The organism is Microbacterium terrisoli (assembly GCF_030866805.1).
Taxonomy (GTDB): Bacteria; Actinomycetota; Actinomycetes; order Actinomycetales; family Microbacteriaceae; genus Microbacterium; species Microbacterium terrisoli.
Genome location: NZ_CP133019.1, coordinates 459,792 through 575,134, shown reverse-complemented (window position 1 = coordinate 575,134; position 115,343 = coordinate 459,792). Strand labels below are relative to the sequence as shown.

The 115,343-nt window shown below is 69.7% G+C and carries 82 protein-coding genes (2 of these 82 cut by a window edge); 40 read left to right on the top strand and 42 right to left on the bottom strand.

What is annotated here, in order from left to right; translation table 11 throughout:
• The 10 genes from QU603_RS02435 to QU603_RS02390 form a co-directional block, all read right to left on the bottom strand.
• Nucleotides 1-403 carry the 5' portion of a hypothetical protein gene (locus tag QU603_RS02435; RefSeq protein WP_308492913.1) on the bottom strand. It extends 233 nt beyond the left edge of the window, so 403 of the gene's 636 nt are visible here — the first part of the coding sequence; the start codon lies at nucleotides 401-403; its stop codon lies off the left edge, out of view.
• 39 nt (nucleotides 404-442) lie between these two features.
• Complete coding sequence (locus QU603_RS02430) at nucleotides 443-1,984, bottom strand: DUF5684 domain-containing protein (protein ID WP_308492912.1); 1,542 nt, start codon at nucleotides 1,982-1,984, stop codon at nucleotides 443-445.
• Nucleotides 1,981-4,506 (bottom strand): transglutaminase domain-containing protein, encoded by a 2,526-nt coding sequence (locus tag QU603_RS02425; RefSeq protein WP_308492911.1) that lies wholly within the window; start codon nucleotides 4,504-4,506, stop codon nucleotides 1,981-1,983. The genes QU603_RS02430 and QU603_RS02425 overlap by 4 nt, the downstream gene beginning before the upstream one ends.
• Nucleotides 4,503-5,948 carry a DUF58 domain-containing protein gene (locus QU603_RS02420; RefSeq protein ID WP_308492910.1) on the bottom strand — a complete coding sequence of 482 codons (1,446 nt, stop codon included), beginning with the start codon at nucleotides 5,946-5,948 and terminating at the stop codon, nucleotides 4,503-4,505. Before QU603_RS02420 ends, QU603_RS02425 begins: the two co-directional genes overlap by 4 nt.
• Nucleotides 5,945-6,910 (bottom strand): AAA family ATPase, encoded by a 966-nt coding sequence (locus QU603_RS02415; RefSeq protein ID WP_308492909.1) that lies wholly within the window; start codon nucleotides 6,908-6,910, stop codon nucleotides 5,945-5,947. Before QU603_RS02415 ends, QU603_RS02420 begins: the two co-directional genes overlap by 4 nt.
• 65 nt (nucleotides 6,911-6,975) lie before the next feature.
• A complete protein-coding gene (locus QU603_RS02410) occupies nucleotides 6,976-13,164 on the bottom strand; it encodes an Ig-like domain-containing protein (protein ID WP_308492908.1) in 6,189 nt (2,062 codons plus the stop codon).
• A gap of 1 nt (nucleotide 13,165) precedes the next feature.
• Nucleotides 13,166-14,302: a serine/threonine-protein kinase gene (locus QU603_RS02405; protein ID WP_308492907.1), complete on the bottom strand. Its 1,137-nt coding sequence runs from the start codon at nucleotides 14,300-14,302 to the stop codon at nucleotides 13,166-13,168.
• 230 nt (nucleotides 14,303-14,532) lie between these two features.
• Complete coding sequence (locus QU603_RS02400) at nucleotides 14,533-15,177, bottom strand: spermidine/putrescine ABC transporter substrate-binding protein (protein ID WP_308492906.1); 645 nt, start codon at nucleotides 15,175-15,177, stop codon at nucleotides 14,533-14,535.
• A 60-nt stretch (nucleotides 15,178-15,237) separates the two neighbouring features.
• The gene (locus QU603_RS02395; protein WP_308492905.1) at nucleotides 15,238-15,738 is read right to left on the bottom strand and encodes a DUF6121 family protein; all 501 of its coding nucleotides are present in this window, start codon (nucleotides 15,736-15,738) and stop codon (nucleotides 15,238-15,240) included.
• Nucleotides 15,739-15,741: 3 nt separating this feature from the next.
• Nucleotides 15,742-16,851: an ABC transporter gene (locus QU603_RS02390; protein ID WP_308492904.1), complete on the bottom strand. Its 1,110-nt coding sequence runs from the start codon at nucleotides 16,849-16,851 to the stop codon at nucleotides 15,742-15,744.
• A 223-nt stretch (nucleotides 16,852-17,074) separates the two neighbouring features.
• Between QU603_RS02390 and QU603_RS02385 the strand changes: the two genes are divergently transcribed.
• The gene (locus QU603_RS02385; protein WP_308492903.1) at nucleotides 17,075-17,647 is read left to right on the top strand and encodes a hypothetical protein; all 573 of its coding nucleotides are present in this window, start codon (nucleotides 17,075-17,077) and stop codon (nucleotides 17,645-17,647) included.
• Between the two features lie 47 nt (nucleotides 17,648-17,694).
• Here the strand turns inward: QU603_RS02385 and QU603_RS02380 are convergent, their stop codons facing one another.
• On the bottom strand, nucleotides 17,695-19,053 hold the full coding sequence (locus tag QU603_RS02380) for an amidohydrolase (RefSeq protein ID WP_308492902.1): 1,359 nt from the start codon (nucleotides 19,051-19,053) through the stop codon (nucleotides 17,695-17,697).
• A gap of 112 nt (nucleotides 19,054-19,165) precedes the next feature.
• Here QU603_RS02380 and QU603_RS02375 point away from each other — a divergent pair, with 112 nt between their 5' ends.
• Entirely contained in the window at nucleotides 19,166-20,641 is a 1,476-nt protein-coding gene (locus QU603_RS02375) for a glutamate-cysteine ligase family protein (RefSeq protein ID WP_308492901.1), read from the top strand.
• Nucleotides 20,642-20,674: 33 nt separating this feature from the next.
• Here QU603_RS02375 and QU603_RS02370 read toward each other — a convergent pair whose 3' ends face one another.
• From QU603_RS02370 to QU603_RS16475, 4 genes are all read right to left on the bottom strand, one after another.
• Nucleotides 20,675-21,286: a hypothetical protein gene (locus QU603_RS02370; protein ID WP_308492900.1), complete on the bottom strand. Its 612-nt coding sequence runs from the start codon at nucleotides 21,284-21,286 to the stop codon at nucleotides 20,675-20,677.
• Between the two features lie 150 nt (nucleotides 21,287-21,436).
• Nucleotides 21,437-25,312, bottom strand: coding sequence for a DNA-directed RNA polymerase subunit beta' (locus tag QU603_RS02365; protein WP_308492899.1), 3,876 nt, complete (start codon nucleotides 25,310-25,312; stop codon nucleotides 21,437-21,439).
• An 80-nt stretch (nucleotides 25,313-25,392) separates the two neighbouring features.
• A complete protein-coding gene (gene rpoB / locus QU603_RS02360; RefSeq protein WP_308493920.1) occupies nucleotides 25,393-28,887 on the bottom strand; it encodes a DNA-directed RNA polymerase subunit beta in 3,495 nt (1,164 codons plus the stop codon).
• 407 nt (nucleotides 28,888-29,294) lie between these two features.
• A complete protein-coding gene (locus QU603_RS16475; RefSeq protein WP_370655342.1) occupies nucleotides 29,295-29,540 on the bottom strand; it encodes a response regulator transcription factor in 246 nt (81 codons plus the stop codon).
• On the opposite strand from QU603_RS16475, the gene QU603_RS02350 reads away from it, so the two are divergent.
• Nucleotides 29,539-32,157 (top strand): ATP-binding protein, encoded by a 2,619-nt coding sequence (locus QU603_RS02350; protein ID WP_308492898.1) that lies wholly within the window; start codon nucleotides 29,539-29,541, stop codon nucleotides 32,155-32,157. The two genes, QU603_RS16475 and QU603_RS02350, sit on opposite strands and share 2 nt — an antisense overlap.
• A 27-nt stretch (nucleotides 32,158-32,184) precedes the next feature.
• Here the strand turns inward: QU603_RS02350 and QU603_RS02345 are convergent, their stop codons facing one another.
• Both QU603_RS02345 and pxpA read right to left on the bottom strand, forming a co-directional pair.
• Entirely contained in the window at nucleotides 32,185-33,999 is a 1,815-nt protein-coding gene (locus tag QU603_RS02345) for a 5-oxoprolinase subunit B/C family protein (RefSeq protein ID WP_308492897.1), read from the bottom strand.
• 5 nt (nucleotides 34,000-34,004) lie between these two features.
• On the bottom strand, nucleotides 34,005-34,760 hold the full coding sequence (pxpA, locus tag QU603_RS02340; RefSeq protein WP_308492896.1) for a 5-oxoprolinase subunit PxpA: 756 nt from the start codon (nucleotides 34,758-34,760) through the stop codon (nucleotides 34,005-34,007).
• A 164-nt stretch (nucleotides 34,761-34,924) separates the two neighbouring features.
• On the opposite strand from pxpA, the gene QU603_RS02335 reads away from it, so the two are divergent.
• The 3 genes from QU603_RS02335 to QU603_RS02325 all read left to right on the top strand — a co-directional run bounded on the left by QU603_RS02335 (nucleotide 34,925) and on the right by QU603_RS02325 (nucleotide 37,699).
• Nucleotides 34,925-35,791, top strand: a complete 867-nt coding sequence (locus QU603_RS02335) for a spermidine synthase (protein WP_308492895.1) — start codon at nucleotides 34,925-34,927, stop codon at nucleotides 35,789-35,791.
• Nucleotides 35,792-35,882: 91 nt separating this feature from the next.
• Nucleotides 35,883-36,878, top strand: a complete 996-nt coding sequence (locus QU603_RS02330; RefSeq protein ID WP_308492894.1) for an ATP-binding cassette domain-containing protein — start codon at nucleotides 35,883-35,885, stop codon at nucleotides 36,876-36,878.
• Nucleotides 36,875-37,699, top strand: a complete 825-nt coding sequence (locus QU603_RS02325) for an ABC transporter permease (RefSeq protein WP_308492893.1) — start codon at nucleotides 36,875-36,877, stop codon at nucleotides 37,697-37,699. Before QU603_RS02330 ends, QU603_RS02325 begins: the two co-directional genes overlap by 4 nt.
• A 50-nt stretch (nucleotides 37,700-37,749) precedes the next feature.
• Here QU603_RS02325 and QU603_RS02320 read toward each other — a convergent pair whose 3' ends face one another.
• Complete coding sequence (locus QU603_RS02320; RefSeq protein ID WP_308493919.1) at nucleotides 37,750-40,986, bottom strand: ATP-binding protein; 3,237 nt, start codon at nucleotides 40,984-40,986, stop codon at nucleotides 37,750-37,752.
• Nucleotides 40,987-41,127: 141 nt separating this feature from the next.
• Between QU603_RS02320 and QU603_RS02315 the strand changes: the two genes are divergently transcribed.
• Complete coding sequence (locus tag QU603_RS02315) at nucleotides 41,128-41,655, top strand: hypothetical protein (protein WP_308492892.1); 528 nt, start codon at nucleotides 41,128-41,130, stop codon at nucleotides 41,653-41,655.
• A 45-nt stretch (nucleotides 41,656-41,700) separates the two neighbouring features.
• Nucleotides 41,701-42,189, top strand: coding sequence for a SprT-like domain-containing protein (locus tag QU603_RS02310; protein WP_308492891.1), 489 nt, complete (start codon nucleotides 41,701-41,703; stop codon nucleotides 42,187-42,189).
• Between the two features lie 111 nt (nucleotides 42,190-42,300).
• On the opposite strand, the gene QU603_RS02305 is transcribed toward QU603_RS02310, so the two are convergent.
• Nucleotides 42,301-42,984: a 2-phosphosulfolactate phosphatase gene (locus tag QU603_RS02305; RefSeq protein WP_308492890.1), complete on the bottom strand. Its 684-nt coding sequence runs from the start codon at nucleotides 42,982-42,984 to the stop codon at nucleotides 42,301-42,303.
• A 30-nt stretch (nucleotides 42,985-43,014) separates the two neighbouring features.
• On the opposite strand from QU603_RS02305, the gene QU603_RS02300 reads away from it, so the two are divergent.
• Entirely contained in the window at nucleotides 43,015-43,530 is a 516-nt protein-coding gene (locus tag QU603_RS02300; protein ID WP_308492889.1) for a hypothetical protein, read from the top strand.
• 191 nt (nucleotides 43,531-43,721) lie between these two features.
• Here QU603_RS02300 and QU603_RS02295 read toward each other — a convergent pair whose 3' ends face one another.
• The 3 genes from QU603_RS02295 to QU603_RS02285 form a co-directional block, all read right to left on the bottom strand.
• Nucleotides 43,722-45,104, bottom strand: coding sequence for an FtsX-like permease family protein (locus QU603_RS02295; protein WP_308493918.1), 1,383 nt, complete (start codon nucleotides 45,102-45,104; stop codon nucleotides 43,722-43,724).
• Nucleotides 45,105-45,157: 53 nt separating this feature from the next.
• On the bottom strand, nucleotides 45,158-45,994 hold the full coding sequence (locus QU603_RS02290) for an ABC transporter ATP-binding protein (protein ID WP_308492888.1): 837 nt from the start codon (nucleotides 45,992-45,994) through the stop codon (nucleotides 45,158-45,160).
• A gap of 153 nt (nucleotides 45,995-46,147) precedes the next feature.
• Nucleotides 46,148-46,594, bottom strand: coding sequence for a carboxymuconolactone decarboxylase family protein (locus QU603_RS02285; RefSeq protein ID WP_308492887.1), 447 nt, complete (start codon nucleotides 46,592-46,594; stop codon nucleotides 46,148-46,150).
• Nucleotides 46,595-46,737: 143 nt separating this feature from the next.
• Here QU603_RS02285 and QU603_RS02280 point away from each other — a divergent pair, with 143 nt between their 5' ends.
• Genes QU603_RS02280 through QU603_RS02260 form a run of 5 tightly spaced genes read left to right on the top strand, consistent with a single transcriptional unit; the run spans nucleotide 46,738 to nucleotide 51,389 of the window.
• Nucleotides 46,738-47,232 carry a CBS domain-containing protein gene (locus tag QU603_RS02280; protein ID WP_308492886.1) on the top strand — a complete coding sequence of 165 codons (495 nt, stop codon included), beginning with the start codon at nucleotides 46,738-46,740 and terminating at the stop codon, nucleotides 47,230-47,232.
• 47 nt (nucleotides 47,233-47,279) lie between these two features.
• Nucleotides 47,280-48,494, top strand: coding sequence for a thiamine pyrophosphate-dependent enzyme (locus tag QU603_RS02275; RefSeq protein WP_308492885.1), 1,215 nt, complete (start codon nucleotides 47,280-47,282; stop codon nucleotides 48,492-48,494).
• Nucleotides 48,491-49,513, top strand: coding sequence for an alpha-ketoacid dehydrogenase subunit beta (locus QU603_RS02270; RefSeq protein ID WP_308492884.1), 1,023 nt, complete (start codon nucleotides 48,491-48,493; stop codon nucleotides 49,511-49,513). Before QU603_RS02275 ends, QU603_RS02270 begins: the two co-directional genes overlap by 4 nt.
• A 32-nt stretch (nucleotides 49,514-49,545) precedes the next feature.
• Complete coding sequence (locus QU603_RS02265) at nucleotides 49,546-50,913, top strand: dihydrolipoamide acetyltransferase family protein (RefSeq protein ID WP_308492883.1); 1,368 nt, start codon at nucleotides 49,546-49,548, stop codon at nucleotides 50,911-50,913.
• Nucleotides 50,910-51,389 carry a hypothetical protein gene (locus QU603_RS02260; protein ID WP_308492882.1) on the top strand — a complete coding sequence of 160 codons (480 nt, stop codon included), beginning with the start codon at nucleotides 50,910-50,912 and terminating at the stop codon, nucleotides 51,387-51,389. Before QU603_RS02265 ends, QU603_RS02260 begins: the two co-directional genes overlap by 4 nt.
• A 48-nt stretch (nucleotides 51,390-51,437) precedes the next feature.
• Here the strand turns inward: QU603_RS02260 and QU603_RS02255 are convergent, their stop codons facing one another.
• Nucleotides 51,438-52,616 (bottom strand): ROK family transcriptional regulator, encoded by a 1,179-nt coding sequence (locus QU603_RS02255; protein ID WP_308492881.1) that lies wholly within the window; start codon nucleotides 52,614-52,616, stop codon nucleotides 51,438-51,440.
• Between the two features lie 137 nt (nucleotides 52,617-52,753).
• On the opposite strand from QU603_RS02255, the gene xylA reads away from it, so the two are divergent.
• Nucleotides 52,754-53,941, top strand: a complete 1,188-nt coding sequence (gene xylA, locus QU603_RS02250; RefSeq protein ID WP_308492880.1) for a xylose isomerase — start codon at nucleotides 52,754-52,756, stop codon at nucleotides 53,939-53,941.
• Nucleotides 53,942-54,055: 114 nt separating this feature from the next.
• Complete coding sequence (locus tag QU603_RS02245; protein WP_308492879.1) at nucleotides 54,056-55,336, top strand: xylulokinase; 1,281 nt, start codon at nucleotides 54,056-54,058, stop codon at nucleotides 55,334-55,336.
• A 55-nt stretch (nucleotides 55,337-55,391) separates the two neighbouring features.
• On the opposite strand, the gene QU603_RS02240 is transcribed toward QU603_RS02245, so the two are convergent.
• From QU603_RS02240 to QU603_RS02230, 3 genes are read right to left on the bottom strand one after another with little or no spacing between them, the layout of a single operon-like run.
• Nucleotides 55,392-57,899: a glycoside hydrolase family 3 C-terminal domain-containing protein gene (locus tag QU603_RS02240; protein ID WP_308492878.1), complete on the bottom strand. Its 2,508-nt coding sequence runs from the start codon at nucleotides 57,897-57,899 to the stop codon at nucleotides 55,392-55,394.
• The gene (gene yicI / locus QU603_RS02235; protein WP_308492877.1) at nucleotides 57,896-60,214 is read right to left on the bottom strand and encodes an alpha-xylosidase; all 2,319 of its coding nucleotides are present in this window, start codon (nucleotides 60,212-60,214) and stop codon (nucleotides 57,896-57,898) included. The genes QU603_RS02240 and yicI overlap by 4 nt, the downstream gene beginning before the upstream one ends.
• A complete protein-coding gene (locus tag QU603_RS02230) occupies nucleotides 60,211-62,271 on the bottom strand; it encodes a beta-galactosidase (protein ID WP_308492876.1) in 2,061 nt (686 codons plus the stop codon). The genes yicI and QU603_RS02230 overlap by 4 nt, the downstream gene beginning before the upstream one ends.
• Before the next feature lie 84 nt (nucleotides 62,272-62,355).
• On the opposite strand from QU603_RS02230, the gene QU603_RS02225 reads away from it, so the two are divergent.
• The 3 genes from QU603_RS02225 to QU603_RS02215 are packed head-to-tail and all read left to right on the top strand — an operon-like array spanning nucleotide 62,356 to nucleotide 66,437.
• Nucleotides 62,356-64,842 (top strand): glycosyl hydrolase family 95 catalytic domain-containing protein, encoded by a 2,487-nt coding sequence (locus QU603_RS02225; RefSeq protein ID WP_308492875.1) that lies wholly within the window; start codon nucleotides 62,356-62,358, stop codon nucleotides 64,840-64,842.
• Nucleotides 64,836-65,822, top strand: coding sequence for a LacI family DNA-binding transcriptional regulator (locus tag QU603_RS02220; protein ID WP_308492874.1), 987 nt, complete (start codon nucleotides 64,836-64,838; stop codon nucleotides 65,820-65,822). The genes QU603_RS02225 and QU603_RS02220 overlap by 7 nt, the downstream gene beginning before the upstream one ends.
• Nucleotides 65,823-65,831: 9 nt before the next feature.
• Nucleotides 65,832-66,437 carry a YesL family protein gene (locus QU603_RS02215; protein ID WP_308492873.1) on the top strand — a complete coding sequence of 202 codons (606 nt, stop codon included), beginning with the start codon at nucleotides 65,832-65,834 and terminating at the stop codon, nucleotides 66,435-66,437.
• Nucleotides 66,438-66,532: 95 nt separating this feature from the next.
• Here QU603_RS02215 and QU603_RS02210 read toward each other — a convergent pair whose 3' ends face one another.
• The 4 genes from QU603_RS02210 to QU603_RS02195 form a co-directional block, all read right to left on the bottom strand.
• Nucleotides 66,533-68,284 (bottom strand): type 2 periplasmic-binding domain-containing protein, encoded by a 1,752-nt coding sequence (locus tag QU603_RS02210; protein ID WP_308492872.1) that lies wholly within the window; start codon nucleotides 68,282-68,284, stop codon nucleotides 66,533-66,535.
• A 30-nt stretch (nucleotides 68,285-68,314) separates the two neighbouring features.
• Complete coding sequence (locus tag QU603_RS02205) at nucleotides 68,315-69,235, bottom strand: carbohydrate ABC transporter permease (protein ID WP_308492871.1); 921 nt, start codon at nucleotides 69,233-69,235, stop codon at nucleotides 68,315-68,317.
• Nucleotides 69,236-69,245: 10 nt separating this feature from the next.
• On the bottom strand, nucleotides 69,246-70,235 hold the full coding sequence (locus tag QU603_RS02200; protein ID WP_308492870.1) for an ABC transporter permease: 990 nt from the start codon (nucleotides 70,233-70,235) through the stop codon (nucleotides 69,246-69,248).
• Between the two features lie 195 nt (nucleotides 70,236-70,430).
• Entirely contained in the window at nucleotides 70,431-71,867 is a 1,437-nt protein-coding gene (locus tag QU603_RS02195; RefSeq protein ID WP_308492869.1) for a GH1 family beta-glucosidase, read from the bottom strand.
• A 177-nt stretch (nucleotides 71,868-72,044) separates the two neighbouring features.
• Here QU603_RS02195 and QU603_RS02190 point away from each other — a divergent pair, with 177 nt between their 5' ends.
• Nucleotides 72,045-73,010 carry an acetylxylan esterase gene (locus QU603_RS02190; RefSeq protein ID WP_308492868.1) on the top strand — a complete coding sequence of 322 codons (966 nt, stop codon included), beginning with the start codon at nucleotides 72,045-72,047 and terminating at the stop codon, nucleotides 73,008-73,010.
• Nucleotides 73,011-73,050: 40 nt separating this feature from the next.
• Here QU603_RS02190 and QU603_RS02185 read toward each other — a convergent pair whose 3' ends face one another.
• Complete coding sequence (locus QU603_RS02185; protein WP_308492867.1) at nucleotides 73,051-74,094, bottom strand: LacI family DNA-binding transcriptional regulator; 1,044 nt, start codon at nucleotides 74,092-74,094, stop codon at nucleotides 73,051-73,053.
• Between the two features lie 161 nt (nucleotides 74,095-74,255).
• Between QU603_RS02185 and QU603_RS02180 the strand changes: the two genes are divergently transcribed.
• From QU603_RS02180 to QU603_RS02160, 5 genes are all read left to right on the top strand, one after another.
• Complete coding sequence (locus tag QU603_RS02180; RefSeq protein ID WP_308492866.1) at nucleotides 74,256-75,557, top strand: ABC transporter substrate-binding protein; 1,302 nt, start codon at nucleotides 74,256-74,258, stop codon at nucleotides 75,555-75,557.
• Nucleotides 75,558-75,639: 82 nt separating this feature from the next.
• Nucleotides 75,640-76,578, top strand: coding sequence for a carbohydrate ABC transporter permease (locus QU603_RS02175; protein WP_308493917.1), 939 nt, complete (start codon nucleotides 75,640-75,642; stop codon nucleotides 76,576-76,578).
• On the top strand, nucleotides 76,578-77,447 hold the full coding sequence (locus QU603_RS02170) for a carbohydrate ABC transporter permease (RefSeq protein WP_308492865.1): 870 nt from the start codon (nucleotides 76,578-76,580) through the stop codon (nucleotides 77,445-77,447). The genes QU603_RS02175 and QU603_RS02170 overlap by 1 nt, the downstream gene beginning before the upstream one ends.
• Nucleotides 77,448-77,481: 34 nt before the next feature.
• The gene (locus QU603_RS02165; protein ID WP_308492864.1) at nucleotides 77,482-79,908 is read left to right on the top strand and encodes a beta-xylosidase/alpha-l-arabinosidase; all 2,427 of its coding nucleotides are present in this window, start codon (nucleotides 77,482-77,484) and stop codon (nucleotides 79,906-79,908) included.
• Nucleotides 79,909-80,050: 142 nt separating this feature from the next.
• Nucleotides 80,051-80,509, top strand: coding sequence for a hypothetical protein (locus QU603_RS02160; RefSeq protein ID WP_308492863.1), 459 nt, complete (start codon nucleotides 80,051-80,053; stop codon nucleotides 80,507-80,509).
• A gap of 82 nt (nucleotides 80,510-80,591) precedes the next feature.
• Here QU603_RS02160 and QU603_RS02155 read toward each other — a convergent pair whose 3' ends face one another.
• The 4 genes from QU603_RS02155 to QU603_RS02140 form a co-directional block, all read right to left on the bottom strand.
• Nucleotides 80,592-81,230 (bottom strand): response regulator, encoded by a 639-nt coding sequence (locus tag QU603_RS02155; protein WP_370655321.1) that lies wholly within the window; start codon nucleotides 81,228-81,230, stop codon nucleotides 80,592-80,594.
• Nucleotides 81,227-82,396, bottom strand: a complete 1,170-nt coding sequence (locus QU603_RS02150) for a sensor histidine kinase (RefSeq protein ID WP_308492862.1) — start codon at nucleotides 82,394-82,396, stop codon at nucleotides 81,227-81,229. The genes QU603_RS02155 and QU603_RS02150 overlap by 4 nt, the downstream gene beginning before the upstream one ends.
• An 86-nt stretch (nucleotides 82,397-82,482) precedes the next feature.
• Nucleotides 82,483-85,296: an aconitate hydratase gene (locus tag QU603_RS02145; protein ID WP_308493915.1), complete on the bottom strand. Its 2,814-nt coding sequence runs from the start codon at nucleotides 85,294-85,296 to the stop codon at nucleotides 82,483-82,485.
• 90 nt (nucleotides 85,297-85,386) lie between these two features.
• Complete coding sequence (locus QU603_RS02140) at nucleotides 85,387-85,866, bottom strand: Lrp/AsnC family transcriptional regulator (protein ID WP_308492861.1); 480 nt, start codon at nucleotides 85,864-85,866, stop codon at nucleotides 85,387-85,389.
• 93 nt (nucleotides 85,867-85,959) lie between these two features.
• Between QU603_RS02140 and QU603_RS02135 the strand changes: the two genes are divergently transcribed.
• From QU603_RS02135 to QU603_RS02125, 3 genes are all read left to right on the top strand, one after another.
• Nucleotides 85,960-87,387 carry a DUF6421 family protein gene (locus tag QU603_RS02135; protein WP_308492860.1) on the top strand — a complete coding sequence of 476 codons (1,428 nt, stop codon included), beginning with the start codon at nucleotides 85,960-85,962 and terminating at the stop codon, nucleotides 87,385-87,387.
• 161 nt (nucleotides 87,388-87,548) lie between these two features.
• Nucleotides 87,549-88,247 carry an SDR family NAD(P)-dependent oxidoreductase gene (locus tag QU603_RS02130; RefSeq protein ID WP_308492859.1) on the top strand — a complete coding sequence of 233 codons (699 nt, stop codon included), beginning with the start codon at nucleotides 87,549-87,551 and terminating at the stop codon, nucleotides 88,245-88,247.
• A gap of 35 nt (nucleotides 88,248-88,282) precedes the next feature.
• On the top strand, nucleotides 88,283-89,350 hold the full coding sequence (locus QU603_RS02125) for a threonine aldolase family protein (RefSeq protein WP_308492858.1): 1,068 nt from the start codon (nucleotides 88,283-88,285) through the stop codon (nucleotides 89,348-89,350).
• 234 nt (nucleotides 89,351-89,584) lie between these two features.
• Here QU603_RS02125 and QU603_RS02120 read toward each other — a convergent pair whose 3' ends face one another.
• On the bottom strand, nucleotides 89,585-91,147 hold the full coding sequence (locus QU603_RS02120) for a DivIVA domain-containing protein (RefSeq protein ID WP_308492857.1): 1,563 nt from the start codon (nucleotides 91,145-91,147) through the stop codon (nucleotides 89,585-89,587).
• 104 nt (nucleotides 91,148-91,251) lie between these two features.
• Nucleotides 91,252-91,899, bottom strand: coding sequence for an NUDIX hydrolase family protein (locus QU603_RS02115; RefSeq protein WP_308492856.1), 648 nt, complete (start codon nucleotides 91,897-91,899; stop codon nucleotides 91,252-91,254).
• A gap of 100 nt (nucleotides 91,900-91,999) precedes the next feature.
• Here QU603_RS02115 and QU603_RS02110 point away from each other — a divergent pair, with 100 nt between their 5' ends.
• The 5 genes from QU603_RS02110 to QU603_RS02090 all read left to right on the top strand — a co-directional run bounded on the left by QU603_RS02110 (nucleotide 92,000) and on the right by QU603_RS02090 (nucleotide 97,428).
• Complete coding sequence (locus tag QU603_RS02110) at nucleotides 92,000-92,665, top strand: alpha/beta hydrolase (protein ID WP_308492855.1); 666 nt, start codon at nucleotides 92,000-92,002, stop codon at nucleotides 92,663-92,665.
• 297 nt (nucleotides 92,666-92,962) lie between these two features.
• Entirely contained in the window at nucleotides 92,963-94,636 is a 1,674-nt protein-coding gene (locus QU603_RS02105) for an ABC transporter substrate-binding protein (RefSeq protein WP_308492854.1), read from the top strand.
• A 79-nt stretch (nucleotides 94,637-94,715) separates the two neighbouring features.
• A complete protein-coding gene (locus tag QU603_RS02100) occupies nucleotides 94,716-95,756 on the top strand; it encodes an ABC transporter permease (protein ID WP_308492853.1) in 1,041 nt (346 codons plus the stop codon).
• Between the two features lie 8 nt (nucleotides 95,757-95,764).
• A complete protein-coding gene (locus QU603_RS02095; RefSeq protein ID WP_308493914.1) occupies nucleotides 95,765-96,685 on the top strand; it encodes a carbohydrate ABC transporter permease in 921 nt (306 codons plus the stop codon).
• Nucleotides 96,682-97,428, top strand: a complete 747-nt coding sequence (locus QU603_RS02090; protein WP_308492852.1) for a DUF624 domain-containing protein — start codon at nucleotides 96,682-96,684, stop codon at nucleotides 97,426-97,428. The genes QU603_RS02095 and QU603_RS02090 overlap by 4 nt, the downstream gene beginning before the upstream one ends.
• Before the next feature lie 10 nt (nucleotides 97,429-97,438).
• Here QU603_RS02090 and QU603_RS02085 read toward each other — a convergent pair whose 3' ends face one another.
• Entirely contained in the window at nucleotides 97,439-98,422 is a 984-nt protein-coding gene (locus QU603_RS02085; RefSeq protein WP_308492851.1) for a LacI family DNA-binding transcriptional regulator, read from the bottom strand.
• A 223-nt stretch (nucleotides 98,423-98,645) separates the two neighbouring features.
• On the opposite strand from QU603_RS02085, the gene QU603_RS02080 reads away from it, so the two are divergent.
• Genes QU603_RS02080 through QU603_RS02060 form a run of 5 tightly spaced genes read left to right on the top strand, consistent with a single transcriptional unit; the run spans nucleotide 98,646 to nucleotide 104,431 of the window.
• Nucleotides 98,646-99,845, top strand: coding sequence for a Gfo/Idh/MocA family protein (locus QU603_RS02080; RefSeq protein ID WP_370655320.1), 1,200 nt, complete (start codon nucleotides 98,646-98,648; stop codon nucleotides 99,843-99,845).
• Nucleotides 99,842-100,534 carry a ThuA domain-containing protein gene (locus tag QU603_RS02075; protein WP_308492849.1) on the top strand — a complete coding sequence of 231 codons (693 nt, stop codon included), beginning with the start codon at nucleotides 99,842-99,844 and terminating at the stop codon, nucleotides 100,532-100,534. Before QU603_RS02080 ends, QU603_RS02075 begins: the two co-directional genes overlap by 4 nt.
• Nucleotides 100,531-101,655, top strand: coding sequence for a Gfo/Idh/MocA family protein (locus tag QU603_RS02070; RefSeq protein ID WP_308492848.1), 1,125 nt, complete (start codon nucleotides 100,531-100,533; stop codon nucleotides 101,653-101,655). Before QU603_RS02075 ends, QU603_RS02070 begins: the two co-directional genes overlap by 4 nt.
• Complete coding sequence (locus QU603_RS02065) at nucleotides 101,652-102,866, top strand: endo-1,4-beta-xylanase (protein WP_308492847.1); 1,215 nt, start codon at nucleotides 101,652-101,654, stop codon at nucleotides 102,864-102,866. The genes QU603_RS02070 and QU603_RS02065 overlap by 4 nt, the downstream gene beginning before the upstream one ends.
• Before the next feature lie 38 nt (nucleotides 102,867-102,904).
• A complete protein-coding gene (locus QU603_RS02060; protein WP_308492846.1) occupies nucleotides 102,905-104,431 on the top strand; it encodes an alpha-N-arabinofuranosidase in 1,527 nt (508 codons plus the stop codon).
• A gap of 68 nt (nucleotides 104,432-104,499) precedes the next feature.
• Here QU603_RS02060 and QU603_RS02055 read toward each other — a convergent pair whose 3' ends face one another.
• Nucleotides 104,500-105,438, bottom strand: coding sequence for a DUF1214 domain-containing protein (locus tag QU603_RS02055; RefSeq protein ID WP_308492845.1), 939 nt, complete (start codon nucleotides 105,436-105,438; stop codon nucleotides 104,500-104,502).
• A gap of 310 nt (nucleotides 105,439-105,748) precedes the next feature.
• Between QU603_RS02055 and QU603_RS02050 the strand changes: the two genes are divergently transcribed.
• The gene (locus QU603_RS02050; protein WP_308492844.1) at nucleotides 105,749-107,401 is read left to right on the top strand and encodes an ABC-F family ATP-binding cassette domain-containing protein; all 1,653 of its coding nucleotides are present in this window, start codon (nucleotides 105,749-105,751) and stop codon (nucleotides 107,399-107,401) included.
• 43 nt (nucleotides 107,402-107,444) lie between these two features.
• On the opposite strand, the gene QU603_RS02045 is transcribed toward QU603_RS02050, so the two are convergent.
• From QU603_RS02045 to QU603_RS02035, 3 genes are all read right to left on the bottom strand, one after another.
• Complete coding sequence (locus QU603_RS02045) at nucleotides 107,445-109,127, bottom strand: NAD(P)/FAD-dependent oxidoreductase (RefSeq protein ID WP_308492843.1); 1,683 nt, start codon at nucleotides 109,125-109,127, stop codon at nucleotides 107,445-107,447.
• A complete protein-coding gene (locus QU603_RS02040) occupies nucleotides 109,124-110,959 on the bottom strand; it encodes a PAS domain S-box protein (RefSeq protein WP_308492842.1) in 1,836 nt (611 codons plus the stop codon). The genes QU603_RS02045 and QU603_RS02040 overlap by 4 nt, the downstream gene beginning before the upstream one ends.
• A gap of 193 nt (nucleotides 110,960-111,152) precedes the next feature.
• The gene (locus QU603_RS02035) at nucleotides 111,153-111,554 is read right to left on the bottom strand and encodes a GreA/GreB family elongation factor (RefSeq protein WP_308492841.1); all 402 of its coding nucleotides are present in this window, start codon (nucleotides 111,552-111,554) and stop codon (nucleotides 111,153-111,155) included.
• Nucleotides 111,555-111,676: 122 nt separating this feature from the next.
• Here QU603_RS02035 and QU603_RS02030 point away from each other — a divergent pair, with 122 nt between their 5' ends.
• Nucleotides 111,677-115,343, top strand: the 5' portion of a protein-coding gene (locus QU603_RS02030) for an Lhr family ATP-dependent helicase (protein ID WP_308493913.1). It continues 1,055 nt past the right edge of the window; only the first 3,667 of its 4,722 coding nucleotides appear in the window; it begins with the start codon at nucleotides 111,677-111,679; its stop codon lies beyond the right edge, outside the window.

Sequence of the window (115,343 nt, the reverse complement as noted above, 5' to 3'; positions counted from 1 at the left end):
ACGGCGACGACCCGACCACCGTCGTGCGCGACGCCCCCCGTTCGGACGGCGAGCGAGGCGCGACGGAACGCGGTGCCGCGTAGCGCGAGGGCCCACTGCCGGCGGCGGGCTTCGAAGAACCGGGATGCCGCGGCGAAGCCACCGTCTGATCGAGTGCGTCCTGTGGGTCTCTGCCGCTCCGGCGTTGCGAGACCACCGTCTCATCGAACGCACTCGGTGCCTCCGCCCCGGGATGGCGCGGCGAGACCACCGTCTGGTCGTCATCGTCGTCGAGCGCGGAGTCGGCGGAGCCGGCGCCCGGCCGCGCAGAGACCACCGTCTCGTCGAGATCGTCCTCCGCCGGCGTCACGGCCCGGCGGGGCGAGGGCTGCGTCTCGTCGAGATCGTCATCGTCGCGCGCCATCAGGCGTCGTCCTGCGTCATGAGGCGTCGTCCCGCGTCATCAGGCTCCGTCGCGCTGCAGCCGCAGTTCGGCGTCACCGAGCAGGAACCGCTCGATCACCGGCAGCGGACGTCCGGCGGCGGCTTCCATCTCGCCGCCGTCGTCGCCGATCAGGGTGATGCCGTTCGTCGAACCGAGGTCGGTGATGACCCACGTGTCGTCGCTCAGTTCCAGCCGGGCGTGGGTCTTGGACACCGTGCGGGTCTCGTCGGCGATCGGCACCAGCTGGGCTTCGGGATGCTCGGGGTCGGCGTTCGGGCGACGCCCGAGAATGAGCACGTCCCGCGCGATCGCGATGGGGGCTCCGATGGGCGGGATCAAGACCCACGCGGTGCGCTTGCGCGGTGCCACGATGGTTTCGTCGAACAGGTCCTCGGACTCCGGGATCTCCGGCGCCGAACGCTGCGCCGAGACCGACGACCGCGCCGACATCGGTCCGCCCAGCGCCGGTGCACCTGCCACGGCCGACACTTCGCCGGACGTGTCGGAGAACATGCCATGCGGCTCGGGCGAGCGCAGCGGCGCGCGCGTCGCCGACGGCGGCGCCCACGGGTTCGGACCTTCGCCGTCGTCTTCGGCCGCCGGCATCGGGATGAACGAGCCGGTACGGCGCGGTGCCGGTGGCTCGAAGTCGACGGGCGGTGCAGGCGTGAGCGGGGGTTCGCCGAACACGACGCCGGACGACATGTCGTCGTCGTCTTCCTCGTCGAACGGCACGTACCCGGTCGGCGAGATCTCGATGGGCAGGCGCGCCAGCGGAGCGTCTCGCGAGGATGCCGCAGCAGGGACGAACGGCGCGGACGCCGAGGAGTCCGGGGCCTCCAGCATGTACCCGGCGGCGTCCGGCGCAGTCGACACGTGCGCGGGGGGAACCGGCGCAGCCCAGACGGGCGCAGGGGAAACCGGCGCCGCCCAGACGGGCGCAGGGGAAGCAGGCGGAATCGACCCTGCCGACACCGGCGCATCGGCGACGGCCGGGCGCGGCAGCGGCGGAACGTCGATCGGCCCTCCCCCCGTGGCGGTGGTCGCCGTCGGCGGGGCCGGCTGGGCGCTTCGGGCAGGGCTGCCGGGCACGGCGGCCGAGTTGGTCAGCCAACCCAGCGATGCCGCCTCGGAGGCCGAGGGCGCAGGAGAGCCCGAGCGCACCGGTCCGTGGCCGGACGGGCGCACCGCACCCACCCAGCGGTTGCTGGACCAGCCGACCACACTCGCCCACACCGGGAACAGCAGCGCGGCCAGCACGGTCATTCCGGCCCCGTAGCCGAATCCCGCGTTGATGCGGTGGCACGCGATGATCATCATCACGTAGAGCACGATCGAGACACCGGGCACGATGACCAGCAGCATCCACCAGCCGCTGATGCCCCCGAGCTGCAGCAGGATCACTCCGTTGTACACCGGGACCCAGGCCTTCCAGCCCTCTTCGCCGGTCTTGCGGAAGACCGCCTGCAGGGCGAGCGCGACCCAGATGTAGAACACGACGGTGAGCACCAGCGACACCGACAGTGCGGTGATGGCTGCTGCGATGACGCTGTCGTTCATGTCTCAGCGGGCGCCGCATGCGATGCGGGCCCTCTCCTCTCGATACCGGGAGCGGTGCGTGCGTCGCCGCGGGTGCGGCGGCGCACGGTCCGGGGTCCCAAGCCCCGGGCGAATGATCTCAACGATAGGGCCGCACCCACTCGTCGCCATAGTGGAAGGGATGCCGAGAGCCGGCGTCGCTCGTCGTCGACGATGTTCCAGCACTGGTCGGCGTCGTCCGCGGTCAGAGCGCGGTCCGAGAAGACGGCGCGATCTGCCTGGCCTGCCAGCTGTCGGGCGGCCACGGAATCGTGGGCTGCGGCGAGCTCGACGCGGGTGTGCACGCCGGGAGCGACCAGACCGTGATCGACTGCGGCATCGACGTATTCCTCCCAGCCGCCGACCACGCGCGCCCCCGGCGTCGCATCGCCGCGCCGTCCGCGCCGCCGCACGCCCTTGGCCGCCAGGATCGCGATGAACGGCGAACCCACCGCCAGCAGACCGAGCCCGGAGATGCCGACGATGCGCAGAATGCCCCAGATCTGGCTCGCCTGCTCGTCGTCGCTGCCCCGCGGGGCCGCGTCGCCGGAGTCCTGACGGGTGGGATCGGGCGGGTCGACCTCCTGCGCGTTCTGCGCACGCACCGGCGTCGGATTCTCAGGATCGCGCTGCTTGGTCACGACGTTCTCGGCGCCCTCGGTGTGCTGGGGCGTGGCATCCACCGGCACCCACGAACCCGATGCGTCCTGCACCTCGGTCCACACGATGATGTCGTCACCGGTGCACGCACCGTCGCGGCACACGGGGGCCGCGTTCGGCCCGTCGCCCTCGTCGGCTCTCAGGCGCGCACCCACGACGACCCGGGAAGGAAAGCCCAGCTGCTGGGCGACCAGCGCCACGGCCACCGCGAACTGCTCGTCGTCGCCGGGCGCGGCCACCAGCGAACCCGAGCCGGACTCGGCCTGCCGCGCCACCAGGCTGCGGAACATCGCGTCGATGCGCGCCAGCGAATGCCCCGACGCACTGGGCTGGAACGTGTACGACCCGCCCAGTGCCCGCATCCAGTCCGCCCCGCCGGAGGGCACCGACAGGGCATGGCTGAGGTAGCCGCGCTCGCGCAGGCGCTGCGCGAGGGTGGCCAGTGCCGCTCCCCCGGCTCCGGCATCCTGCTTGTTCATCCAGGTCTTGACGCTGTCGGGCACCACCACCGACGGGCTCGCACCCGGCGCCCGCAATGTGGCGACATCCGCGGGGGTCGCCGTGGTCGCCGTCACCTCGTACGCGTCGCCTGCCCGCAGCCCCGCGGTCAGCACGCCTGCCTGGGCGTCGGCATCGTAATAGAACGCACCGGCGGCGGATGCGGCATCCGCCCCGCCGAAGCGCACCTGCTGCAGCGACCCGAACGTCGGCATCCAGATGCCCCGCAGGCCGTCGATTGCGATCCGCACGGTCGACGAGGACCCCGAACCGCCCGGCAGCCGCGCCGGCACGCGCACGAACCCGGCACCTGCCGCCTCGGGCGCGACACGGTAGGCCGTTCCGTCGTAGTCCGAAAGTGTCGCGATGCGGATGCGGTCAGGCAGCGCACCCTCGACGGCGGCGACGGTGAACAGCGGCGCGGTGGCCACACCGTCGGCGAAATTGCTGCGGTAGTCGCTGAGCGGAGTGACCGCCCGGCTGATCGCCTGCTCGGGCCCGGTGGCGCTGCGCAGCACGTCGCGCGTGCGCCCCGCGGCGACAGCGGGGGTCACCACGGCGGCGGCGACCACGGCCGTCACCACCATCGCGGCCGCCAGGGCACCGCGACGACGATCCGATCCCGTCCGGCGGCGCGAGAGCTGCACGCCGCTGAGGTCGGCCGCGCGCTGCAGGGCGCGGTGGCGCTGCGCGGCATTGCGCCAGCCGAGCCAGGCCAGCGACAGCACGAGGGCCGCCGCACCGCACGCCAGCTCCCGGGGAGCGGGGATCACGATCGGTCCCAGGGCCACGGCGGCGCTGGTGACGGTGCGGCCGAACAGCAGCCCGAACGCCGTCATCGCGATCGTCACCGCCGCCGCCCAGCTGCCCGCGCGCTCGTGGCGCCAGGCCAGCCGCAGGGCGGCGAGCGTGCCGAACAGGAACACGACCAGCGCGGGCACCAGCAGGTTGCGGTACGCGCCGACGGGCAGCTCGACGGTGACGAGGTCCTTCCAGCCGGTGACAGCACCCAGACCCACGTCACGCAGGGATGCCAGGATCCCGCCGATCCCGTTCGGCGGGACGGCGACGATCACACCGATGACGGCGAATGCCACCAGGCCCGACAGGGCGGTGACCCACCCCGGCCAGCGGACGGCGGTGGCCACGACGCAGATCATCAGCGCGGCGGCCGCCCCGAGTCCCGCGACGACGAGCATGCGCGTGTCGGCATAGATCGGCCACGCGGCAACCGCGGCCACCACCGCCATCGCCAGCACATAGCCGGTGCCGATGGCCACTTCGCGTGAGCGCAGGGTCACGGCATCCTTCGACTGACGGCGGACGCTGCCGGTCGCGGTGCTCATGCCATCGCCTCGGCCCCGGCGCGTGCGCCCGTCTGAACGCCGGACTGCGAACTGCGCAGCAGGAGCGAGGTCAGGTCGTCGAGCAGACCGATCGTGAGCACCGTCAGCTCCCCCAGCGGCTGTATGCGCGGGTGCGCTTTCTGGTCGCATACGACGGCGACGACCGCGGTCGCCGTCTCGAAGCCGAGCGCCGCCTGCCGCAGCCGCAGAGGTGTGGTCTGCGAACCGCACACCACGAACGCGAGCGACAGCACGTCGGATGCCTCGACGGCCAATCGGCACACGTCGGCCAGGGGCATCGTGTGCTCCAGCGCGTTCAGGCGCGAGAAGCCGTCGAGCATACCGCGCGGAGTGCCGGCGCGCAGCACTTCGATCGACCGCATGCGGTTCTGCACCACGCGCGGGATCTCGGCCCCGGTGACCACGTCGAGGTCGCGACCGTCGTGCAGCGCCTGGACGGCGAGGGATGCCGCAGCGCTCACGCCGAGTTCGAACTCGTCGTCGGTGGCATAGTCGTCATCGGCGACGCTGAGCACCACCGCCAGTCGCGAGCGGCGGGTCTCTTCGAACTGGCGCACCATCAGCCGACCGGTCTTGGCCGTCGACTTCCAGTGGATCTGCCGGCGGGCATCGCCGGGCACGTATTCGCGGATCGCGTGGAACGACATGTCGGAGTCCACGACGCGCCGGCTCGGGCTGCCTTCGAGGTCGCGGATCAGACCCGCACTGGTGGCGGGCACCGCCGTGGTGCGCGGGTGCACGAAGATCTCGTGCCGTTCGTCCCACTCGTGCTCGCGACGGAGGATTCCCACCGGATCGCTGCGCACCGCGGTGGGCGGGCCGACTGTCACCACTCCCCGGCGCAGCGCCGGAATCTGCAGCGGGCGGGCCACCTCGTGCCCGGGGCGCAGCAGCGGCACTCCGAGTTCGACCAGCCCCGGCCCGACGGGCAGGTCCAGGCGGCCCGGAAGAGCGGTGCGGGCCCCGACGTTGCGGATCAGGATCTCGCCGCGCAGCGGGTCGCCGGCGACCACGCGCTCGTGCTCGAGACGCACCGAGACGTCATAGCCGCGTGCGCCGAACAGGAACGGCACGCTCATCAGGGCGAGGACCAGCGAGGCGAAGCCCGCCACCAGCGCCTCGACCCAGCCGAGGGTCCAGCCCAGGGCCAGCCCTGCCGTGGCCAGCGCCAGCACGAGCCAGCCGGCCGGGTTCACGGTCTCGGCGAGCCAGTGCGTGGCCGCGACCACTCCCGCACGCACGTGACGTGCCGCGCGCAGCACTGCCACGACGGCGCGCACGAGCCACCCGCGGCGCTCCTCGGCGACGCGGGTCATGAAGGTGGTCGACCCTTCGGCCGCGGTCATCCCCGCGCTGAAGGTGATGCCCTCGGTCGCCTCGCGCGCCGGGGCGCGGGTCAACGGGCTCGAGGCTCTGCTCATACGGCCTCGCGCTGTGTGGGCGGTGCGACATCCAGCAGCACCTGGCCGACGACGGCTTCGGCGGTCACCCCGTCGAACTCGGCTTCGGGGTGCAGGATGATGCGGTGCGCGAGCACCGGAACCGCCAGCGCCTTGACGTCGTCGGGCGTGGCGTAGGTGCGTCCCTGCGAGACCGCGCGCGTACGGGTGGCACGCGTCAGCGCCAGAGCGCCGCGGATGCTGACGCCCAGGCGCACCTGTTCCGCCGAGCGTGTGGCATCCACCACCCGCGCGACATAATCGAGCACGAGGGCGTTGGTGTACACGTCGCGGGCGAGGTCGGCCATGTGCACGAGAGCCTGCGGGGTGATGACCGGCTCGATCCTGTCGGTGGACACGGCCGCCCCGTCGAGGATGCGGACCGTCGCCGCGTGGTCGGGGTAGCCCAACGACGTCTTCAGCAGGAATCGGTCCAACTGCGCCTCGGGAAGGCGGTAGGTACCGGCTTGCTCGACGGGGTTCTGCGTCGCGATCACCAGGAACGGCACACCCACCGCGCGGGTGACGCCGTCGATGGTGACCCGGCCCTCTTCCATGACCTCCAGCAGCGCCGACTGGGTCTTGGGGCTCGCCCGGTTGATCTCGTCGGCCAGCACCACATTGGCGAAGACGGGACCCGCGTGGAACTCGAACGCGCCCGTCTTCTGGTCGTACACGGTGATGCCGGTGATGTCGCCGGGCAGCAGGTCGGGTGTGAACTGGATGCGGGTGTTCGTGCCCTGCACGGACTGGGCCAGCGCGCGCGCCAGCGACGTCTTGCCGGTGCCGGGAACATCCTCGAGGAGCACGTGACCCTCGCTGAGCATGGCTGTCAGCACCAGCTCGATCACATGGCGCTTGCCCAGCACCGCCTGCTCGACGTTGTCGGCGAGCAGCCTGAACGTGTCGGCGAACCACGTGGCCTGTTCCTGAGGGATCGTCATGGGGTCTTCCTGTCGGGGATCTGTCGGGGATCGATGGGGCGGGGGCAGGGCGGATGCCGCGACGGTCAACCGGTCGATGACGGCGGCTGGTAGGTCACCACGCTCGAATAATCCGAGTCGCCTGCGCCGTTGGTCGCCCGGACGCGATATGACCAGGCGACCGAGAGGTCCAGCGACTCGTCGGTGAAGGAGGTGCCGGTGACGGTGCCCACGTCGGAGAAGTCGCCATTGGCGCTCGCGCGCTGGACGACGTACTTCTTCGCACGCGCGACGCCCGTCCAGCTCACGGTGAGCGTGGTGCCCGTCGTCTTGTTCACCTGCACGTCGGTGGGCGCAGGCAGGGGCGGCAGCGGATCGCATGATCCGCCGAATGTCGCGGTGGCATCGTTGAGGCCGTACCTGCCGCCGAACGAGACCTTCACCGTGATCCCGGTGACCGACACCGCGAAATCCGGCACGGTCGTGGGGTCGGCGGTAGAGATCGTGCGGCCCTTCTGGTCCTGGTACTTCGCGCCAGAGTAGTCGAACGTGATGTCGGCCAGGTTTCCTGTCGATGACCCCGAGGCGGCGAGCTTCTCACCGCCGCGGCAGACGCTGAGCTGCCACTGCGCCTGCATCTGGTACGGCGCACTCCCTGCCGCCGGCGTCACGGTGCTGTGCGCGCCGTTGATCAGGCCGTAGTCGTACCAGACCTCGATGCCGGGATCCCGGTCGAACACGTCCGACGGATAGCCGCTGAAGTCGACCGTCGCCCACCGCGGGGGCCTGACATCGCTGGTCGGCTGCCTGTCGATGCGCCATTCGGCACGCTGACCGTTGAGATCAGGCGTGCGGTTGACGACGAACGTGTAGCCCTGCGGGCCGCGGTCGTTGGGGCGGGCCGTGACCTGCGCGGTCGTCTCGGAGCGCCCGTACGACTGGCCGTCGACCCACGATTCGGCGCACAGCCGGTAGGTGTAGGTCTGACCGATGTTGACGTCGAACGTCGCCGAGGCGTCACTGCTGGCCGCCGCGCAGCGCGCACCGTCCTGGACGATGCCGTAACGCAGCGTGGATCCCGCGCCGTTGGGGCCGGCCGACCCGTTCGCGGTGATGGTCGCCGTGCTGTCGTCGTTGGCCTTCGACGTCAGCGTCAGATCGAGGTTCTTCGGGGCTCCGATGCCGTTGGCCAGGATGGTCTTGCCCTGGCCGCTCGTGGACCCGTCGAAGCCCGGCGGCAGCGTGAACCGCGACATCGGAGTGACCGTGAGCGGCGTCGGATCGTTGCTGCCGATGCGGTAGCTGGGAATCGTGACCGAACTGCGCCGGACCCGCACGTCGATCGTGTCGCCGGTGTCGCTGGTCACGCGCAGCTGCGCGGTCTTGGAGATGTCGATGCCCTCCACGCGGATCGAGACGTAGCCGCCGTCGCCGCTGGTGACGATCGGGCTTGCCGTGACCGACTCCGGGGTCGGCGGTCCGTCGTAGGCCCAGGCAGTCGTCGAGGCCGATCCCGACGACTCGCCGACGGCGTTGAACGCCTTCGCCTCGTAGGTGCGCGCCTCGCCGTTGGGGGCCTTCATCGTGGGGCAGGATCCGTTCGCGTCGCAGGTGGCCACCACCGAGCCGTTGTAGCGGATGCGGAAGCCCTTCAGCGCCGGGTAGGCCAGGCGGGCATCACCCGGGTCGACCCGCAGCGTGACCGATCCGTCGCCGTAGTCGGACTGGACGAGTGCGACGGGGGCCTTGGGGTAGCCCTGCAGATCGACCATCACGCGACCGTCGCGGTCGCCGGCGGTGACCCGCCCCTGGGCGTCGCGCACCGAGAACGACGCGGTGCAGGTCTGGCCGGGGGCATCCTTGTCCCACGACGCGCGCACACGCGCCCTGTCGGCCACCGCGAACGTCACGCCCGTGCACGCCGGGGTCCGCTGCACGCCCGCGAGGGTCATCGGGGTCTTCGGCAGCGGGTTGGACTCACCGGCCGCGCCGATCACCTCGATCGTGCACGAGGACCCGTCGGCCTGCGAGCAGGTCTGGGCGACGGTACCGGCCTTCGGCAGTGCGCTGGGGGCCGGACCGACCCGCAGGATGAGGCGGGCCGGGGCGACACCGGGATGAGAGGTGACTCCGATCACGGCGACCTCCTCGGATCCGGGGACCGCGGCATCCTGCGCCGTCACGGTGACCTCGGCCCCGCTGCGGTGCACCGTGAAATCGCGGCCCGCGTACTGCTCGGAGTACGCGATCTTGCTCCAGTCCGGTCGGCCCTGCCACGTGGTCAGCGTCTTCAGGTCGTACGTGGTCGTATCGCCCGGGCTGACTGTGATCGAGGCCGGCGCGAGCACCGGGACCGGCGCGAGCGCGGTGACCGCGATCGGCACCGACAGAGTCGTCCATTCGTGCTGACCGGCCAGGCGCACCGTCACGACGCACGCATCGGTCCAGGGTGCGCCTTCGCCTGCCGTGTAGGTGATCTTGGTGCCCGTCCCCCGCGTGCAGGCGGCCTGCTTGCGAGCGTTCGTGGCGCTGACCTGGTCGCCGACCTCGAGCACCGCGTTGCTGGGCAGCGAGACCAGGTTCGTCATGTCGAAGGTGACCGACTTCTTCTCCTCCACCTGCTGGGGCGGAAGGTCGGGCTTCAAGGCCAGTGTCAGGTCGTCGTGGCCCGGGACCCGGACGAACCCGTACGAGGTGACCTTCCCGCCGGCCGTGGAGGTGCCGGTCAGGGCGAACGGAATGATGCGCGTGTGCGCCGGCAGCGGCCCGCGCACGCGTGCACCGTCCGCGCTGATGCCGGGGTGGTCCCCCCACAGGCTCAGCTTCAGGTCGGAGATGTCGCCGCCGCTCCAGGTGACGTGACCGGAGACGACGTCGATCCCGTCGGGGAAGTGCTCACGCGTCTGCGCGGTGAGCACTGTGTCGGTGATCACCGGATAGTCGGGCACCGCCTCGCGGACGACCTTGACCACGATGAGGCCGCGCGCCGTGTTGCCGGTGCTGCTGGCCACGTCGTACAGGAATGACATCGTGCCCGGGTCGGCGCCGGCGCGGATCTTTACCTCGCCGTCCTTCACGTCCGAGATGAGACCCTTCAGCCGCGCGTATTCGGGATTGGCCGTGCCGTCGGCGAGCTTGTCGACGGCGTCGGGGCGCACGTCCGCAAGCGACAGCGTGCCCCCGGTCGGGTCGACGTCGTTTGCCAGGGGGCGCACCTGCGCCGCGTTGTCGACACCCGCCTGCAGCTGCACGTAGTCGGTGAAGGTGACCGGGCTCGGATTGGCCTGCTCGTCGAGCACGCCGACCCGCGCGGTGCCGGTGCCCACGGCGCCGAACGCGTCGACGACGCGGTAGCGGAACGAGACCTGCCCGTGGAAGCCGGGAACACTCGTGTAGGTGATCGACTCGCCGTCGGCCGAGATGGTCGCCGAGCCGCTCGAGGGCTGGGTGAGCACCCGGTCCAGCGAGACGTCGTCGCCGTCGGGGTCGACGCCGAACGAGTGGAACGGGATCGTCGTGGTCTGCCCGGTCAGCACGCGCCCGGCCAGCGTCCGCGGGCGCGGCGGGCGGTTCGCCTCGTCCGAGATCACCTTGATGCGCACCACGGCGGTGTCCACGAGCGACGGCGCGCCCGCGGTGTAGACCGAGTACTCGACCCGGTAGTCGCCGGGCTTGCCCGGCGCGAGGTAGCGCAGCATCCTGCCCGACGCGAACGCGAGAGCGTTCTTGCTCGACGAGCGGACGGTGGCCGGGTCCAGCGTGATGGCCCCGCCCGACGTGGCCACGTCGTTGTCGAGCACCGGGATGTCCAGCTGCGCGCCCACCCGCGCGACGACGGCGTCGTCGACCGCGATGGGGGCGAGGTCGGCGCTGGCCGGCAGCAGATACACCGTGGCTTCGCCGGTGATGCGGGCTCCGGCGTCGTTCGTGCCGTCCGAGACGACGTAGCGCACGGTGCCCAGGCGTCCGGGCTGTCCGTCGGCGGTGCTGCCCGAGACGCGCAGGTAGTTCTGCCCGACGACGTCCACCGACAACGTGGCACCCGAGGCCGCCTGGGGCTGCACGTCGCTGAGCAGCAGCACACGCCGGGTGGGGTTGCTGACGGCCGTGAACACGTCCAGGGTCACATCCCGCTGCGGATGCACGAACGCGACCACCGGCGAGGTCGCCAGCTGCGCCGGGGCATCCTTCGGAAGGATCGTGATGCGCGCGGTCGCCGAGGCATCGCTCTTGCCGTCGGTGACCGTGTACGCCACGCGGTACACGCCGGGTGCCTGCGCGATGAAATCGAAGGCCGTGCCACCCGAGGTGGCCACCGCGTCGGCGCCGGCCTCGTCGAGCACACGCACGGTCCTCAGCGACAGGTGGCCCTGGGTGCCCGAGACGTGGGGCGCGACATCCACCGTCAGGCCCGACCCGAGGGCGGCGATCTCGGTGAACGATTCGGCGGTCAGCTTCGGCGACGGGGTGATGCGCACGGTCAGCGCCTTGGTCGCCGTCGCGCCGCGGACGTCGCCCACCGTCACCTGCAGCTGCACGATCTGCGGCTCGGACACCGACGCGTCGGAGTGCTGGTAGACGACGTCGCCGTTGGGGGTGGATGCCACGGACCCGACGCCGGTGGTGTCCACAGCCGACAGCAGCATGAGCGGGTCGCCGTCCGGGTCGACCCAGCCGTCGAGCACCGGAATCGTCAGGGTGCCGCCGGGGGCGACCTGGGGTGACGGCCAGCGAGCGAGGCAGCCGGACACTCCGCACCATTTCGGAGCGCTGTTGTCGGCGGTCGGGTTCACGGTGAGGGTGACCGTCGCCGCTTTGGAGTACAGGCCGTCGGCCGCGGTGCCGTCGGTGACGCGGTAGCGGAACGTCGCGGTGCCGTGCGCGTCGGCGGTCACGTGCACGGCCAGGCGCTGTCCGTTGTCGGTGACCGACAGGCTGCCGAACGCGTCGTCCAGACCGGAGAGGCTGGACGGGTCGATGCTCAGCACGTCCTCGTTGGGATCGTGGTCGTTCAGCAGCACGGGCAGGCTCACCAGGCTCCCGGCGCGCACGCCGAACGCGTCGTTCTCGGCCACCGGCGGCTTGGGGTCGATCACGACCTGGGCCTGCTCGTCGCTCTGCGCGGTCTGCGGCGAGGCGTTCTCATCCAGCGACCAGTCCTGGCTCGAGGGCAGCAGCGCACCGGTGTGCGCATTCCACACCCAGCCGCTGCGGGTCTCGTTCAGGATCAGGCTCGACCCGCTGCCGGTGAACACCGGCCGGCGCTCGTCGCTGAGCGTCGAGGTGTCCCGGCCCTTCGTGCCCGCCCCGTAGTCGAGCGTCTGCTCGGCGCTGTCGCTGCGCCACAGCGTGCCGCTGCGGGTGCCGAGCCACGCGGCGTACACGACGCCGCCGTCCACGACCGGGCTCGCCGGGGTTCCGAGGTCTCGCGCCGATCCGCCGACGGTGCGCGCCGGTGCCGAGCCGTCGGCCGGCAGGCGCACCAGACCGCTGTCGTCGGCCACCCATGCCGCGGCTCCGCTCGAGCGCGCCAGACCGTAGGCGACGTCTCCGACCAGCGGCACGGTGCGCACCGGAGCGCCCTTGGTCCAGATGCGGCCGCTCTCGGAGTCGACGAGGAACCACCTGCTGCCCACCGCCGTGATGCCGATCGTGCCGTCGACGGGCGGGTCGGACACCCGGTCCCGGCTGAGCACCGAGCCGTCCGAGATGCGGTAGCGCACGACGGTTCCGGCATCCTTCGAATACGCGTAGACGACTCCGGCGTCATCGACCGTGATCGCCAGCGCCGTGAACTGCGGCGCGTCGGGCTTGGCGCCGTCGGGGTTGATCTGCACCGGCTGCGAGCCCAACGCACCGGCGAACACCGTGCCCGCATCGGTGCGATATGCGACATGGTCGCCGTTCACACTCACCTCGACGGTGCCCGGCGGCGTGGAGGGCGCCTCGCGCAGGGCCGTGTCGTCGAGGTCCGCGGGCATGGCCTCGTCGATGCGGGTGAGCTTGCCGTAGCTCTCGGCGAACAGATAGGCGCCGTCGGCGGTCTCGGCCACGGCGGACGGGTTGGCCACGCTGCGCACGGTGTCCAGCTCGCCGACGGCCGTGTTCACGCGCGCGTAGCGACGTCCCTCGCCGGTCTGCAGCGCCCACGCGGAGGTCTGCTCGGGCGGTGTCTGACGCGCATCCAGTCCCGGCCACACGATGCTGACCGCGACGATGGATGCCACGACCGCCGTGACAGCGAGGATCGTGACGATCAGAGACCGGCGTTCCACGTCAGACCCAGCCTCCGGACAGGACGGCGGCGACCACCAGGGCCGCGGCGACCACGGCGACGGCGGCCACCACGACCCACGGCCAGATCCGGCGTGCGGGCGCAGCGGAGGCCTGTGTGATGCCGGTGTCTTCTTCACGCGCGCGCGAAGTCAACGACGCGTGCTCGCTCTCGCGCCGTCGTGATTGATGGGCGACCGAGGTGACCTGGGCGCCGCGGGACGAGGCATCCGAGAAATCCACCGACTGGTCGCCGGGCACCCATTCCTCGACGGCCACTTCCAGCGGTGTCGGAGAGAACCCCATCGCATGCTGGGCGTCGCGCAGCGCCTGCGCGAACGCGAGTGCGTTCGGATAGCGGTCGGCGGGGTTGCGCGCCATCGCGGTGGACAGCACCTGTTCGACGCCGGAGGGCACATCCACGCGACTCATCCGCGGATACGCCGCGCGCTGGATGCGGCGCCGCAGCTGCTCGCGCGTGTTCTGCCCCGGCTCATGCCGTTCGAACGGACTGTGCCCGGCCAGCAGCGAATACACCGTCGCACCCAGGCTCCACACCTCGCTGGCGATCGTGCCCGAGCTCTGCTCGCTGATCACCTCCGGGGCGCTCCACGGCACGCTCATCGCGAGCACTTCTTCGCCGGAGTGGGGAGCCAGCGACGACGAGATGCCGAAATCGGCCAGCACCGGCGAGCCGAACGTCGTGATGAGGATGTTGCTGGGCTTGATGTCGCGATGCACCAGCCCTGCCCGGTGCGCGGACTCGAGCGCGCTGGCCATCTTCACGCCGATCGTGAGGGCCTCGTCCACCGGGATGCGCTCGCGCCGGTAGCGCTGGGCGAGCGAGCCGGGGCAGTACTCCATGACGATGTAGGGGCGCCCGTCGGCCGACAGCCCGGCCTGGTACACCGTGACGATCGACGGGTGGGCCGACAGGTGCGCGAGCACGTCGGCCTCGGCGTTGAACATGCGCAGCACCTCGGCGTCGTGCACGCCGGTAGGCAGGACCTTCACGGCGACCTGGCGGCGGGGCATGTCCTGCGCATAGAGGAAGACATCGGCGAACCCGCCGGATCCGAGCGGGCGGACATACGTCAGTCCCGCCAGCACGGGAGGGTCGGCGGGCAGGCGTTTGGGCATCGTCACCCCCTGGTCCGCATGCGCACGCCGTCACCACACCGTCACCGCGGTGCGCGCGTCCGTCGGCCTGGCTCCGCCATGCTAGCAAACCGCTCTGAAATTCCCGGCCACCTGTCGAAATCATGTGATCTTGACACCGGCACATGAGTTTTGCGTCAAATAGATGTGTGGTCGTCGAAGTCATATGATTTCGACGCGCAGCGAGGATGCCGCGGCTGCGGCATCCGCCATCACTCGGACGAGTCGAAAGGTGAGTCCAGCGAGCGGGTCAGGTCCTCCAGCAGCGCCGCGATCTGCGGCTCGACATGCTCGGCGACCGCGGTCTGGATGCGCAGGCGATGGTGCAGCAGCACCGCGCACACCTCGCGGCCCACCATGTTCGCGTACTCGTCGGCCAGTCCCACCTCCTGACGCAGGGCGGCTTTGGCCTCATCGCTCAGGGGCGGCAGCGCCGGCACTTCGGCGTCGGCGGCATCGGCCATGCCCGACAGGGTGAACAGGAACGGGGCGCCCGGCAGCGGGTCGGGATCCAGTGGCAGGCCCTCGTACTCGGGCTCGAGCCCCTCGCCGGGGCGATAGCTGCGCGCACGGTTGCGCTCGGCCTGCTGATCGAGCTCGTCTTGCAGCATGGGGAGGTTGCGCGCCGTGTAATCGGCGACCGCATGGTCCACGATCGTCTTGATCCGGGTGGACAGTCCGTGCTGCACGGCGTGCGGAACGTCCGCTCCCAATCCCGCCGCCGAGAGCACGGGCGAGCCGAGACAGCGCCGGCAGACGGCGACACGCCCCCGGTGCGTTGCCGGCTCCCACCGTGGGAGCCACCGCAGCCAGGCGTCGACTGCCTGGCTGACCTGGGTTTCCAGCGACCGCTCCACGCACACCACCGTACTGTGCACGAGCGCGCGCGAGGCTTCGAATGCCCGCAGAATCGCCGGTCAGATGCCGTCCCTGTCTTCCCACGGCCAGCGTGGACGACCCCCGCGCGTGCGCACGAGCGCGATCCCGCCCCATCCCGACACCAGCGCCGACGCCGCGACGATCACCGCGAAGCCCTGCGTGACGAGTCGGCCCGAGACTCCCAGCGCCAGCACCGGGTCGCCGGTGCTGACCGCGCCGACCACGGCGATCCCCACGACGTAGGCGAGAAAACTGGCCGCCGCCGTCCAGACCGCACCCCAGAACGACGGGTGTTCGCGGCGCACCGATGTCCACAGCACGCCGGCGAACACCGCAGCCGCGATCAGCACCCCGATGACACCGGGAAGGATGCCGAACTCCGGCGCGGCGATCGGGTCCTCGTTGCGGTACAGGCTCAGGATGCCGATGCCGCCGATGACGAGCGCGACGAACAGGATCGTCGCGAAAACGAGCGCCACGACCGGGCGCACCCGGCCACCGCCGGCGTCACCGCCCGGTCTGCCCGCTGCGCCCGTCATCGATCAGCGCGCCAGCTGCGGACCCGCCTCGATCGTCCGCTCGTACTCACGCTGGGCCTCGATGTTCAGCTCGGTCATCCGCTTGCCGCGGGCGGACACCCACGCGCTGAACCAGATGGTCAGCTCGCGTCCGATCACCAATGCGGCGATCGCCAGCGGCGCGAACAGCTGATCGGCGGCGACCTTGGCACCCTCGTCCACGGTGAGATTCCAGAACGGTGCCTCGAACAGCTGGCCCACGATGTGCCCGCCGTAGGCGGCGAGCCCGACGAGCAGGCCGAGGATCACCCAGACGCCCCAGCGGCCGCGGTTGATGATGGCACCCAGCAGCCAGAAGGCGAGGAAGAACACGACCGTGGGAACCCACAGACCCCAGCTGCCGAGCTGGTTGACGAGCCACGTGCCGGCGTCGGCGCCGGTGACCGCGCCGTCGACCAGGTGGATCACCAGATCGGATGCCAGGTACAGCGCGGCGAAGCACACGGCGGCGATCAGTCCGATGCCCCCGGCCGCAGCGCGGTTGCCGCGAGGTCGTGGCTCTTCGGGTGCTTGGACGAAGATCGGCTGCCCCTGCCCCTGTCCCGGCGCGGCGAAGGCGGTGGATGCCGATGCCCCTGAGGCCGCCGCCACGGCGGCGGCTTCACTGTGGCGGTCGGGCACGGGCTCGGCTGCAACGGTCGGCGTCGAATCTGCGGCGGCCGCGTCCGCCGCATAGGCGTCGTTGAGCCCCGGGGTCGCGAATGTCGGCTCTTCGTCGGTGTCTGCAGCGGCTGTCTCTGCGCCTGCAGCGGCTGTCTCTGCGGCGACCGGTGTCGTGGCCTCGGTCGCGGGAACGGGTTCGACCGCCCCGCTGCCCGAGGCGGCGTACACCGTTTCGGTGGCCGGGCCGGCTTCAACGGCATCGGCAGACGTGCCATCGGCAGACGCGCCATCGGCAGACGTGCCATCGGCAGACGTGCCATCCGCGGACGTGCCGTCGGCCGCCGCGTCATCGGCCGCACCGCTGCGGGCGGCTTCGGCTTCTGCAAGGCCCTCGTGCGCCTGGCTCACCACGTCGCCGGCGGGCGCGGGCTCTTCGACGGGTTCGCCGACTGGACCCTGGGGATCACTCATTGCAGCACTCCTCACGTCACGCGGGGACGGTTCCCCCACGAGCGAGGCTACCTCCGCGCCCTGTGCCGCGGGCGCCGCCATGCCGCGTTTGCCGCACGCCGTCGGATCGTCACCGGATCGCCGCCGGATCGTCACCGGATCGTCACCGGATCGCCGCCCGATCGCCGCCGGATCGCCGACCGGGCGGCCATCACCCGTGAACCGCCGCACATAGAGTGTCTGCATGCGCAGGTTGGCGATCGTCGGTGCGGCCGCGGCATCCCTTCTTCTCGGGATCATGCCGCTGACGGCATGCGCCCCCGACCCGGTCCCGCAGCACACGCAGGCACGCACCGCATCACCGTCCACGACTACGGCGGAGCCCACGCCGACGGTCCAGCCTGTCGCGCTGCCCACCGACTGCCGCGCGATGCTCTCACCCGACGTGCTGCTGCAGCTGGCGGATGTGCCATTGAACGACCCCGCGTTCGGCAGCGGCGTCGGTGTGCAGCCCGACGGGTCGCTCACGTGCGTCTGGGCCGATCCCCGCTCCGACACGACCAGCCTGTGGACCCAGGTGGTGCGCACGGACGCGACCGCCGCCCAGACGATCCTGGACGGGCTGCGCACGAACGGCTACGGCTGCTATGCATCCCAGGACGGCACCCGCTGCGAGCGCACGTGGCAGAACAAGACGTACCCGGTCACCGACGGGCGCACCTGGTTCTGGCGCGATGACATCATCATCGATACGCACTATTCGAACCTCGCCCCCGACGGCTACACCGCCAGCATCGTGACGCACCTGTTCGGCTGATCCGGTCGCGGCCGCATACGGCGCGCGACCGCACACGGCGCGCGGCCTCAGACGGCGGCGAGGGCTGCCAGCGCAGTGTGCACGAAAGTGCGCACCCCGACCGGGATCGCGCGCTCATCCGCGCGGAACTGCGCAGAATGCAGGTCCACGCGCGGCTCGAGCCCGTCCCACACACCCAGTCGCGCGAGCGCACCGGGCGCGAGGTCCAGAAGCACCGCGAAATCCTCTCCCCCGGTGGACTGCTCGGTGCCGACCGCGGCATCCGCCCCGATCGCCGCGTCGATCCCCCGCCGCAGCAGCTCGACAGCGGCCGCATCGTTGACCACGGGCGGCACTCCGCGCACGTAGGTCAGCCGATACTGCGCACCGCTGGGGGCCAGCAGCTGACCGACCAGCTCGGTGACGATCGGCTCGGCCAGGTCCCATGCCGCACGCTCCATCACCCGCAGCGTCCCCCGCAGCACTCCGCGCTGCGGGATCACGTTGGCCGCCTCACCGGCCTGCACAGCGCCCCACACCAGCAGCGTGCCCGACCGCGGGTCGAGCCGCCGGGCCACGAGCATCGGCAGACGCGCTGCCACCGACGACAGCGCGCCGACGACATCCACCGTCAGGTGCGGGCGCGACGTGTGACCGCCGGGTCCCTGCACCTCGAGCTCGATCATGTCGCACGCCGAGGTGATCGGGCCCGCTCGCAGGCCGACCTCGCCCACCGGCACCCGCGGATCGCAGTGCAGCGCGAACACACGGTCCACCCCGCGCATCGCGCCGCTGGCGACGAGGTCGTGCGCACCGCCGGGCATGACCTCTTCGGCGGGCTGGAACAGCAATCGCACCGTGCCGGCAAGGTGCGGCGCCGCCCGCAGCGCGAGGGCCGCGCCCAGCAGCACCGCGGTGTGCACGTCATGCCCGCACGCGTGCGCGACGGCCTCGACGGTCGAGGCGAACGGCAGGCCGCTGGCCTCGGTGACCGGCAGCGCGTCGATGTCGGCCCGCAGCCCGATGGTCGGGCCGGCCGAATCCCCCACGATGTCGGCGACCACTCCGGTCCCCCCGGGCAGCACCTGTGACGCGACGCCCGCAGCGGTGAGCACGTCGTGGATCAGGGCGGTCGTGGCGACCTCGTGCCGCGACAGCTCCGGGTGGGAGTGGATGCGGCGACGCAGCGCCACGATCTCCGGCAGGCGCTGGTCGAGCACACCGTCGAGCCAGACGGGTCCCCGGCCTGCGCCGGGATCGACCACGCTCGCCGGCGCGTCCGCGAGGGCTGCGGCATCCCGATCAGACGGTCTGTTCGCTGCGGAAATGGTGATGCGCTCCTTTGCCGAGAAGGCCGCTCCGAGGCCTACGCCGAAGACGCTGCCGGCGGGCGCGCCCGCGTCCAGCGTAGACGGGTGCTGCCGCACTCTGTCGCCCGACGGGATCGTGTGCTTGACTCGGTGCCACCGACGCGCCACACCGCCGTGGGCCGTGCGACCCGCACACCGGTGATGCCAGTACCGAAGCAAGGGAGTCGCCGTGGGTGATGACATCTCCTCCCCGGTCTTCACGCGCGAGCAGCGCAAGCTCTACCGCGCGAAGGTGCAACGCTGCCTGGACGTGTTCGAGCTGATGCTGCGCGAGGACGCGTTCGAGTACGAACGGCCGCTGACGGGCCTGGAGATCGAGCTGAATCTGGTGCGCCGCGACGGGCAGCCGGCGATGGCGAACGCCGCGGTGCTCGACGCGATCGCCGATCCGGCGTTTCAGACCGAACTGGGCCGCTACAACATCGAATTGAACGTGCCGCCGCGTCCCCTGCCCGGCGACTCGGCGCTGGACCTCGAAGACGTGCTGCGCGCTTCGATGAACCAGGCCGAGAAGCGCGCCCGCGAGGCCGACGCCGGAATCGTCATGATCGGCATCCTGCCCACCCTTCGGCCCGAGCACCTCGAAGGCGAATGGATGAGCGCGAATCCGCGCTATGCGGCCCTCGACGACGCCGTCTTCGCCGCCCGCCGCGAGGACCTCGAACTGGACATCGTGGGCACCGAGTCGCTGCGGATGTACTCACCGACGATCGCACCGGAGTCCGCGTGCACGTCGGTGCAGCTGCACCTGCAGGTCACCCCGGCCGAGTTCGCCGCGCACTGGAACGCCGCACAGGTCATCGCCGGCCCGCAGCTCGCGCTGGGCGCGAACTCGCCCTTCCTGTTCGGCAAGCGGCTGTGGGCCGAGACCCGCACCGAGCTGTTCCTGCAGGCCACCGACACCCGCTCGCCCGAGCTGCGCAATCAGGGGGTGCGCCCGCCGGTGTTCTTCGGCGAGCGGTGGGTGACGAGCATCTTCGACCTGTTCGAAGAGAACGTGCGCTACTTTCCCGCGCTGCTGCCCGAGACCAGCGATGAGGACCCCGAGGCGGAGCTGGCGGCCGGTCGTGCGCCGCTGCTGCGCGAGCTGCGGCTGCACAACGGCACCGTGTACCGCTGGAACCGGCCCGTCTACGACGTCGTGGACGGACGGCCTCACCTGCGGGTCGAGAACCGCGTGCTGCCGGCGGGGCCGACGGTGGTGGATGTCTTGGCCAACGCGGCCTTCTACTACGGCGTGGTGCGGATGCTGGCCGCCGAGGACCGTCCGATCTGGACCAAGATGAGCTTCGATGCCGCGCACTCGAACTTCACCGAGGGCGCGCGCCGTGGAGTGGACGCCGTGTTCTACTGGCCCGGGATCGGGGCGGTCCCGTGGGATGAGCTGCTGCTGCGGCGCCTGCTGCCGCTGGCCGACGAAGGCCTGTCGAAGTGGAACGTGTCGCGGGCGGTGCGCGACCGGTACCTCACGATCATCGAGGAACGCGCGAAGCACCGGGTCAACGGTGCGTCGTGGCAGGTCGCCGCCGTTCAGTCGTTCGAGGACCGTGGCCTGAACCGCGCAGCGGCGTTGGGCGAGATGCTGCGGCTGTACACGGAAGGCATGCACTCCAACGCTCCGGTGCACACCTGGCCCGTGCCCTGAGCCGGGCGGCGACCGCCGGCACGGCCGGGGCGGTCAGGGCCACAGGCGCTGCACGAGCTGGGCGGAGTAACGCTCGGGATGCCATGACCGCTCGATCGTCGACAGCCACATCCCCCCGCGCACGATGTCGATCTCGGTGGTCTCGCCTGCGGTCTTGGTGCACCGCACTCCGTCGCCGGACGCGGCGCAGTCGAAGCCCTGGCTCCCGAAGCCCGGCTGAGCCAGCAGCGTGGCCTCGGCATCCACCCGCGCCAGCGTCGAGGACACCGTGCCTCCACCGGGCTCGCGCCACCGACAGGTCATGAGCACGTCGGCCTGCAGCGCATCGCGCACGCTGACCGCCGAGGTGTCCGGCGCGTCCTGTGTCTGGGTCAGGACGATGTGCGGCTGCCAGGTCAGCTGAGACCACAGCCCGTCGGGGTACAGCGACCGGCAGTCATCGGTCAGCGCCGTGCCGATGCTCTCGATCGGACGAGGGGTGGATGCCGCCGCCTCGCGCGACTGCGACCCCTCGCGCAGCAGATCCCCGGCCAGCTGCACGGCCCCGGGCACGCCGGGCTGGGCGAGCCACACGAGCCCTGCCACCACGCCGACGCACAGCACACCCACCGGCCAGGCGATCCAGCCCGAGCGTCCCCCGATCATCCCCGTTCACCCCCTTCGATACACGGTACGTCGCGCGGCGCGAAAGCAGCGGAGCAACCCCGGGGGTCGCAGACGACGAAGGCCCCCGGCACGAAGCCGAGGGCCTGGGACCGACCGGATGCCTCGGGTCGAGGCATCCGGTCAGGTCTGTCAGTTGTACTGGCCGGGCGTGAAGTCGTCCGTCGAGAAGCTGTCGAAGTCGACGTAGCTCAGGTCGGCGTCGCTGTACGCGCCGTCCGAGGCGAAGATGCGGTTGGGGTACCGCTCGCTCTTGGCCTCTTCGGTCGCTTCCACCGTGACGTTCCGGTACCGGGTCAGACCCGTGCCGGCGGGGATCAGCTTTCCGATGATCACGTTCTCCTTCAGGCCCACGAGCGGGTCGCTCTTGCCCTCCATCGCAGCCTGCGTCAGCACACGCGTCGTCTCCTGGAACGACGCGGCCGACAGCCACGACTCGGTCGCAAGCGACGCCTTCGTGATACCCATCAGCTCGGGACGGCCCGACGCGGGGCGCTTGCCCTCGGCGACCGACGAGCGGTTGATGTCGATGAAGCGGCGCGAGTCCACCAGCTCGCCAGGCAGCAGCGTGGTCTCGCCGTGGTCGACGACGGTGACCTTGCGCAGCATCTGGCGAACGATGACCTCGATGTGCTTGTCGTGGATCGGCACACCCTGCGACCGGTAGACACCCTGCACGCCGCCCACGAGGTACTTCTGCACCTCGCGCGCACCCTGCACGCGCATGATCTCCTTGGGGTCCAGCGTGCCGACCTGCAGCGGCTGGCCCACCGCGACGTGCTGGCCGTCCTCGACCAGCAGGGTCGCGCGCTTGAGCACCGGGTAGACGTGCGGCTCGTCACCGTTGTCGGGCGTGAGGATGACCTTGCGGGTCTTCTCCGTCTCGTCGATGGTGATGCGCCCGTCGCTCTCGGCGATCGGCGATGCGCCCTTCGGGGTGCGCGCCTCGAACAGCTCCTGCACGCGGGGAAGACCCTGCGTGATGTCGTCTGCCGAAGCCGAACCACCGGTGTGGAACGTACGCATCGTCAGCTGCGTGCCGGGCTCACCGATCGACTGGGCCGCGATGATGCCCACGGCCTCGCCGATGTCGACGATCTTGCCGGTGGCAAGCGAGCGGCCGTAGCACTTCGCGCAGACGCCGACGGCAGAGTCACAGGTGAGCACCGAGCGCACCTTGATGTCCTGCACACCGGCATCCACCAGCTTGTTGATCAGCACGTCCCCGACGTCATCGCCGGCCGCGGCCAGCACGTCGCCGTTCTCGGCCACCACGTCGGTGGCCAGGGTCCGTGCGAACACCGAGTTCTCGACGTTGGGGTTGCGCACGAGCACACCGTCCGAGCCGACGCTCGCGATGGGGTACTCCAGGCCCTTGGTGGTGCCGCAGTCCTCTTCACGGATGATGACGTCCTGCGAGACATCGACCAGACGACGGGTCAGGTAACCCGAGTCGGCCGTGCGCAGAGCGGTGTCGGCCAGACCCTTGCGGGCACCGTGCGTGGCGATGAAGTACTCCGCCACGCTCAGCCCCTCGCGGTACGAGGAGATGATCGGGCGCGGGATGATCTCGCCCTTCGGGTTGTTCACCAGGCCGCGCATACCGGCGATGTTGCGGATCTGCAGCCAGTTGCCTCGCGCACCCGACGACACCATGCGGTTGATCGTGTTCTCGGGCGGGAAGTTGTCGCGCATGGCCTTCTGCACCTCGTCGGTGGCTTCGGTCCAGATGCGCACCAGCTCCTGGCGACGCTCGGCGTCGGTGGTCAGACCCTTTTCGTACTGGCCCTGCACCTTGGCGGCCTGCTTCTCGTAGCGCGCGACGATCTCACCCTTGTTGGGCGGAGTGAGGATGTCGCTGAGCGCCACCGTGACACCCGAACGCGTGGCCCAGTAGAAGCCGGCGTCCTTGATCGAGTCCAGCGCACGTGCGACCTCGACCTTCGGGTACTCCTCGGCCAGCTTGTTCACGATCTGACCGAGCTTGCCCTTGTCGGCCTGCTCGCGCACGAACGGGTAGCCCTTGGGCAGCGTGTCGTTGAAGATCGCCTGACCCAGCGACGCGTCCACCAGACCGTGCCGCTCGTAGCCCTCGGGCGCTTCGCCCTCGAGGAACGTCAGACCCGGGATGCGGATGCGCGCCTTGGCCTGCAGGTCCAGCGTGCCCTCGTCGCGGGCGAGGATGGCCTCGCCGACCGACCCGAACACACGGCCCTCTCCGGCAGCGCCCGCCTTGAGCGTCGTCAGGAAGTGCAGACCGATGATCATGTCCTGCGAGGGCAGGGTCACCGGGCGGCCGTCCGACGGCTTCAGGATGTTGTTCGAGGCCAGCATGAGGATGCGGGCCTCGGCCTGCGCCTCGACCGACAGCGGCAGGTGCACGGCCATCTGGTCACCGTCGAAGTCGGCGTTGAACGCCGTGCACACGAGCGGGTGCAGCTGGATGGCCTTGCCCTCCACGAGTTGCGGTTCGAACGCCTGGATGCCCAGACGGTGCAGCGTGGGCGCACGGTTCAGCAGCACGGGGCGCTCGCGGATGATCTCCTCGAGCACGTCCCACACCTCGGGGCGCGTGCGCTCGACGGCGCGCTTGGCGGCCTTGATGTTCTGCGAGTGACCGAGGTCGATCAGGCGCTTGATCACGAACGGCTTGAACAGTTCGAGCGCCATCTGTTTGGGCAGACCGCACTGGTGCAGCTTCAGCGTCGGACCGACGATGATCACCGAACGACCCGAGTAGTCCACGCGCTTGCCGAGCAGGTTCTGACGGAACCGGCCCTGCTTGCCCTTGAGCATGTCGGACAGCGACTTCAGCGCACGGTTGCCGGTTCCGGTCACGGGCCGGCCACGGCGGCCGTTGTCGAACAGCGCGTCGACGGCCTCCTGCAGCATGCGCTTCTCGTTGTTGACGATGATCTCGGGCGCACCGAGGTCGATCAGGCGACGCAGACGGTTGTTGCGGTTGATCACGCGACGGTACAGGTCGTTCAGGTCGCTGGTGGCGAACCGGCCGCCGTCCAGCTGCACCATCGGGCGCAGCTCGGGCGGGATCACCGGAACGACGTCCAGCACCATGGCCGCGGGGCTCATGCCCGTCGACAGGAACGAGTTGACGACCTTCAGGCGCTTGATCGCGCGGATCTTGCGCTGACCCTTGCCCTCGGCGATCTGCAGGTGCAGGTTCTCCGCCTCGGCGGCCAGGTCGAACGCCTGCAGGCGGCGCTGGATCGACTCCGCGCCCATGTAGGCCTCGAAGTACTGACCGAAGCGGTCCTGCAGCTCGTGGAAGACGTCATCCTCGGGCTTGAGGGCGCCTACCTCGAGCGTGCGGAAGTCCTCCCACACGCGCTCGAGCTTGGCGATCTGCTCGTCCGCGTTCTTGCGGACCGATGCCATCTCCTTCTCGGCGGCGTCCTTCGTCTTCTTCTTCTGGTCGGCCTTGGCCCCCTCGGCCTCGAGGGCCGCGAGGTCCTCTTCCAGCTTCTGCAGACGCTCGGCCACACGGGCGTCCCGGCGGTCGGCGATGGTCTTCATCTCCAGGCGGAGATTGTTCTCGTGCGTGGCCAGGTCGCGGTGGCGACCCTCCTCGTCGACCGAGATGACCATGTAGGCGGCGAAGTAGATGACCTTCTCAAGGTCCTTCGGCGCCATGTCCAGCAGGTAGCCCAGGCGCGACGGGACGCCCTTGAAGTACCAGATGTGGGTGACCGGGGCGGCCAGCTCGATGTGGCCCATCCGCTCGCGACGGACGGAGGACTTGGTGACCTCCACGCCGCAGCGCTCGCAGACGATGCCCTTGAAGCGGACGCGCTTGTACTTGCCGCACGCGCACTCCCAGTCGCGGCTGGGCCCGAAGATCTGCTCACCGAACAGACCGTCCTTCTCGGGCTTCAGGGTGCGGTAGTTGATGGTCTCGGGCTTCTTGACCTCGCCATAGGACCAACGACGGATGTCGTCGGCAGTGGCCAGGCCGATGCGAAGCTCATCGAAAGTTGTTGCGTCGAGCACTGAATTCTCCTGTGTGCCTTGTAAATCTGGTGACTGAGCGATGCGGCGCGGCCGCAGAGTCGAAATCGCCTGGACCGGGTTCAGATCTCGTCGATCGATGAGGACTCGAACCGGCTCGAGATGTTGATGCCGAGCTCTTCCGCTGCGCGGAAGGCCTCGTCATCCGTGTCACGGAGATTGACCGCTGTGCCGTCCGCGCCGAGCACCTCGACGTTCAGGCAGAGCGACTGCATCTCTTTCATGAGCACCTTGAACGACTCGGGGATGCCGGGCTCGGAGATGTTCTCGCCCTTCACGATCGCCTCGTACACCTTCACGCGGCCGAGGATGTCGTCGGACTTGATCGTCAGCAGCTCCTGCAGCGCGTATGCGGCGCCGTAGGCCTCGAGGGCCCACACCTCCATCTCACCGAAGCGCTGGCCGCCGAACTGCGCCTTGCCACCCAGCGGCTGCTGCGTGATCATCGAGTACGGACCGGTCGAGCGTGCGTGGATCTTGTCATCCACGAGGTGGTGCAGCTTCAGGATGTACATGTAGCCGACCGAGATCGGTGCCGGGAACGGCTCGCCGGAGCGGCCGTCGTACAGCGTGGTCTTGCCGGTGGCGTCGATCAGTCGGTCGCCGTCGCGGGTGACCAGCGTCGAGTCCAGCAGACCGGCGATCTCCTGTTCGTGCGCACCGTCGAACACCGGGGTGGCCACCTTCGTGCCGGCGGGCGCCTGACGGGCGACCTCGGGCAGCTCCATGGCCCACTCGGGGTTGCCCTCGATCTTCCAGCCCGTCTGGGCGATCCACCCGAGGTGGATCTCGAGCACCTGGCCGAAGTTCATGCGACCGGGAACACCCAGCGGGTTCAGGATGATGTCCACCGGCGTGCCGTCGGCGAGGAACGGCATGTCCTCGACCGGCAGGATGCGCGAGATGACACCCTTGTTGCCGTGACGGCCCGAGAGCTTGTCACCGGCGGTGATCTTGCGCTTCTGGGCGATGTAGACCACGACGCGGCGGTTCACGCCGCTGCCGAGCTCGTCGTCGCCGTCCTCGGCGTTGAACTCCTTGACCGCGATGACCGTGCCCTCTTCACCGTGCGGCACCTTCAGCGACGTGTCGCGCACCTCGCGGCTCTTCTCGTTGAAGATCGCGCGCAGCAGGCGCTCCTCGGCCGACAGCTCGGTCTCACCCTTCGGAGTGACCTTGCCGACCAGGATGTCGCCGGGGCGCACCTCGGCGCCGATGCGGACGATTCCGCGGTCGTCGAGGTCCTTGAGCAGGTCCGGGCTGACGTTGGGCAGGTCGCGGGTGATCTCCTCCTTGCCGAGCTTCGTGTCGCGGGCGTCGACCTCGTACTCCTCGATGTGGATCGAGGTGAGGGTGTCGTCCTTCACGATGTTCTGGCTGAGGATGATCGCGTCCTCGTAGTTGTAGCCCTCCCACGGCATGAACGCCACGAGCAGGTTCTTGCCCAGGGCCAGCTCGCCGTTCTCGGTGGCGGGGCCGTCGGCGATGACTTCGCCGACCTCGATGCGCTCGCCGGCCGAGACCACGACGCGCTGGTTGTAGCAGGTGCCCTGGTTGGAACGGTCGAACTTGCGCAGGTAGTACTCGTCGATGCCGCCTTCGTCCAGCTGCACGGCGACCTTGTCGGCCGAGACCTCGGAGACGACACCGGCGCCGCGCGCGGTGATCACGTCACCGGCATCGATCGCGGTGTAGCCCTCCATACCGGTGCCGACCACGGGCGACTCGCTGCGCAGCAGCGGCACCGCCTGACGCTGCATGTTGGCGCCCATGAGCGCGCGGTTCGCATCGTCGTGCTCGAGGAACGGAATGAGCGAGGTGGCCACCGACACCATCTGGCGGGGCGAGACATCCATGTACCCGATGTCACCGGCGTGGAACAGGTCGACCTCGCCGCCCTGGCCGCGACGTGCCAGCACGCGCTCCTCGGCGAACGAGCCGTCCTTGGTCAGCGGGGCGCCGGCCTGGGCGACGATGTAGTCGTTCTCTTCGCTGGCGGTCAGGTAGTCGATCTGCTCGGTGACCTTGCCCTCGACCACGCGGCGGTACGGCGTCTCGATGAAGCCGAACGCGTTGATGCGCGCGAACGACGCGAGCGAACCGATCAGGCCGATGTTCGGGCCTTCCGGCGTCTCGATCGGGCACATGCGACCGTAGTGAGAGGGGTGCACGTCACGGACCTCGACGCCGGCGCGCTCACGCGACAGGCCGCCGGGGCCCAGCGCCGAGAGACGGCGCTTGTGGGTCAGACCCGCCAGCGGGTTGTTCTGGTCCATGAACTGCGACAGCTGCGAAGTGCCGAAGAACTCCTTGATCGCCGCGACCACGGGGCGCACGTTGATCAGGGTCTGCGGCGTGATCGCCTCGATGTCCTGCGTGGTCATGCGCTCGCGCACGACCCGCTCCATGCGCGACAGTCCCGTGCGCACCTGGTTCTGGATCAGTTCGCCCACCGCGCGGATGCGACGGTTGCCGAAGTTGTCGATGTCGTCGATGTCGAGGCGGATCTCGACATCCTTGCCGTTGCGGCGACCCTCGAAGGTCACGTCACCGCGGTGCAGGCGGACGAGGTACTTGATCGTGGCGACGATGTCCTCGACCGTGAGCACCGAATCGCTCAGCGGCTTCTCGAGACCCAGCTTCTGGTTGATCTTGAACCGGCCGACCTTGGCGAGGTCGTAGCGCTTCGGGTTGAAGTAGAAGTTGTCCAGCAGCGCGCGGGCGGCCTCAGCGGCCACCTGCTCGCCCGGGCGCAGCTTGCGGTAGATGTCGCGCAGCGCGTCTTCCTTGGTGAGGATCGTGTCCTTGCTGAGCGTGTCCTCGATCGACTCGAAGCCGGCGAACTCGTTCAGGATGTCTTCGCTGGTCAGACCCAGCGCCTTCAGGAACACCGTCACCGACTGCTTGCGCTTGCGGTCGATGCGCACACCCACCTGGTCGCGCTTGTCGACCTCGAACTCGAGCCACGCACCGCGGCTCGGGATGATGCGCGAGGAGACGATGTCCTTGTCACTGGTCTTGTCGGGCGTCTTGTCGAAGTACACGCCGGGCGAGCGCACGAGCTGCGAGACGACGACGCGCTCGGTGCCGTTGATGATGAACGTGCCCTTGCCCGTCTGCAGCGGGAAGTCGCCCATGAAGACCGTCTGGGTCTTGATCTCACCGGTCTGGTGGTTCATGAACTCGGCCTCGACGTACAGCGGGGCGGCGTAGGTCTTGCCGCGCTCCTTGCACTCTTCGATCGAGTACTTCTCGGGCTCGAGATACGGGTTGGTGAAGCTCAGCTGCATCGTCTCGCTGAGGTCTTCGATCGGGGAGATCTCCTCGAAGATCTCCTCGAGGCCGCTGAGCTCGGGCACGCCGCTGCGACCGGTCGCCTTGGCATCGGCGACGCGCGCCTTCCACGCGTCATTGCCGATGAGCCAGTCGAACGACTCGGTCTGCAGTGCGAGCAGATCCGGGACGGTCAGCGTGTCGGAGATCTTGGCGAACGAGAGGCGGGATGCTCCGCGTCCGTTCTTCGGGGTGGTGGTGGATGCGTTGGGCGCAGCAGCCAAGGGGATAACCTCCATGAGCCCTGTTCAGGCTTCGGTTCCTTGTCGACAGGTGGCGTGCTCTCGTACCCGAACCCTGCGCGCCACACGTCGCCGCCCATCGGATCACGTTTCGCCGGAAACGCATCCCTCGGGACACAGCGGGGGCACACAGGCACAGCCGACCACCATATGAAGGCAGGGGGAACCAGAGCGCAACTACCAACTATACGACGAACGACGCGCCATGTCCAGCCGGATTCTTGACGAGTTCCCGATACTGCGGTATAACCCGGCGCCCGCCCTCGGCATTCCGTCGCGCCTCGGCATCCCGTCAAAATCATATGATCTCGACGCGGACACACGAGTTTTGCGTCAATTGGATGTGCACGCGTCGAACACACATGATTTCGACCAAGCGGGGCGGACGATCACGAGCGGACGAGCGCGATCGCCTGCGGCCGCGTGCGCACGCCGAGCTTCGCGAAGATCGCGTTGACGTGCGTCTTGACAGTCGCGACACCGATATAGAGGTGCGCGGCGATCTCGGGATTCCCTCTCAGCCCGTTGCACCCTGCGGGTCCGCGCTCGGATCCTGCGTGCCAGCACCGTAGCGCTGGAGCCCGCTCCGGTCCATAATGTGCTGAACGACTGGGGACTCGTGACTGGGGAATCATGACCGGGGAAACGTCTGTCATCCGCACGCCCGATCAGCGGATCCGCGTGTTCGTCAGCTCCACACTGCATGAGCTGGCGAATGAGCGCGTGGCCGCGCGCGCGGCCATCGAGAGGATGCGCCTGGCGCCGGTGATGTTCGAGTTGGGAGCGCGGCCGCATCCGCCCCGCTCCCTGTACCGCGCCTACCTCGACCAGAGCGACGTGTTCGTGGGGATCTACGCCGACAGCTACGGCTGGGTCGCCCCCGGGGAGGAGATCTCGGGCCTCGAAGACGAGTACGTCCTGGCACCGCCCGCGATGCCGAAGCTTATCTACGTGCGTCGCAGCCAGCAGCGCGAAGACCGGCTCGCGCAGCTGATCGAGCGGATCCAGCGCGACGACACCGTCGCGTATCTGCCGTTCGACGATGCCTCACAGCTCGAAGAGCAGATCGCCGCCGATCTCTCGTCGCTGCTCGCCGAGCGGTTCGAGCAGTCCCGTCGCACCACCGACGAGCCCGAGCCGGCGTCGACCGACCCGCTGCTGTCGCGGGTGCCCGTGCCCTACACGACCACGATCGGCCGGGAGGACGACATCGCTGCGGTGCGGGAGATGTTGACGAGCACCCGGAACCGCACCGTGAGCCTCATCGGCCCGGGCGGCGTCGGCAAGAGCCGGCTCGCGATCGAGGTCGCGCGGTCGGCGCAGGACCTGTTTCCCGACGGCGTCTATTTCGTTCCGCTCGAGGGCGTGTTCGAGGCCGAACTGCTGCTGCCCACCATCGCGCATGCGCTGGGCGTGCGCGACAACGGAGAGGCGGCGCTCGAGGAACGAATCTCGCGGGCCCTGGCCGATCGCCGCGTGCTGGTCGTGCTCGACAATTTCGAGCAGATCGTGGATGCCGCACCCGTCCTGGTGCAGCTGTACTCGGTCGCAGCCAGTGCCCAGTTTCTGGTCACGAGCCGCATCGTGCTGCGCATCCGGGGCGAACAGGTCCACGAAGTGCGCGCGCTGCCCGTGCCCGAGGCATCCGGGACCCTCGAGCGGGCCCGCGATTCGGCGGCCTGCGCACTGTTCGTCGACCGCGCGCGAGCGGCCGATGCGACGTTCGCACTCACCGAAGAGAATGCGGCCGACGTGGTCGCGATCTGCCGTGCACTCGAGGGACTGCCGCTGGCGATCGAGCTGGCCGCCGCCAAAGCGCGGCTGCTCACTCCGCACGGCATCGCCGAACGCCTCGACCAGAGCCTGCCGCTGCTGACGGCCGCGGTGCGCGACCTGCCCGAGCGGCATCGCACGATGCGCGCGACGATCGAGTGGAGCGTGAGCCTGCTCGCACCCGACGACCGCGAGCTGCTCGAGTCTCTCGGGGTGTTCGGCCGCCGGTTCACCCTCGACGCCGTCGAGGCGCTGTCGGTCGGGCGGCCCTGGGAGGGACGCGTCATCGAGGGCCTGGCCGTGCTCGTGGACGGATCGCTCGTGAGGCAGACCGACCTGGGCGGCCGGTCGGTCTATTCGCTGCTGACGATCATGCGCGAATACGCGATCGGCCGCTTGAAAGATCGCGGCGAGATCGCCGCGATGCGCCTGGCGTACGCCGACCACTATGCGGCGCTCGTGCGTCGGCTGGCGCCGGGGCTTCGCGGATCGGCGCAGGCCGACGCCGTCGCAGAGCTCGGCCTCGAGCTGCCCAACCTTCGCGGCGCGATCCGCCACCTGGTCTTCACCGACCGGCTCGACGACGCCGCCGACTTCGCGTGGAGCCTGCTGATCTATTGGTGGATCGCCGGTTTTCTCGCCGAAGTGCGGGTATGGATGCTGGAACTGCTCGGCAAGGACAAGCCGATCACCGCGCACAGCCGAGCAGTCGCCTGGTTCTTCGCCCTGTGGGGGCAGATGTGGCAGAACCCGTCGCAGGAGGCGGTCGCAGGACTCGCCGAATGCGCACGGCTGTTCACCGAGAGCGGCGACGAGGATGCCGCCGCCATGGCCGAGGCGGCACGCGCGACCGCACGGGTGCAGCTGCCCGATCCCGATCTCGAGACCGCCGAGACGGAGCTGCTCGCGGCGTTCGAGCGGCTGGAGGGCCTGGACAACACGTGGGCGCAGGGCATCACGCAGGTCTCGCTCGGACGCCTGGCGTGGGTGCGCGGGTCGCTGGATGACGCGCTGTCTCACTTCAATCGCGCGATCGACCTCGCAAAGGCCTGCGGCGACCTGTTCACGCTGTCGGTCGCCGGCAACCAGACGGGGCGCCTGCTGCTCGCGCAGCGCGACGCGGATGCCGCCGAGCAGGTGTTCGACGGCACGCTGCTCGATTCGGTGCACCTGCATTTCGACGAGGGCGTCGCCTATGGGCTCGAGGGGATGAGTGGAGTGGCCGCGCTGCGCGACGACCCCGAGCGGGCGGGACTGCTCTCGGCCGCGGCCGCCGCGATCCGGCATCGCATCGGCATCTTCGACGTCGATGCGTTCACGGTGCACCTGGCGCTGCTGGACGAACAGCGCGCCGCGCACCCGGCGGCGTTCGAGAGCGCCGCGCAGCGCGGCGCCGAGCTCACTCTGGCCGAGGCCGTCGCCCTGGCACTGCCCGAATCCGCGCGGGCCGAAGCGGCCGTTGCGCTCGCGCGCTGGTAGCGACCGGTCCGTTCGCCGTCGGGCGTGTCAGATCGGGCGCGCATGCCGGAATCGGATGCCGGTGCCCGGCCGCGCCTGCGCGAGCAGGTCGAGGCCCGCATCGGTCACGACGCCGATCACCGGGTAGCCGCCGGTGACCGGCCCGTCGGCCATCAAGATCACCGGGCCCGCGCCCGGCGGCACCTGGATCGCTCCCGGGACCATCCCTTCGCTGGGCAGTTCGGCGCCCGGCCGCTCGCGGGCGAGCACGGGCCCGTCGAGCCGGATGCCGACGCGGTCGGCATGATCAGTGACCGTCCACACCGCGTCGAACAGCGCCGCCCGCGCCGCCGCCGTGAACCAGTCGGCGCGCGGGCCGGGGGCCACGACGACCTCGAGGTCGTCGGCGGGAGGGACCGCCATCACGGGCTCGGCCGGCGGGATGGGCGTGGATGCCGCATCCCCCGTGTGCACGTCATCCCCTGCACGCAGCGCCTCGGGACCCACGCCTGCCATCGTGTCGGTCGCACGGGAGCCGGCGACCGGGCGCGCCTCGATCCCGCCGCGTACGGCGAGGTAGGCACGCGCGCCGTGCGCGAGCCAGTCCACGTGCAGTTCGGTTCCCGCCGGCCAGTGCACGGCCTCGTACGGGTCGGCCTCGTGCCCGCCGACGCGGATCGGCCCCCACCCCCCGGTGACGGCGATCCACGCGTCACGGCGCGCGAGCGCGCGCAGGCCGCCCATCGTGATCTCGAGGGCTGCGGCATCCTCTCGGTTGCCGACCAGACGATTCGCCGCGCGCAGTGCGCTCCGGTCGAGAGCCCCCGAAACGGCGACGCCCTGGCCGGCCCGCCCGGGCCGCCCCAGATCCTGCACCGTGGTGAGCAGACCGGGCTCGATGATGCGGAACGCCGGCTCCCCCTCCGCGTCCGTCGCGGCATGCGCGCCCCCTGCCTCCCCGCGGCCGCCTCGGCCGTGAGGGTACAACTCAGCGTCGAGGGTATGGGTATCGCCCGCACCTTCGTCGGCCAGTCGTACCCTCACAGTTGCGGGCTGGTCGTCGCCGCCGGGGCCGCCGGGGGCGGACAGGGCGGACGGGGCCGAGTGTGCCGCGCGGCGCTCGGAGAACCGCACCCGCGCGCCAGGCGGCAGCAGCACCGGGTCGGCGGCGTCGGGGTCGAACAGCACAGCATCGGTCGACCCGATCAGGCGCCACCCGCCGGGCGTCGAGCGCGGATACGCTCCGCAGAACCCGGCCGCAAGACCCACCGCACCCGGTGGCACTCGTGTGCGCGGGGTCTCGAGCCGCGGAACGTCGAACGGCCAGTCGTCGCTGACGAGGTAGCCGAAGCCGGGAGCGAATCCCGTGAACGCCACGGTCCACACCGCCGCGGAGTGCTGCTGCACGAGCGCAGCGACGCTCAGACCCAGCAGCTCGGCGGTCGCGGCAAGGTCCGGTCCGTCATAGACGATCGGCAACTCGATCTCGGTGGCTGCGGGGGGCGCGGCATCCTGCGCGGGCGATGCATCGAGCAGCTCGAGCCGCGCGCGCACGTCGGCCAGCGCGCCGCGCGCGGTGTGCACCAGCACCGTGCGGGCGGCCGGAACGATGTCGACGATGCCGGAGATGCGGGATGCCGCGACCCGCGCGCGCAACGCCAGCACAGCGTTGATCTCACGGGCATGGGCCGCCGGCGCGGCAGAAGCGGCGGCATCGGCCGAAGCGGCGGCACCGGCCGAAGCGGCGGCACCGGCAGAGTCGTCACCGGCAAAACGGGCAGCATCGGCACCCACGCCCGCATCGGCGGCCCCCTGCTCGACCTCGAGCAGCAGGCCTCGATCTCCGAACGGAAGGACGCGCATCGCGATCACCAGGGTGCGCGCACGACGATGCCGGCAGCGTCCAGCGCGGTGCGCACCGCGCGCGCCATCATGATGGATTCGGGAGTGTCTCCGTGCAGGCACAGGGATGCAGCATCCACCCGAACGGGCGTGCCGTCGACCGCCTCGACCTCGCCGCCGAGCACCAGCTGCACGGCTCGCGCGGCCACTTCGTCCGGATCGTGCAGCAGGTCCCCGGGCTCGCCCCGCGGCACGAGCAGGCCGTCGGCACGGTAGCCGCGATCCAGGAACGCCTCGGCGAAGAACGGCAGGCCGGCGGCGGCAGCGGCTTCGGCCAGCGCCGAACCCTGCGCGAGGATCGGCACCGCACGGCCGAGTCCATCGCTGAGCTCGGCCACCGCCTGTGCGACGGCTTCGGCCGTACTCGCGTCGGCCCCGGCGCGGTGATAGAGCGCGCCGTGCGGTTTGACGTACCGGATGTCGGCGCCCGCGCCGGCGAGCGCGTCGAGCTGTTCGGCCACCACCGAACGCAGCGCCACCAGCCCCATCGGCATGACCGCCCGGCCGAAACCCGCCCGATCCGGGTAGGACGGGTGCGCACCCACGACAACGCCGGTGCGCCCCGCGCGCAGGGCTGCGTCGTGCATCGAGGCGGCGTCGCCCGCATGTCCGCCGCACGCGATGCTGGCACTGGAGACCAGGGCGAACATCGCCTCGTCGTCGGCGGTGGGCACACCCTCGACGGTCTCGCCGAGGTCGGCGTTCAGGTCGATCACGTCCACATACCCACGGTAACGCGGGGCCCTGGCGGCGGGGTGTGCACAACTCCGGCAGAATCGCTCCGAATCGCATGCAGATCGCCCGATCCGGCCCTGGATGCCCCGGATCACCGGAGTTGTGCACCCGCGACGTCGGCGCCGACCGGCGAGGCCGGTACGGTTGCCCCGTGGGCAGGACCAGACAGCGCGCGGACGACGCGCCGCACGCACGACTGAGCGACGGGACGATCGCCCGCGTGATCCCGAGCCCCTTCACCACCGGGTTCGAGCTCATGGTCGGCGAGACCCCGCAGTCGCACGTCGACCTCGACGACCCGACCCACCTGCACTTCGAGTACGTGGCGCGCATGGGTGCCGTGATCGATGAACTGCGCCTGCCCGGCCAGCCGCTGACAGCGGTCCACCTCGGCGCGGGGGCGCTCACGATCCCCCGCTACATCGCCGTCACCCGGCCCGGTTCGCGCCAGCAGGTGATCGAGCTCGAGCCGGCGCTCTGGGACCTGGTGCGCGAAGAGCTGCCGCTGCCGCGCACCGCGACGGTCCGCGTCCGCATCGGCGATGCGCGCGAGGGGCTGGGCCGCCTACCCGCGAGCCTGACCGGCGCCGTCGACCTCGTCGTCTCGGATGTCTACGCCGGCGCGCAGACCCCGGCACACCTGACGACCGTGGAGTTCTACACCGCGGCATCCCGCCTGCTGTCCCCCGAGGGAGTGCTGCTGGTGAACGTCGCCGACGGCGCGGGCCTCGCGCACGCACGCAGCCAGGTCGCCACCGTGCGCGCCGTGCTCGAGCATGTGATCGTGCTGGCCGAGGTGCAGGTGCTCAAGGGTCGACGCTTCGGCAATCTGGTGATCGCCGCGTCGGCGACCCCGCTGCCCACGCAGTGGCTGCCCCGGCTGATGGCGGCCGGCCCCCACCCCGCGAAGGTCGCGCAGGGCCGCGAGATCGACGAGTTCGCCGGCGCTGCGGCACCGGTGACGGATGCCACGGCCCGCCCGTCTCCCAAACCGAGCACGTCGCTGTTCGAGCGCTGACCGCACCGCGCCGACCGCAGCCGAGAGGAGCGGAAAGCCGACGACAGCGCCGCGACAGCGGCGTGAAAGCGCACGTGCGAATGCTGAACGCATGACAACTCTCCACACCGACTGGGCCGTTGAGGCCGACGGGCTCGTGAAGGTGTTCGGGCAGAACCGCGCGGTCGACGGCGTCGACCTGCGCGTGGCCACCGGCACCGTCTACGGAGTGCTCGGTCCCAACGGCGCCGGCAAGACGACCACCATCAACATGCTCGCGACGCTCATGCGCCCGGATGCCGGCACGGCCCGGATCTTCGGCCACGATGTCGTCCGCTCCCCGCAGATCGTGCGGCAGCTGATCGGGGTGACCGGGCAGTTCGCCTCGGTCGATGAGACGCTCTCGGCCACCGAGAACCTCATGATCTTCGGCCGGCTGCTGGGGCTCTCCCGCGCCGAAGCACGGGTGAAGTCGGGTGATCTGCTCGACAGGTTCGGCCTGGCCGAGGCGGCCAAGCGCCCCCTGAAGAACTTCTCAGGCGGCATGCGCCGAAGGCTCGACCTGGCCGCATCCCTGCTCGCACAGCCGCCGCTGATCTTCCTCGACGAGCCCACGACGGGCCTCGACCCGCGCACGCGCGGCCAGATGTGGGACACGATCCGCGAGCTGGTCGCGACCGGCTCGACCGTGATGCTGACCACGCAGTACCTCGATGAGGCCGATCAGCTGGCCGACCGGATCGCCGTGATCGACCACGGACGGGTCGTGGCCGAAGGCACCGCCGATGAGCTGAAGGCGTCGGTGGGCACCTCGAGCCTGCTGCTGCGCCTGACCGACCCCGCCGACAACGCCGACGCGATGCGCGCCATCGAGCGGGTGCTCGGCGTGCAGCCCACCCTCTCCCCCGAGGCAACGCGCATCACGGCGCCGATGGCCGACGCCGATCGCGTCGCCGAGCTGCTGATCACACTGCGTGACGCCGGCATCCACCTCGACGAGATGAGCGTGCAGAAGCCGACGCTCGACGAGGTGTTCCTGACCATCACCGGACACGACGCCGCCGACCAAGACGACGCCGCCCTGCAGAAAGAGGAGGTGCCGGCATGAGCACCATCGCCGCATCCCGCATCGTGCCGGCCGCCGAGCGGCGGCTGTCCAACCGCACGAGCCTGAGCCAAGGCATCCAGAACACGTTCACGATGGCCTATCGGGGCCTCGTGAAGATCCGGCGCACGCCCGAGCAGCTGATCGACGTCACGGTGCAGCCCATCATCTTCACCCTGATGTTCGCGTACCTGTTCGGCGGCGCGATCGCCGGCAACGTGCAGAGCTACCTTCCGGTGCTGATCCCGGGAATCCTCGTGCAGACCGTCATCACGACCTCGGTCGTGACCGGCACGCAGCTGCGTGAAGACATGGACAAGGGAGTGTTCGACCGCTTCCGGTCGCTGCCGATCGCACGCATCGCGCCGCTGTCGGGGGCACTGCTGGCCGACACCGTCCGCTATGCGATCGCCACGACGCTCACGTTCACGATGGGCATCATCATGGGCTACCGCCCGGCCGGCGGCCTCGGCAGCCTGGTGCTGGCCGGCATCCTGGTCATCGCCTGCTCGTGGGCGATCAGCTGGATCTTCGCGTTCTTCGGGGTCATCGCCCGCACCGCTTCGAGCGTGCAGGGCATCTCGATGATCGTGCTGTTCCCGCTGACGTTCTTCTCGAACGCGTTCGTCGACCCGTCCACGATGCCGCAGTGGCTGCAGTGGTTCGTCAACGTCAACCCGGTCTCGCACCTGGTCACCGCCGTGCGCGAGATCGCCAACGGCACGGCGATCACCGGGGACGTGTGGGTGTCGCTGCTCGGTGCCGCCGTGATCGTCGCGGTGTTCGCGCCGCTGACGGTGCGCGCCTACATGCGCAAGGCCTGACCGCGCGCTGCCGGGTGAGGCTGAGGGGTGGATGCTGCAGCATCCACCCCTCAGCGCGTCACCGGATCGCCGAGCACGACGAGCGCCTGCGTCAGCAGCGCACGGCGGTCGAGGGTGGATGCCGCAGCCCGGGCCGCGGCGATCCGCTGCACACCGACGAGGGCGGTGGCCCGAGCGTCGTGCTCGCCGTGCCGCATGCTCGGCAGATCCTGCCGGGCCCCGAGCAGCTCCCCCAGCACGAGCGCCTCGACACCGCGCTCGACCAGACCTGCATCGTGCATCGCCCAGGACGACCACGCCGCCAGGACGGTTCCGAGCACGGGACGGTCGGTCGCGCCCCGGCGCATGCGCACCATGGCGAGCGTCCTGCCGCGCAGCCGGCGCGCCCACTGCGCACGGTTCTCTGCCGTGGTCAGCCCGTCGAACACCATCGCCGAGAGGGCACCGCCCATCGCAATGAGAAACCATGGCGAGCCGCGCAGGCGGGCAGACCCGAACTTCGCGAGAGCGCGCTCGAACTGCGCGGCGGCGGTCTGACGGTCTCCTTGGCCGCGGGCGATCTCGGCCAGACCGTACACGCCGATCGCGGCGGACTCCTGACCGTCTTCGTCCCTCTCGCTCGTGCCGGCCATCTCGGCGAATATCGTGCGCGCGAGCGCGGGCTCGCCCACCGTCATGACGTTCATCGCACGCAGCCAGGTCAGCTGCCGCTGCTGATCGACGGCGCCGAACGAGCCGTAGCCCGCGTCCGCACGATCGATCCACTCCAGCGCGAGGTGCGCCTGTCCGGACTGGCTGGCCAGCTGCGCGACGGTCGCGGCGGCCATGGCTGCGAACCACTCCGCGCCCGTCTGCGCCGCGAGGCCTTCGATGCGCAGGGCCGCCTCGAGGGCGCGGTCGATGCGGCCGTCGTTCTCGGCCAGTTGCGACAGGAGCGACTCTCCGACCAGACGCGTAGCCGGTTCCGGAGCCTCCCGCAGGGTGTCCAGCACGTCGAGGACGGGCTCGACGTCGCCGTTCGTCCAGGTCGAAACCGTCGCTGTGAGGGCCTCGGCGAGGGCGCCGACCACAGGGGTCATCTGCGGGCGGTGTCGGCGCAGCAGTCGCAGCCGGGCGATGAATCGCGCCGCGCGCAGATCGGCGCCGAACTGCGCGCCGAACTGCGCCATGAAGGCCCCGACCAGCAGCACCACGGCGAGCGCATCGGCGGTCACATCGCCTTCGCGGACCTGCCCGGCCGCGTCCAGCGCTGTGCCGACGAACGACGTCATCTCGGTCAGGGCACCCCGCACCATCCACGACAGCCCGAGCAGCGCGAACACCTCCACCGCCGTGGGGTGGTCGCCGCGATCGATCGCACGTCGCAGCGCCGCGATCAGGTTGTCGTGTTCGGCGCGCACGTCGGCGTGCGACGCGCGCTCGAACGCATGGCCGAGGTGGCTGTCGGCGAATCCGCGCGCCCAGACGGTCACGGCATCCCACGCGTCGTCGACGCCGTCCGGCTCGTCGGCCAGTCGCACCAGAGCGTACTCGCGGATCGTCTCGAGCATGCGGAACCGCACGGTCGAGGGCTCTTCGACCACGAGCAGCAGCGACTGCGACACGAGCCGGTCCAGGACGTCGTCGACGTCCGCGCCGAGCACAGCCGACGCGGTCTCGGCACTGAACCCGGCCGGCAGCACCGAGAGTGTGGCCATGGCGCGCTGGGCCGCGGCATCGAGCAGATCCCAGCTCCAGCCGATCACCGCTTCGAGCGTGCGGTGCCGCTCGGGCGCGGCGCGGTCTCCGCTGGTCAGCAGTGCGAAACGATCCTGCAGCCGCTGCTCGATCTGCTCGGGAGTCATCGTGCGCACGCGTGCAGCGGCCAGTTCGATCGCCAGCGGCAGCCCGTCGAGATGACTGCACAGTCGCGTGACGACCTCCGGGCGCAGGGATGCCGCGGGACGCACCGCCCGCGCACGCTCGAGGAACAGCAGCACGGCCGGAGAATCGGCGCCCTGCGCGGCCAGCGGCGCCAGTGGATACACGGCCTCGCCCGCGATCGCCAGCGGGGCACGGCTGGTCGTGAGCACGCGCAGCGATGGGACGGCCGCCAGCATGTCGGCCACCCATGCCGCGACGCCGTCGATCACCTGCTCGCAGTTGTCGAGCACGAGCAGCGTGGCCTGCTCGCCCAGCAGGCCCGCCAGACGCGCACGCAGGTCCGGCCGCATCCGCATGTCGGCCAGGGGCCCTCCCGGCGACGCTTCGCTGATGCCCAGCGCCGTCGCGACGGCCGGAGCCACATCGTCGTCGGCGCGCACGCCGGCAAGAGGGACGACAACCACAGCGGGCACGTCGGAGGCGGCCGCCACCGCCTGCGCGAGCCGCGTCTTGCCCAGCCCGCCGGTGCCCAGCAGGGTCGTCACCCGCGCACGCTGCAGCAGGGAGCCCACCGCCGCCAGATCGCCGGCGCGACCGTACAGCTCATTGGGGGCGGCGCGCACGCCGATGCGCACGCGAGGACGCAGCGCGGTGGACTGGGCCTTCAGCAGTGCCGCGTTCAGACCGGTGAGCGCCTGTCCCGGGTCGGATCCCAGGTCCTCGCGCAGCCGGGCTCGCAGCCGGGCGAACGCCTCGAGCGCTTCGCCCGTGCGTCCGGCATCGGCCAGAGCCCGCATGAGCTGCTCGTGCACACTCTCGTCATAGGGGTGCGCGTCGGCCAGCGCACCGAGCAGACGCGCCGCCTCGCCATGCCGGCCGGTCGCGCGCAGACCCTGCACCCGACGGTCGTCGAGGCGCGCTCGCAGCGAGGCGGCGGCATCCCGCAGCTCTTCTGCCACCGGCGCGGGCTGCACGTCTGCACCCGGTTCACCGCTCCACACGGCCGTCGCCTCGTCCAGCAGGGGCAGCGGGTCATCGCCGCGCGCGAGGACGTCCCCCGCAGAGGCGATCAGACGCTCCGCCTCGGCGAGATCGGTGTCGACGTCGCCCAGCGCATAGCCGCCGGGCGTGCTGCGAACGACGTCGGCGCCGAGCACCGAGCGCACGCGCGAGACGATCGTCTGCAGCGCCGCGCGCGGGTTCTTCGGCGGCTCGTCGCCCCAGATCGCGTCGGTCAAGGCATCCACCCCGCGACCGGAGCCTCCACCCAGCGCAAGCGAGGCCAGCAGCGCCCGGGCGGTCGCGCCGGTGACCTCGATGGCACGACCATCGGCGGCCTGCGCGACGATCGGCCCCAGCACGGCCACGCGCACGCGGCCGCGCCCGCGCCGGGCATCGTGCGTCACAGAGGCCGCCTCGTGCATCACAGAGCGAGCCTAGCGACCGGGTTCGGACCACGGCGACGGAGGTGTGTCGGCATGCGTCGCGATGTCCGGCGAGTCCGGCGCTGCCCCGGCGACATGTCGGGCACACTGGAGAAGGGTCGGGTGCGAAGGGAGTGGACGATGAGCTTTATCCAGGGGTATGACCCCGAGACATTGCGCGAGATCGTCGACCCCGTCCGTTGCCAGGAACGACTGGGCGAGATCGAGGGGCTGCGCAGCCTGCCCGACCTGCTCGAACGGGTGTGGCTGTTGAAGGTGCTCGACCGACTCGACGAGGCGCTGGATGTCGCCGAGCACGCCGTGCGCGAAGCGCGCATGGCCGGCACCCGCAAAGACCTGCTGCGCGCGCGCATCCTGCATGCCACGGTGCTGCAGTACCGCGGATCGTATGCGGCGGCCATCGCTGAGATCACCACGTGCGCCGCCGAGGCCGAAGGCCAGGGCTGGCCCGGCATCGCCGCGTTCGCCCATCAGCACCGCGGCAAGACCTACTTCGACGTCGGCGACTACGAGGCGGCGCGCGCCGATTTCAAGCGCGAGCTGTTCCTGCGCCAAGACGCCGGCGCCACCGAGCAGCAGCTGCAGTCGACCTTGCATGCGGTGGATGCCGCAGACCGGCGCCGCGTCGAATCCTCGATCGCCGTCTGAGCCCGTGCACGTCTTCGTGTCGTAGGTGTGTGCTTGTGTCGGGCCATGTCTGATCTGCAGAGGGTGCGCACCTGGGCGGACGCACTGATCACCCTCCATCTGGACGACTCGTGGTCGTTCGCGTTCGACAACGCCAAACGACGCGCCGGGCTGTGCAACTACACGCAGAAGCGCATCAGCGTCTCGCGCTACCTCGCCGCCCGCTATGACGACGACACCAATCATCAGACGCTGCTGCACGAGATCGCGCACGCGCTGGCCGGACCCGCCGCCGGGCACGGCTCGTCGTGGAAGCGGGTGGCCCGCGAGCTCGGCTACGTCGGCGGCACGACGCACGACGGAGAGACAGCGACCGAACTTGCCCCGTGGGTGGGAGTGTGCCCGGCCGGGCACACCGCGTACCGCCACCGGAAGCCCACTCGCCAGACCTCGTGCGTGAAGTGCGCACCGCACTTCGATCAGCGTCACCTGTTCACGTGGACCCACCGCGACATCACCCCGGCCACGCGCCTGGCCGCGCTGACCCCGCGCTGACCGGTTTCACCGCGAATCCCCTGTCTCAGCGAGCGTGACGGGGGCGAGGGCGCGCGGGGCGGGGGCGGGGCGCGGGCGGGGCGGGCGGGATCGAGGCGGGCGGGATCGAGGTCAGCCCGCGAACCGCACGAATTCCCCGGCGCGCAGCACGGGCACGACGTCGTCGGCGTCGATCTCAGCGGCATGCAGCACGTCGTCGCGCAGGCCGCGCTCGACCAGCTCCTGGCCCGATCCGCCGGCCAGCAGCAGATGCCGGACGGCGCCGCGAAGGGCCCGGAACGCCTCGCAGGCCACCGCCGCTTCGGGCGAAGAGTGGTCGATGCCGAGGTCGACGAGTGCCGCGACGACCGCCCCGGCCCCGAGCTGATCTTCGATCGCGAAGCGCGCGGATGCGGCATCCGCCCCCTCGCCCGCCGGAAGCACCGCCACGCGCACGCGACCGCCGCGGCGGTGCTGCTCGGCGAGGATCCACTGCGCGACCGCACGGGCGTTGCGCAGGCATCCCGCCACGACCACCGCACCGGCAGCGGAGGAGCGGTCACGGGAGCCGCCGCCGTCGGCGACGAGGGCACCGGATGCCGCAGCCGCCAGCGGCGCGCCGTTGACCGAGGCGCTGCCGGCCAGGGGCAGCGCGCGGCCTGCGGCTGCGGCATCCACCGCCTGTGTGCTCAAGCGCAGCACATCGACCACGACCACGATGTCGACCGGCGCGAGACGGGCCAGGCCATCGACGCCCCAATCGAGCGCGACCTGGAAGAAGGACTGATCGAACGGTGAAGCGGCGGGGTCGGACACGCCGAAAGCCTACGGTGCGAGACTCGGAGCATGCGCATTCTGCTCAAGTTCGTCATCGACTGCGATGCCGATGCCGCCTGGCGCGCGCTGCACTCGCCGCGAGCGGTGGCCGAGCTCTACGGGCCGCTGGTCACCCTGAATCCGCTCGCGCAGCTGCCGACCTCGTGGCGCACCGGCGACGACGGCGCCGTCGCCCTGTCGCTGGGCGGCGTGGTCCCGCTCGGGCGCCAGCTGATCGATGTCAGCGATCTCGAGCGCGAGCATCACGGGCAGCGCGTGCGCATTCTGCGCGACACCGGCATCCCGCTGTCGGGACCGCTGGCGGCCTTGGACGTCTGGGACCACCAGATGGCCGTGAGCCCCGCCGACGGGGACCCCGCCCGCACTCTCTGGCGCGACCGGCTCGTGATCGGCGGCGCCGCCGCGCCCGCGCTGTGGCCGGCGCTGTGGGCGACGTGGCAGTGGCGCGGCGCGCGCATCCGTGCGCTCGCGCCGTCCTGGGCGCACGACCCGCCCGCCCGTCCTCTCCCGGTCGAAATCATGTGATTTCAGCGGCAGCACATGCATTTGACGTCAAGGGCGTGTGTCGCCGCTGAACACACATGATTTCGACACGGGCAGCGGACGCCGGGGCCGCGCACTCCTCAGCGAGGCGGGACCACCGAGGGATGCCGAGACCCGGCTGACTGCGGGCGAACCGGACGCCGCGCCCGAAGCCAGGGCGCGGCGTCCGGGTCCTAGACGGCGAGCGCCTCGACCGGGGTGACCCGTGTGGCCAGCCGCGTGGGCGTCACGGCGGCCGCGAGCGTGAGCGCCGCGGTGGCCAGCACGACGGCGACCACGAGCGTGGCCGGCACGGCGGGCGCGACCAGCCCTGCCTTCGCTCCACCCGGATCGGCGGGCACCGCGCCCAGCAGCGACTGCGCTCCCACCCAGCCGTATGCGATGCCGAGCACGACGCCGCTGACCACCGCGGTGATCGCGATGTGCGCGGCTTCGAGCAGCACGACGCCTCGTACCTGCCGCTGCGTCAATCCGAGCGCCCGCAGAAGTCCGAGCTCGCGCCGACGCTGCACGACCCCGAGGGTGAGCAGGTTGACAAGACCCACCGCGGCGATCACCGCCGAGACGGCGACCAGCCCCATCATGATGCCCGCGAACGTCGTGAGCAGCGCGTCCATCTCCGGCGGCAGAGTGCCCCCCGCCGCCTTCGTCATCACGGCCTTGGCCGACTGCATCGCAACCGCGAACATCGTCACCAGCGTCACCCCGACCACCACCCCGATGGCCATGCGGCTCGAACGCTCCGGGTGGCGCATCGCGTTCTCTGCGGCCAGCCGCGCCACCGCCGAACGGCCGAACAGGCCTCCGACCAGCCGCAGCACCGGCGGCATCACGAGCGTCGCTCCCATCACGATGCCGGTGAACGACAGGATGCCGCCGCCGAAGGCGACGATGACTCCGGCGGGTGAGACCAGCCCGAGCACGACGCCTGCCGCCAGCAGCAGCGCGCCGACGGAGAACAGCGCGATCGCGAACCCGTTGCGCACCGACCTGCGCGCCACCTCATCGGCGCCGGCCTCGGCCGACGAGCCCAGCGCCTGCAGCGGTGTGACCGTGAGCACGCGACGTGAGCCTGCCCACGCGGAAGCCCACGTGGTCAGGGTGACGACCACCGCGGGCGCCACGAGCATCGGCTGCACGAGCGCGTAGTCGAGGTCGGTCAGCGACAGCGCGCGACCGGCCACGGCGACGCCGACGCCGGATGCCGCCACCCCCACGACCAGCCCCGCCGCCGCACCGATCGCCCCGAGGATCAGTCCCTGCCGGGCCACCTCTCCGCGCTGCGAGCGCGCGGACGCGCCGATCAGCCGCAGCAGGGCGATCTGCCGGGTGCGCCCGGCCACCACTGTGGAGAAGGTGTTCGCCGTCACGATCGAGGCCACATACACGGCCACCCCGACCAGGATGAGGGTCAGGAAGCTCAGCACGAAGGCCAGCGTCCCGCTGCCGCCGATGTACGGATCGGCCCGCAGCATGGCGGCGATGTAGCCGGTGGCGGCCACCAGGATCACGGAGAACGCGGTTGAGATCGCCGAGACCAGGATGCTGGCACCCATCCCCCGTTCGCGCAGCCAGTGCCGGTCCTGGCCCCCGGTCACGCCGCGGGCGCTCACGCCGGCACCTCCTCGGCTGAAGCGAGGGGCGATGCTGCAGCATTCCGGGTGTCTGGGGTGTGGGGGTGCGACTGCTGGCCCAGCTCGGCCGACAGCATGTAGCTCGAGATCTCTTCGGCGCTCTGGCGGGGCTTGTCAGCCACGATGCGCCCATCGCCGAGGAACAGCACCCGGTCGGCGTGGGCGGCGGCCACCGGGTCGTGGGTGACCATCGCGATCGACTGCCCGTGCTCGGTGCTGGCCGCGCGCAGCAGCCCGAGCACCTCGCGGCTCGAGCGCGAGTCGAGGTTGCCCGTGGGCTCATCGGCGAAGACCAGGTCGGGTGCCGTGGCCAGCGCCCGGGCGATCGCGACCCGCTGCTGCTGGCCGCCGCTGAGTTCGTGCGGACGGTGCGTGAGTCTGTCGGCAAGCCCCAGCGAGTCGATCAGGCCGTCGATGCGCGACCGCTCCAAGGCCGACGGGGCACGCCCGTCCAGATCGATCGGCAGCCGGATGTTGCCGATCACGTCCAGGGTCGGTACGAGGTTGAACGCCTGGAACACGAACCCGATGCGACGACGGCGCAGCACGGTCAGCTCGACGTCGCCCAGACCGGTGATCTCGGTGTCGCCGACCCACGCGCGCCCGTCGGTGGCGGCATCCAGCCCCGCCATGATGTGCATCAGCGTCGACTTGCCCGAACCGGACGGGCCCATGATCGCGGTGAATTCGCCGCGCCGGATTCCGACGGTCACCCCGTCCAGTGCCTGTATGCGCCCCGCACCGCTGCCGTACGTCTTGGTCAGTCCCTGCACGCGGGCGGCGAGCCCCATTTCGGTGGATGTGATCTGCATGCCATCGACGTTAGGGATGCGGCATCCTCGCCCGCATCGGTCTGCAGAGGGCTCGTGCGTACATCGCGAGGATGATTCGCCGGACCGGGCACGTCACCCGGAGCGGGGCACGTCACCCGGACCGGGCACGTCATCCGGAGCGGGGCCGCGCGCTCAGTCCTCGGGGCGCTGGTGGGTGGACACGGCGATGCGGTTCCACACGTTGATGGCCGCAATGGCCGCCAGCAGCGCACCGAGCTCGGGCTCGGTGAATGCGGAGTGCGCGGCATCCCACACCTCGTCCGACACCCCGCCCTGTGAGATCAGCGTGACCTGCTCGGTCAGCGCCAGAGCCGCGCGCTCGCGTGCGGTGAACCGGTCATCGACCTCGCGCCAGGCGCTGAGCACATCCATGCGGGCGGTGGTCTCGCCCGCCGCGCGGGCCTCGCGCGCGTGCATGTTCAAGCAGTATGCGCAGCCGTTGATCTGCGACGACCGCAGTTTCACCAGGTTCACGAGCGACTGTTCCAGCCCGCTCGCACCGATCGCCTTCTCCAGTCCCAGCATCGCCTGCAGGCCCTGGGGAAAGGCCTGATCAAAACGCATCCTCTGCGCAGTCACCCTGATCACTCCTCCATATCGTCGGCGGTATCCGCCACCTCTTCCGGTCTACACCCGCGCGGCGAGGCAGGCTCCGGCGGTCACGCACTCGCCGCATTCGGTGCAGGCCTGATAATCTGCGATGCAGGGACAGAGGTGGGACGATGGCAACTCAAGCGCGCGCAACTGCGGGTATCACAGCCGGCCAGGTGATGACGGCACCGGTGATCACGGTGGGCCCCGAGGCGACCGTCGCGCACATCGCCGAAACCCTGACGGCATCCCGGATCAGCGCCGTGCCCGTCGTCGACGGCTCAGGCACGGTCCTGGGCCTGGTCAGCGAGCTGGATCTGCTCGCGCGCGAAGGCCGGACGGCCAAGGATGTCATGACCACCGCCGTGATCAGCGTCACCAGCGACACCGACCTCGAACAGGTGCGGCGCATTCTGGTGGGTTCGCAGATCCGGCGTGTTCCCGTGTTGTCTTCCGGCCGCCTGGTCGGGATCCTCAGTCGGCACGACCTGGTCGGCCGAATGGTGGAATGGGCGTGCAGCGTCTGCGGAGAAACTGTCCGTGGCGCGCACCCGCCGCTGGTGTGCCCGAAATGCGGCGGAAGCGAGGACCGGTTCACGCTGCAAGAGCAGCCACCCGGACCGTGACGAGGCACGCGGTCACAAGCCGCGATGTTCGGTGAGAGGGATTCACAATGGCCGGACGAACGCAGAATCCACAGCGCAAGGAGGCCGCCGTCGGCGGTTCCACGCGCCCGGATGGTGCGACAACGTCGACACGATCGAAGAAGACGCCCGCCCGTGCGGCGGGCGCTCGCGCGAAGAAGGAGGCCGTTGCTGCGGCACCGGATGTCACCCAGCCCGACGCCGACACACAGATCGACTATCTGCGCGAGATGCTGCTGATCCGCGAGTTCGAGCAGCGCGCAGGCGAGATGTACACGCGCGCCAAGATCGGCGGCTACTGCCACCTGAACCTCGGCGAGGAGCCGACGGTCGTGGGGCTGATGTCGGCGCTGCGCGAGACCGACTACCTGTTCACGAACTACCGTGACCACGGCTATGCGCTCGCGCGTGACATGGGCACAGGGCGCGTGATGGCCGAGCTGTTCGGACGCCAGGACGGCGTCTCGCGGGGCCTGGGCGGCTCGATGCACATGTACGACACCGAGAAGCGCATGCTCGGCGGGTACGGCATCGTCGGCGGTCAGCTGCCGCTGGCCACAGGTGCCGCCCTCGCACTGACCTATCGCGGCGAGCCGGGTCCCGACGCCGAGGCCGTGATGTGCCAGATGGGCGACGGCACCACCAACATCGGCGCGTTCCACGAGTCGCTGAACCTCGCCGCGATCTGGAACCTGCCGATCGTCTACGTCGTGATCAACAACGGCATGGGAATGGCGACCACGGTCGAGGCCGCGTCGGGTGAGCCCGAGCTGTACAAGCGCGGCGCGTCGTATCGCATCCCCGGCCGCCGAGTGAACGGCGACGACCCCGAGGTCGTGCGCCAGGCGGCCGAAGAGATGCTGACCGCGGCGCGCGAGAAGCGCCGGCCCGGCCTGCTCGAGATCATGTCGCACCGCCTGCGCGGCCACTCGGTCGTCGACCCGGCCCGCTACCGCAGCAAAGAAGAGACCGACGAGTTGAAGAAGCTCGACCCGCTGCCGGCCTACCGTGCGCGGCTGATCGCCGACGGCATCATCGACGACGCGCGCGCAGACGAGCTGCAGGCCGACGCGGTCACCGAGGTCGCCGATGCGATCGCGTTCGCCGATGCCAGCCCCGAGCCTGCGCCGTCGACGCTGTTCGACTTCACGTACGCGTCGGACGTCCCCAACGCTCCGCGGCTCATGCCCGGCGACCCGGTGCTCGCGCCCGGCTGGGATGTCGCACAGAAGCAGGAGGCATGACGGCGATGGCCGACAACGACAAGACCACGCCCGAGATCACCTACCGTCAGGCTCTGCACGACGCGCTGCGCGACGAGATGCTGCGCGACGAGAGCGTCATCCTGCTCGGTGAGGAGATCGGCAAGTTCGAGGGGTCGTACAAGATCACCGCGGGCCTGCTCGACGAGTTCGGGCCCGAGCGGGTGCGTGACACTCCGATCGCCGAAGAGGGCTTCACCGGGGCCGCGATCGGCGCCGCGATGCTGGGCATGCGCCCCGTCGTGGAGATCATGACGATCAACTTCTCGCTGATCGCGATCGACCAGATCGTGAACCACGCGGCGAAGATCTACGGTATGTTCGGCGGGCAGACCGCCGTGCCGATGGTGATCCGCACCCCGGGCGGCGGCGGCCAGCAGCTGGCGGCCACGCACTCGCAGAACCTCGAGGTCTGGTACGCGCACGTCCCGGGGCTGAAGGTGCTCGCGCCGTCGACTCCGGCCGATGCCAAGGCGATGCTGACCGCCGCGATCCGCGACAACGACCCCGTGCTGCTGCTGGAGAACCTCTCGCTGTACAACACGAAGGGCCCCGTGCCCGCCGAGACGCGGGTCGCCGAGTTCGGCCGCGCCAAGGTGACGGTGCCCGGCACCGACATCACCGTCGTGGGCTACTCGCGCTCGGCCGTCATCGCCGCAGACGTCGCCAGGCGGCTCGCGCCGCAGGGCGTGTCGGTCGAGGTCGTGGACCTTTGCAGCCTGCGGCCGCTGGACCGCGAGACGGTGTGCCGTTCGGTCATGAAGACCGGCAAGGCGGTCGTGCTCGAAGACGACTGGCTGACCTACGGGATCGGCGCCGAGATCGCCGCGACGATCCAAGAGGGGGCGTTCGACTACCTCGATGCCCCGGTGCGGCGGGTCGCGGCGGCCGAGATTCCGCTGCCGTACGCGAAGTCGCTGGAGAAGATCGCCCTCCCGGACGCCGATGCGCTGATCCGGGTCATCAACGAACAGCTGGATGCGACGCGGTTCGCGCGCTAAGAGGAGGACCGTAAGCGATGCCTGATGTGTTCATGCCCCGCCTTTCGGACACGATGACCGAAGGTGCCATCGCCCAGTGGCTCAAAGCCGAGGGCGACAAGATCGAGCGCGGCGACGTGCTCGCCGAGATCGAGACCGACAAGGCGGTGATGGATCTCGAGGCCTATGAAGCAGGCGTGCTCGAGAAGATCCTGGTGCAGCCGGGTGAGAACGTCGCGATCGGGGCGCCCATCGCCGTGATCGGCGACGGCTCCGGCTCTGGCTCCGGTGGAGGGTCGGATGCCGCGGCCCCCGCGGCCGCTCCCGCCGAGGCCGCCGCCCCCGCCGCCGAAGACGCCGCCGAGCAGCAGGCCGAAGCGCCTGCCCAGACGCCTGCCGAGACCGCGGCTCCCGCCGCGCCCGCTGCACAAGCGCAGCCGGCCCCGTCGCCTGCGGACGAGACCGACGCCGAAGAGGCCGAGCCCCCCGCATCGTCGGGGTCGCGGATCAAGGCGACCCCGCTCGTGCGCTCGCTCGCACGCAGCCACGGCATCGACCTCGCCACGATCACCGGCACCGGCCCGGGTGGCCGGATCGTCCGTGCCGACGTCGAGCAGCTGCTCGGCTCCGACGGCGCCGGGCAGAAGCAGGCCGCGCCGGCTGCGGCATCCGCCCCCACCGCCCCGGCCGCTGCCGCGCCCGCCCCGTCGGCCGCACCCGTCGCGACCGCGCTGGACGACGATGAGCGCGTGCCGATGTCGCAGATCCGCAAGGTGACCGCGCGTCGGCTGACCGAGGCGGCGCTCGTCCCGGTGTTCCAGCTGACGACGGTGCTGGATGCCTCGCGCCTGACCGAGGTGCGCCGTGACATCAACACGCGGTTGGCCGAATCGGGCGTGAAGATCAGCGTCAACGACCTGGTCGTGCGCGCCGTGGCCGTGGCCCTGGCCGCACACCCCGAGGTGAACGCCTCGTTCGGCGGTGACGCGATCCTGCGGCACAAGCACGTGAACGTGGGTGTCGCCGTCGCGCTCGAAGACGGCCTGGTGGTGCCCGTGGTCAAGGATGCCGACCGCAAGTCGGTCTCGGCGATCGGCGCCGAGGTCAAGGACCTCGCCGCCCGTGCGCGCGCCGGCCGTCTGAAAGTCGACGAGATGACCGGCGGCACGTTCTCGGTCTCGAACCTCGGCATGTTCGGCATCGACTCGTTCACCGCCGTGATCAACCCGCCTGAGGCGGCGATCCTGGCGGTCGGGTCGACGGTCGACGAGCCCGTCGTGATCGACGGCGAAGTGCAGGTGCGCCCGCGCACCCGGCTGACGCTGACCGTCGACCACCGCGTGCTCGACGGCGCGTCCGCCGCGGCGTTCCTGCGCGATCTCACGCAACTGCTCGCCGAGCCGCTGCGGATCCTGGTGTGAGCACTGCCACGATGGGAGTGTCCGCCGTGCTGCGGCGGGCACTCCCGTTCTTCGTCTGCGCGCTGGTCAGCGTGATCGCCGGCGGCATGCTGGCCGCGGCCACCGCCTACTCGACGACCCAGAAGACGGCATGGGCCACGGCCTACATCGTGCTCGTGTCCGGCGTGGCACAGGCTGTGCTGGGCGCCGCCATGGGATGGCTCGCCCCCAACGCCCGCCAGCCGATCACCTGGACCTCGTTCGTGCTGTTCACGCTCGGCAACGTCGGAGTGCTCGTCGGTCAGTTCTCCGGCGTGATCGCCCTCACCTTCGTCTCGGGCGCGATGCTGATGATCGCGCTCATCCTGGTCGTGGTCGCCACCCACCGCGACCGGGCACCGGCCCACCCCGGTGCCCTCTGGACGTTCCGGATCATCGTGATCCTGCTCGCCGTGAGCATCCCGGTCGGCCTGACCCTGGCGGCACTCGGCCGTTGACGCTCCGCCGGCCGGGCCTGGTCAGCCCGGCTCGTCAGCCTCGCCTGGTCAGCCGAGGGGATCGTGCAGGAGCGCCGCGAACGCGGCTTCGGCGGCCCCGATCAGCAGGCGGTCGTCGGCGAGCGTGGCCGGGCGGATCTCGAGGTGCTCGGAGGTGGCATCCATCGTCTGCGCCTGGACGTCGGCGAGCAGGCCCGGCACATCGGCGGCCGCGAGGATCGCGAGAAACCCGCCGAGCACGACGACCGACGGGTTCAACGCATTGACCGCGTTGGCCAGCGCCGTGGCGAGGATGCGCCGCTGCCGGGCGACTTCGGCGGCGGCGCTCGCCCCCGCGCCGCCCTCTGCCGCGCCGCCGGAAGCCCCCGCGGCCAGCGCCGCGGCCAGTTGGGCGTCGTCGACACCGCGCAGTCCGACCGCCTCGAGCAGACGCGCACGGCTCACCTCGTCTTCGAGCACGCCGTCGGGACTGCGGCGGTCGTCCTCGCACGCGACGGCGGGGCGGTTCTGGCCGAACTCCCCGGTGTACCCGCCGACGCCGGTCACGAGCCTGCCGCCGAGGATGATCCCGCCGCCGATGCCGCTGGCGCCGCCGTTGAGGTAGACGACGTCGTCCTGGCGGTGCGCGGCTCCGAACAGATGCTCGGCGACGGCACCCATGTTGGCGTCGTTGCCGATCACGGCGGGCAGTCGTGTGGCCTGCGTGACCATCGGCGCGAGGGCGGCACCGGTCCACTTCAGGTGCGGTGCGGCCCGCACGAATCCGTCCGAGGCGCGCACCGGCCCCGGTACGGCGACGCCGACCGCGACCGGCCGCGACCTGCGCAGCGGGCCGCGACGCCACTGCGCGAGCTGCTCGCCGATCAGCTGTGCCGTCTCTTCGGGTGTGAGCAGGGTGTCTCGCTCCAGGCGCACACGCGCGCGGATGCCGCGGTCCAGGCCCACGGCGGCGATCGTGAGCGCGTCCACCTCGGGGTTGGCGGCGATCGCGACGATCTCGGGCACCGCGGCGACCACCGGCGACGGCCGCCCCACTTTGCGCAGCGCATCGGGCTCGTGCTCGACGACCAGGCCCGCATCGGCGAGGGCGGCGACCAGGTCTCCGACCGTGGAGCGGTTCAGCCCCGTCGCCTGCGTGAGCGCCGCGCGAGAGAGCGGACCCTCGCGATGGACGAGCCGCAGCACGGCGGCCAGGTTCGCTCTGCGCACTCCCTGTTTGGTCGCCATGCGCCCTCCCTCGGCGATGTCTGTGCATCGCCCACGCGACCACTGTACGGGATTTGTTGTGCATCACCACGAACCACTGGACACGGCATCCATTCTGCTATACGTTGTCGTCAGCAACATTTATGAAGGAGCCTCCCATGGTCACCCCCACCCCCGCAGACAAGTTCACCTTCGGACTGTGGACGATCGGCTACAACGGCACCGATCCGTTCGGCGGGCCGACCCGCCCGCCGATGGACGTCGTGCATGTCGTCGAGAAGCTCGCCGAGCTCGGCGCATACGGCCTGACGTTCCACGACGACGACCTGTTCGCGTTCGGCTCCACCGAGGCCGAGCGTCAGAGTCAGATCGACCGCCTCAAGGGCGTGCTGGCCTCCACAGGCCTGAAGGTGCCGATGGTCACCACGAACCTGTTCAGCCCGCCCGTGTTCAAGGACGGCGGGTTCACCTCGAACGACCGCAGCGTGCGCCGCTACGCCCTGCGCAAGGTGCTGCGTCAGGTCGACCTGGCCGCCGAACTGGGCGCCACCACGCTCGTGATGTGGGGCGGCCGCGAGGGCGCCGAATACGACGCGGCGAAAGACATCCGCTCGGCGCTGGAGCGTTACCGCGAGGCGGTGAACCTGCTGTCGGAGTACGTGATCGACAAGGGGTACGACCTGCGGTTCGCGATCGAGCCGAAGCCGAACGAGCCCCGCGGTGACATCCTGCTCCCCACCGTCGGGCACGCCCTCGCGTTCATCGGCTCGCTGGCCCACCCCGACATGGTCGGTCTGAACCCCGAGGTCGGGCACGAGCAGATGGCGGGGCTGAACTTTGCCGCCGGCATCGCGCAGGCGCTCTACCACGGCAAGCTGTTCCACATCGACCTGAACGGTCAGCGCGGCATCAAGTACGACCAGGACCTGGTGTTCGGCCATGGCGACCTGCACAACGCGTTCGCGCTGGTCGACCTGCTCGAAAACGGCGGGCCGAACGGCGGACCGGCCTACGAAGGCCCCCGCCACTTCGACTACAAGCCCTCGCGCACCGAGGACGAGACCGGTGTCTGGGACTCGGCCGCAGCCAACATGCGCACGTACCTGCTGCTCAAGGAGCGGGCAGCGGCCTTCCGCGCCGACCCCGAGGTGCAGCAGGCGCTCGAGGCCTCGCGCGTGGCAGAGCTCGCCCAGCCGACCCTCGGCGACGGCGAGAGCTACGCCGAACTGCTCGCCGACCGGTCGGCGTTCGAGGACTTCGACGCCAACGCGTACTTCGGCGCGCGCGGCTTCGGATTCGTCCGTCTGCAGCAGCTGGCCACCGAGCACCTGCTCGGCGCCCGCTGACCCGACCCCTCCATCCGTGAGAGTGCATCTGACGGGTGAGACTGCGGGTGTCACCCCCTCTCTCACGGCGCAGATGCACTCTCACGGTCGATGTCGCACGAACAGAGGAAGAGCATGGCGCAGGTGTTGGGGGTCGACTCGTCGACCCAGTCGTGCAAGGTCGTCGTGATGGATGCCGCCACCCGGGCGATCGTCCGTGAAGGGCGTGCATCCCACCCGGAAGGCACCGAGGTCGACCCCGAAGCCTGGTGGCAGGCACTGCAGTCGGCGATCGGTGCGGCCGGCGGCCTCGACGGCGTCGAGGCGTGGGCGATCGGCGGGCAGCAGCACGGCATGGTGGTGCTGGACGACGCGGGACGCGTCATCCGCCCGGCTCTGCTGTGGAACGACACCCGATCGGCGGGGACGGCATCCGATCTCATCGCCGAATTCGGCGCCGAGACGCTGGCCGCCCGCACGGGACTGGTGCCGGTCGCATCGTTCACGATCACCAAGCTGCGCTGGCTGCGCGACAACGAGCCCGAGAACGCCGCACGCGTGGCGGCCGTCGCGCTGCCGCACGACTGGCTCACTTGGCGGCTGCGCGGGTTCGGTCCCGACAACCCCGATCTCTCTGAGCTGGTGACCGATCGGTCGGATGCCTCGGGCACCGGCTATTGGGGCCCGTCAGGCTACGACCGCGAACTGCTGGTGGCCGCCCTCGGCCACGACGTCGTGCTGCCGCGCGTGCTCGGCCCGACCCAGTCGGTGACCGACCCGGCCGGCAGGCTGGCCGGCGCCGGCGCCGGCGACAACGCCGCGGCCGGGCTGGGCCTGGGCGCACGGCCCGGTGACGCGGTCGTGTCGATCGGCACGAGCGGCACCGTGTTCGCCGTGAGCGCCGAGCGCATCACCGACCCCACGGGAACGATCGCCGGCTTCGCCTCGGCCGACGGCGCCTGGCTGCCCCTGGTGGCGACCTTGAACGCGGCCCGGGTGCTGGACGCGATAGCCGGACTGCTCGGCGTCGACCATGCCGGTCTCAGCGACCTCGCGCTGGCGGCACCCGCCGGTGCCGGCGGGCTGTCGCTGCAGCCCTACTTCGAGGGCGAGCGCACGCCGAACCTGCCCGACGCGACGGCGACCCTCAGCGGCATGACGCTGGCCTCGACGACTCGCGAGAACCTCGCCCGCGCGGCGGTCGAGGGGATGCTGGGCGGGCTCGCGTTCGGAATGCAGCAGCTGCGATCGGCCGGCGTGCCCCTGCGGCGTGCACTGCTGATCGGCGGTGGCGCGCAGTCGGAGGCGGTTCGCCGCATCGCACCGGACGTCCTGGGCGTCCCTGTCGAGGTGCCGTCTCCGGCCGAGTACGTCGCCCTGGGCGCCGCCCACCAGGCCTCCGCCCTGCTCCCCTGACCCGCCCCGCCGCGCGCCGCGCGCCCCGCCCCGCGCGCGAGGCCGACCCAGGGGGTCAGGGGGCGACCGTCAGGGGCGCCGACACGGGCAGGTCGTCGGCCGAAGGGCCGGCGGCGATCCGGTAGGCGCCGGGCTGCACGCGCAGGGCTCCGGCATGCAGCCAGTCGTCCACGGCCCCGTCGACGCGGGCCGACTCGTCCCACACGGCGAGCCGCTCCAGGGCGAAGCGCAGCGGCACGCGGCGGGTCTCGCCCGGTTCGAGCCGCACGCGCGCGAACGCGACCAGCAGCCGCCGCGGCGTGGCGATCTCCAGCCCCGGCTCAGGCAGCGCGTACAGCTGCACGAGCTCTTCGGCCGCGCGGTCGCCGGTGTTGCGCACGGTGACGGTCGCCTCGACCACGTGCTCGTCGTCGGCGGGCATGAGGGCCGGATGCCGCAGCGTCGGCGGCACCGCATCCACCGCCGGCACAGCCAGGTCGACGCCCTCGTACTCCACGGTCGTGTACGTCAGCCCGTGGCCGAAAGCGAAGGCGTACCGCCCCGGCTGGTGCCGGTAGGTCGCCTGCTGACGCAGCGTGTCGTAGTCGAACAGATCGCCGGCCTGCGCAGGATCGGCGGGCCACGACTGCGCCAGCCGTCCTTCGGGCTCACGGTCGCCGCTGAGCACGTCGGCGAGGCCGTGGCCGAGTTCCTGCCCGCCGTGGCTGGACCACACCACCGTCTCGGCATCGGCCGTCCCCGCGCCCAGCACATACGGGTAGCTCGATACGACAGCCAGCACGCTGCGAGCATTGCTCTCGCGCGCTGCGCGCCAGAGGTCCACCGCCGACGCAGGCAAGAACAGGTGCGGCCGGTCTTCGGTCTCGCGCCCTGACAGGTGCGGATCATTGCCCACCGCGACCACGACGACCTCGGCCGCCGCGGCGGCCTCGGCCACCGCCTGCTGCCCCGATCTCACGACGCGCACGCCGAACCGGGTCGCCTCCTCGACGGTGCGGGCCTCGGCCAGCAGCAGGCCCGAGTCGCGGGCGACGCGCACCCAGCGGCCCGATCCGAGGTGCAGCAGCGACCGCGTGCCGTCGGGGTGCACGTGCGTGCGGAAGCTCTCCTGCACGACCCAGCCGCCCACCCGCTCGGCGTCGGCACGCATGGGCCATGAGCCGCCGGTCAGCAGCCGGCCGCTCGCGTGGGAGCGCAGTGTCAGGATGCCGTCGCCCCAGTCCGTGAGGTCCCACAGGCTGTTCTCATCGGCCACGCGCCCCGAGGTGTCGACCTCACGCCCGTCGGGCGAGGCGACCAGCAGGCCCCCGTCGGGGGCGACCAGGGTGACCTGGTCGGCGCCGGTGACGGTGACGACCTCGGCGTCGGGGTAGCGCTCACGCAGCCCCGCAGCGATCCCCACGGAGTACGGCGGGGTGCCCGAATACCAGTCGGTGAGCACCAGATCTGCCATCGGCCCCACCACGGCGATCCGGGCGGGCTGGTTCAGCGGCAGCACGCCGGCGTCGTTGCGCAGCACGACCACCGACCGGGCGACGGCCTCGCGGGCGAGCTCGCGCGCACCCGGTGCGTCGATGGCATCGGCGCCGATGCCGCCGTACGGATCGGCCTCTCCGTCGAACTCGCCGGTGCGCAGACGCAGCTCGAGCAGTCGCAGCACCGCCTGGTCGATGTCGGCGGCGGTCAGCAGTCCCTGTGCGAGGGCGTCGCGCACATGGGCGATCGTGGGTGCGGCGTCGGCGTCGTTGTCGGTGAATGAATCCAGCCCGCTGCGCACGAGCGCCGCGGCGGCGTGTGCATGGTCGGGTTGGGCGCGCTGCGGCGAGACGACGAACGTGGGGGCCCCGGCATCCGAGACGACCGCGATCGACTCGTCCGACCAGCGACGGGCTTCGGCCACCAGCTCGGGCTGCGTATGGGCCGGAATGCCGTTCACGCGGTTGTACGAGAGCATGATCGCTCCGGCCGCATGGGTGGCCAGCGGCTCGCGGAAGGCCGGCAGCTCCTCTTCGTGCAGGGTGCGTGGCGACATCTCGGACGACGTCGTCGAACGGTCGGTCTCGTTGCTGTAGGCGAGGAAGTGCTTGAGGGTGGGAACCGTCTTCCACACGCGCTCGTGGTCGCCGCGCAGACCCCGTGCGTAGGCCGCGCCCAGGTGCCCGGTCAGGTGAGGATCTTCGCTGTATCCCTCTTCGTTGCGTCCCCACGCGGGGTGGCGCAGCGTGTTGACCACGGGTGCCCAGACGTTCAGGCTCACCAGCGGGTCGGCTGCGTGCTTGGCGCGCACCTCGGTGCCGGCGACCTCGCCGATGCGACGCACCAGGTCGGTGTTCCAGGTGGCCGCCATCCCCACCGGCTGCGGGAACACCGTCGCCTCCCCCAGCCACGCCGCGCCGTGCAGCGCTTCGCAGCCGGTGTGGAATGCGGCGATGCCGAGACGCTCGATCGCCGGTGTCGCCTGGTGCAGCATGGCGATCCGCTCGTCGGGGGTCAGTCGGTCCAGCAGGTCGCGGGCGCGCTCGTGAAGCGGTGCCTGCACGTCACGGAACAGTTCGGCGCTCATCGCGTCGCCTCCTCGATCGATAGGGAGAGCTCGCCTGCGCCGGATGCCTCGGCCCGCCGGTCGGCGACCTGCAGCGCCCACGGCGCCCGGGCATCGGCACTGGTGGCGGTGATCACGTCACCGGTGCGGCGCACGCGGAAGGTGGTGTCCGCGCCCTCGAAGCCGGGGACGACGGTGACCCGGTCGTACCCGTCGGGCAGGGCGAAGCAGCGCAGCGTGACGCCGTCGGCCCACTCGTAGTCGGGGCGCGTGTCCACGGCGCCCCACGGCAGAACGGTGCCCGGTCGAACCCGCAGCGGCAGCGAGTCGTATCCGTGCGTCTCGGTGCGCCAGCGGCGACCGTCGGTGACGGTGCCGTCCAGCAGCGAGGACCACTGCCCCTCGGGCAGGTAGTACTCGACGCTGCCGTCGGCACGGAACACCGGCGCGACCATGAGAGCGTCGCCGAGCATGTACTGCGTGTCGGCGTCGAAGCCGGATCGGTCGTCGGGGAACTCGAGCACGAGCGGCCGCATCATCGGGATGCCCTCGGTGTGGGCCTGCTCGGCGACGGCCGTCAGGTACGGCATGAGCCGCATCTTGAGGTTCGCGAAGCGCCGGGTGATCTCGACCGCTTCGCCGTCGAACGCCCAGGGCACCCGCACCGACGACGAGCCGTGCAGCCGCGAGTGCGACGAGAGCAGACCGAACGCCACCCACCGTTTGAACAGGCCCGCGTCGGGGGTGCCCTCGAAGCCGCCGATGTCGTGGCTCCAGTAGCCGAACCCGCTCATCGCGAGCGAGAGCCCGCCGCGCAGCGACTCGGCCATCGACAGGAACGTCGAATCGCTGTCGCCGCCCCAGTGCACGGGGAACTGCTGCGAGCCGGCCGTGGCCGACCGCGCGAACACGACCGCGTCGCCGGCACCGCGGTGCCGCTCGAGGGCCCCGAACACGACCTCGTTGTAGAGCTTCGCGTAGTAATTGTGCATGCGCTGCGGGTCGGATCCGTCGTGCCAGACGATGCCTTCGACCGGGACCCGCTCGCCGAAGTCGGTCTTGAACGTGTCGACGCCCTGGTCCAGCAGGTGCTGCAGCTTGTCGACGTACCAGGCCGCGGCATCCGGATTCGTGAAGTCGACCAGCCCCATGCCGGCCTGCCACATGTCCCACTGCCAGACGCTGCCGTCGGTGCGCCGCAGCAGGTAGCCGCGCGCTGCGGCCTCGTCGAACAGCGCCGAGCGCTGCGCGATGTAGGGGTTGATCCACACCGACACGCGCACTCCCCGCTCGTGCATGCGGGTGATCTGACCGGTCGGGTCATGGAAGGCCCGGGAGTCCCACTCGAAGTCCGTCCACTGGTACTCGCGCATCCAGAAGCAGTCGTAGTGGAACACCGACAGCGGGATGTCGCGCTCGGCCATGCCGTCCACGAACGCCGAGACGGTGTCTTCGTCGTAGCTGGCGGTGAACGAGGTGGTCAGCCACAGCCCGAACGACCATGCCGGCACACGCGCCGGGCGCCCGGTCAGCCCGGTGAAGCGGCGCAGCACGTCCTTGGGTGTGGGACCGTCGATGACGTAGTAGTCCAGCGATTCGCCCGCGACCGAGAACTGCACGCGGGAGTTGACCTCGCTGCCGACTTCGAACGAGACGTTCTCGGGATGGTCGACGAACACTCCGTACCCGCGGCTGGACACGTAGAACGGCACGTTCTTGTAGGCCTGCTCGCTCGAGGTGCCGCCGTCCGCGTTCCAGGCATCGACGGTCTGCCCGTTCTTCACGAACGCGCCGAAGCGCTCGCCCAGCCCGTAGATGCGCTCGCCCGGTTCGATCGAGAGCTGCTGGTGCACCCACGTCGGCTCCCGGTCCGCGCTCTGAACACCTGCGCCGGACGCACCGATGCCGGTCATGTGTCCGACCGACCGCGGCAGCGAACTGGTGAGCACCCGTCCGTCGCTCTCGAAGTCGACGTGCCATCCGCCGCTGCGGGCCACGCGCACCCGCAATGACCCCGACGTCAACACGCCTTCGCGGCCGTCGACGCTCAGCTGCGGCCGGAAGCCGTCCTGGCCGCGCACATCGAAGTCCGGTCCGCGGTGCACGGCGCCGGCATGGTGCACGACGCGCACCTTGACCACCCCGGGGGCCGGCGACGAGAACACGACGGTGAGCATCGGCCGGTTCAGTGTGTCGCCGCGGTCGCGGATCACCGCGGTCGGCGCGTACACCGTCATCGTTCCCGCCGTCTCGTCGATGCGGATGTCATCGACCTCGACGGCGTACAGCGGGGTGAGGGTCGGCCTGGTGAGCCAATATCCGTCGGTGAACTTCACCGGTCCTGCCTTTCGATCAGCACTTTCACGTCGTCGGGGGCGATGGCCACGACCTCGCCGCTCACCTCATCGGTGAGCAGGTCGACAAGGCCGGCGGGCACTGTCACCTCGACCGCCTCGCCGCCGCGTCGGGGGTCCCCATGGTTGAGAAGGAAAAGGGCCTCGCCGCGCCGAACGACCTCGAGCCCGTCGGGCAGCAGGTCGTATCCGGCCAGGGGGCGGTCGATGGATGCCGCGGCCCGCCCGATCACGTCGTCGAGCACCGCATCGTCCACCACCGCGCCCAGATACCAGGCGGTGCCCGCCGCGTACGGGTGACGGGTGATCGCCGGGCGCCCCTGCAGCGGGCCGGCGCCGTAGCGGGCGAGCACGTGTGCGCCCTCCGAGCGCAGCTGCTCGCCGAGGATCGACGCGGTCCCGACGGACACTCCTGCCGCAGGCTCTGCACCGTCGGTCCAGACCAGCGGCACCGACGGGTCGGGCAGGGCGCACCACTGCTCACCGCTGACGCCGACGACCTCGCGCAGCAGTGCGGGCGACCGCTCGGCGTACACGGCGCCGTTCGCATCGGCCACACCGCTGAAGGGGCCGACCACGAGGTCGGCGCCCGCAGTGACGGCCGCGGTCAGGGCCGCCGCGGCATCCTGTTCGATCACATAGGAGTGCGGCGCCAGGACGAGCCGGTACCCGGTCAGGTCGGCGGTCGGGGCGACCACGTCGACGGCGATGCCCCGGCGCCACAGCGCGCGATGCCAGCGGGTGATCTCGGCCACGGTGTCAAGCCGGTCGGTGGGTGCGGCCGACTCGCTCGAGGCCCACCACGACGCCCAGTCGAACACGATCGCCGCGTCGGCCTGCACGCGGGCGCCCACGACGGGGCGCAGGCGCTGCAGGTCGGCTCCCTGGCGCACGACGCCGCGGAACACGTCGGTGTCGGCACCGGCGTGCGGCACGAGTGCGGAGTGGAAGCGTTCGGCGCCCGAGCGGGACTGACGCCATTGGAAGAAGCAGATGCCGTCCGCGCCGCGCGCCACTGCCTGCAGTGAATCCAGCCGCGCCCGCGCGGGAGACTTCGGCAGGTTGTGCGGTCGCCAGGATGTGGCGCTGACGGCCTGTTCCATCAGCAGCCAGGGCCGCCCGCCGCCGAGCGAACGCATCAGGTCCTGCACGAGTGCGATGTCGGCGGGCGCGGTGGGCGAGGCCTGATCGGGGTACTGATCGTCGGCGATGACGTCGACGTCGTCTGCCCACGAGCGATAGTCGGCGTGCGCGAACACGCCCATGAAGTTCGTGGTGATCGGCTGCGCGGCCCCGGCGGCGCGGATCGCGTCGCGCTGCTCGCGGAACACGGCCCGCAGCTGGTCGGAGCTGTAGCGGCGGAAGTCCACCGACTGCGCCGGGTTGACCAGGTACGGCATGCGCCTCGGCGGCAGGATCTCATCGAAGTCGCTGTAGCGCTGCGACCAGAACGCCGTGCCCCAGGCCTCGCCGAGCGCCTCGATCGTGCCGTAGCGGGCGCGCAGCCACGCGCGGAACTCGCGTGCCGCCTCGTCGCCATAGTCCAGCTGGCCGAACTCGTTGCCCACATGCCACATGCGCACGGCCGGATGACCGGCGTAGCGCGCGGCGAGGTCGCCGGTGACGGCCAGCGCCGCCTCGCGGTACACCCGCGAGGCGGGAGTGAACTGGTTGCGGGAGCCCGCGATCAATCGCACGCCGTCGCGGTCCACCGGCAGCGTCTCGGGGTGGCGCACTCCCAGCCACGGCGGAGGCGACGCGGTGGGCGTGGCGAGGTCGACGCCGATGCCCGCCTCGTGCAGCAGTCCCAGCACGTCATCGAGCCAGCCGAACTCGCGTGCACCGGGCTCGGGCTCGATCATCGCCCAGCTGAAGACCCCCACGGTGACCAGGTTCACCCCGGCTTCGCGCATCAACGCGACGTCGTCGACCCACACCTCGCGCGGCCACTGCTCGGGGTTGTAGTCGGCGCCGAACAGGATGCCGGCATCCGCGGTCAGCGCGTCGAACCGCCCGGTGTCGCGCGTCGTCGGTGACATGTGCTCCCGCTCTTCGATGGGTCGGTGCCCGACAGCCCGGTGGCTGTCGAAGCGTTTCAACAATCAGACCATATACTAGCTTTTGTGCTGCCGTCCACGCCGAGCCGCGATGCTCTTCACACACTGCGATACTCGGGCGCCGCCGAGGTCTGGACCGATGCTCTGCCGGTGGGCAATGGCACCCGCGGCGCGCTGTGCGCGGGGCGGGTCGGCGGCGAGCGACTGTGGCTGAACGACATCACCGCATGGTCGGGGCCGGCCCCCGCAGGCCCAGCCACCGTGGACCCCGCATCCCTCGGCCCGCAGGCCCTGGCAGCCGTGCGAGCGGCGATCGCCCGCGACGATCCGGCCGAAGCCGAGCGGCTGCTGCAGCACCAGCAGACCCCGTGGGTGCAGGCGTACCTGCCGCTCGCTCACCTCGACGTCGCCGTGCACACCGTGCCCGGCCGCGACGCCGACACCCCTCCTGATGCCGCGCCCCGGCCCGACACCGCCGCCGACACCGACACCGGCGCCGAGTGCCGTCGACGCCTGGATCTGCGCACCGGCATCGCGTCGCTGCGCTACCGCGTCGACGGGATCGAGGTCTGCCACCAGACCTGGGCCGACGTCCCCACCGGCGCTCTCGTGCATCGCATCACGGCAGACGAGCCGGTCGCGGTGAGCGCGACGGTCGACTCGCTGCTGCCGCCAGACGCCCCCACCCGTGAGATCGACGGCGACGCGGTGGCCACCTGGCTGCTGCCGATCGACGTCGCGCCGGGGCACGAGCATCCACCCGAGCCGATCCGGTACGACCCCGACCACGGGCGCACGGGCGCGGTCGCGATCCGCTCGACAGGCCGGCTGTCGCAGGACGGCCGGCTGCGGCTGGAGCCTGCCCGCGTGCACCTGCTGATCATCGGCACCGCCACCTCGGCAGGACTGCCCGGCGACGAGGCCATCTCCAACCCTCACGTCGACGAGGGGATGGATGCCGCCTCCCGGGCGCGCGCCGTGCTCGAGGCCGCCGCATCCGCCCTCGCCGACCCCGCCTCCGCACACCGCGCCCACGCCGCCGCGCATGCGGAGCTGATAGACCGGTGCGCGCTCGAGCTGCCCGGGCCCGCCGACGCCGCCGACCTCGACACCGACGACCGCGTCGCACGCGCACAGACGCGGCCGGACCCGGGGCTCGCGGCGCTCGTCTTCCACTACGGCCGGTACCTGCTGGCGGCATCCTCGCGCGGCACGGCCCTGCCCCTCACACTGCAGGGCCTGTGGAACACCGAGCTGCCCGGCCCCTGGTCGTGTGCGTACACGACCAACATCAACCTCGAGATGGCGTACTGGCCCGCCGAATCCACCGGGCTGCCCGAATGCCACGAACCGCTGCTGCGCTTCGTGGAGCGGGTGGCCACCGGCCCCGGGGCCGAAGTCGCACGGCGCTGGTACGGCGCCGACGGCTGGGTCATGCACCACAACAGCGACGCATGGGGGCATGCCGGACCGGTCGGGGCCGGACACGGCGACCCCGCGTGGGCGGCCTGGCCGATGGGCGGCGTGTGGCTCGCACTGCACCTGTGGGAGCGCTACGCCTATGGGCGCGACAGGGCCTTTCTGCGCGAACGCGCATGGCCGGTGCTGGCGGCCACCGCGCAGTTCGCGCTGTCGTGGATCCAGACCGACGGCCAGCGGGCGTGGACCAGCCCGTCGACGTCGCCTGAGAACCCGTTCGTCGGTGCCGGAGGGTCCGAGCGCGCAGTGACCACCACCGCGACGATGGACGCCGCGCTGCTGCGCGGACTCGCACGCGATTGTGCGGATGCGGCCGACGCGCTCGGCCGGGACGACCCGTGGGTCGGCGAGCTGACACGCCTGGTGGCACTGCTTCCCGAACCGGCGATCGATGCGGCCGGCCTCATCGAAGAATGGATCCCGCCGCACCGGGCGGTGGACCCGCACCATCGGCACCTCTCGCACCTGGTCGGGCTGTTCCCTCTCGCGCAGATCACACCCTGCAGGACACCCGAGCTCGCCGAGGCCGCCGCCGCCTCGATCACGGCGCGCGGCCTGGAATCGACCGGATGGGCACTGGCCTGGCGCGCGGCGATGTGGGCGCGCCTGGGCGACGGCGAACGCTTCGCACAGCACATCGAGATGTCGCTGCGCCCGGTGGACGCCGGTGCACGCGACGGCGGCTACGGGCAGCGCGGCGGTGTGTACCGCAACCTGTTCAGCGCGCACCCGCCGTTCCAGATCGACGGCAATCTGGGCGTGACCGCGGCCATCGCCGAAGCACTCCTGCAGTCGCACGACGCAGTGATCCGCGTCCTGCCGGCGCTGCCGCCCGGCTGGCCCGACGGACAGGTGCGCGGTCTCCGAGCCCGAGGCGGGGTGCGCGTCGATCTGCAGTGGAGCGGCGGGCGGATCCGCAGCATCCGGCTGCGACGCGACGCGATCGCCACCAACGCTGCCGCCGACGACACAGCCCACACAATAGAGGTGCACGCACCTGGCCTGCCCGCCCACCACCTGGCGCTGCGGCCGGGAGCGGACATGCTTCTGCAACCGAAGGAGTCTGCATGGTGACCATCGCCGACGTCGCACGCGCGGCCGGAGTGTCGATCTCGACCGTGTCATACGTGATGAGCGGCAAGCGCACCATCTCGCAGGAGACGCAGGACCGCGTGACGCAGGCCATCGCCGATCTGGAGTACAGCCCGCACGCCAGCGCGCGGTCACTGGCGTCACGCTCGACGAACGTGATCGGACTGCAGGCTCCCCTGCGGTCCGGCGTCGACGTGCACGTCGTGATGCAGATCGTCGGGGGCGTGGTCACCGAGGCGCGCGCGAACCACTACGACATCCTGCTGCTGACCGGCGACGATGCCGCAGGGCTCAGCCACGCCGCGCGCGCATCGATGGTCGACGGACTGCTCGTGATGGACATCGAGTCGAACGACCCGCGCATCCAGACCCTCGAGGGTCTGGAGATCCCGTCGGTGCTCATCGGCCTGCCTGCCGGGGCGGACTCCCTGGTGTGCGTGGACTTCGACTTCGAAGCGGCCGGCCGGCTGGCCGCCGAGCGGCTGGCGGAACTCGGCCACCGCCGCATCGCGCTGTTCGGCGCACCCGCCGAGGTCATGGACCGGCATACCTCTTATGCCGACCGACTCATGCGCGGGTTCCTCGACGGCTGCGACGAGCACGGCCTCGTCGGCAGCGTGCATGCCTGCCCGAGCGGCGCCGAAGCCGGCGCGGTCGTCGATGCGGTGCTGAACGCCGACGCCGAGCTGACCGGCATCCTGATCCACAACGAAGGCGCGCTGCCGCACATCGCGGCACGGCTGAACGCCACCGACGGCCCGGCCGCCGCGCGCGAGCCGGCCGTGATCGCACTGTGCCCCGCCGAGATGGCGCAGGCGGTCGCCGGGCTCGCCGACAGCATCGCGATCCCCGCCGAGCAGATCGGCGCGGCGGCCGCCGACGCGCTGCGGGCCCTGCTGGCCCACCAGAACCCGGGCAAGGTGCTGCTGCTGCCGCCGACGCTCGCCTCGCGCGTCGGATAGGGTTCGGTCGTGCAGATCGACCCGAACGGCAAGACCCTGCAGGGGGTGACGACGTTCCTGGCGTTCGTCGCGCTGAACCTGCTGTACCTCGTGTGCTGCATTCCGATCGTCACGGTCGGGGCGGCCACCAGTGCCCTGTACGAGGTGACGATCCGCTACAGCGACGACGAGAGCGGCCACCCGCTGAAGGACTTCTTCCCGGCCTTCGGACGCAACGCGGCCCGCGCGTCGCTGCTGTCGCTGTTCCTGCTCGTGCCGTTCGCGCTGCTCGCCTTCAGCGCCGTCTTCTGGTGGTTCAACCAGAACGCGCTCGGGGCCGCCGGCGCGGTGATCGCCGCGCTGGCAGCCGTCTACGTGTTCATGGCCTGGATGTACGCGATGGCCCTGGTCTCGTGGTTCGACGCCGGGCTGAGGCAGACGCTGAAGAACTCCCTGCTGCTGCCGGGCGCCGAGCCCGCCCGCACGTTCGGGATCATCCTCATCCCGGTCGCGCTGCTGTGCATCACCCTGCTGTTCCCGCCTTTCGTGGTCATCCTGGCCACGGTCGGCTTCTCGGTCGGCGCCTACGCCACGGCGTTCCTGTTCCGCAGCGTGTTCGCGCGCCACATCTCCTGATCGGGATGCCGCGACCGCTCACCACCGCCCCAGAGCACGACGACGGGCCCGGAGCACATGCCCCGGGCCCGTCGTCTCGATCGGTCAGCGGATGATCACTTGAACGCGGCCGCGACGGCGATGCGCTGGTCGTTCTGCTGCTTGGCGTTGTCCATGTCGACCTTCAGCACCTTCGCGTAGCCGAGACCGTTCGCCTTCGAGATCAGTTCCTTCTGCAGGTGGGCGAACTCCGCGTCGTCCTTGGCGAAGGACATCTGCCACGAGTACTGCACGATGATCGACTTGATCTGGTTGCGCAGCGTCTCGATCTCCGAGCTGTCGGTGGGCGCCGTATAGCTCGCACCCGCCCCGACCAGCAGCTCCTTGTTCTTCTGCAGATACTCCATCGTGGAAGTGGCATCCCCCATGTGCTCAGACCAGTCGGTCGACAGCGGGGTCTGCGTCAGCTTCTGGTAGCTCGGCCAGGCCTTGTAGTTGAACGGCAGCTTCGTGGCCGGGTCGATGTCGTTGGGCAGCACGGCGCTGACGTTCAGAGCCGAGGTGCCCTTGATGTAGTCACCACCGCCCCACTGCGCCGGCACATCGGCGGTGCCGCTCAGGAACACCTTCTTGCCGAAATCGGTCAGCTCAGGCTTGCCGTCGCTGCCCATGTCCCAGGTCAGTCCCTCCGGGCCGGCGGCCCCCATGGTCTGGCTGTTGTTGGTGTAGGTGCCCTCTGTCGAGTAGAGCCAGTCGATGAACGCCGCGATGCGCTCGGGGTCCTTGGCCTTCGAGCCGATCGCGAGCACCTGCTGACCGCCGTAGGCGGCCGCGCCGTACGAGAACACCTTCATGTCCTTCAGCGGCGCGATCTCGAAGCCTCGGCCGGCCTTCATGTTCGCCTCGGTGTTGTACGCCGACTGCCCCAGCCACGGCCAGAACGAGAACAGCACCTGACCGTTCTGGTACTTCGAGAACAGCGTGTCATAGTTCTGCGTCGTCGACTCGGGGTCCATCAGGCCCATCTGGTTGGCCTTGTCGAAGAACGCAAGGGTGCGCATGTACTCGCCGTCGGGGTCGAGGATGCTCTGGTAGTCCGAGCCGTCGGCCTTGGCCAGCACGAAGCCCATCTCGTCATAGCCGTAGAAGCACGTGGGCTGCTTGGCGTTGTTCATCATGTTGCCGTCCCAGTCCTTGAACAGGGAGATGGCATACGTCTTCTTGCCGTTGGGGGCGGTGGGCTGCTCCTCCTGCATCTGCTTGAGCACGGGCAGCAGATCTTCGAGCGTGTCGATCTGGGGGTAGCCGGCCTGCTTGTACAGATCCCAGCGCAGGAACGGGCCGAAGGTGGGGTCCAGTCCCTCGGACGGCTCGGTGGGCTTGATCGAGGAGACCTGCGTCGGCAGACCGTAGATGCCCTTCTTGCCCTCGTTGATGTTCTGGGTGGCCTTGTCGAACTCGGCCACGTTCTTCATCGCCTTGTAGTACGGCGTGATGTCCGAGACCAGGCCGCCCTTGACCAGTTCGTCGAGCTTCTGGCCCTTGTCGGTGACGATCAGGTCGCCGAGGTCGCCCGCTGCGACCCGCGTGTTGTACAGCGTGTCACCGCCACCGGCGACGTTGGGGGCGATGATGTTCAGCTTCATGTTGAACTTGTCTTTGACGAGCTTGGCGAACCAGCCCTGCTGCACGCCCATGTAGTTGGCCAGGCCGTCGAACACGTCGATCGTGATCTCTTTGTCCCACTTCGTGGGAAACGTGGTGACGGCAGCCTTGTCGGAGGTCGTCGTGCTGGCACTGCACGCCGACAGGAGTCCGGCCGCGAGCAGGCCGACGGCGAGGACCGCCACCTTCCTCTTCAGCTTCATTGCATTCCTTTCTGGTGGGACCGGTCGCCGTCAACCCTTGACGGCGCCCAGCATGATGCCCTTCACGAAGAAGCGCTGGAACAGGGGGTAGATGAAGATGATCGGCAGCACCACGATCACCGACACGGTCATGCGGATCGACGTGGGCGTCTGCGACGTCGCCGCCGAGACGATCGACGACAGGTTGCCGCCGGCGTTCTGAGCCGCCTGGGCCAGGCTGTTGGCCTGGTTGATGAACATGTACAGGAGGTACTGCAGCGTGTACAGACTCTGATCGGTGACGTAGATCAGCGTGTCCTGAAAGCTGTTCCACTGGGCGACCGCCGAGAAGATGGCGACCGTCGCCAGGATCGGCGTCATGTTCGGCAGGTAGATGCGGAAGAAGGTCTGCACGATGTTCGCGCCGTCGACCTCGGCGGCCTCCTGCAGCGACTCCGGCATCGACTCGACATAGGTCTTGACCAGGATGATGAAGAACGGCTGCACGATGAACGGCAGCACGTACACCCAGAAGTTGTTGGTCAGGCCGAGGTTCTTCATGATGATGAACACCGGGATCAGGCCCGCGCTGAAGTACATCGTGACGATCACGAACCGGTACCAGAACCGGCGCCCCCACATCTTGCTCTGCGTGAACATGAACCCCAGGAACGCCGAGGCGAGCACCGTGGCCGCGGTGCCGATGACGGTGCGGCCCACGCTGACGACCGCCGCCATGGGCAGACCGTCCAGCTGGAACACTTCTTTGTAGTTGTTCAGGTGGAAGCCCACCGGCAGCCAGCGCACGTCGCCCAGCGCCGAGACGTCGTTCGCGCTGACCGAGTTGATGATCAGGTAGTAGAACGGGTACGCGCAGAGGAACACCAGCAGCAGGAACATCGCGTAGTTCACGATCGTGAAGACCATGTCACCCGGGCGGCCGCGGCGCACCCCTGTCGAGACGCTTGTCATCTTCGCCTCCTCAGACGATCGAGGTGCCGCGAACGCGCTTGGCGATCGTGTTGACGGTGAACAGGAGGACGACCGAGATGATGCTCTTGAGCATGCCGATCGCGGTGGCCATCGACAGGTTGTTACCGGTCATGCCGATGTTGTAGACGTACAGATCGAGCACTTGGATGTGCTCTTTGTTGAACGCGTTCTGGAACACGAAGTACTGCTCCATGCCGTTGTTGAGCAGGTTCGCCACCGACAGCAGCAGCAGCACGAGATAGGTCGGCATCAACTGCGGCACCGTGATGTACCACATGGTCTGAAAGCGTCCGGCCCCGTCGATGCGCGCCGATTCGTACAGCGACTGGTCGATGCCGGCGATGGCGGCCAGGTAGATGATGGCGCCCCATCCCAGCCCCTTCCAGATGCTCCACAGCGTCATGGTCAGCCACACGTGCTGATCGGTGTCGAGGAACTTGATGGGCGCGGTGATCAGGCCGGAGTCGGTGAGGATGCTGTTGACCAGGCCGCTGCTGGAGAACAGCGAGAAGGCGATCATGTAGACGAGCACCCACGAGATGAAGTTCGGCAACGTGGTCAGGGTCTGCACGGCATTGCGGAACCAGGGCGTGCGCACCTCGTTGAGGAACACCGCGAAGGCCAACGGGAGGACGGAGGTCGCGATCCCGAGGAAGCTGATGGCCAGCGTGTTCTCCAGCACCTGGGCGATCTGGGCGAGCTGAGTGGGAGAGCTGACGAGCATCTCGAACCATTGCAGCCCGACGAACTCGCTGCCGGACAGACCCAGTGCGGGCTTGTAGTCGAACAGCGCGTAGATCCACCCGTAGAGCGGAAAGTACGAGAACAGGAACACGAGCACCAGGAACGGCACGATGCACCAGAACATGCCGTACGACCTGCGGCCGCCGGCTCGCTTCTCACGCTGGTGCCGCTTGCTCTGACCGGTCTGCTCGAGCTCGGTGGCGGCCACCTCGGGCAGGACGGCTGAGACCGTCATCGCGCACCCGCCACGTGCCGCCGGCAGTCCGCCTCATGTCGCAACATGTCACTCCCTTGTGTGCTCGAGCTCACCGTCGACTTCTCACTGCCGACGTCTCGCTGTCGAACCGCTTCGATTAAAGAAACCACGCCCTCGGCGTTTCGTCAATTCGGGTGAGGTAACGCGAGCGTAACGATCGCTGTCACCCCCATGTCAGTCCGGCAGCACACTCGTCGTGGCGAGCGAGCGATACCAGGCCCCGGAGTCCTTGACGATGCGTCGCTGGTCGTCGAAGTCCACGCGTACGATGCCGAACCGCTTGGCGTAGCCGTAGCCCCACTCAAAGTTGTCCAGCAGCGACCACACGAAGTAGCCCCGCAGATCGACGCCGTCTTCGATCGCGCGATGGGCCGCGGTCAGATGTCGACGCAGATAGTCCACGCGCTCGGTGTCGTGCACGGCGCCGTCGGCTGCGACGACGTCATCGAACGCCGCGCCGTTCTCGGTGATCATCAGCGGCTGGTCGGGGAACGCGTCGCGCAGCCCGTGCAGAAGCTCCAGCAGCCCGTCGGGGGCGATGTTCCAGCCCATCGCCGTGTGCGGCCCGGGCTGTTCGACGAACTCGACCACCTCGTCGCTGCCCGGCCAGGCAGTGCCGCCCTGAGCCGGTTTGTGACCATCGCCGGCCTGACGGTGCGTCAGCCCGTCCCACATCCGCACCGTGTTGGTGGAGTAGTAGTTCACGCCCAGCACGTCCACCCGCTGGTGGATCTGCGCCAGATCGCCGTCCTGGACGAACCCCCAATCGGTCAGCGCCGCGGTGTCGGAGATCAGGTCATCGTCGTAGACGCCGCGTAGCATCGGACCGGTGAACACGCGGTTGCCGACGGCGTCGATGCGGCGCACGGCTTCGGCATCACCGCGCGCGACGTGCAGGTTGAGGGTGACCGAGTACTCGGGAGCCCCGGTCGAGGCCGTCCGCAGCGCCTGGATCGCACGACCGTGCGCCAGGTTCAGATGGTGCGCGGCGGCCAGGGCGGCCGCCGGCTCCTTCCGACCGGGCGCGTGGCCGCCCTGTCCGTACCCGAGGAACGCCGTGCACCACGGTTCGTTCAATGTCGTCCAGGTGTGCACGCGGTCGCCGAGGGCTGCCCCCAGCACTCCCGCGTAGGCCTCGAACGCGTCTGCGGTCGCACGCACCGGCCAGCCCCCGGCATCCTCCAGCGTCTGGGGCAGGTCCCAGTGGTACAGCGTCGCGACAGGGCGGATGCCGCGGGCCAGAAGACCGTCGACGAGGCGCGAATAGAAGTCGATGCCCGCCTGGTTGACCGCACCGGTGCCGGCAGGCATGATGCGCGGCCAGGCGATCGAGAACCGATAGGCGTTCAGACCCAGGTCCGCCATGAGATCGAGGTCCTGCTCCCAGCGGTGGTAATGGTCGCACGCCACGTCACCGGTGTCGCCGTTCCACACCTTGCCGGGCGTGTGGCTGAACGTGTCCCAGATCGACGGGCTGCGGCCGTCTTCGTCTGCAGCGCCCTCGACCTGGTAGGCCGCCGTCGCCGATCCGAAGGTGAATCCGGACGGAAACGACAGACCTGAATCACGGAAGTCCGCGCTACGGGTGCGGGGTGAGACTTCGTCGCTCACGTTTCTCCACTCGTCGTGATGTCGATGCCGGCACGGTCGTCGTGTCGGCAGGTCGGGGCAGTGCATCATCGAATCATCGAAGCGTTTCGATGCGCTGTACGCAAGAATAAGCCGAACCGTGCAGCCACCGCAACCCCCGCCGAGCGAAGAGCGGTTCCGGTCGTGTACGGTGACCTCGTGCCGCTGACCGATCTCACCCTCGACGAACTCCGCACCTTCCGACCCGACGTCGCCGAGCCCGACGACTTCGACGCGTTCTGGCGTCGAACGCTCGACGAGGCGCGCGCGCAGGCGGCGCCGCCGACGCTGGATGCCGCAGACTCGCCCATCACGCAGCTGGTCATCGAAGACCTCGCCTTCAGCGGGTTCGGCGGCGAGCCGATCCGCGCCTGGGTGACCCGCCCCCGCACGACCGACCGGCTGCCCACCGTCATCGAGTACATCGGATACAACGGCGGCCGCGGCATCCCGGGCGAACGCCTGCAGTGGGCGGCGGCAGGCTACGTGCACATCCTGATGGACACGCGCGGTCAAGGCAGCGGCTGGGGCACCGGCGGCGACACTCCGGACCCGCACGGGTCGGAGGGTTCGGTGCCCGGTTTCATGACCCGCGGCATCGGGGCGCCCGACACGTACTACTACCGGCGTCTGTTCACCGACGCCGTGCGGCTCGTGGACGTGGCCGCCGACCTGCCGTTCGTCGACCCGGCGCACATCAGCGTCACCGGCGGAAGCCAGGGCGGCGGCATCACTCTGGCCGCGGCCGGCCTGCACGAGGCAGTGTCCGCGGCGATGCCCGATGTGCCCTTCCTCTGCCACTTCCGCCGATCGGTCGAGCTGACGCCCGGCCACCCTTTCCGCGAGATCGAGCAGTACCTGGCCGTGCGCCGCGACCAGGTCGAACGCGTGTTCCAGACCCTGTCGTACTTCGACGGCGTCAATTTCGCGCGTCGCATCCACGCGCCGGCGCTGTTCTCGGTGGGCCTGATGGACGGCACTGTGCTTCCGTCCAGCGTCTTCGCCGCCTACAACCACTGCGGGTCCGACGACAAGGCGATCGAGGTGTACGCGTTCAACGGCCACGAAGGCGGCCAGCTGGAGCAGTGGCGCCGTCAGACGCAATGGCTCACCGCGCGTCTGTGACCGCGCGGCTCGGGGTCTCGCACACATCCGTACCGTGCGCTCAGTCGCGCGGCGCGGGGCCCGTGCTCTGACGTATCACCAGATGAGCGGGCAGGTGCACGTACTGCTGTTCCGGTTCGCCGCGGCGCAGCATCTCGACGACCATCCGCAGCGCCTGCGCGCCCATGTCGTGCAACGGCTGGGCGACCGTCGTCAGCTGCGGGGTCGTGCCGGCAGCCTCGGGCACGTCGTCGAAGCCGACGACCGACAGCTCTTCGGGAACCCGGATGCCCATCTCGTGGGCGACTTCGAGCACGCGCACGGCCGACAGGTCGTTCGCCGCGAAGATCGCCGTGGGACGATCGGGCAGGCTCAGCAGCTCACGGGCTGCGATGGTGGTGGGCTTGCTCCAGTACGCGCCCTCGCGCACGAGTTCGGGGTCGAAGGGGATTCCCGCCTCGGCCAGCGACTCGCGGTACCCACGCTCGCGCAGCACCGCCGACAGCAGATCGCCGCGGCCTGCCACGTGCGCGATGCGCCGGTGGCCGAGCTCGATCAGGTGCCGCGTCGCGATGCGCGCGCCCTCGATGTTGTCGGTGTCCACGGCGGGCACGTCCCCGGTGCCGGCGTGCGGGTCGATCGCGACGACGGGGATCGACGCACCCGGCAGCCGGACGGTCGGGGTGACGATGATCGCCGCGTCTACGAGCGTCCCCGCCAGCCGCGACAGCGACCGGCGCTCCCAGCCGACCCAGTTCTCATCGGTGAGTGCGCCCGCATACGCCAGCAGCTCATACCCGGATCCGACGGCGGCCGACGAGATGCCTTTGAGAAGCTCGGTGGAGAACGGCTCGAACCCGGCCACCAAGATGCCGATGACGTTCGTGCGATGGCTGCGCAGACTGCTGGCCACCAGCGAGGTCTCATAGCCGAGCTGTTCGATCACGGCCGAGACCTTCTCGATCGTGCTCTGGGCCACGCCGTAGCGTCCGTTGGCAACTTTCGAGACCGTCGCGACAGAGACCCCGGCGACCCGGGCCACGTCGTGGATCGTCGCTCGTGCAGGCACAGTGGGGCGTATATAGCCGGAGGTCACGAGCGTCACGCTACCTCACGATGGTGCGGCGACCGTGTAGTCACGACATTTCATGTTAAACGGTGTCGAAAACGTTATCGAAAACGTTTGACAAGAGGTGCTGGAGCGTGGCAACCTCGCTGTTGCGGCAGACCCGTACGCCGTTCCCAAGAGATGAAGGAGTCTCCACGATGAAGAGCAAAGTTCGCGGCGCGACATTTGTCGCGCTGGCCGCGGGCGTCGCCCTGGCCGCTGCCGGCTGCTCCGGCAGCACGGGTGGCAACACCGGCGCCGACGGCGGCACGACGACGCTGACGGTCTGGCAGAACAGCACCACCGGGCCGGGCCAGCAGTACTGGGTCGACGCGGCGAAGGCGTTCCACGAGGCCAACCCCAAGGTGACTGTCAAGGTGCAGTCGATCCAGAACGAACAGCTGGACGGCAAGCTGCAGACGGCACTGAACTCCGGCAACCCGCCGGACGTGTTCCTGCAGCGCGGCGGCGGCAAGATGGCCGCGATGGTCAAGGCCGGCCAGGTCATGGACATCACCGACTCGGTCTCGGCCGACACGAAGCAGGCGATCGGCGCAGGAGCCCTGAAGGCCGAGTCGATCGACGGCAAGGTCTACGCGATGCCGCTGGACGTGCTGCCTGAGGGCCTGTTCTACAGCAAGGACCTGTTCGACCAGGCCGGCATCACCTCCACCCCCACCACGATGGACGAGTTGAACTCCGCCATCACCGCGCTGAAGGGCAAGGGAGTGATCCCGGTCGCCGTCGGCGCCAAGGATGCGTGGCCCGCAGCGCACTGGTACTACAACTTCGCGCTGCGCCTGTGCAGCGAGCAGACCCTGGACCAGACGGCCAAGACCCTCGACTTCAGCGACCCCTGCTGGACCGCGGCAGGCAACGAGCTGAAGAAGTTCAACGACTCCAAGCCGTTCCAGCCCGGCTTCCTGACCACTTCCGCACAGCAGGGCGCCGGCAGCTCGGCAGGCCTGGTGGCCAACCACAAGGCGGCGATGGAACTCATGGGCGGTTGGGACCCGGGAGTGATCGCCTCGCTCACCCCCGACCAGAAGCCCCTGCCTGACCTCGCCTGGTTCCCGTTCCCGACAGTGGCCGGTGGCCAGGGTGACCCCGCAGCCATCATGGGCGGCGTCGACGGGTACTCGTGCTCGGCCAAGGCCCCCAAGAAGGCCTGCACCGACTTCCTGAACTTCCTCGTGACCCAGAGCCAGCAGGAGGCCTACTACAAGGCCTTCAACTCGCCGCCGGTCAACCTCGAAGCGCAGAAGATCGTCACCGAGCCCTACCTGAAGGACCTCATCGCCGCCTACAACAAGGCGCCGTACGTCTCGCAGTACCTCGACACCCTGTACGGGCAGAACGTCGGCAACGCTCTGAACGTCGCCGTCGTGAACCTGATGGCAGGCAAGGGCTCGGTCGCCGACATCATCACGGCGGTCAACCAGGCTGCAGCCAAGGGCTGACCGAACGATGAGTAGAACCCTGGGCGAGAAGGCCGGGACGCTTCCTGCTCAGGAGCGCACGCGGTCGGCCGAGAGCACCCCGATGCCCTCGGCCGACCGGCGCCGCGGAAAGCGTGCCGCCGCATGGCGTACCCGCATGGAGATCACGGTGCTCTCGGGCCCTGCGATCATCGTGTTCCTCGGCTTCGTGATCTTCCCGGTCGCGATGGCCGCCTACTATGGCTTCTTCAACTGGCAGGGCTACGGGCCGGCCACCGACTTCGTCGGACTGAAGAACTACGTCGTCATCTTCACGGATCCGACATTCCTCGAAGCCCTCACGCACAACGGCGTGATCCTGGTCCTGTCGCTGGTGATGCAGGGACCGCTCGCGATCCTGCTCGCGCTCCTGCTGAACCAGAAGATGCGCGGTCGCACCATCATCCGCGTGCTGATCTTCGTGCCGTATGTGATCGCCGAGGTCATCGTCGGCACCGGGTTCAGCCTCATGCTGCAGACCAGCGGCGCGATGAACGCGCTGCTGAAGAACATCGGCCTCGGATTCCTCCAGGCCGACTGGCTGGCAGACCCGGCCATCGCCATCTGGACGCTGATGTTCATCCTGACGTGGAAATACATCGGCTTCGCCGTCATCCTGTTCCTCGCGGGCCTGCAGGGCATCCCCACCGAGCTGTTCGAGGCCGCCGCGATCGACGGTGCGTCGTACTGGCAGATCCAGCGGCGCATCACGCTGCCGCTGCTGGGTCCCACGGTGCGCATATGGGCGTTCCTGTCCATCATCGGATCGCTGCAGCTGTTCGACCTCGTGTACATCATCTGGGGTCAATACGTCGCCGGCGTGGCCGGCACATCGACGATGGCCACCTACATGGTCACGAACGGCCGTGACGCCGGAAACTTCGGCTACGGCAACGCGGTCGCCGTCGTGATCTTCTTCATCTCCCTGATCATCGCGCTGATCTACCAGCGCTTCGTCCTGCGCCGCGATACCGCCGGCGCACTCACCGAAGGGCGCAAGTGATGTCGGCCACGACTTCGATCGTCACCCGCGGTCGACACCGCGAGAAGGAACGACTGCAGTGGGGCAGCCCCGCCGTCTACTTCATCGCTCTGGTGCTGGTGGCCGTCTGCCTGGCACCCGTGCTGTACATCGTGATCGGCGGGTTCCGCACCAACGCGCAGATCACGACGAACCCTGCCGGCCTGCCCAACCCGTGGGAGTTCGGCAACTACCTCGACGTGCTCACCAGCGACGTGTTCTGGCTGCAGGTCGGCAACTCGCTGATCGCCGCCGCCTTCACCACCGCGGGAGTCGTCGTGCTGGGGCTCATGGTCAGCTATGTGCTGGCGCGCTACCACTTCCGCGGACGCGGGGCGATGTACGCCCTGTTCGCCGCCGGTCTGATGTTCCCGATCACCGTGGCCATCACTCCGCTGTACATCCTGGTCAAAGACCTGGGCCTGATGAACAGCCTGGCCGGGGTCATCCTGCCGCAGATCGCCTTCGCGTTGCCGACGACCGTGATCATCCTGGTGCCGTTCCTGCGTGCGATCCCCGACGAGATCGAAGAGGCCGCCGCGATCGACGGCGCGGGCCGACTCGGCTTCTTCTTCCGCATGGTGCTGCGCTTGGCGGTGCCCGGCGTGGTGACGGTGGGCATCCTCGCGTTCATCGGCAGCTGGAACAGCTACCTGCTGCCGCTGTTCATCCTGAACGACGCATCCACCTACACACTGCCGCTGGGCGTGCAGGCCTTCTCGTCCCAGTACTCGGTCGACACCGCCCGCGTGCTCGCCTTCACCTCGCTGGCGATGCTCCCGGCACTACTGTTCTTCCTCGTCTTCCAGCGCCGCATCGTCGGGGGCCTGACCGGCGCGGTCAAGGGCTGACGAGACGTCCGACACCATCACGACAGGACCACAGATGTACGACGACGTCCCCGCGTTCCCCCATGTCTCGGAACGGGTTCAGACGCTGCATGCGCAGATGACCCTCGATGAGAAGCTCGCCCAGCTCGTGGGCTACTGGCTCGACCAGAACGGCACCGTCGCGCCGATGCAGAGCGAGATGGCGGCCGGGCAGAAGGCGGCCGGTGCGCTGGCCGAGGTCACCCGCGACGGCATCGGCCACTACACCCGCGTCTACGGCACGCGGCCGGTCGAACCCGCCGAGCGCGCTCAGTGGCTGTGGCACGAACAGCGCCGCCTCAAGCGCGAGACGCGACTGGGCATCCCGGCCATCGTGCACGAGGAGTGTCTGACGGGTCTGGCCGCATGGAAGGCTGCCGTCTTCCCCACTCCCCTGGCCTGGGGCGCCGCGTTCGACCCCGACCTGGTGCGCGAGATGGCCCAGGCCATCGGCGATTCGATGCGCGAGCTCGGCGTGCACCAGGGACTGGCACCCGTGCTGGACGTCATCCAGGACCCGCGGTGGGGACGCGTCGACGAATGCATCGGCGAGGACCCGTACCTGGTCGGCACCGTCGGCACCGCGTACGTGCAGGGCCTGCAGGCTTCCGGCATCCACGCCACCCTCAAGCATTTCGCCGGATACTCGGCCTCGCAGTCGGGCCGCAACCACGCCCCGGTGCACGTCGGCCCGCGCGAGATGGCCGACGTGTTCGTGCCTCCGTTCGAGATGGCGGTGGCCGAAGGGCGCCCCGCCTCGGTGATGAACGCCTACACGGCCCTGGACGGTCTGCCGATGGCGGCAGACCCCGGCTACCTCACCACGCTGCTGCACGATCGGCTCGGGTTCGACGGCGTCGTGGTGGCCGACTACTTCTCGGTCGCCTTCCTCGAGGTCATGCAGGCCGTGGCATCCGACCGCGGCCACGCCGCCGCACTCGCCCTGGAAGCGGGAGTGGATGTCGAGCTGCCCACCGGCGACGCCTACCTCGAGCCGCTGCGCGAGCGCGTGCGCTCCGGGGCGTTCGATGAGCGCTACATCGACCGTGCCGTGCTGCGGGTGCTCCGGCAGAAGGAGCAGCTCGGCCTGCTGGACGCCGACGCGTACGAGGACGAGCCGCCCACCCTCATCGACCTGGACTCCCCGCGCCACCGCGACATCGCGCGCCGGCTCGCGCAGGAATCGGTCGTGCTGCTCTCGAACGACGGCACACTGCCGCTGAAGCCGGCCACCCGCATCGCGGTGATCGGGCCCAACGCCGACCGATCCGAGGCCCTGCAGGGCTGCTATTCGTTCGCGAACCACGTGCTCGCCCACCACCCGGGGGTGCCGGTCGGGGTGCAGATCCCCACCGTCTCCGAGGCGCTGCGCACCGCCGGGTTCGAGACGACGTTCGCCCACGGCTGTGCTGTCGACGGCACCGACACGTCGGGTTTCGCCGACGCCGTCGTCGCCGCCCGTGATGCAGACGTGGCCGTGATCGTCGCCGGCGACCAGGCGGGCCTGTTCGGCCGCGGCACCGTCGGCGAGGGCAACGACGCCGAGTCGCTCGAGCTGCCCGGCGTGCAGCGTGCACTCATCGAGGCGGTCGTTGCCACAGGCACCCCCGTGGTGGTGGTGCTGTTGACCGGGCGTCCCTACGTGCTGGATTGGGCATTGGATGCCGAGGGCCCGCGTCCGCACGCGGTGCTGCAGTCGTTCTTCCCAGGCGAGGAGGGCGGCACGGCGATCGCCGACGTGCTCAGCGGCGACGCGGCACCGTCGGGCCGCCTGCCGATCTCGCTCCCCCGGTCGACGGGCGCGCAGCCCTACACGTACCTGCACCCCATCCTGGGAGGCGATTCCGACGTGACGGCGGCGCACTCCAGGCCGGTGCGGCCGTTCGGCTTCGGTCTGTCGTACACGACTTTCGCCTATCGCGACCTGGTCGTCGACGCCGAATGCCCGGCCGGTGACGAGTTCGACGCCGAAGTGACCGTGACCAACACCGGATCGGTCGCCGGCACCGACGTCGTGCAGCTGTACGGCCACGACGTGCAGGCCCAGATCGCACGTCCGGTCGCCCAGCTGCTCGGCTATGCCCGCGTGCACCTCGAGGCGGGTGAGTCGGTACGCGTCCGATTCCGGGTGCCCAGCGTGCGATTCGCCTTCAGCGACCGGTCCCTCACGCGCATCGTCGAGCCCGGCGATGTGCAGGTGTGGATCGGCGCGCACTCCGAGGCGACGGCCGCCGACGCCGAGACCGCGGCCGACGCGCGCGACGACGGCGGGTTCGGCGTCAGCGCCGACGGCGGGCACAGGGCGACCGAGCTCCGGGTGGCGGGTGCTGCCACCGCGCGTGCCACCGTGGCGCTGACGGGCCGGCCCCACGCCGTGACCGGCGCCGAGGCGCGCACCGTGCGGTGCGAGAAGATCGACGTAGCCACGGCTGCGGCGGTCTGAGCGCGCAGCGGCCCTGCACAGAGTGGGCTGTTGCGTGTGTGCGCGGTGACGTCGGCACTTCTAATGCAGCTGATCTTGACACAAGAGGGTTCTGGGTGGATTCTATGAACATACAGAGTTGTTTATAGAGGAGGCTCTCATCATGACCGAGTCGGCATTACGCGCGCGCAACAGCGTGTCGGTGAACGCGTCATTCTGGACGCGTCTGCAGGACGAACCTGCGTTCGCGGCATTCTGGATCCTTCGGGTCGGATTCATCGTGCTGCCCCTGTGGATGGGCATCGACAAGTTCGTCAACGCCCTCACAGACTGGCCGCACTATCTCGCTCCGTGGATCGTGGACATCCTGCCGTTCTCGGCGCAGACGGCGATGTACATCGTCGGCGTCGTGGAGATCGTCGCCGCGATCGCCATGCTCATCAAGCCGCGCTACGCGAGCTATGTCGTCGCGCTGTGGCTGGCCGGCATCGTCGTCAACCTCCTGACCTGGTCGGGCTTCTACGACGTCGCGCTGCGCGACTTCGGCCTGCTGGTGGCGGCTCTCGCGCTGTCGCGTCTGGCCTCGGTGTACGACAAGCCGTGGGGCCGCTCCTCCCGCTGACCCGACACCGCGGTCGGCGTCCTGCTCTCGCGGGCGAGAGCAGGACGCACGGAGCGCGCAGTGCAGGTTGCGAAGGGGGCCGTCAGGCCAGGCCGTGCTCGAAGGCGAAGACCACCAGCTGCACTCGGTCACGCAGGGCGAGCTTGGCGAGGATCCTGCTGATGTGCGTCTTCACGGTCGCCTCCGACAGGAACTCCCGCGCCGCGATCTCGGCGTTCGACAGCCCGCGCGCGGCCAGGGCGAAGATCTCGCGCTCGCGCTCGGTGAGATCGCCGTACGAGTCCGGCACGGGGTGGGACGCGGCATCCATCGTGTGCGCGAACAGGTCGCGGGTCGCGGATGCCGCGATCACGGCCGACCCGGCATGCACGGTGCGGATCGCCGCCAGCAGAAACTCCGGGTCGGCGTCCTTGAGCAGGAAGCCGCTCGCACCCTGCCGGATCGCCCGGGCCGCAGCCTCATCCAGGTCGAACGTGGTGAGCATCACGATGCGGGGGGCATCGGCATCCTGCAGCAGCTCAGCCGTCGCGACCAGGCCGTCCATGACCGGCATGCGGATGTCCATCAGCACGACGTCCGGGCTCGTCGCGCGCACCACGTCGATGGCCTGACGTCCGTTGGATACCTCGCCCACGACCTCGAGGTCGGCCTGCGAATCGATCACCATGCGGATGCCCGCGCGGAACAGCGCCTGGTCGTCCGCGAGCACCACCCGGATCACAGGGCACCTCCGATCGGCAGCGCCGCCTGCACGATGAACCCGTCGCCGTGGGCTGCGGCATCCAGTTCGCCGCCGACCAGCAGCGCGCGTTCGCGCATGCCGATCAGTCCGTGCCCGCGCGCCGTCCGCTCCCCTATCGGGGGCGACGCGGCCGTCGCGCGGCCGGGCCGCAGCGCGTTGCGCACCGACAGGTCGACCCGGTCGGCGTGCCATGCCAGGCCGACCTCGACTGCGCCGGCTCCGTGTCGCAGAGCATTGGTGAGCGCCTCTTGCAGAATGCGATAGACCGCCAGCTGCGTGGCCGCGGGCGGATCCGTCTTCGGCGTCGGGTCGATGTCGATGCGAAGCTCAAGGCCCGCGGCACGCATCTGGGCGAACATGAGGTCGAGATCGGCGATGGTCGGCTGCGGCCCGTCTTCTTGCCGGTGGCGCAGTTGAGCCAGCAGCACGCGCACGTCGGCCAGCGCCGCACGGGCGGTCACCGAGATCGTCTCCAGCGCGTCGAGCCGCGTGCGGTCCGCCGTGGCATAACGCGCTCCGTCGGCCTGCGCGATCACGACCGCGAGCGAGTGCGCGACGACATCGTGCATGTCACGCGCGATGCGCGCCCGCTCTGCCTCGGCGGCCGTCTCGGCCTCGGCACGCTGCTGCGCGACACGGGTCGTTCGGGCCCGGCGCGACGTGCGCACGAGCGCCCCCGCCGTCCAGGCCAGCAGCAGTGCGAAGGTTGCAGCGATCAGCACCGCGACCGCCGTGGTCAACGTGCTCATCGACAGCGGAATCGCACCGAGCACCAGGAACAGATAGGCCGTGGCCACCGCCGCACCCGCGATCGCCGATGAGAAGCCGAACCAGAACACCAGACGCGATCCATACGCCGCCGCGGTGTACAGCACTGCGAACACCGCGAAGTCGACGATCGCCGGCCCCCGGCCGAACGACATCTGCACGATGGCACCGGCCCACGCGATCCCCAGCGCCAGCGGCGGCGACAGGCGGCGTACAGCGACGGCTGCGCCGAAGATCGCGCACACGAGCACCGAGATCGCCTCGCTCGGCAGACCGCCGAACGTCGTCCACATCTCCCGGGGCAGAGACACGAGCGCGAACAGCACCGCAACCGTCACGTCGATGACGATCTGGGCGGTGGTCAGGCGACGGAACACCCTCCCACGCTACGGGAGCGGCCTGCGCGCGGCATCCATCCTGCGATGTATCCCTGCCTGCCCGCGCGCCGCGGCCCCGGCAGGAGTCACGCGTGCAAGCGCTGGCGCAGCACGTACTGCAGAATGCCTCCGTGTCGGTAGTAGTCGCGCTCGGTCGGGGTGTCGATGCGCACGACCGCGGTGAACTCACGGGCCTCGCCCTCGTCGGGCTGCACGCGCACGGTCACCTGCTCGGGCACGTCGTCCTGACCTGACAGACCCGTGATCGTGTAGGTCTCGGTGCCGTCCAGGCCCAGCGTCGCGGCGGTGTCGCCCTCGGCGAACTGCAGCGGCAGCACACCCATGCCGATCAGGTTCGAACGGTGGATGCGCTCGTAGGACTCTGCCAGCACGGCCTTCGCGCCCAGCAGCACTGTGCCCTTGGCGGCCCAGTCGCGACTCGAGCCCGATCCGTACTCCTTGCCGGCGATCACGATCAGCGGCGTCCCCGAGGCTGCATACTCCTGCGCGGCGTCGTAGATCGTGACCGTCTCGGTGCCGCCGGGCAGAACGCGGGTGAATCCGCCCTCGGTGCCCGGCACCAGCTCGTTGCGCAGCCGGATGTTGGCGAAGGTTCCGCGGATCATCACCTCGTGGTTGCCGCGACGCGACCCGTACGAGTTGAAGTCATGGTGCTCGACGCCGTGCTCGGTCAGGTACTTGCCGGCCGGCGAGCTGAACGTGATCGAACCGGCGGGCGAGATGTGGTCGGTGGTCACCGAGTCGCCGAGCTTGGCCAGCACCCGCGCATCCGAGATATCGGCAAGGGCATCGGGCTCGGGGCCCATGCCGACGAAGTACGGCGGCTGGCGCACATAGGTCGAGTCATCCTGCCAGTCGAACTTCTCCCCCTCGGGGATGGGCAGGCTGTTCCAGTTATCGTCGCCGGCGTACACGTCCGAGTAGCCCTCGGTGTACATGCGGGCCTCGATGCAGCTGTCGACGACCTTCTTGATCTCGGAGGACGTCGGCCAGATGTCGCGCAGATACACCGGCTCGCCCTCGGTGTCGGTGCCGAGCGGATCGTGGTTCAGGTCGACGTGCATCGAACCTGCCAGCGCGTAGGCGACCACCAGCGGCGGCGAGGCGAGGAAGTTCATCCGCGTCTGCGGGTGGATGCGGCCCTCGAAGTTGCGGTTGCCCGAGAGCACCGCGGCCACAGTCAGATCCCCGGCGTCGACGGCGGCGGCCACCTCGTCGGGCAGCGGGCCCGAGTTGCCGATGCAGGTCGTGCAGCCGTAGCCGACCAGGTTGAAGCCGAGCTGGTCGAGGTAGGGCGTCAGCTCTGCCCGGTCGAAGTAGTCGGTCACCACGCGCGAGCCCGGGGCCAGCGACGTCTTGACCCACGGCTTGGACTTCAGGCCCTTCTGCACGGCGTTGCGCGCCAGGAGCGCAGCGCCGATCATCACCGACGGGTTCGAGGTGTTCGTGCACGAGGTGATCGCGGCGATCACGACGTCGCCGTTGTCGATCTTGGTCTGGTTGCCCCCGACGGTCAGCTCCTGCGGGTTGGAGGGCCACTGCGGCTCCTCCGAGCCGGTGTATCCCCCGCGCGGCGCCTTCACGTCCGTCAGGTCGCGGTCCCCATAGAAGGGGTCGGATGCCGGGAAGGTGTCATCGACCGCATCGTCGAGCGCCGTGAGCACCTTCACGTTGGCGGTGGGGTCTTCGAGCAGGCGCGCGACGGTGCGCGAGGCGAGGCTGAGCGGAATGCGATCCTGCGGACGCTTGGGGCCGGCGATCGAGGGCTCGATCGACGACAGGTCGAGCTCGACGACCTGCGAGTACTCGGGCTCGTGGTCGGGGTCGTGCCACATGCCCTGCGCCTTGGCATAGGCCTCGACCAGCGCGACCCGTTCGGGGCTGCGCCCGGTGAAGGTGAGGTAGTCGATGGTCTCTTGATCGATCGGGAAGATCGTGCACGTCGAGCCGTATTCGGGGCTCATGTTGCCGATCGTGGCGCGGTTGGCCAGCGGAACGTTGGCAACGCCCGGACCGAACACCTCGACGAACTTGCCCACCACGCCGGTGTGCCGCAGCAGCTCGGCGACCGTGAGCACCATGTCGGTGGCGGTGACGCCTTCGCGCAGTGAGCCTTCGAGCTTGAGGCCCACGACTTTGGGCAGCAGCAGCGAGATGGGCTGGCCCAGCATGGCCGCCTCGGCCTCGATGCCGCCCACGCCCCAGCCGAGCACGCCGAGTCCGTTGATCATCGGAGTGTGCGAGTCGGTGCCCACCAGGGTGTCGGGGTAGGCGACCGGCAGCCCCTGCCCGGAACCATCGCCGTCGGCGCCGAAGACGACCCGACCGAGGTATTCGAGGTTCACCTGGTGGCAGATGCCGGTGTCGGGCGGCACGACGGCGAAATTGTCGAAGGCGTGCTGCGCCCAGCGCAGCAGCTGGTAGCGCTCCTTGTTGCGCTCGAATTCGATGTCGGCGTTGATCTTGAACGACCCGAATCCGCCGAAGCTCTCGGCGATGACCGAGTGGTCGATGACGAGCTCGACCGGAATCAGCGGGTTCACCTGCTGCGGGTCGCCGCCCAGGTCGCTCATCGCGTCGCGCATGGCGACGAGGTCGACGACTCCGGGCACCCCGGTGAAGTCCTGCAGCAGCACGCGGGCGGGGCTGAACTGCACTTCGCTGTGCCCGACATCCTTCGCGTTCCAGCCGGCCAGCGCACGGATCTGGTCGGCGGTGACCGCGTGGCCGTCCTCGTTGCGCAGCAGGTTCTCGAGCAGGATCTTCAGGCTGTACGGCAGTCGCGCTGAGTTCGGGATGCTGTCGAGCCGGTAGAACTCGTACTGCTTGTCGCCGACGGTCAGAGTGTCTTTCGACCCGAAGCTGTTCACCATCGATATCGCCTCCTGGCACAATCGCGGTCGCAAGCCACCCTTGCGAGACCCTGCTTGCCATATTGCCGCAGTTTCGGGGCGCGCGGGCGGGTCGGCTCAGCCGACGGAGACGATCGGGCGCTGTTCGTAGAAGGTCTGCAGCACGATCGTGGTGCGGGTGCGCACGTTCGCCGCGAGCCGGATGTCGCGGATCAGCCGCTCCAGTTCGCGCGGCGAGGCGACGCGCACGAACAGCATGTATGCGGCATCGCCCGCGATCGAATGGCACGCCTCGATCTCGTCCAGATGCTCGAGCAGCTCGGGGGCGTTGTCGGGCTGGGCGGGATCCAGCGGAGTGATCTCGATGAACGCCGACAGCGGACGGCCGACGGCTTCGGCATCCAGCACCGGCCGGTAACCGGTGACCACTCCGCGCGCCTCGAGCCGGCGCAGCCGCGCCTGCACGCTCGACACCGACAGTCCGACCCGGTCGGCGACGTGCGTCAGCGTGGCACGCGCGTCGCGCGACAGCTCGGCCAGGATCCGGGTGTCGGCCGCATCCAAGCGCGCGTCGGCGGGAGAGATCACATCGGACATAAGCGTAAGATTACCGGTAGTAACGTTGCCTTGCCGTAAATTTTACGGCTAGTGCCGGTTTTATGGCACGCACCACACGGATCGGAGGTTCCCATGTCCATGAGTCAGGTCCACGCAGAGCGTACGCAGAAGACCGTCGTCGGCGAACCCGAGGTCCTCGAAGACGCCCGCGGCGTCGAAGACAGCGCCGCCTGGCTGGCGCTGAAGGATGCCGCGACCGCTCTGCAGGCCATCCAGATCAAAGACGGCTCGGTGCCCGACGAGAAGGCGCGCGCCGCAGAACTGGTCTCCACGATCACAGCGTCGATCGCCGAGCTCGCACCGCGCTTCCCGCACGATGAGGCCTACCTCGCGGCATCCATCGCGGACTTCCGCCGCTGGGCCGACGACGGGTTCGGCGAGCCGGACTTCCTCGACTCGCTGGTCGCCTTCCACCCCGAGCAGCACCGCGTCGACGGCCTGCGACACCTGGTCGTCTTTCCGATGTACACGCAGAACGGGTCGAGCAACCGGCACGTCGAGGCGCTGATCGTCGAGGTCATCTGGCCCGAGTTCGTCGCGGCGCTCGAAGCCGGCGACTACGGCAACAAACTGTTCGTCTCACTGCGCCTGATCGATTTCACGCCCGGTTACGACACGAACTCGGCGGTGCTCTTCCCCGAGACGGTCGCGATGCGCGAGATCCCCTCGTTCACGTGGGGCGCGATCTTCCAGGACCGCGAGGCGGCCCGCTACCGCCGCGTCGTGCGCGCGGCAGCGGAGATCACCAAGCTCGACCTGCCCGCCGACGCCGTCGAGATGCTCGACGACCAGAAACTGGCCGAAGAGACCTTCGTGATGTGGGACATGATCCACGACCGCACGCACATGCGCGGCGACCTGCCGTTCGACCCGTTCATGATCAAGCAGCGGATGCCGTTCTTCTTGTACTCGCTCGAAGAGATGCGCTGCGACATGACCGCGTTCCGCGAGTCGGTCGCGATCCAGAAGAGACTCGAGTCGTCGCCGGCCGAGCTCAGCGATGTCGAGAAGCAGATCCTCGCGCACGCCAAGCTCGTGCAGTACGCCGTGATCTTCGACCGGATCTTCCGGTTCGCGATCACCGGCTCCCGCGTGCGCAACTACGACGGGCTGGGCGGCCAGTTGCTGTTCGCGTGGCTGCACCAGCACAAGGTGCTGCACTGGACCGACACCGCGCTCGCGTTCGACTGGGCCGACGTCCCCGCCGCCGTCGTGGCGCTCGGGGATGCGATCGACGAACTGTACTGGCGCTCGATCGACCGACCCAAGACCGCGCACTGGCTCGCCGCGTACGAGCTGGTCAGCTCGGTGCTGACCCCGAACCCCGCCTCGGTGTGGGCGCGCGGACTGTCCGACGAGGTGCTGGCCGGCCCCACCCGCGGCTACACCGACCAGGTGCTGGACGACGAGTTCCCGCTGTCGATGTTCTACGAGGCGCTCGAGAAGAAGATGCGCGCCGTGATCGAGTCGACCTCGGGCATCCGCGCGACGGACGCCTGACCGCACTCCTCGCGTCAAGATCATATGATTTCGACAAGCGCACACCGCTTTGACGTCAATGCGATGTGCGCTCGTCGAATCCCTATGTTGTGGATCCCTCGCCGACCCCTTCGGGCTCGTGAGCGATGGATGCCGCGGCCCACCGCGAAGGAGCACCTGACATGACAGACCTGACCGGACGGACGGTGCTGATCGCGGGCGCGACGAGTGCGAGCGGCCACGTTGCGGCGCAGACACTGCTGGATGTCGGAGCCAACGTGGTGGCCGTCGGCCACGATCCCGGCAAGCTCGAGCAGCTCGCCGAGACACTGCGCGCCGGCACCGCGGCCGGCGCCGACGACCCCTGGATGGTCGAGGCCTGCGACCTCGCCGACGAGGACTCCGTGCACAGCCTCGCCGAGCGACTGCACACGGCCGACATCCACGTCGACGGCCTGCTGCATCTGGTCGGCGGCTGGCGCGGCGGCGGGGGCCTTGCCGGTCAGACCGACGACGACTACCGCTTCCTCGAACAGTCGCTGACCGCACTGCGACACGTGACCCGTGTGTTCGATGACGACCTCAATGCGTCGGATGCCGCGCGCCTGGCCTTCGTCTCCTCGGTCTCGGTCACGAACCCCCTGGCCGGCGGCGCGAACTATGCGGCGGTCAAGGCCGCCGGCGAGGCCTGGATGCGCGCGGCCGGCCACGGCTTCGCCAAGAACGCCCGTGACGGCGAGCGCCCGCTGGCGGCGGCATCCGTCATCTTCCGCGTGAAGTCGCTGTCAGGGTTGGAGCAGACCCTGGCCGACCGGTTCGTCGCCCTGTGGGACGCCGACCCCGCCGACGTCAACCGCACGGTCATCGACCTGACGGCGTGATGCGACCACGCCAGTATGAACGAGAATGGACACCCGTGACCCCTCTGCATGACCCGAACGTCCGCGGCTTCGCATCCGATAACTATTCCGGCATCCATCCTGAGATCCTCGAGGCGATCGCCCAGGCCAACAACGGCCACCAGATCGCATACGGCGAAGACGCCTACACGGCCCGGCTGCAAGAGGTCATGGTCGATCATTTCGGCGAGGGCGTCGAGGCGTTCCCGGTGTTCAACGGCACCGGCGCCAACGTCACGGGCCTGCAGTCGATGCTGCCCCGCTGGGGTGCCGTGGTCGCCGCCGAGACCGCGCACATCAACGTCGACGAGCAGGGCGCGCCCGAGCGGATCGGCGGTATGAAGCTGCTCACGGTTCCCTCGCCCGACGGCAAGCTCACCCCCGAGCTGATCGACCGGCAGGCGTGGGGCTGGGGCGACGAACACCGCGCGCAGCCGCTCGTGGTCTCGCTGACGCAGTCCACCGAGGTCGGAACTCTCTATACCGCGGCCGAGCTGAAGGCGATCACCGACCACGCCCACGAGCGCGGCATGCACGTGCACATGGACGGCGCCCGCCTGTCCAATGCTGCAGCATCCCTCGACCTGCCGCTGAGGGCGTTCACCCGCGACGTGGGCGTCGACGTCGTGAGCTTCGGCGGCACCAAGAACGGGGCGATGGGCGGCGAGGCGGTCGTCGTGCTCAACCCCGAGGCATCCACCGGTCTGATCTATCTGCGCAAACTCAACATGCAGCTCGCCTCGAAGATGCGGTTCATCTCGGCGCAGCTGGTCGCGCTGCTCGACGGCGACCTGTGGCTGCGCAACGCCCAGCACGCCAACGCGATGGCGCAGCGCCTGCGCGCGGGCGTCGAGGCGGGCCTGGCCGACGGGTCGATCCGCGGCGTGGGCTTCACACAGGCCACGCAGGCCAACGGCGTGTTCGCGACGCTGCCCGACGGCGTCGCCGACCGGCTGCGGCAGTCGTTCCGCTTCTACGACTGGGATGCCTCGCGCAACGAGGTGCGGTGGATGTGCTCGTTCGACACCACCGAGGATGACATCGACGCCTTCATCGCCGCGATCGCGCGCGAGACCACGGCCTGAACCCTCGCACGCCGGCCTTCACCGGCAAGCAGCACGTGCCCTCCGCACGACTCACGCCTTGATGCTCCTGCAGCATCAAGGCGTGAGTCGTTCGACCGAGCAGGTCGGCCTCGGGCCGCGTGCACAGCCGCGGGGATTGTCGATGACACGCCGGCGGGGGATGCCGCTGCCCGGCGCGGCGGCGAGAATCCCCGCCGTTGTGCACGCCCGACGAGGGCTTCTCGAGCTCGGCGGTCAGGCGTTCACTGACCGGTCGGCGTCCGCATCCAGGGTCGCGAGGTCGCCCTCGTCATGCGACTGGGAGCCGTCCGCGTCGGTGTCCGTGTCGTCGTGGCCAGCATCGCCGTCGGCGTCGGCATCGGCGCCGCCGTCGGCCTGCTCGAGCCCGGTGGCTTCGTCGATGACCTCACCATCCCGCTCTGCGGACCCATCGGCCGCAGGCGCGGCATCCTCTTCACCGGCACCGACGATCGACGCGCCATCCAGGCCCGCGGGCCGGATGAGCTCGCGCACCTCGGCCATGAAGCTGGTCAGCTGGTGCTGCTGCCAGCGCAGCTGGCGGGTGCGATCCTCGGCGTCGTGCAGCACGGACTGCGCGTTCGAGGTCACCATGTCGATGATCTTCTGCGCACGGGTGCGGGCGCTGTCGAGGTGGTCGGCGGCACGCACGCGCGCGTCAGCCTCGATCTGCTGGGCCTGGGCCCGAGCGAGCTTCTCGTAGTCGTCGGCCTTGCTCGAGACGCGCTTGGCGTGTTCGAGGGATGCCGCGACCTGCTCGTTGGCGTCCGCGGTGATCCGCTCGGCGTGGGCGACGGCCTGATTGTGCAGCACCAAGAACTCCTGGTGCGCGTCATCCTGGCGCCGGGTCAGCGACTCCTCGAACTCGAGCGTGCGCACGCGCAGCTCGCGCACCGCCTCTTCGGCCTCGCCGCGGTCGCGACTCGTCTCGCGGGCGACCATCGCCCGCAGCGCCGCCGCCCCCTTCTCCGCCTCGGAGCGGATGGCCGCGGCCTCCTGCTGAGCCTGTTCGACCTTCTCGGCAGAGCGCGCGGCCTCGCGCTCGAGCTGCGCCTCATGGGCGGCGAGTTCCGTCTCGATGCGCAGCCGCGACTGCTGGGCCTCGTGCTGTGCCTGCGAGATGATCGCCTCGGCGTCGGCCTGGGCATGCGCGCGCGAGTTCTCGATCTCGACCCGGGCGGCCTGCAGCAGCCGGTCGCCCTGCACCGAGGCGTTGCGGATCAGCGTCGACGCCTGCTCCTCGGCGACCCGCAGGATCTCTTCGAACTGCGGCCGGTTGGGGGTGTCGACGCCGCTGCCGCTGAGCTCTTCGGAGAGCACCTGCACCTGCTTCTGCGCATCCGCGGTCTGCGTCTGCGCAGCGGTCAGCTCGTCCTTGAGCTGGGCGATCTGATCGGCCAGCTGTGCCAGCTCGTCGCCCCGTTCGGCGCGCGCGGCCTCGGCGGCCTCGTCGCGGGCGGCTTCGGCATCCGCCAGCTGGGCGCGCAGCTGCGCGACCTCGTCCCCCTCGTGCGACTGGGCCGTGTCGACGACGGACTGCAGCTCGGTGACACGACGGCGGGCTTCGCCCAGAGCGGATGCCGCGCGGTGACGATCGTCTTTGAGCTTGGCGATCTCGTCCTGCGCCGCGACGGCGCGGGCGCGCAGGTCATCGAGCGTGGCGTCGACCTCTTCTTTGTCGTAGCCGCGGAACGCGGTGGTGAAGACGGTCTCGGGTGCGCTGCCGCCGATCAGGCTGTCGAAGGACAGGGGTGCGGTAGAGGGGGCGTGGTCGGACATCGGGGGCTCTCCGGCAAGTGTGTGTGCCGCGGCACAGCGGCGGAATCGGGCACTTGAACCCTACCTCGCCAGCCTGTGTGACTCACCCCCTCAGGGGATCATTTTCAGCGCAGTGCGCCCACACTCGCCAGCGCCATGCGCAACAGTGTGCCGCGCCCGCCCTCCATGTCGGCGGCCACGCCGCCCGACGCGGCTTCGGCCGGCGTCATCCACGTGACTTCCAGCGCGTCCTGACGCGGGTCGCAGGTGCCGGTGACCGGCACGACGAACGCGAGCGAGACCGCGTGCTGACGGTCGTCGTGGAACGCGCTCAAGCCGGGCAGCGGAAAGTACTCGGCGACCGTGAACGGTGCCGGCTGCAGCGGCAGCTGGGGGAAGGCCATCGGGCCCAGATCGTTCTCCAGGTGTCGGAACAGTGCGTCGCGGATCGTCTCGGCGTACCGCACACGCCCCGACACGATGGTGCGGGTGATCTCGCCCAGAGCGGTGGCACGCAGCAGCAGGCCCACCTGGGTGACCGCACCCATGCCATCGGTGCGCACCGGCACAGCCTCGACGTACAGCATCGGCAGCCGACGACGCGCCTCGGCCAACTCGAGCTCGGTCAACCACCCGGGATTGGCCGCCGCGTCGCCCGACGCCGGTGCGCCGAACGAACTCAGCGACCCGGCCACGAACGGCTCGCCATTGCCGAGCCCATGACCTTCGGGCTCATCGGGCTCCGGTTCGGGATCGGGCGTGCGGACGGGCATGCCTCCTGTATACCCCACCGGGTCGGCGTCGGCGGGTACCGGTCGTCCATCGCCACCTGCGTACCGCCGTGCGCGGCGGCTCGCCTGGCAGACTGGGCACATGGACCAGCCACCCATCGATGCGGGCGTCACGCTGTGGTCGCAGACGGAGGCCGAGCGCACAGACCGGCCCCTGCTGGTGCTCATGCACGGGTACGGCGCCGATGAGAACGATCTGTTCGCGCTCGCCCCGCTCCTGCCCGACGGCTTCGCGTACGCGGCCGTGCGGGCACCGCTGACCCTGCCCTGGCCCGCCCCCGGCTTCTCGTGGTATCCGATCGACGACGTGGTCGATGTGCAGCTCGCCGGCCGCGACCCCGCACGTGTGACGGCTGCGGCATCCGCCTTCGTGCAGTGGCTGGATGCTGCGGCCTCCCCTGCGCAGACCATCGGCATGCTCGGCTTCTCGCAGGGCGCGTCGGTCGCGCTGCAGGCGCTGCGGCTGCGGCCCGAACGGTTCGCGTTCGCGGTGAACCTCAGCGGCTACGCCGCGCCGGGCGAGCTGCCGCACGACGCGGAGCTTGCCGCCGCGCGCATTCCGGTGTTCTGGGGGCGCGGAGCGCGCGATGACGTCATCCCGCCGGCGCTCGTCGAGCACACCGCGCAGTGGCTGCCCGCGCACAGCGACCTGTCGGGCCGCGTCTATCCGGAGCTGACCCACGGCGTCTCGGAGGACGAGCTCGCCGACGTGCGCGCGTTCCTCGACAAGCGCCTTGCCGCACTCTGAACGGAGACGATCGGCCGGACCGACCGGCCTCGGCGGCACTGCGGAGCACATGATCCGCAGACTTCTGCACGTTCTCGATCACCGCGGTGATCTGCCACACTTAGTTGAACGATAGACCTTATTAGTCGATCGTTATACACTCGCCTTTGATCGCCAGAAGAGGCCGTCATAGCCTCCGTAGGGCAATCGCAAAAGAAGTACGCAGGATCACCGTTGCGAGGATCACTGTCGACCGCGTGACACCCCGCCCGCCAGCAGCCGACGGACCGGGCACATCTCAATGAGGAGCAGGAGCACATGACACGAAGGACATCACTTCTGGCGCGACGGGGAAGCGCACTCGCGGCGATCGCCGTCAGCGCCGCGCTCGTACTCGCCGGCTGCAGCGGAGGCGGTGGCAGCAGCAGCGATGACGGACCGTCGCTGGAGGGCCACACCGCGGGCGCCATGGAGAACTTCACCGCCGACGAGCAGTTCACGGCGACCGAGCCGGTCGACTTCTCGATGCTGTGGACCGACTGGCCCGACACCCCGATCACCGACACCTGGCAGATCTTCGATGAGATCAAGAAGCGCACGAACGTCTCGCTCGATCTCACGAACATCCCGTTCAGCGACGCGACCGAGAAGCGCAGCCTGCTCATCAGCGCCGGCGACGCGCCGTACGTCATCCCGCTGACCTACACGGGTGACGAGACGCAGTTCGCCGCCTCCGGAGCGGTTCTGCCCATGAGCGACTACGTCGAGCAGATGCCGAACTTCCAGAAGTACGTCAAGGAGTGGCACCTGGAAGACATGATGGACAACCTGCGCCAGGCAGACGGCAAGTACTACATGCTGCCGGGCCTGCAGGAGGTGTCCGTGCCCGTCTTCACGCTGATCCTGCGCAAGGACGTCTTCGACGAGGTCGGTGCCAAGATCCCCGAGACATGGGACGAACTGCGCGACGGACTGGCGAAGATCAAGGCGAAGTACCCCGACTCGCACCCGCTGGCCGACGGCTTCGAAGGCCAGTCCATGATCAACTACGCTGCGCATGCCTTCGGCACCGTCGCCGGCTGGGGCCTGGGCAACGCAACGTTCTGGAACAAGGACGAGAAGAAGTTCGAGTTCGCCGGCAACGACGGCTACAAGCAGATGGTCGAATACTTCCGCGGCCTGTACGACGACGGACTGCTGGACGGGGACTCGTTCACCGCGTCCAACGACGGCAGCGGAACGGTGACCGAGAAGTTCGCGGCCGGCAAGGTGTTCGCGGCGTCGGGATCGGCCGGAACCGTGCAGGACTTCTCGACGGCGCTGGACCAGACGGTCGGAAAGGGCAACTACGAGCTCGTGCAGATCGCCCCGCCGGGCGGCCCGGCCGGCCAGGTCGTCGAGCCCCGCAACTTCTGGAACGGCTTCATGCTGACCACGGATGCTGCCAAGGACCCGCACTTCCTCGCAATGCTGCAGTTCCTCGACTGGCTCTACTACAACCCGGACGCGCGTGAGATGCTGCGCTGGGGAGTGGAGGGCCAGACCTACACCAAGGATGCCGACGGCAAGATCACGCTCAAGCCGGAGTTCTCGTACGACGCATTCGGAATCAACCCCGACGGCAAGACCGACATCCTCAAGGACCTCGGCTTCGGCACCAACGTGCTCGCCGACGCGACCGAGTCCCGTGCGCTGAAGGAGTCGTACAACTCGCACCAGCTCGTGGACTACATCGATGCGGTGAGCTCCACGCGCACGCCGCGTGCGCCGTTCCCGGCAGCGCCGCTGAACGAGTCCGAGCTCGAGCAGTCCGCGCTGATGGCCACCCCCATCAAAGACACGCTGAACACGAACACGCTGAAGTTCATCCTCGGACAGCGCCCGCTCAGCGAGTGGAGCACCTTCCTCGGTGAAGTCGAAGGCCAGAACCTCTCGGGGTACCTGGGCCTGATCAACGGGGCGCAGAAGCGCTTCGCGGAGAAGAACGGCTGATCCCGATGTGAACGGGCGGTGGGTCGCCAGTCCCCCCATGGCGGCCCGCCACCCGTGCATCGCAAAGGAGCGACTGCAGATGACCATCAACCTGGGTCAGGAGATCGCGTCGACGGAGCTGCCGCCCGACACGAGGACCCTCACCACCGAATCCCCTCGACGGCGGCCCTTCCCGGGGCGGCGACCTCGAAGAGACCGTCACCGCGCCACGGTGCGCGCTGTTCCGTGGCGCACGGCTCTCCGGCGCGACTGGGCGCTGTACGCGATGGCGGCCCTGCCGCTGATCTTCCTCGCGATCTTCCGCTACGTGCCGATGCTCGGCAACATCATCGCCTTCCGGAAGTTCCGCCCCGGCGGCAACATCTTCGGCGAGCAATGGGTCGGGCTGCGCTACATCGACATGTTCATCAACGACCCGACATTCTGGCACGTGTTCTGGAACACCGCCATCATCGGAGGTCTGACGCTGCTGGTGTGCTTCCCGCTGCCGATCGTGCTCGCCCTCATGCTCAACGAGGTGCGCAAGACGTTCTTCAAGCGCACGGTGCAGTCGATCACCTACCTCCCGCACTTCCTGTCGATCGTGATCATCGTCGGCATGACGATGCAGCTGCTGTCGGTGACCGGCACCGTCAACCAGTTCATCGAGGCGGTGGGCGGGGACGCGATCCCCTTCCTGCAGCGCGCGGAATGGTTCCGCGCGATCTACGTCGGCACCGAGGCGTGGCAGACCGTCGGCTGGGGTACGATCCTCTACCTGGCCGCACTGACCACCGTGGATGCGTCGCTGTACGAGTCCGCACGCATCGACGGCGCAGGCCGGTGGCGCCAGACGTGGCACGTCACCCTGCCCGGCATCCGCCCCACGATGATCACACTGCTGATCCTGAACATCGGCACCTTCCTCAATGTGGGCTTCGAGAAGGTGCTGCTGCTGTACAACCCGCTCACGTACGAGACGGCCGACGTCATATCGACGTACCTGTACCGCGTCGGTCTGGTCTCGAACAATCTCAGTTATGCGGCGGCGATCGGCCTGTTCCAGGCCTGCATCGGCTTCGTGATGGTCATGTCCGCGAACCTGATCTCGCGGCGAGTAGTAGGGACGAGCCTGTGGTGATCCAAAGCATGTCGGCGCCCTCGCACGCAGGTCGCGACTTCCGGCCGGTCAGCATCCGCGACACCAGGGGGCACCGTGCCTTCGTCGTGGTGAACACCGTCTTCCTGCTCATGATCTGCGCCGTGATGCTGTACCCGTTCCTCACGGTGCTGGCGCAGTCGTTCTCGAGCCCGGGGGCGATCAAGGCGGGCCAGGTCAACCTGTTCCCGGTCGGGTTCAACGTGGAGACCTACGTGGCCGTGTCGCAGAACAAGCAGTTCTGGCAGGCCTACGGCAACACCGTGCTGTACACCGTGGTCGGCACGACGATCGCGATGGTGCTGACCACGATGCTCGCCTACGTGATCTCCAAGAGTCACCTGCGCGGGCGCTCGTTCCTGATCGGGGTCGCCGTCTTCACGATGTTCTTCAACGGCGGCATCATCCCCAACTACGTGCTCATCTCGTCCATCGGGCTGAAGAACACGATGTGGGCGGTGATCCTGCCCGCAGCGCTGTCGGTGTTCAACCTGCTGGTGATGAAATCGTTCTTCGAGAATCTTCCGCGCGAGCTCGAAGAGGCCGCGCAGATCGACGGGCTGGGCTGGTGGGGCATCTTCACCCGCATCACCATTCCCCTCTCGAAGGCCGTGCTGGCCACGATGATCCTGTTCTACGCGGTGGCGTACTGGAACGACTGGTTCAGCGCGTTCCTGTATCTCGACCAGCGAGACCTGTTCCCGGTGACGCTCTATCTGCGAAACCTCATCGCGGGGGCATCGACTGCGGCCACCGAGAGCGCGGCGGCAGCGGGAACGCAGAAGGACGCGATCGACGCGAACATCCAGGCGGTGACGATGATCCTGACCCTCGTCCCGATCCTCTTCGTCTACCCGTTCGTCCAGCGGTACTTCGTCTCGGGCGTGATGCTGGGCTCGGTCAAGGGATGAGCAGCCCCGCATCCGACGCGGCGGCGGGCCGGCACCCCGCCGCCGCGCGCGCGGGCGAAGAGCCGGCGTCGGCCGGAGTGCCGGACGAGGGCCCTCTGACCCGCTTCACCACGGCGGTGTACCGCCATCTCGCGCTGGGAGTCAGCCTGGCCCTTGCCTGTCTGCCGACTGTCATCGTGCAGACGCTGTTCCGGCCCGAGGCATCCAGTGTGGCGGTGTTCGTCGCGGCGCTGCTGCCGGTCGCGCCTGCGCTGGCGGCCGGGCTCTACACGGTCCGCAGCTGGCGGCGCACGCCCGATGCCGGACCGTTCGCGCTGTTCGTGCGGGGCTATCGGCTGAATCTGTGGGATGTCACGAAATGGTGGGCTCCGCTGGTGCTGATCGGTGTCGTGCTCAGCATCGACATCGTCTTCGCCGAAGCGGTGCCCGGCGCCGGCGTGCTGCGCGGCATCGGCATCGTCCTCGCGGTCACGCTGACGCTGTGGTCGGGGCACGCGCTGGTGATCAGCGCGTTCTTCTCCTTCCGCACCCGCGACGTGCTGCGTGTGGCCGTGGTGGAGCTCTTCTCCCGCTGGCAGGTCACGCTCGCGTTCGCCTCGCTGCTGATCGTGGCCATCGCCGTCGTCTACCTCGCCACGGAGGTCGGCCTGCTGGCCCTCGCCTGGGCGTTCGTGGCGATGTGCGAGCTGGTCTCGCGCCCGGTCGTGCAGGATGTCACGGCCCGGTTCACCAGCGAGGGGTGAGCACGGCGCGTCAGCGGGTGGAGCCGCGCACGACCAGACTCACCGGCGTGACCACGTGCTCGGCGGCGGTGCCGCCGGCGATCCGCTGCTCGAGCAGTCGCACTGCGGTGGCGGCGAGCTGGTCGTGATTCGGATTGATCGAGGTGAGCCCCGACGAGACGAACTCGTCGACGTCGAGGTCGTCGAAACCCACGACCTGCACCTCGTCGGGCACGCGGATCCCCCGCTCGCCCAGCGCCGCGAGCGCACCATGGGCCAAGACGTCGGTGACGGCGAACACGCCGTCCACAGGGAGCCCCGAGTCCAGCAGCTGCCGCATCGCGGTGCGCGCGTCGGCCATCGCGTACTCCGCGACGGGCACCACCAGCCGCGGATCGGTGGACAGCCCCGCTTCACGGTGCGCAGTCTCCCAGCCCTCGCGGCGGGAAGAGGCCATGCTCTGCTCGGGGTCGAACCGCCCGCCCAGCACCGCGATGTGCCGCGCCCCGCGCGACAGGAGATGTTCCGTGGCCAGGCGCGCGCCCTCTTCGTTGTCCAGTCGCACGTGGTTCAGGTCGGCCGGCATCTCTCGTTCGCCCAGCAGCACGAGCGGAACCGCCTTGCCGATCAGCTCGAGCTCGGCGTAGCTGATCCCATAGGCCGACAGCAGCACGCCGTCGTACATGCGCAGTCGCGCCAGCGACAGCGCTTCTCGTTCGTGCTGCGCATTGGCTGCCGTGCGCTCGAGCACGAGGTGACGATTCGAGGCCTCGATCAGCAGTGCCAGCCGGTCGGCGACGGCGCCGAAGTAGTCGTGGAAGCTCGGCACGATGAGGGCGACGGAGTCCGTGCGCCCGGCCCGCAGATTGCGCGCGGTGAGATTGATCTCGTAGCCCAGTTCGGCCACGACGCTCAGGACGCGTTCTCGGGTCGCTTCCGATGCGCGGGGCCGTCCGTTCAGGATGTGTGAGACCGTCATCACAGACACGCCCGCTTCGCGAGCGACATCGCTCATCGTGACCATCGCGATTCCCCCTGTCGCATTGTCTCATCGACCCGTTCGCTTTGAACTCGGCCTTCCGTCGACTATGATGAGTCTATCGATAAACAGCCCGTTGTTCGATACCAGCGAGTCTCGCAGGTGCGACTCAGAGGCAACGCATAAGTGTGCGCACCACAGTGATTCACCCAGAGGGACTCACCCGCCGACCGTGATCCCTTGATTTCAGAGGATGTCCATGCCGCCCCTTCGTATCGCCCTCATCGGCACCGGCTTCATGGGCCGCGCCCATTCCCACGCGTGGCGCACAGCCGGAGCGTTCTTCGACCTTCCCCGAACCGTGGAGACCGCTGTGCTCGTCGGCCGCGATGCGGGGCGTGCGCAGGATCTCGCCGACCGGTTCGGCTGGGCCGAAGTCAGCACCGACTGGCAGGATGTCGTCTCCCGCACCGACATCGACGTCGTCGACATCTGCACACCCGGCAACCTGCACGCGCCGATCGCGCTGGCGGCACTGGCCGCCGGAAAGCATGTGCTGTGCGAGAAGCCGCTGGCCAACTCGACCCAGGACGCGACGGTCATGGCCGATGCGGCCGCCCGCGCCCACGCGCGCGGCGTCGTCGCGATGTGCGGTTTCAGCTATCGGCGCACGCCCGCGCTCGCGCTGGCCAAGCAGCTGATCGACGACGGCCTGGTGGGAGCCGTCCGCCACGTGCGCGCGCAATATCTGCAGGACTGGCTCACCGACGCCGACGCGCCCTTGACCTGGCGGCTGGATGCGTCACAGGCCGGCAGCGGCGCCCTCGGCGACATCGCCGCGCACTCGATCGACACGGCGCAGTGGCTCACCGGCAGCCGCATCACGGCCGTCTCGGCGATACTCAAGACCTTCGTGCCCACGCGCCCGGTGCTCGCCGAGCAGGTGGGCCTGGGCGGTCGCGGCGACACCGACGGCGAACGGGGACCTGTCACGGTGGATGACGCGGCCGCCTTCACCGCGACGTTCGACGATGGCGCCCTGGGCGTCTTCGAGGCGACGCGCATGGCGACCGGGCGGCGCAACGCCAACCGCATAGAGATCAGCGGTGAGCGCGGCGCGATCGCGTTCGACTACGAGCGCAGCAACGAACTCGAGGTCTACGACACGACCGATCCCCTGGTCGCGCAGGGATTCCGGCGCGTGCTGGCGACCGAGCCGCAGCATCCCTACATGTCAGCCTGGTGGCCCACCGGCCACGGCATCGGCTACGAGCACGGGTTCACGCACCAGGCCGTCGATTTCGTGCGCGCGATCGCCGACGGGACCGAGGTCGCACCGACGTTCGCCGACGCCCTCGATGTGCAGCGCGTGCTCGACGCCGTCGCCGCCAGCGCCGCCGATTCCTCGCGGCTCACCGTCGTCCCCCATCCCTCCCGCACAGAAAGCACACCCTCATGAAAGACGCCCTCGTCGTTCGCGGCGGATGGGACGGCCATCACCCGGTCGAAGCCACCGAGCTGTTCATCCCGTACCTGCGCGAGCACGGCTATGACGTGCAGGTCACCGACTCCAACCAGATCTACGCCGACAGCGACCGCATGGGCCGCGTCGACCTCATCGTGCAGAGCGTGACGATGTCATCGATCAGCCGAGAGGCCTGTCAGGGCCTGCGCGCGGCGGTCGAGGCGGGCACGGGCCTGGTCGGCTGGCACGGCGGCATCGCGGACTCGTATCGCAACGACTCCGACTATCTGCAGCTGATCGGCGGTCAGTTCGCGACCCACCCCGGCAAAGAGCCGTCGCTGCGGCACGGCGACGAGACGGACAATTACCTTCCCTATACGGTCGAGTTCACCGAGGAGGGCAGCACCCACCCGATCACCGCAGGACTCGAGGACTTCGCTCTGGAGACCGAGCAGTACTGGGTGCTGCACGATTCGCTGATCGACATCCTGGCCACCACGACCCATCCGACTCGGCCGTGGCATCCGTGGCACCGTCCGATCGTCTCGCCTGCGGTCTGGACCCGCTCGTGGGGCGCCGGCCGCATCGTCGTGGCGACGCCGGGTCACTCGGTGGACATCCTCGAACACCCCACCGTGCGCACCATCATCGAGAGGGGGATGCTGTGGGCAACCCGAGCATGACGACCACGAGCAGCGATCGGCACAGGATCGGAATCATCGGCGTCGGGGTCATCTCCGCCGTCTACCTGCGCACCCTGGCCGCGCACCCGCGCATCGACCTGGTCGCCGTGGCCGATCTGGACATGCAGCGCGCGACCGCGGTGGCCGACGCGCACCCCGGCACGGTCGCGCTCACGGTTGACGCGCTGCTGGCGCGCGACGACATCGACACGGTCGTGAACCTCACGATCCCCCGCGCGCACGAAGAGGTTGGCCGCCGCTCGATCGCACACGGCAAGAACGTCTACGTCGAGAAGCCGCTGACGGCCACCCTCGCGGGGGCCTCACCGCTGCTGGCCGAGGCCGCCGCGCGCGGCACGCTGGTCGGGTGCGCGCCCGACACGGTGCTGGGCACCGGCATCCAGACCGCCCGCCACGCGGTCGAGGCAGGACTCATCGGGCGCCCCACGGCGGCCGTGGCCACCTGGATCGCCCCGGGGCACGAGTCCTGGCACCCCAACCCCGACTTCTACTACCTGCCCGGCGGCGGGCCGCTGCTGGACATGGGCCCGTATTACGTGACGTCGCTCGTGCAGCTGCTCGGCCCCGTCGTCGCGGTGACGGGGGCGGCCGGCCGCTCCCGCGACGAACGGGTGATCGGGTCCGGGGCGCGCGCAGGAGAGCGCATCCCGGTCGAGGTCGCCACACACGTCACCGGCATCCTCGAACACGCCGGCGGTGCGCTGTCGACGGTCGTCATGAGCTTCGACGGGTTCCGCTCCGCGGCGCGCCCGATCGAGGTGCACGGCGAGGACGGCACGCTGCTCGTGCCCGATCCGAACGCCTTCAGCGGCCCCGTCGAACACACCGCACGCGGCGTGGACGGATGGCGCGAGCTGGATCCCGCAGCCGGATACATCGACGCCGATCGCGGGGTCGGACTGCTGGACATGCTCGGAGCCGCCGGCATCGGCCCCTCGACGAACCGGGCAAGCGGTGATCTGGCTGCGCACGTGCTCGAGGTCATGATGACGATGCTGACCGCGGCCGACGAGGGTCGGCGTCTGCCGATCGACTCACGCCCGACGCTGCCTCCGCTCGTGCCGCTGACCGCCGCTGCCATCTGGCGGGGCACGGAGTGAGCGACGCCGACCCCTACGCCCACCGCCGCGGCGACGCGGTGATCGAGCTCACCGACGAACGCGGCGTCGCACTGTCCGACACCGACGTCCAGGTGCGCCAGCTGCGCCACGCGTTCCAGTTCGGCTGCACCGCGGTGGATCTGGACGCCGACGAGAGCCTGCGCTCGCTCTGGCTCGATCTGTTCGACACCGCCACGCTTCCCCGCTTCTACTGGGGCAGGTACGAGCCCGAACGCGGCCGCACCCGCCGCGACGCCGTGCTGCGGCTCGCACGCTGGTACGCCGAGCGCGGAGTGCGGCTGAAGGGGCATCCCCTCGTCTGGCACACCGTCAAACCGCGCTGGCTCGACGAACTGCCGCTGCCCGAAGCCGAAACGCTGCTGCGCGGACGGATCCGGCGAGAGGTCCGCGACTTCGCGGGCCTCGTGGATGCGTGGGACGTCATCAACGAGACGGTCATCATGCCCCGCTTCGACAACGAGCCCGACGGCATCGCCAACGCCGTGACCCGGCTGGCGGCGCAGAAGGGCCGGGTCGAGATGGTCCGGCTCGCCGTCGACGAGGCTCGCAGCGTCGGCACCGCGTCGCTGCTGGTGCTCAACGACTTCGATCTCGGCCCCGAGTATGAGCACCTCATCGAGGACGTGCTGGACGCCGGCATCCCCATCGACGCGATCGGCCTGCAGTCGCACATGCATCAGGGCTTCCGCGGCGAAGACGGGCTGCGCGAGATCTGCGACCGCTTCGCCCGGTTCGGGCTGCCGTTGCACTGGACCGAGACGACCCTCGTCTCGGGAGACCTGATGCCCGCCGAGATCGTCGATCTGAACGACTACCGAGTCGATGCGTGGCCGTCGACGGCACAGGGCGAGCAGCGGCAGGCGGCCGAGATCGTGCGCCACTACCGGACCCTGGTCGAACACCCCGCGGTGCAGTCGATCACCTACTGGGGGCTCGACGACGCGACCGCGTGGCTGGGCGCTCCCGCCGGCCTCGTGCGCACCGACGGCACGCCCAAGCCCGCCTACCGGGCGCTGCACGACCTCATCCGCGGCGAATGGTGGCTGCCGCCGCAGACCAGCCGCACTGACCAGGCCGGACGGATCACCCTGGCCGGCTTCGCCGGCACCTACGAGATCACCACCGCGCGCGGGCGCACCGTGGCCGAAATCCGCCCCGGCGCGTCGCAGACCGTCGCCGCCATGGCGTGACCTCGCGCCGTTCGCACACACCTTTCTGGAGATATGAAGTGACCACCGACCTCAGAGCCGTCATCAACCTGGACCTTCCTGGTGCGACCATCAGCCGACACATCTACGGACACTTCGCTGAGCACCTCGGCCGGTGCATCTACGGCGGGTTCTTCGTCGGCGAAGACTCCCCGATCCCGAACGAGGGCGGCATCCGGCTCGACGTCGTCGACGCCCTCCGGGCGATCCGCATCCCGAACCTGCGCTGGCCCGGCGGCTGCTTCGCCGACGACTACCACTGGAAGGACGGCATCGGCCCGCGCGACCAGCGCCCGCGCATGGTGAACTCGCACTGGGGCGACGTCGTCGAAGACAACTCCTTCGGCACGCACGAGTTCCTGCACCTGTGCGAGCTTCTGAACGCCGACCCCTACGTGAACGGCAACGTCGGGTCGGGCACCGTCCGCGAGATGAGCGAGTGGGTCGAGTACCTCACGCGCGGTGACGACTCGCCGATGGCCGCGCTGCGTCGCCGCAACGGTCGCGACGAGCCGTGGAAGGTGCCGTTCTTCGGCATCGGGAACGAGCCGTGGGGATGCGGCGGCAACATGACCGCGGACCACTACAAAGATCTCGCCCGCCAGTACAGCACGTACATCCGCGACCACGGCGGCAACACCGTGTACAAGATCGCTGCCGGTGCGAACTCCGACGACTATTCCTGGACAGAGACGCTGATGGCCTCGCTCGCCTGCAACGACTGCAGCGGCGGCCTGAGCAAGAGCTTCCAGGCGGTGTCGATGCACTATTACACGATGTCCGGCGCCTGGGACGACAAGGGTGACGCGACGCGATTCACCGAAGACGAGTGGTATACGACCCTTCGCCGCGCGCGGCACATCGAAGAGCTCGTGCGACGGCACAGCGCGGTCATGGACGTGCACGACCCGCAACGCACCGTGGGCCTGGTCGTCGACGAGTGGGGCACCTGGTGGAACGTCGAGGAGGGCACCAACCCGGGCTTCCTCTACCAGCAGAACACCCTGCGCGACGCCCTGGTGGCATCCACCCACTTCGACGTCTTCCACGCCTTCGCGCACCGGGTCACGATGGCCAACATCGCCCAGACCGTGAACGTACTGCAGGCGATGATCCTCACCGACCCCGACTCGGGCGCGCTCGTGCTCACTCCGACCTACCACGTGTTCGAGATGAACACCGGGCATCACGACGCCGCCTCGCTCGAGGTCGCACTGGCCGGCGACGTGCCCACGCGCGACGTGGACGGCACGGTGCTGCCTCTCGTGTCGGCATCGGCGTCGACGAAGGACGGCAACGCGCTCGTCTCGCTGTCCAACCTCGACGCCGCCCAGGCCCACACCGTCGTGCTCGACCTGCGCGGGGGCCAGGTGGCCGGGTTCAGCGCCCGCGTGCTGACCGGCGGTGCCCTGCAGGCGCACAACACGCCCGACCGGCCCACCGCCGTGGTCCCCGTCTCTCACGACGGCATCCGCACGCACGCGCGGGGGCTGGAAGTCGACCTTCCCGCGCACTCCTACGTCACGGTGTCGCTGGAGCTGGCCTGAGGCGCGGGCCCGAGGGCTGGCCTGAGGCGCGGGCCTGAGGGGCGGGCCTGAGACGCGCCGCCCGATCGTCAGCCGGCGAGCGCGGGGAACATCCAGCTTCCGTCGAGCACCTCCGGCCGCGGCCGGTAGAGCCTGACGAGGTAGTTCCAGCCCTCGGTGATCGGCAGGACGTTGGCGGCGTCGGCGGGGTGGTCGCCGAACCGCACGGTGATCGTGCCGTCGTCGTTGCGAACCCCGGTGACGTTGTTGATCGTGTACGCGTCGCGGTCGTTCGGCTCGAAGAAGCCGTCGGCGTTGTACATCGAAATCGACCAGAACCCATCGACGGGCACCTCACCGACGGTCAGCTCGTACCGTCCCACCGGCAGCCGCGGGTCGACCCCGATGTAGCTCGCCTCGGCCGAGGGCAGCCCGCCCCAACCGGCCGCGGTGCCGATGAGGTGACGGACCGGATCGACCTCGCTCTGCGCACCGAACATGCGGTCGAACCCGCTCAGGTTGCGCGCCAGAGACAGGAGCGCGTTGCGCGTCTCGTCGAAACTGGTCGTGTCGTAGTCGGGCATCTCGAACGCAGCCGCTGATCCCGCATCCAGATCGATCCGGTCCTGGAGCGCCGCCACGGCCGCGAGATCCACGGAATCCGAAGGATCCACCAGGGTACGCACCGCGAGCACCGCGTATCGCGAGCCGAACTGCTCCTGAGTCAGCCGGTGCTCGCCGGCGTCGTGGAAGATCGCATTGATGTAGTGGTCCTCGTTCACGACCATCGCCGAGAGGTACCGCCGGCCGTGGTCCGGGATCGTGAACGTGGCGCCGGCGGCGAGATCCAGGACGGCGAAGCTGTACAGCGTGTCGCGGTTCAAACGGATGACCGTCTGCTTGTCGACAGCCGCAGGCAGGCGATTGTGCAAGAAGCGATTGATGCCGCCCGCATCCGATTGCAGGTCGTGCATCATCCGATGCGTCTCGGCACGCGCGAAGTTGTCGACACTGACATGGATTCCCATGACTCGAACACTGCACTACGGGGTCCTGACCGTCAAGCACGGCGGCATCGGCACGCGTCCGACTGCGACCGCGTCTGAGTTCTGCTAGAGTTTGCCGGTCCTTGTCCCGAGTGTGAGGAATGGAATGACCGAGATCTTCGCCGCGTGCTGACGCTGCGCTGATCCGTCGAAGCATCGACGTGTCGCGCCGTCACCGAACAATCCGCTGCCTCTGCAGCACGTTCGCGCGCTGACCGTCGATCTCTCCTCCCGCACTGTGCGGGATGCCTCGGGCATCGGTGTCGGCGCATCCGACACCGAGGAGGACCTCATGCACGACACCCCCATCATCCTGGACCGCATCACGCTCGCCTGGCCGGACGGCTCGCTCGCGCTCGACGACGTCTCGGGCGCGTTCGGCTCCGGACGCACGGGCCTGATCGGCCGCAACGGATCCGGCAAGTCGACCCTGCTGCGCGTCATCGCGGGCGAACTCGCCCCGACCGCCGGACGCGTGTCCGCGGCATCCGACATCGCGTTGCTGCCCCAGCAGCTGACCCTGGACGTCGACCGGCCGGTCGCCGAGCTGCTGGGCGTGGCCGACACGATCGCCGCGCTGCGCGCGATCGAGTCCGGCGACATAGACCCGCGGCACTTCGACACGGTCGGCGCCGACTGGGACATCGAGGCCCGGGCTGCGGCCGCCCTCGCCGAGGCAGGGCTGCCCGAAGGGGCGCTCGGGCGTCGTGTGGGCGAACTCTCCGGCGGCGAGGCGGTCCTTGCGGCGGTCGCGGGCATCCGGCTGCGCGGTGCGCCCATCACGCTGCTGGACGAGCCGACGAACAACCTCGACCGCGACGCGCGGGCGCGGCTGTACGACCTGGTGCTCGGCTGGCGCGGAACGCTGGTCGTCGTCAGCCACGACCTCGCGCTGCTCGAGCTCATGGACGACACCGCCGAGCTGTACGGCAACGAGCTGAGCGTGTTCGGCGGGCCGTACTCTGAGTGGCACGCATGGCTGGATGCCGAGCAGTCCGCCGCGCGTCAAGCCGAGCGCGCCGCCACCCAGGTGCTCGCGCGTGAGAAGCGCCAGCGCGTCGAGGCCGAGACCAAGATCGCCCGCCGTGGGGCGTACGGCAACAAGGCCTATGCCGAGAAGCGCGAGCCGAAGATCATCATGAACGGACGCAAGCGCGCCGCCCAGGTCTCGGCCGGCAAGCTGCGCACCGAGGTCGGAGCGAAGGAGACGACGGCCCGGGCGGCGCTCGATGTCGCCGAGCGGCGAGTGCGCGACGACGACAGGGTCGTGATCGACCTGCCCGACCCGGGGGTACCCGCCGGGCGGCGGATCGCGACGATCGGCGACGCCGAGCACGCGTGGATCGTCCAGGGGCCCGAGCGGGTGGCGCTGATCGGCGCGAACGGTGCCGGGAAGACGACGCTGCTCGAGCGGCTGATCGCGTCGGGCGTTCAGAACTCCGTCGATCTCGACGATTCGAGCATGAGACGAGACGATTCCGGCCCTTCGGACGCGGAATGGATGAGTTCTGCATACGCCGAGGCGCACACCGACCGCATCGGGTACCTGCCGCAGCGCGTCGACGGGCTGGATGAGATCGCCAGCGTGCTCGCGAACGTGCGCGCGGCCGCTCCCGGTGTGCCGCCGGCCGAGATCCGCAACCGGCTCGCCCGGTTCTTGATCCGAGGGGATGCCGTGGATCGGCCGGTCGCGTCACTGTCGGGCGGCGAGCGGTTCCGGGTGGCGCTGGCGCGGCTGCTGCTGGCCGACCCACCGCCGCAGCTGCTCGTGCTCGACGAGCCGACGAACAACCTCGACCTCGACACCGTCGGCCGACTCGTCGCGGCCCTCTCGGCCTACCGCGGCGCGGTGCTCGTGGTCAGCCACGACGACGCGTTCCTCGGCCGGCTCGACGTCGACACGACGCTCGAGCTCACTGCCGACGGGCTGACGCAGCGCGGCTGAGGCCGGGTACCCACCGCGTGCTGCACGAGGCCCTCCGCGGGACTCACTCGTGCAGCACGCGGTGCACGAACTGCACCGCCACCGACCCCTCACCCACGGCCGAGGCCACGCGCTTGACGGACTGTGCGCGCACGTCGCCGACGGCGAACACGCGCGCCACGCTCGTCTCGTAGAGGAACGGGTCGCGCTCGCCGTCCGCCGTGCGGTGACGCTGGGTGCCCAACCCAGAGCCGGTCACCACGAATCCGCGCTCGTCGCGCACGATCTGCGGCGGCAACCAGTCGGTGCGCGGCGAGGCGCCGATGAACACGAACAGGGAGGTGGCCGCCAGGATGCGCTCGTCGCCGCCCGAAACGGCATCCACCGTCACCTGCTCGAGATGGTCGGCGCCCGCGACTTCGCGCACGACGGTGCCGCATTCGACGGTGACGTTCGGCAGCACGGCGATCTGGTCGACCAGGTACTGCGACATCTTGGCACCCAGCTGGGTGGCGCGGCACAGAATGGTCACCGACCGGGCGAATGCCGAGAAGAAGACCGCTGCCTGGCCGGCCGAGTTCGCCCCGCCCACCACGATGATGTCTTCACCCGCGACGGTGTCGCGCTCGCTGAGCGCCGCGCCGTAGTACACGCCCCGCCCCTCGAACCGGTCGCTGCCGGGCACGTCGAGGCTGCGGTACGACACGCCGCACGCCAGGATCAGCGCACCGCAGCTGACCGTCTGCCCGCCGGCCAGTGTCAGTTGCGGGTACGGGCCCGACACGTCCACCGCCGCCACGGTCTGCGGAGCCATCACATCGACCAGGAAGCGTCGCGCCTGGGTGAGGGCGCGTCGGGCGAGGTCGGCCCCGGCGATGCCGTTGGGAAACCCGAGATAGTTCTCGATGCGCGAGGACTGCCCGGCCTGCCCACCGGCGACCATCTGCTCGATGCACACTGTGCGCAGCCCCTCGCTGGCGCCGTACACGGCCGCTGCAAGACCTGCCGGCCCTGCGCCCACGATCGCGAGGTCGAAGGTCTGCGCGTCGGAGGGAGCGGGGTGGCCGAGGGCGGCGGCCAGTTCCGGGATGCCGGGGGCCGACAGCTGCGTTCCGTCGGGCGTGATCACCAGGGGCAGCTCGCCGTCGCCGGCGGCGCTGCGCAGCATCCGCGCCTGCTTGTCGGTGTCGACATCCAGCCACACCATCGGGATCTGACTGCGCTGCAGGAAGTCCCGCACCAGGTGCGTGGCCTGCGACCAGCGACTTCCCACAACGCGGGTCAGCTGCTGGATCGGCGGGTGGGCCGCGTGCCAGTCGCCCAGCAGATCGTCGATGACGGGGAACAGCCGCTCCTCGGGCGGGTCCCACGGCTTGAGGATGTAGTAGTCCAGGTGCAGATCGTTGATCGCATCGATCGCGACGTCCGTATCGGCATACGCCGTCAGCAGCACGGTGCGCACCCCCTCGAACAGGCGAGACGCCTCGCGCAGCACGTCGACGCCGGTGATGTCGGGCATCCGCTGATCGCAGACCACGACGGCGACCTCATCGCCGCGCACGGCCATCTGCCCGAGCGTGGTGATGGCCTGTGCGCCGCCGTCGACGGCGATCACGCGGTGGTCATGGCCGTAGCGTCCGCGCAGATCGGCCCGGACGGCGGCCAGCACCGCCTGGTCGTCATCGACGGCCAGGATCACGGGACGACGACGGGCGGTCGGTCCGGATGCCGGGGCGGCGGCGCTCATGACGGGTCTCCTTCGGCTGCGGCATCCTGTGTTCTGTCGGCTTCCAGGCGCAACGGCAGCCGTACGCGGAAGACGGTTCGTCCCGGCCGCGAATCGACGTCGATCGTTCCGCCGCAGCCGCGCACGATGTTGAACGTGATGTTCAGCCCCAGCCCGGTGCCCCGGCCGGGGCCCTTCGTGGTGAAGAACGGATCGAACACCCTGTCGACCACCCCGGAGGGGATGCCCGGGCCGTCGTCTTCGATCTCGACCGCGACGCCGTCGCCGGCCGCCTCGGTGCGGATCACCAGCCGACCCGTGCCGCCCATGGCATCGATCGCGTTGTCGATGAGGTTCGTCCACACTTGGTTGAGTTCGCTGCCCGGCGCCTCGATGTGCGGCAGATCCGGCCCGTACTGTCGCTCGACCACAATCCCGCTCTTGAGCTTGGACTGCAGCATGACCAGCGTGCTGTTCAGGCCGTCGTGCACGTCGACATCCTGCACCGGCGCGCGATCCATGTAGCTGTAGTCCTTGAGCGCCCCGACGATCTGCGAGATGCGCTGGGCCCCGTGCCCGATCTGCTCCAGGATCGCGGCGGTCGAATAGGAGTCCGCCAGTGCGGTCAGCACCGCCGGCAGCGCCGACGGCGGGAAGGATGCCGCAACACGGTCGAGTGCATCGGGGTCGAGCTCCTGCGCCACGAGAGACCCCGCCAACGACCACGAATCGGCGACGCCTCGGGCATGCAGCCATTGCTCGACCTGTTCTTCGCGGTCGCTGCGAATCAGCGGGTCCAGCGTCGTCACCGACGACGCCCCGGCGGCGGCCGACCGGATGAGCTCGCCCAGTCGCGTCACGGCGTCGGCGTCGAACTCTTCGGCCGCCAGCGCCGTCAGCGCCGTGTAGGTGCGGGTCACCGCCTCTTGCAGCTGCGCCGCGCCGCGCCGCGCCGCAGCGGCCGGGTTGTTCAGCTCGTGCGCCATGCCCGCGCTCAGGCGTCCCAGTGTCGCCAGCTTCTCGCTGCGCACCAGAGCGGCGGAGCGCTCCGCGACGTCGTGCTCGAGTTCGTGCTGGTAGGCGGCGGTCAGCGCTTCGGCCTTCCTCACGTCGGTGACGTCGCGGAAGAACGTGTGTGTGGCGACGTACTCGCCGTCGCGGAAGCGTCCGGTGGCGTTGCCCTCGACGGGGAACGTGCGTCCGCCCTTGGCGATGAAGGTCACCTCGACGTGGTCGAACGACTCTCCTTGCATGAGCCGGGCGATCAGCATCGAGCAGTGCGCATAGTCGGCCTCGACGACGATGTCGAACAGGGTCAGGCCTGCCAGCTCCTCCTCGGTGTAGCCCAGATGCTCGTGCCACGCGCGGTTGACGAACATGAAGTGGCCGTCGGGGGCGATGGACTGCACGATGTCGTACGAGGACTGGATGAGGTCGAGGTAGCGCTGCTCGCTCTCGCCCACCGCCAGCTCGGCCTCGCGCTGGGGGGTGAGATCGCGCGCGACGGCACGGAAGCCCTGCTCGGCGGGCACACCGACGGCCGTCCACTGCAGCCATCGGTTCGTGCCGTCGGCTGCGACGAACCGGTTCTCGAAGCAGGTGACCTCACCGCCCCGACGGGCCTCGTCGAGCGCCGCGGCGGTGCTGTCGACGTCGTCGGGGTGCACGAACTCCAGCAGCGGACGAGAGGTCAGCACCGACATCGGCCGGCCGAGCAGCGGCATCCACCCCTCGGAGAGCTCCCGGAAGTATCCGTCGAATCCCGCGACGCACGTGAGATCCACGGACAGGTTCAGCAATTGGGCAGCAACGCCCTCGGGCCACTGCTCGAGCCCCAGCTCTGATGCAGCCAACGTCGTCCTCCCCAGAGACGCGAGTCGGCGGAGGCCGCCGCGGATGCAGCACCCTTCCGTGGGTCGCCCGTCGTCGGGCGGCCGGGCCCGCCGGCGGCACACGCCGCGGCCGGTCACGGCGAGTCTACAAGAACGCCGGCGTCGGCGGGTCGGCGTCGGCGCGGCCGCGGAGGAAGCGCTGGTGAGGCGGCCGTCAGGCGAAGGGCGTCGCCGAGACGATCGTCACGGTGAGGGTCGCGCCGTTCGGAGCCGTGAAGCTCACCTCGTCGCCCACGTGGTGCCCGTCGATCGCCGAGCCCAGCGGCGAGGTCGGCGAATACACGTCGATGTCGTCGTCGACCTGCGCGAGATCGCGGCTGCCCAGCAGGAACGTCTCGACAGAATCGTCCGAATGGAACTTCACCGTGATGCGCATGCCGGCCTCGACCAGACCGTCGTCGGGCTTGGTGCCGACCTCGGCATTGCGGATCAGCTCGCGCAGCTCGAGCACGCGGGCCTGATCTGCGTCGTCGGCTTTGGCCGTGAGCTCGGCAAGCTCGGCCTCGAGGGCCGCAAAAGCGGCCGGAGTCATCCACACGGGTCCTGTCAGGCTCATCACCTGCCCCCTTCCCCACTCGGTTGCACGTGGCAAAGAAGCTCCAGCTTATCCCGGATGTCGGCGAACACAGTAAAGATGGAGGAGTGAACCACCCCTCGGCAGATTCTGGGCATGGCGTGATGGACCGCTTCGGTGCCGCGACGCGGGAGTGGTTCGGCGGCGCCTTCGCGAGTCCGACCGATGCGCAGCGAGGGGCCTGGGCGGCCATCGCGAGCGGCAGACACGCGCTCGTGGTCGCCCCGACCGGCTCGGGCAAGACGCTCGCGGCGTTCCTCTGGGCGATCGACCGGGTCTTCCACGATCAGGATGCCGCGGCCGACGCGGCGACCCCCCGGACCGCGACGCACCGCACGCGCGTCCTCTACATCTCCCCGCTGAAGGCCCTCGGCGTCGACGTGGAGCGCAACCTGCGCTCCCCCCTGATCGGCATCGCCCAGCAGGCGCGCCGACTGGGCGTGCCGGTGCCCGAGGTCACCGTGGGGGTCCGCTCCGGTGACACCCCGGCATCCGACCGCCGAAAGCTGCTGACCCACCCGCCCGACATCCTCATCACGACGCCCGAGTCCCTGTACCTCATGCTCACGAGTCAGGCTGCCCAGACCCTGCGCGGCGTCGACACGGTGATCGTGGACGAGGTGCACGCGGTCGCGGCCACCAAGCGCGGAGCGCATCTGGCGCTGAGCCTGGAACGACTCGACGATCTGCTCGAGCGGCCCGCGCAGCGCATCGGCCTGTCGGCGACGGTGCGGCCGATCGACGAGGTCGCGCGCTTCCTCGGCGGCGCGGCGCCGGTCGAGATCGTCGCGCCGCGTGCTTCGAAGACGTTCGAGTTGAGTGTGGTCGTGCCGGTGGACGACATGCAGAACCCGCCTCCGGCCCCGGGACACGGGGCAGGGCCCGTGCCGGGTGCGGCAGGGGATGCCGCAGCCGACGACGACTGGTTCGCCTCGCCGTCCGGGCAGAGTGAGAACACCGAGATGACCGGGTCGATCTGGCCGCACGTCGAAGAGGCGATCGTGGACCGCGTGCTGCAGAAGCGCTCCACGATCGTGTTCGCCAATTCGCGGCGCCTCGCCGAGCGCCTGACCGGCAGGCTCAACGAGATCTACGCCGAGCGACTCGGCCTGAACTCGCCCGACCCGGCCCCGCCGGACGCGAGCACGCCGGTGCTGGCCAAGGCCCACCACGGTTCGGTCTCGAAAGAGCAGCGGGCCATCGTCGAAGACGAGCTCAAGAGCGGCGTCCTGCGGTGCGTGGTGGCCACCAGCAGCCTCGAACTGGGCATCGACATGGGGGCGGTCGACCTCGTGATCCAGGTCGAGGCTCCGCCCTCCGCCGCTTCGGGGCTGCAGCGGATCGGCCGCGCCGGGCACCAGGTCGGCGAGGTCAGCAAGGCAGACCTGTTTCCCAAGCATCGCAGCGACGTGCTGCACACCGCCGTGGTCACCGAGCGCATGCTCGCCGGGCAGATCGAAGCGATCGCGGTACCGCAGAATCCGCTGGACATCCTCGCGCAGCAGACGATCGCCGCATGCGCTCTGGCTCCGATCGACGTCGAGGGCTGGTACGAGACGGTCCGACGCAGCGCGCCGTTCCGTACTATGCCGCGATCGGCATATGAGGCCACGCTCGACCTTCTGGCGGGGCGCTTCCCGTCCGACGAGTTCGCCGAACTGCGCCCGCGGGTCGTGTGGGATCGGGATGCCGGCATCCTCACCGGTCGCCCCGGCTCGCAGCGCATCGCCGTCACCAGCGGCGGCACGATCCCCGACCGCGGTCTGTTCGGCGTGTTCGTCGCAGGCGAGAAGGTCGGCGCGCGCGTGGGCGAGCTCGACGAGGAGATGGTCTACGAGTCGAGGGTGAACGATGTGTTCACCCTCGGCACCACGAGCTGGCGCATCGTGGAGATCACGCACGACCGCGTCAACGTCGTGCCCGCGTTCGGTCAGCCCGGCAAAGTGCCGTTCTGGCACGGTGACGGCATCGGCAGACCCGCCGAGCTCGGCGAGGCGCTGGGACGATTCGCGAGGGACGTCGCGGTCGCCCCGCGAGAGAAGGCCGAAGCGCGGCTGGCCGAATCGGGGCTGGATGCCCGGGCCCGGGCGAATCTGCTGGCCTATCTGTCCGAGCAGCGCGAGGCGACCGGCACGCTGCCCACCGACACGTCGCTGACGGTCGAGCGCTCACGCGACGAGGTCGGCGACTGGCGCGTCATCCTGCATTCTCCCTATGGCATGCAGGTGCACGCGCCCTGGGCGCTGGCGGTGAACGCCCGCATCCGCGAGCGGCTGGGCGTGGACGGATCGGCGGTCGCCAGCGACGACGGCATCATCGCGCGGATCCCGGATGCCACCGCCGAACCGCCCGGTGCCGAGCTGTTCGTGTTCGAGCCCGACGAGATCGACCAGATCGTCACCGACGAAGTCGGGGGATCCGCGCTGTTCGCGTCCCGGTTCCGCGAGTGCGCGGCCCGTGCGCTGCTGATGCCCAGACTGAATCCCGGGCGACGCAGCCCCCTCTGGCAGCAGCGGCAGCGTGCGGCCCAGCTGCTGGAGGTCGCCCGGAGGTACCCGACCTTTCCGATCATCCTCGAGACCCTGCGCGAGGTGCTGCAGGACGTCTACGACCTGCCCGCACTGCTGCGGGTGATCCGCGGCATCGGCGAGCGCCGCATCCGTCTCGTGGAGGTGACGACGAACCAGCCGTCCCCGTATGCCCGCGACCTGCTGTTCGGATATGTCGGCGCGTTCATGTACGAGGGCGATTCACCCTTGGCCGAACGCCGGGCCGCAGCGCTGTCGGTCGACCCGGCGCTGCTGAGCGAGCTGCTGGGCAAGGTCGAGATGCGCGAACTGCTCGACCCCGACGTGATCGCGCAGTTCGAGCGCGAAGCGCAGCGCCTCGACCCCGAACGCCGCGCGCGCGGCCTGGAGGGGGTGGCCGACCTGCTGCGGCTGCTCGGCCCGCTCGACGCCGACGAGGTCGCCGCGCGCCTGCAGGACGACGCGGGCGATCACGCCGACGCCGCAGACACCGCCGAGACGAGGACGATCAGCCGAGACGAGGAGGATTCGAGACCGCATCTCCTCATCTCGGCTGATTCTCCTCCGGTTGGAAAGAGCGCCGACGACGATGTGATCGCCGGGCGCGCGGCCGGGCACCTCGACGAGCTCATCGCAGCGCATCGGGCGATCCCGATCACGATCGGCGGCCTCACGCGCACCGCGGCCATCGAAGACGCCGGGCGCCTGCGCGACGCGCTGGGGGCGGCGCTGCCGGTCGGCATCCCCACAGCGTTCCTTGAACCCGTCGCCGACCCGCTCGGCGATCTGGTCGCGCGCTACGCGCGCACGCACGGCCCGTTCCGCGCGGTCTCCGTCGCCGATCGGCTGGGCATCGGGGTCGCCGTGGCCCGGCACACCCTGCAACGGCTCGAGGGCCAGGGGCGGCTGGCGAGCGGCTTCTTCCTGCCCGTGGCGGCCGCCGACGCCGACGAGACCGAGTGGTGTGACGCCGAAGTTCTGCGGCGTCTGCGCATGCGAAGTCTCGCGGCGATCCGCGGCAGTGTCGAGCCGGTCCCGCCGCAGGCCTTCGCGCGGTTCCTGCCGACCTGGCAGCACCTGACCAGACCGCTGGAGGGCATCGACGGCGTGGCCGCCGTCATCGAGCAGCTCGCGGGTGTGCCGATCCCCGCCAGCGCCTGGGAGTCGCTGATCCTGCCCACGCGGGTGCGCGATTACACGCCGGGCATGCTCGACGAGCTGACGGCGACCGGCGAGGTCGTCT

Coding starts and splice junctions, on each gene's coding strand:
- QU603_RS02430 (WP_308492912.1), bottom strand. CDS start 1,984: ATGAACGACAGCGTCATCGCAGCAGCCATCACCGCACTGTCGGTGTCG.
- QU603_RS02295 (WP_308493918.1), bottom strand. CDS start 45,104: ATGGGTGCCAGCATCCTGGTCTCGGCGATCTCAACCGCGTTCTCCGTG.
- QU603_RS02050 (WP_308492844.1), top strand. CDS start 105,749: ATGCACGACACCCCCATCATCCTGGACCGCATCACGCTCGCCTGGCCG.
- QU603_RS02240 (WP_308492878.1), bottom strand. CDS start 57,899: ATGAGCGCCGAACTGTTCCGTGACGTGCAGGCACCGCTTCACGAGCGC.
- QU603_RS02415 (WP_308492909.1), bottom strand. CDS start 6,910: ATGACGATCCCTCAGGAACAGGCCACGTGGTTCGCCGACACGTTCAGG.
- QU603_RS02165 (WP_308492864.1), top strand. CDS start 77,482: ATGTACGACGACGTCCCCGCGTTCCCCCATGTCTCGGAACGGGTTCAG.
- QU603_RS02265 (WP_308492883.1), top strand. CDS start 49,546: ATGCCCCGCCTTTCGGACACGATGACCGAAGGTGCCATCGCCCAGTGG.
- QU603_RS02115 (WP_308492856.1), bottom strand. CDS start 91,899: ATGCCCGTCCGCACGCCCGATCCCGAACCGGAGCCCGATGAGCCCGAA.
- QU603_RS02350 (WP_308492898.1), top strand. CDS start 29,539: ATGACCGGGGAAACGTCTGTCATCCGCACGCCCGATCAGCGGATCCGC.
- QU603_RS02080 (WP_370655320.1), top strand. CDS start 98,646: ATGCCGCCCCTTCGTATCGCCCTCATCGGCACCGGCTTCATGGGCCGC.
- QU603_RS02090 (WP_308492852.1), top strand. CDS start 96,682: ATGAGCAGCCCCGCATCCGACGCGGCGGCGGGCCGGCACCCCGCCGCC.
- QU603_RS02220 (WP_308492874.1), top strand. CDS start 64,836: ATGGTGACCATCGCCGACGTCGCACGCGCGGCCGGAGTGTCGATCTCG.
- QU603_RS02290 (WP_308492888.1), bottom strand. CDS start 45,994: ATGCAGATCACATCCACCGAAATGGGGCTCGCCGCCCGCGTGCAGGGA.
- QU603_RS02160 (WP_308492863.1), top strand. CDS start 80,051: ATGACCGAGTCGGCATTACGCGCGCGCAACAGCGTGTCGGTGAACGCG.
- QU603_RS02140 (WP_308492861.1), bottom strand. CDS start 85,866: ATGTCCGATGTGATCTCTCCCGCCGACGCGCGCTTGGATGCGGCCGAC.
- QU603_RS02310 (WP_308492891.1), top strand. CDS start 41,701: ATGTCTGATCTGCAGAGGGTGCGCACCTGGGCGGACGCACTGATCACC.
- QU603_RS02170 (WP_308492865.1), top strand. CDS start 76,578: ATGTCGGCCACGACTTCGATCGTCACCCGCGGTCGACACCGCGAGAAG.
- QU603_RS02315 (WP_308492892.1), top strand. CDS start 41,128: ATGAGCTTTATCCAGGGGTATGACCCCGAGACATTGCGCGAGATCGTC.
- QU603_RS16475 (WP_370655342.1), bottom strand. CDS start 29,540: ATGATTCCCCAGTCACGAGTCCCCAGTCGTTCAGCACATTATGGACCG.
- QU603_RS02100 (WP_308492853.1), top strand. CDS start 94,716: ATGACCATCAACCTGGGTCAGGAGATCGCGTCGACGGAGCTGCCGCCC.
- QU603_RS02395 (WP_308492905.1), bottom strand. CDS start 15,738: ATGACGGGCGCAGCGGGCAGACCGGGCGGTGACGCCGGCGGTGGCCGG.
- QU603_RS02275 (WP_308492885.1), top strand. CDS start 47,280: ATGGCCGGACGAACGCAGAATCCACAGCGCAAGGAGGCCGCCGTCGGC.
- QU603_RS02175 (WP_308493917.1), top strand. CDS start 75,640: ATGCCCTCGGCCGACCGGCGCCGCGGAAAGCGTGCCGCCGCATGGCGT.
- QU603_RS02210 (WP_308492872.1), bottom strand. CDS start 68,284: ATGAAGCTGAAGAGGAAGGTGGCGGTCCTCGCCGTCGGCCTGCTCGCG.
- QU603_RS02385 (WP_308492903.1), top strand. CDS start 17,075: ATGCGCAGGTTGGCGATCGTCGGTGCGGCCGCGGCATCCCTTCTTCTC.
- QU603_RS02390 (WP_308492904.1), bottom strand. CDS start 16,851: ATGAGTGATCCCCAGGGTCCAGTCGGCGAACCCGTCGAAGAGCCCGCG.
- QU603_RS02230 (WP_308492876.1), bottom strand. CDS start 62,271: ATGTCACCGACGACGCGCGACACCGGGCGGTTCGACGCGCTGACCGCG.
- xylA (WP_308492880.1), top strand. CDS start 52,754: ATGGTCACCCCCACCCCCGCAGACAAGTTCACCTTCGGACTGTGGACG.
- QU603_RS02320 (WP_308493919.1), bottom strand. CDS start 40,986: ATGCACGAGGCGGCCTCTGTGACGCACGATGCCCGGCGCGGGCGCGGC.
- QU603_RS02345 (WP_308492897.1), bottom strand. CDS start 33,999: ATGCGCGTCCTTCCGTTCGGAGATCGAGGCCTGCTGCTCGAGGTCGAG.
- QU603_RS02245 (WP_308492879.1), top strand. CDS start 54,056: ATGGCGCAGGTGTTGGGGGTCGACTCGTCGACCCAGTCGTGCAAGGTC.
- QU603_RS02405 (WP_308492907.1), bottom strand. CDS start 14,302: ATGCCCAAACGCCTGCCCGCCGACCCTCCCGTGCTGGCGGGACTGACG.
- QU603_RS02135 (WP_308492860.1), top strand. CDS start 85,960: ATGTCCATGAGTCAGGTCCACGCAGAGCGTACGCAGAAGACCGTCGTC.
- QU603_RS02205 (WP_308492871.1), bottom strand. CDS start 69,235: ATGACAAGCGTCTCGACAGGGGTGCGCCGCGGCCGCCCGGGTGACATG.
- QU603_RS02180 (WP_308492866.1), top strand. CDS start 74,256: ATGAAGAGCAAAGTTCGCGGCGCGACATTTGTCGCGCTGGCCGCGGGC.
- QU603_RS02270 (WP_308492884.1), top strand. CDS start 48,491: ATGACGGCGATGGCCGACAACGACAAGACCACGCCCGAGATCACCTAC.
- QU603_RS02035 (WP_308492841.1), bottom strand. CDS start 111,554: ATGAGCCTGACAGGACCCGTGTGGATGACTCCGGCCGCTTTTGCGGCC.
- QU603_RS02075 (WP_308492849.1), top strand. CDS start 99,842: ATGAAAGACGCCCTCGTCGTTCGCGGCGGATGGGACGGCCATCACCCG.
- QU603_RS02045 (WP_308492843.1), bottom strand. CDS start 109,127: ATGAGCGCCGCCGCCCCGGCATCCGGACCGACCGCCCGTCGTCGTCCC.
- QU603_RS02370 (WP_308492900.1), bottom strand. CDS start 21,286: ATGATCGGGGGACGCTCGGGCTGGATCGCCTGGCCGGTGGGTGTGCTG.
- QU603_RS02330 (WP_308492894.1), top strand. CDS start 35,883: ATGACAACTCTCCACACCGACTGGGCCGTTGAGGCCGACGGGCTCGTG.
- QU603_RS02325 (WP_308492893.1), top strand. CDS start 36,875: ATGAGCACCATCGCCGCATCCCGCATCGTGCCGGCCGCCGAGCGGCGG.
- QU603_RS02420 (WP_308492910.1), bottom strand. CDS start 5,948: ATGAGCAGAGCCTCGAGCCCGTTGACCCGCGCCCCGGCGCGCGAGGCG.
- QU603_RS02055 (WP_308492845.1), bottom strand. CDS start 105,438: ATGGGAATCCATGTCAGTGTCGACAACTTCGCGCGTGCCGAGACGCAT.
- QU603_RS02280 (WP_308492886.1), top strand. CDS start 46,738: ATGGCAACTCAAGCGCGCGCAACTGCGGGTATCACAGCCGGCCAGGTG.
- QU603_RS02130 (WP_308492859.1), top strand. CDS start 87,549: ATGACAGACCTGACCGGACGGACGGTGCTGATCGCGGGCGCGACGAGT.
- QU603_RS02085 (WP_308492851.1), bottom strand. CDS start 98,422: ATGAGCGATGTCGCTCGCGAAGCGGGCGTGTCTGTGATGACGGTCTCA.
- QU603_RS02300 (WP_308492889.1), top strand. CDS start 43,015: ATGCGCATTCTGCTCAAGTTCGTCATCGACTGCGATGCCGATGCCGCC.
- QU603_RS02105 (WP_308492854.1), top strand. CDS start 92,963: ATGACACGAAGGACATCACTTCTGGCGCGACGGGGAAGCGCACTCGCG.
- QU603_RS02120 (WP_308492857.1), bottom strand. CDS start 91,147: ATGTCCGACCACGCCCCCTCTACCGCACCCCTGTCCTTCGACAGCCTG.
- QU603_RS02110 (WP_308492855.1), top strand. CDS start 92,000: ATGGACCAGCCACCCATCGATGCGGGCGTCACGCTGTGGTCGCAGACG.
- QU603_RS02200 (WP_308492870.1), bottom strand. CDS start 70,235: ATGACGGTCTCAGCCGTCCTGCCCGAGGTGGCCGCCACCGAGCTCGAG.
- QU603_RS02095 (WP_308493914.1), top strand. CDS start 95,765: ATGTCGGCGCCCTCGCACGCAGGTCGCGACTTCCGGCCGGTCAGCATC.
- QU603_RS02425 (WP_308492911.1), bottom strand. CDS start 4,506: ATGAGCACCGCGACCGGCAGCGTCCGCCGTCAGTCGAAGGATGCCGTG.
- QU603_RS02070 (WP_308492848.1), top strand. CDS start 100,531: ATGACGACCACGAGCAGCGATCGGCACAGGATCGGAATCATCGGCGTC.
- QU603_RS02255 (WP_308492881.1), bottom strand. CDS start 52,616: ATGGCGACCAAACAGGGAGTGCGCAGAGCGAACCTGGCCGCCGTGCTG.